The following is a 112,247-nucleotide window of genomic DNA, read 5'->3' as shown; positions in this document are numbered from 1 at the left end:
CCGGGATCGCCTTCATCAACATCCACTACGCGGCGGCGGCCGCGACGCAACTTGGCGGGGTGGCAAGGGGCGGATACGAATACGTCGGCCAAAGCTACGCCGGTGCCTTTGGGCATGTCCAGGACTTCGGCACTTGTGTCAGCTGCCATGGGGCGCATGAGACAAAGGTCGTGCTGGAAAGCTGCACAGGCTGCCACTCCGGCGTGACGGATTTCCGTGCCATCCGGACAACACCGCTCGACATCCTTGGGACCGGCGACGCCAGCGCCGGGATTGCGGTCGTCATCGACGAGCTCCGTGCCCGGCTGAGCGCCGCGATCATGACCTATGCAACCGAGGTCGGCGGCGGCGCCATCGTCTATTCGGACGCGGCCTATCCGTATTTCTTCAACGATCTCAACGCCAACGGCGCGGTCGATGAAGGTGAGGCGGCCTTTCCCAACCGGTATCAGAGCTGGACGCCGCGCCTGTTGCGCGCCGCGTACAATTATCAATTCGCCAGCAAGGACCCTGGGGCCTTTGCGCACAACCCGCACTACACAGTTCAGTTGCTGATCGACAGCCTGTCAGACCTTGCCAAGGTCTCTTCGGTGGACGTGACCGGGCTGGCGCGGCCATAGGGGGAACGGGTTCCGTGGAGTTCAGGTTTCGCAAGGGGCGCGACATCGACCTGGGTCTGGCTCCCGCCAGCACGCCTGTCGTTTTGCGCGCCGTGCGCTCGGTCGGACTGGTGGCGCGGGATTTTCCGGGGGTGAGCTTTGATCTGCGGGTCGGGGAGGGTGATCTGGTCCGCCGTGGCCAGGTCCTGTGCGTAGATCGGCTTCATCCTGACATTGCCTTTGTCGCCGGCGCGGCGGGTCGGATCAGTCAGACCCGCCATGGCGCGCGTCGACGGATCGAAGGTATCGAAATTGCGACGGAAGGCGACGAGGAAAGCCAGTTTTCGGTGGAACCGGCGCGGACAGATGATGCTGCGCTGCGCGCTTTGCTGCTGCGAAGCGGCGCCTGGGTTGCCTTTCGCAGCCGCCCGTTCGGTCGCGTCCCGGCTCCTGCGGACCGCCCGTCGGCGATTTTCGTGACCGCCACCGACACCAATCCGCTTGCGCCCGTTCCGGCAGTTGTTCTTGCACCGAAGCTGGACAGTTTCCGGCGCGGCGCGGAGGTATTGCAGCGACTGACCGATGGGCCGGTCTTCATTTGTCAGGCCCCTGGACCGCCGCTGGCGGAACCCGGCGAAAGGTTGCGCGTCGCGCGGTTTTCCGGGCCGCATCCCGCGGGGCTTGCGGGCACCCATATTCATCACCTCTGGCCGGTCTCGAGCCAAAGATCGGTCTGGCAGATCGGCTATCAGGACGTTGCCGCGATCGGTGACCTGCTGGCCGTCGGTCGGATCACCGCGGAGCGGACGCTGTCCGTGGCCGGACCGGGCGTCAGCGAACCAGCATTGGTTCGCGCGCCGCTTGGATCAGACCTGCGCGATCTTTTGGGAGAGAAGCGTTCGGACAAGGACACCTCCGCGACCAGGCTGATTTCGGGTTCGATCCTGTCGGGCCGCGAGGCGCGATTTCTTGGGCGCCAAGACCTGCAGGTGACGGTCCTGAAGAAGCGCGAGGAGGCAGTGCCAGCGCGCGCACTGCTCTGGGGGCTCCTGGCCAGGCTGCCACGTGCCGCAATTGGCGCGACACTGCCGTCAGAGGGTTTCGAACGGGTCTTCCCGCTCGACCTTCTGCCGACACCCCTGATGCGCGCACTTGCGGTCGGAGACGTCGAAACCACCGAGCGGCTTGGCGGTCTGGAACTGCTTGAGGAGGACCTGGCGCTGCTGAGCTGGCGCTGCCCCTCGGGCAGCGATTACGGTGCGCTGTTGCGGCATGTTCTCGACGGTCTGGATGAAGAGCGTGCCGCATGAGCCAGTCAGAGCCCCTTCTTCCGTGCTTCTGGAAAGACAATCGTCTGACTGCCGTCTGGGCTGTCGCCGCTCTTGCTCCCGTGGTCGCAGCAGTCGCGGAACGCAGTTTCGCTCTGCTTGTGCCTCTGGTCCTCGTCCTCGGTCTCGCTGGCCTGTGGCAAGTGGCCTTTGCGCGCCTTCGAAACCGTGTGATGGGCTGGGACGGAATCGTGACCGCAATGATCTTTGTTCTGCTGGTCCCGGTCACGGCGCCGCTCTGGCAACTGGGGCTTTCCCTGTCCTTCGGGCTGGTGATGGGCGATCTGGTCTTTGGCGGACGTGGCCGTGGGTTCCTGAGCCCGGCGACCGTCGGCCTGGCCTTCCTGCTGTTTTCATTTCCGGAGGGCGGGGCAGCTGAGCCCGGCATGGCAACGACGCTTGCTGCCGTGGGAAGCGGTGCGGTGCTGCTGGCCGCCAGCGTCCTGTCGTGGCGGGTCGTTGCCGGATTTTTCATCGCGATGGCCGCACTGGCCGTCCCATGGGCAATGCCCGACGAGTGGCCCGCACTGCCAGGCGCAACCCTGATACTTGGATTGGTGTTTCTGATCGGCGATCCGGTGGCGGCCGCCTGCACCAATGCCGGGCGCTGGGCCTATGGCCTGCTTGCGGGCGCTCTGGTCTTGCTGTTCGGGCACGAGGGCGGCGGGATCCTGTCGTCCATGGTCTTTGCCGCCCTGCTGGCCAGTATCTTTGCGCCGCTGATAGATCAGGTCGTTATCTGGGCCAATATCCGGCGACGGGCGCGGAGGCGGTGTGATGTCTGACCGCATGCCGTTCGCGCTGTGGCGCCGCTTCCTTGCCCTGCCCAACGACAGCCGGACCAAGACGCTGGGCGTGGCCTTCCTTGTGGCGCTGGTATCGGCGAGCACCGTTTCGCTGACCTCGGTGGTACTGAAACCGCGCCAGCAGGCTCATCTTGAGGCCGCGCGCGAGGCCAAGCTGGCAGCGATGATCGCAACACTTCCGGGCCTTGCCGACACCTTGCGCGAAACCGGGGCGGAAACTCTCGAGACAGTTGTCGTCGATCTGGCAAGCGGTCGGATTGCCGAGGAGACCACGCCTGACAGCTATGACTTTCTTGCCGCCCAGGGCGACCCGGCGCAGACGATTGACCTGACGCCGGAACAGGATCTTGCCGGAATCGGCCGCCGCCCGCACCTTGCGCCGGCCTATCTGCTGCGCGGCAGGGACGGTCTGGCGCTGGTGGTTCTGCCGGTCTACGGGACCGGCTATCAATCGACGATCCGCGCCTATCTCGCCCTGTCTGCCGATCTGAACACGATCGCGGGCCTCAGCATCTATGAACAGGGCGAAACGCCGGGCCTTGGGTCACGGATCACCGATCCCGTGTGGCAAGCCCTGTGGACGGACCGGCAGGCCGTCGACCCATCGGGGGAAGTCGTCATCAGCGTGGTGCGCGGCAGCGCCAGCGGCCCGTCAGAAGTTGACGGGATATCGGGTGCCACGCAGTCCAGTACCGGGGTCGCGCGCCTTGTCCGGTTCTGGCTCGGTCCCGATGGCTTCGGCCCGTTCCTCGACAACCTCCGGTCAGGAGAGAGCCCATGACCGGCAAGAAGCTTCACTATCTGACCGCGCCGCTGATCGACAACAACCCGGTCACCCTGCAGATCCTCGGTATCTGTTCGGCGCTTGCCGTAACCACAACGATGGCTACGGCCCTGACGATGAGTCTGGCCCTGACCGTGGTGCTGACGGCAGCGAGTGCTGCGATCAGCCTGATCCGCCGTCATCTGCCGACGTCGATCCGGCTGGTCGTGCAGATCACCATCATCGCCTCGCTCGTGATTGTCGCCGATCAGTTCCTGCGCGCCTACGCCTTCGAGATGAGCCAGCGGTTGTCGGTTTTTGTCGGGCTGATCGTGACCAACTGCATCGTCCTTAGCCGTGCCGAGACCTTCGCGATGCGCAATCCGGTCTGGCCGAGCATTCTGGACGGTCTTGGCAACGGGCTTGGCTACAGCCTCGTGCTGATGATCGTCGCCGCGATCCGCGAAGGCCTGGGGACGGGCGCGGTTTTCGGCGTGCAGGTGCTGCGGCCGGTCTCTGATGGTGGCTGGTTCCAGCCCCTTGGCTTCATGCTGCTCGCACCAAGCGCCTTCTTCATCATCGGCCTTTTGATCTGGGCTATCCGCACGCGGCGCACGGCGCAGGTCGAACCTGACGAATTCCCGATCCGCGATCTGGCAGGCGGGGAAAGGTCATGAGCGAATTGTTCTGGCGATCAGTGCTCCAGGAGAACCTCGCGCTGTCGTTCTTTCTTGGCATCTGCACCTTTCTTGCGGTGTCAAAGCGCGTTGAGACGGCACTGGGCCTCGGACTTGCGATGATCGTGGTGCAGGGCATCACGGTTCCTGTCAACCACATGATTTTCAATGGCCTTCTGGTCGAAGGGGCCTGGGGGTGGGCCGGGTTGCCTGAGGTTGATCTGACCTACCTGAAACTGATCTGCTTTATCGGCGTCATCGCCGCCATTGTTCAGATCCTTGAAATGGCGCTGGACCGATATGCGCCGAGGCTGCACCGGAACCTCGGGATATTCCTGCCGTTGATCACGGTGAATTGTGCGGTCCTCGGTGGCAGCCTGTTCATGGTTGACCGCCGGTACAGCCTGCCCGAAAGCATTGTCTATGGCTTGGGCAGCGGTGTCGGCTGGGCGCTGGCAATCGTCGCCTTCGCGGCGATCCGGGAACGCCTGCGCTATGCCGATATCCCCGAGGGCCTGCGCGGACTCGGGATCGCGTTCATCGTGACGGGTCTGATGTCGATGGGTTTCTCGGCCTTTGTCGGTGTGGGCCAGCCATGAGCGAGGTTGTTCTTGGCAGTGCCGTGTTCATCCTCATCGTGCTGGTGCTGTCCGGCCTGGTTCTGCTTGCGCGGACAATCCTGCTGCCCTCGGGGCCGGTCACCATTCGCATAAACGACCGGAAAGACATCAGGGCACGTGCAAGCGACAGGCTTCTGACGGCTCTTGCGGACAATGGGATCGCCGTTCCGTCGTCCTGTGGCGGAATTGGCACCTGCGGACAGTGCCGGGTGCAGATAACCGATGGCAGTCGTCCGCCGCTGCCGACCGAAGCCGCCCTTCTGTCGCGCGCCGAGATCGCATCGGACCTGCGGCTGGCCTGTCAGACAACCTTACGCTCGGACATGTCGGTCACACTGCCTGAAAGCATGCTGGCGGCGCATTCCTGGGATTGCACGGTGGTCTCAAGCCGGACCATCGCCCCGATCATCCGCGAAATCGTCCTGGCACCGACCGGCGACGAACCCTTCACCTTCACCCCGGGCGCCTTTGTGCAGATCGAAGCCCCGAGATACGAGTTGAGCTTCGCCGACTACGAGATTGGCGCCGAGCATCGCGCCGCCTGGGAACAGCAGGGGCTCGGCGCGCTGCGGGCGCGCAGCAAGGGCGGCGTATCGCGCGCTTATTCCATCGCCAACAACGCGGTTGCGGACGCAGGCCGTATCGTCCTGTTGGTCCGGCTTGCCTTGCCGCCACCCGATGCCCCGGATGCGCCGCCCGGCGTCGTTTCCTCCTGGCTGTTTGGCCTGCGCGCGGGCGACAAAATCAGTGTCACCGGCTCTTTCAGCAGCTTCGCGGCACAGGAAAGCGAGCGGGAAATGATATTCATCGGCGGCGGAGTCGGCATGGCCCCGCTGCGTGCGATCATCACGGATCAGCTTGAGCGCAGGAACACCACCCGCAAGATGAGCTTCTGGTACGGCGCGCGCAGCCGTGTGGACCTGTTCTATGAAGACGAGTTCGAGCGGCTGGAGGCGAGACACCCCAACTTCCGCTGGACCGTTGCGCTTTCAGATCCCGGACCCGATGACGACTGGCGGGGCGAGACCGGCTTTGTCCACGAGGTCGCGCTGCGCGGGGGGCTGGAAGCGCATCCAGCCCCGCATGACTGCGAATACTATCTTTGCGGCCCGCCGATGATGATCAAGGCGGTCCTTGCCATGCTTGATGATCTGGGTGTCGGACGCGACCGGATCTTCAACGATGATTTTGGAGGCTAGGCGATGATCCTGACACGGCGCGGATTTCTGGCGGGCAGCGGGGCGGCGCTTTGTGCAACGGCTCTTCAGGCAACAACTCCGGACCTGTTGCAGATCGAAGGCCCGGCGTTCGGCGCACGCTGGCGGGTGCGGGCTGCCATGGGAACGGATGCGGCGGCAGTCGCCCGGGCCATGATGCGCGTCATCGAAACCATCGACGCGGCGATGTCGCCGTTTCGCGCCGGATCGGAAATCTCGGCCTTCAACCGCGCCGAAACGACGGACTGGTTGCCGCTTTCACCCGTAGCGCTCACGACAGTCGCCGAGGCGCACCGCATCGCGGCACAGACGCAGGGCGCCTTTGATCCGACATTTGGCGGTCTGACCGGGCGCTACGGTTTCGGGCCGATCACCGGGACACCTGAAGGCGCGTTTCAGGACCTTGCGCTGGGCAGCGATTGCGCAAGAAAGGCCCATGCGCGGCAAACGCTGGACCTGTGCGGCATTGCCAAGGGCCATGCGCTTGACCAATGCGCCGAAGCACTGCGGTCGCGCGGGCTTGAGACTTTCTTCATCGAACTGGGCGGCGAGGTTACGGCAAGCGGACTGAAACCTGACACATCCCCATGGCGCGCGGCCATCGAACGTCCCCTGTCCGGCCCGTCGGCATCCCATTGTGTTGTTTCGCTGCGGAGTGAGGCCCTCGCGACATCAGGCGATCTGATCAACAGCTATGTCCTTGCCGGACACCGCTACAGCCATATCATCGACCCGAGGCGCATGGCGCCCTCTGACAGTGCGTTGGCCTCGGTCTCGGTCTTTGCGCCTCGGGCGATCACGGCGGATGCGCTGGCGACCGCGCTATTCGCAATGGGACCCGAAAACGGACCGGCATTTGCCGAACAGGCGGCTGTTGATGCGTTGTTCCTTTCGCGAGACGGGACGGGTCTGCGCGAAGTCATGACAGGCCGGTTCGCGGACCGGATCGTTGTGGGGTGAAGTGGTGATGGCACTGTTCCTGATCACGTTCGGATTGATCGTGCTTGCGATTGCGGGGCTTTCGGTCGGGGCGATCTTCGGTCGTGCGCCGCTCAGGGGGTCGTGCGGCGGGGTGTCCTGCATTCCGGGCGCGGATTGCGCTGCCTGTGCGAGAAAAGGTGACAAGGCATGACTGATCGACCCCGCATTTCGGATTACATGGCAAGCGATCTGATCCTGCTCAAGCCCGACATGGAAATCCTGCATGCCATGAGGACCCTGCTGGAAAAGCGGCTTTCCGGAGCATCGGTCATCGACGCGGATGGTCGTCTTGTCGGCGTCCTGTCCAAGAAAGACTGCCTGCGTGCCGCGCTGAACGGCGCCTATTATCAGGAATGGGGCGGTCAGGTCTCGGCCTATATGAGCACCGACGTCGTGACGCTTGACGCTGATCTAGACCTTGTCGCGGCTGCAGAACGCTTCCTTGTCAGCGAATACCGCAGGTTTCCGGTCCTGCGCGATGGCGAACTTGTCGGGCAGATCAGCCGTGCCGATGTGCTGCGTGCTTTGGTCGATAACTGGTCAGCCTAAGCGGCGGAATTGCAAGGGACACGATCCTCGGCGGTGCGGCCAGTGACCGGATCGCCGGGTCTGATGGAGATCACATTGTCATCGGCGGTACCGATGATAACAGTCCTGGCGGCGGTACAGGGCGCGGCAGATTTCCTGGCGGTGCAGGCAACGACAGTATCGGGAGGTGAAGGCGACGATGTGCTCATCGGAAGCGTCGGAAACGCTTCCCTCAACGGTGGCGCCGGGAATGAGACAATGACCGGCGGTGTGTCACCGATCAATTGATCTTCACCGAATTCAAACTCTCTGACGTCGATCTGATCACTGGTTTCGAAAATGACCTCGACTCAGTCCGCATGACCGGGATCGTGAACGGGCCGGGGTCGGGGCTTCAGGGTCGGGTCGATGCGCTGAACATCACCGATGCCGTGATCGACGGACAAGCGGGGGTGACGATGACCTATGACGGTCATGTCATCCATGTGTTCGGCGTCAGCGCCACGGATCTGGGGATCGAGGATTTCGTGTTCGTCTGACGGCGGAAAGCTCAAATCGCCAGAACGCAGCAACCTGCTCAGCCGGACCGATCCACCCTCACCAGCAGGTTGCGCAGGCTGGACACAAGCCAGCTGCCGCCACGACGGGTCAGGATGCCCCGACTGTTGAGGGCGGCGGCAGTGGCCCGGAGGGTGGTCTGGCCGTCGTGCTGCAGTTCCGCGACCACTGCCGCAGCATCAGCCACATGTCGGCCGGCATTCCGCGTCGCGGCCTGCCTGATCGCCTCTCCGCCCTTGCCAGCGCGGTGCAGGGTAGGGGCGCCATTGGGATTGCCCGGCCTGACCCCACATGCACCGGCGGCCGCCAGTGCCTCCCCGGTGCGCCGGGAGATGGCTTCGCGCTCCTGCCGGGCGACCAGCGCCATGATGCCAACGGTGAAGTCGCTGGCCTCGAGCCCGCAATCAACGCCACCTGCGCCGCGCCGTGCGTCGGCGCGTTGTTGGCGTGGGGAATGAGGTCAGAGACGGACACCAGACGGATCACCGTGGCACCAGGTGGTGCGGTTCCGGCCGTTGATTCCGCTGATATTCTGACAACCGTGCTCCCAACTCGAATTGGATGCTCTTGCAAGACAACTCTGTCAGGGTAGGTAAGGCATTGTAATCATGCTAAAAAGAAGCGCTAAGTGTCAACTGCCGAGATTTGGCATGGACAACAGTCATGGCGCGAGCGCGAGCGCGCCGAAGACCGAAGCTGGCAGATGTGCGTGAAACGGCTCACGCCCTTCTGCCGCCCGTGGTCTGAACAGGCAAAGTTGCCGCCAGCGAAATTGCCCGCACACCGAGGCACTGTTGTTGCCCTGGGGCGCTGAAGACTCGCTGCGCCCTGTTAGGCGTTGCGGCTGCAGGAGCCCAGGGTCCGACCTGCGCCGCACTGCGCTGGAACGCACTGAGTGCGGAGTTTTCATTCTTGCGACAAATGATGTTCATTCCGGCGCAGAGGTCGATCGGATGACAGAATCAGCGTTTTGCGCTATGCTTATGTGTGGCTGTTCCCTGTCTATTATTCAGGGGAGGCAGCAGCCCTTAATCCGGGAGAATTGATGTGGAAATGAATACCAAAAACATCATTGTCGCAGTTGTGGTCGTGATCGTTGTAATTGTCGGAGGCTATTACCTGTTCGGCTCCGGAGGCATGGAAGAGACAGTCGCGCCAGCCGCTGAAACAGGGTGATAGCGCAGTACTCCGGGCTCTGACCTGCCTCTCGCAGTGTTCTGGCGGAACGTCCGATGCGAAAGGAACGCCTGACTGCCACGCACTCAGCTTTGGCGCTCCGGTCCTTTATACTACAGCCAACGGTGGGATTCTTCTGGATTCGAGACTCCCCGAGGGCCTCCGTGCAGCCGATTGTCAGCCCGAGATCAACCGAACAGGTATCTAGGTGCAGCGTCGCAGTTTTCGCCAGGTCGTCGGGCAATCCCTCATGTCTCTCTGCATCGCGTCCCGCCTGCTGCAGCGCAACAAGAGACTTTACCACCCCAGGCCGATGAAATTGCCGCCCGGTTCCCGGCAATCGGGCGACTGGGGCATGCGGGGTTTCGCACCAGGCAGGGATGTACGGCGACATTGATCGCACCAGACCTGATTGCGACTGCTGCCCATTTCGCGTCGGACGCCGGGCACTCCGGGCGTGTGTTCGTCGCAGGCTGGTCGCGCGGGGACTATGTTGCGGCGCGCGGGACAATGTCGGAAATACGACCTCCCGCGTATGGTTTGGACGGGAGTAATGCCCCCGGAATGATGTGGCTCTGGTCGTGCTGGACAGCCCGGTGGAAAGCGTCAACCCGATGGCTGGGAAAGCCCGAGGAAGCCGCCGTGGATCAAAGCGAGGTGGCTCTGATCGGCCACCTCCGCAAGCCTCCGCACCTGCCGAGCGGAGATTTCAACTGCCCGGTCAAACGATTGGGGCCGGGTCTGATGCATGTAGGATGTCCGGTGATCAACGGCAATTCCGGTGGCCCTTTATCGGACAAGAACGAACAGGTCAGGTTGCACTGTCTTTGAAGTGGGTTCCGCCCTTTGGCAGACAACCTGCCTCATCCCCTTAGACATCATTGGCAGACAGAGGGGCGGACAATGCTCATTGGATACGCACGGACTTCGACGCTGGAACAACAGGCAGGATTTGCGGCACAGGCAGCACAGTTGGCAGCAAACGGCTGCGAGAAGGTCTGGAAGGAACAGACAAGCTCGGTAGGCAACCGCCCGGCGCTCTCGGACGCATTGGAGTTCTGCCGGGACGGTGATGTGTTCATTTTCACCAAACTGGACAGGCTGGCACGGTCTGTACGGCACCTTGGAGAGATCGTTGAACGGTTGGAGGCCAATGGCGTCGGTCTTCGCATCCTTGATCTTGGTTTGGACACCACCAACGCAACCGGAAAGCTGATGCTCAATGTGCTTGGCTCAGTCGCTCAGTTTGAGCGGGAAATGATGCTGGAACGTCAGAAGGAAGGCATCGCCAAGGCCAAGGCAGAGGGACGCTCCAAGGGCCGTAAGCGAACGGCGCAGGCCAAGGCTGAGGATGTGCTGAGGATGGTCAGGGAAGGCCACAGCAAGCGCGCAGTCGCCCGTGAATTCGCTATCTCCGAGAGGTCGGTGTACCGGATGGTCTCGGGTGTCAAAATCTAAGGACGGTAAGGGGCTGGTAGTTTGCCAGTCCCCTTTTTACGCTCTGGGATAATAAAGGATTGATTGCATGATTCCAGATTACCAAACTCTGATGCGTCCTGTGCTGATGGCGGCACGCGAAGAGCAAAGGAAGATTTCTGACGTTGTAGAAGAAATGTCTGAGCTCTTTCAGTTGCCAGAGGATGAGCGTGCTTTACTTCTTCCGAGCGGCAAGCAGACAGCAATCGCAAATCGTGTACATTGGGCGCGATCTTATTTGAAGCAAGCTGGCCTTGTGAGCAACCCGAAGCGAGGGTTCTACGAACTCACAGCGGACGGACAAGGGGTGGCTGACGATCCGTCCATTCAGCTGAACTCCAAGTATCTTGAACGCTTTGATAATTTCCAAGATTTCCTCGCTAGAGGGAAGGACATCGACGAGCAAATGATCCCATCTGTTGCTGCTGAGGAGCAAGAGACGCCCGATGAAAGTATACAGATTGCATATCAGCGCCTGAATGCCTCCTTGGCCGCTAACTTGATTGAAGTGGTGCGAGAGGCAACCCCTGCCTTCTTTGAGGTTCTAATCGTCGAACTGCTGCTGGCGATGGGCTACGGTGGAAGCTGGAAAGAAGCGGGCAGGGCGCTAGGGCAAACTGGGGATAACGGGATTGATGGAGTAATAGACCAAGATCCGTTGGGTGTTGATCAGATCTACCTGCAGGCGAAACGCTACGCAGAAGGCAACAACATCGGTGCAAGCGATATCCGGGACTTTTTTGGGGCCTTGAACATCAAGAAGGCTAACAAGGGGATCTTCGTCACAACATCCAGTTTCAGCCCTGCGGCTCTGCAAACGGTCAAGGACCTTGGTTCGCGGATCGTTTTGATAGATGGCAAGCAGCTGGCCCGACTGATGATCCGGTACAACGTCGGTTGCAGAGACAAGGACGTGCTGCACATCAAGCAGATCGACGAAGCATTCTTTGAAGGGGGACTTGGTTGACCTGCCGTAAAAGGTCCGCCAGCGCTTGAGTTTCACACATGTGTGGAAAGCATGTGTGAGGCGACATGGTTTGGGGCAAAATAGTTCTATATTAATCCGTTGCTTAGCTACCTACAGCTAAGATGGCGGAGGCTGTGTCCGCCGGTCCACGTTCCGCACCGTTCCATTAAATACCTTGAATCAAGTGCTTAACCCCGTTTTATGTCTTGTGAGTTCCTGTGCAGCCCCCCATATTCCGAGATAAAATGGGGGACGGAATGGCGGACGGGAACCAGAAGGCTGCAAACCTCAAGACAGGACGGCACCCGGACAAGGCGCTGTCTGCCGCCTTCGTTCGAACGGTGACCGAACCGGGCAAGTATGCAGACGGCAACGGGCTGCTTCTCAAGGTCGAACCGACGGGCGCGCGGCGCTGGGTGCAGCGCATCGTCATTCGTGGCAAGCGGACAGAAATCGGGCTAGGACCGACATCGCTGGTCAGCCTGGCAGAGGCCCGCGACATCGCACTGCAAAACCGCAAGCTGGCACGGCAAGGCGGCGACCCGCTAAAGGCCAGACGCGAAGCCGAAGCCGTGATGACTTTCGAGGAAGCTGCGCGGAAGGTTTACGAGATACACCGCCCCGGCTGGCGCAACGCCAAGCACGCCGCACAATTCATCTCGACGCTGGAAACCTACACTTTCCCCCGGCTGGGCAATCAAAAGGTCACTGACATCACCGCTGCCGATGTGCTGGCGGTGCTGACACCGATCTGGCTCGACAAGCCCGAGACTGCACGGCGGGTGCGGCAACGCATCGGCACCGTGATGAAATGGACCGTGGCGAAGGGCTGGCGGCAGGACAACCCGGCAGAAGCCATATCGCAGGCGCTGCCCAAGCAGACCGGTGTCAAGGAACACCGCAAGGCGCTGCCCTATGCAGAGGTTAATGGCTGCATCGCGGCGATGAAGGCGTCGAACGCGGGCATTACCACCAAGCTGGCACTGGAATTTGTCATTCTGACAGCGTGCCGGTCCGGCGAGGTCCGTCTGGCCGAATGGTCCGAGGTGGACCTGGACAAGGCCGTCTGGACCATCCCCGGCACCCGGATGAAAGCCAAGCGCGAACACCGCGTACCGCTGTCGCTGCGTGCTGTCGAGATATTGCAGGCCGCGCAGGGACTCAGCGATGGCACCGGCCTTGTGTTCCCTGGCACCAAGGCGGGCAAGCCGCTTTCTGACATGACCTTGTCTAAGCTGGTCAAGGAACTTGGCTTTAAAGTCGACGTGCACGGATTCCGCACATCCTTCAAGACATGGGCGCAGGAACGCACCAACATTCCGCGCGAAGTGTCCGAGGCCGCGCTGGCACATACCATCCAGAACAAGGCGGAGGCGGCCTATGCGCGGTCTGACCTGTTTGAGAAACGGCGTGATTTGATGGAACGTTGGGCGCAATTTATCTTGACCCGCGACGCAATGGTTGTTCGCATCCGATAGCGTCAAGCCATCCTATATCCGTAATCCACAGCAGCAGTCGTTTCCCTAAGTGTTTGATCCCACAGATTTATGGTGCGATCCTATGTCAGGAATGGAAGGAAGCCCTCTCTCGGCGCTGCCTGCATCGCCTGCCAGTTAATGGACTGGATAGCGCTTGAACTTCTGGCGATCGGGCTTACCCCTTCGATTTCAGGCAGGCGCGATATGCCGTGCCGTTGCATCATCCGGCCAGCACCGATGACCCTACGCGCAGGTCTCGACGCCCGGCAATTTGAGATTTGAATGTGTCGAGCACATTGCGAAACGCACTTCCCATCATGAGATGCGTATCACCTCGCAGCGCCAGAACTCATCTGCAACGTGGGGCGGTTGACGCCGCTTGCGGTTGATGCGCCGAACCGACCTAAGGACTGCGTCAGCGGTTACATATCAGTACGGCTGGCTCAGGCGAAGTTGAAATCCGCTTCCGTCAGACGAGTCCAATCGGCAAAGCCTGCCAAGGTAACCTGATTAGCATTGTCGAATGCAATGACGGTGTTGATCCCATCGTCCGATATGTCATAGAAACCAGCAAGATCGATGATGCCATAATCGCTGACATCTATCTGATCCCGGTCCTGCTGCCTGAAATCAAAAATGATGTCATCGGCGCCGCTGTTCTGCAGAAAGACGAAGGTATCGGCGCCGCCGGTGGAGTCCTCATCCATATGCGATGCATCTCCGTACATCGAGTCTTTCCCGGTGCCGCTGATGAGCACATCGTTGCCACCGCGAGCCCCAAAGGACATGGTCCTGCCATCGCCGTAGAGCCGATAGTCGGCGCTGCCGTTCCCTGCGATGAGCAGATCGTTGCCGCCCAGGCAAGGACCGAACAAATCAGATGCATCTCCGTAGAGCGCATAGGTGCCGCTGCCGTTCCCTGCCGTCAGCACATCGGCGCCACCGCGAACGTTGCCGTCCATGATGTCTGCTTCACCGTAGAGTGAATAGCTCCCGTCGCCATTCCCGGCGGTCAGCACATCGTCGCCGCCCCGGGTCTGGAAGTACATGGCGTCCGCCTCGCCATAAAGCACATGGCTCCCGGTGCCATCCCCGGCGGTCATGACATCATTGCCGCCTCGGGCGCTCCCAACCATCAATTCCGCTTCGCCAAAGAGTTTGTAAGTTCCACTGCCGCTTCCGGAAGTCATCACGTCGTTGCCGCCCCGGGTATTATGGCGCATTTCACCTGCATCACCGTAAAGTTCGCTGTGCTGTCGGCCATCCCCGGCGGTGAGCGTGTCATTGCCGCCCCGGGCGCTGTCGGTCATTGTGAGCGCATCCCCGACAAGCAGGATAGTTTCTCCCGTACCATTTCCGTCGATCAGTTTGTCATGCCCCCCCCGGGTGGTGCCGTGCATGGACTGCGCATCACCGTAGAGGGAGTATTTGCCACTGCCGTCCCCACCGGTCAGCACGTCGTTTCCGCCTCGGGCGCTGTCGTACATGGCCCCGGCATCGCCCCAGAGCTCATATGTTCCGTCGCCGTCCCCTGCGGCAAGCATGTCGTTGCCTCCGCGCGCAGTGCCGGACATGCTCTGCGCATCACCGTACAGGCGATAAATGCCGCTGCCGTTCCCAGCGGTCAGCACATCGTGGCCGCCCCTCGTTTCTTGGTCCATTCTGACGGCATCACCGATAAGAGTATATTCAGCGCTTCCATCTCCGGCGGTCAGCACGTCGTTACCCCCCCGGGCGCTGTTCGACATGCTCCCCGCATCCCCCAAAAGTTCATAGACGCCGCTACCATCCCCGGCGATAAGCGTGTCATTCCCACCGCGCGACAATCCGTACATGACGTTGGCATCACCGATAAGACTGTGCAGCGCGGTCCCCCCCCCGGTGACGAGCAAGTCATTGCCCCCCTGGGAACTGCCATACAGACCGGCCGCATCCCCCTGGAGCCAAAAGGATCCCGTGCCGCTTCCGGAACTAAGCGTGTCGTTGCCACCCCGCGTGTCGTCGTACAAGAATCTGGCATCGCCGTAGAGCTCATAGCTCCCGCTGCCATCCCCGACGCTCAGCACATCATTGCCGCCTCTGGAGGCATGACTAATGGTGAACGCATCGCCGTAAAGTTCGAAGAATCCGGCGGCAATCACTGCGTTTAACTGATCGTTGCCACCCTTAGAACTGTCGCGCATTGTCAGGACGTCGCCAAAGACCCTGTCACCGGGGTGCGCCTCTAGGTACTGTTTCTTACCCTTCTGATTACCTGACAATGCGTTGTCTGGAAAAATGTCACCAAAAATGTCCGCCATGACGAAATCTCCTTCGCCAGCATACAAATTCAAATATTGACCTGTCGGGAGAGCGCGAAAATATCGATCTCAGAAAGAACCCTGCGCGCCCTATCGATTCGTTGCAAATTCTAATTGTCGGCGTGAACAGTAGGCGTTCGCCGATAGCCAGGCAGGAGTGATGAACGCCAGAGTTTTGCGAAGGCTGTCGCGCAAAATGTTAGGCTGCCCAGGCTGTTCATAGGCTCAGGACGCATAGCCAATAAATGTCGAGTGCAGCGAGGGCGATTGGGGAGAGGAAGGCCTTGGGGCAGCGGTCGTAGCGGGTTGCGACACGCCGCCAGTCCTTCGACCTGCCGAACATGATCTCAATTCGGTTGCGGCGTTTGTAACGACGCTTGTCGTATCGGATGACTGTCTTACGTTGCTGTCGGCCAGATATGCAGGCGCGTATTCCTCTGTCTTTCAACGTTTCTCTGAACCAGTCAGCGTCATGACCTCCGATTGCCAAGCAGAAATTCGACATCCGGCAGACTGCTCAGCAGCGCCCGCGCGCCGATGTAGTCGCTGACCTGACCGGCGGTCACGAACAGACTCAGTGGACCTTCTTAACTGTCGCGGATGGCAAGTAGTTTCGTGTTCATGCGGCCCTTGGTTCGGCCAATCAGACGACCTCGCCCCGCTTTTTGGCGCCCAGGCTGGACGCTGTTCAATGGGGTTTGAGATAAGTGGTGTCGATAATGGCCGTCGTCTGTTCGCCGTGGTCAGCGACCAGACCGGCCATCATCGGCGCATGACCTCCCTTGTCGCTCTATTGCTTCCAACAGTTGTAGAGTGTCTTGTGGGGCCATATTCCTTTGGTGCGTCACGCCATCGTAAGCCGTTGCGATTCATGAAGATTGTACCTCGACGAACACGACGGCCATCAACGCAAAGCTTGTCGTGAGATTCGGGAAAACAGGGCTTAAGACGCGCCATCTGCGCGTCGAATAACCAGATTAGATCAGACATGTTCACCGCTCGTTTTTTGAACCGTGAACCACGCCGCCCCATGAAAATAATTGGGTCCTAAGCCTAGTGATTTTAGCAAGATCTAGTGCAACTCAGGTATGCAGCCCCACATATTGAACCCCCCACGCGATGCCGATAACGTCCAATGCAATCCGTACAAATCAGGGGCGTAGAATGCTTTGTCCAGAAGGATACTTTACGCCTAGGATGCTTGAGGAGACGTTCCGCAACAGCCTAGAACGCGAGTCCGTTCGGAAAGCAATTTACTTGAGTGCAGGGCATAATGTGGTCTCTGTCGCGGACCCTCACCTAAAAACTGTGCTTGATGCTGCCGCCCGGATTTTTCTCCATTTATTTGTTGGTGACAATACTGGAAAGGCGCGGCTTTGCTGCCCCCAAACCGCCAGAGTAATGAGAGTTGATCCATGGGCAGCAAGTACTTTAGGCACTGTTGTTTCCGATTTGCCTCAGACGGCAAAGTCGGCGGAATCGGCTATTGCCAAGCTCGACAAAGATCTGACTTTCATCGACCAGGAACTTTGGGTTCTTGATTTTCATAACCTCGACCGCGCCAATGACCAAAAAGGCGGGCACCAGAGACTTGCGTGTCTGCTTCAATGGATGGATGGTTGGTCGCTCTGTTTTCCGGCGGAGGTGTTTCCCTCAGATGTCGGAAAAAGCATGAACGAATTTGCCGTAAAAATGGTTCGCGAACGTACAATAACACAAATCCACGGACGCAAAGCCGGAAGGCCCGGAAAAGTTGATAAACTTGTCCGCTGGTTGACGGACACCTATCCAGACGGAACGATTGGACAGCCTGCGAAGGTACTTCGTCAAATGGCCCAAGATGCGTTGAGTGATACCTTCGGTGACACATCAATGCGCAATGCCATAAGAAATTTCAGGGAGGCCCGTTAATCGGCGCAGAAATTCGACGGCGCCGCACGAATTTCGAAAATTCATCAATAAATTCAATGCCTTTTGTATTTATTTTTGTTGGAAATAGTATTCGATAATTACGCATACTCCCATTCAAGTCTCAGCGCCAATACGCTTCCGGAGTGTACTTAGACCCTCCAACAAGGAAGCAACATGGCAGACCATCACCTACGCCGCCCCGCAGTTGAAGCCGCTACCGGCCTCAGCCGGTCCACCATTTACGACATGATGGACCGAGGCGAATTTCCCCGCCCGGTACGTATTGGACGCCGCGCTGTCGCCTGGCCGGAAAGCGTCATTGCCCACTGGTTGGCGCAGCGTCCGTCTACTGCGGCATAAAAAAGACCCCGCCGAAACAGGGCGGGGCCGAGGCTTCATATCACAACGCTTTAATAGCTTCGCCCGCCCTTTAATTCAATGGAATTAAAGGATTGCATCATGGCATCTGACCGCTGGTTCAGTAACCCTACCCAAGTTTACTGGTGCTGCAAAGCACTGCTTGATGGCCGCACCATTACCCACAAGACCGAATTCCGCGAGGTGAACGGTTGGAGGCTTGGCGCTATCGTTCACACGCTGAAATCGAAATACGAATGGCCGATAGTTGCCGAATATCGCGGCACCGAAAACATTGCGCATTATCGTCTGGCATCGGACATCGACCGCGCGCGTCTGAAATTCCCTCCTAGCGCCAAGGTGCTGTCCGAGGAAGGCGGTGCAGCATGAGCCGTCTGCAAATCCTCTACCTGCGTCGCCTTCACGGCTTGACCGAAGCGCAGGCGAACGCGCTTGCCGCCTTGATCTGGGGGGCGGGCCAATGAATTGCGCACGTACCCTTACCTCTGAACTTGGCGGCAAGTGGTATCGCCGCTATGGCGTGGCACCCTGTCCGGTGTGCCAGCCAGAAGGTCGCAAGGGCCAGAACGCCCTGACTGTTGCCGACGGCGACGACGGGAGGCTGCTGCTGCACTGCAAGAAATCCGGCTGCACGTTTCGCGACATCGCGGCGGCATCCGGTATCACGCGCGGCAGCTACACGCCGCCTGACCCTGGCGAACTGGCGCGACGCAGGGCCGAGGAGCAGGCCGAGGTCGTTAAGCGGGTGGCGCAGGCCCGGCACCTGTGGGACGCGGCGGCACCTGTCACCGGCACTCTGGCGGAAACCTATCTGAGGGGGCGGGGCATCACCTGCCCCCTGTCCCAGACCCTGCGCTTTGCCCCGGCCTGCTGGCATCCGACCGCCAGGCGGTTTCCGGCGTTGGTGGCGCTGGTGGAAGGGGGGGGCGGCTTCGCGGTGCATCGCACCTATCTGCGCGCCGATGGCACCGGCAAGGCCGCTGTCGAACCGGCCAAGGCGATGCTGGGCGCGACTGCTGGCGGCGCTGTCCGCCTGTCAGAAGGCGTCGGCCGGCTTGTCGTGGCTGAGGGTATAGAAACGGCTCTGGCGCTGTCGTGCGGGCTGTTGAGCGGCCCTGCGACGATCTGGTCGGCGCTGTCAACGTCGGGCATCCGGGCGCTGCGCCTGCCTGACCGACCCTACAAGCTGACGATAGCTGCCGATGGCGACATACCGGGCCGCGATGCGGCGCACGCGCTGGCTGAACGGGCGCACGCCCTTGGCTGGGTCGTGTCGCTGCTGCCTGCCCCAGAAGGTCAAGACTGGAACGACATCCTCAACATGAAAGGGAAGTGCGCATGAATGCTCCCGAACCGATCCCGTTCAATGCCGAGGGTCCGCAACCGCTGTTGCGCGAAGTCCGTTCGGGTGCTTCCTATCCTGTCGCGGCTCTGGGGCCGCTGCGCAGCGCGGTGGAGGCGGTACAGGGCCAGACCCTTGCGCCTGTCGCTATCCCGGCAGCATCGGCACTGGCGGTCGCGTCGTTGGCCGTGCAGGGCTTTGCCGATGTGGAAACCCTGGGCGGGCCGCGTCCGTTGTCACTCTATGCCCTGACCATCGCGGCGAGCGGCGAGCGTAAATCAAGCTGCGACGCGCCGCTGATGTCGGCGCTGCGCACTTTCGAGAAGGAACAGGCCAGGGCGCAACGCGACGACGTGACCACCTGGCAGAATGCCCATGCGCTCTGGAAAGGCGAGCGGGACCGCATCCTGGGCGAGGCGCGCAAGGGCAAGGGCGAAAAGCGCACCGCGTCACAGGCGGATCTGGCGGCGCTGGGCGGCGAACCTGCTGCGCCACCGTCGACTGACCGCACGGTGACCGAACCGACCTTCGAAGGGCTGACCCGGCTCTTTGCGTCGGGCCAGCCAAGCCTTGGCATCTTTTCGGACGAAGGCGGACAATTCCTTGGCGGCTTCGCGATGTCGTCGGACAACCGGCAAAAGACCCTCGCTGCGCTCAATGACCTGTGGCAGGGCAATGCCATCCGGCGCACCCGGCAGGGTGACGGCAGTTTGACCCTCTACGGGCGGCGGCTGGCGGTGCACCTGATGGTGCAGCCTGGCGTGGCGCACGCCTTCATGGCCGATCCGATGGCAGGTGACACCGGCTTTCTGCCGCGCTTTCTGATGTGTGAACCGCCCAGCACTATCGGCACCCGGTTGCACAGCCTGACCCGAAGCGACGACACCGCGCTGCATGGCTTTGGTAACCGGCTGCACGCCATCCTTGAGGCCCCTTTGCCGATGGACCCGGATACGCGGGAACTGCTGCCGCGCACTCTGGCGCTCAGTCCCGGCGCGCGGGCGCTGCTGGTGCCGTTCTCGGACGCCATAGAGGCGGAGCAGGCATCGGGGGGTGACCTGTCGCATGTCACCGGCTACGGCTCAAAGGCGGCGGAACAGGCGGCGCGCATCGCAGGCGTGCTGACCCTCTGGCGGGATCTGGACGCGCCCGAGGTGCAGGCGCAGGACATGGCCGATGCCATCACCCTGGCGCAATTCTATCTGTCCGAGGCGGCGAGGCTGGCCGATGCGGCGACGGTATCGACGGACATCGACCGTGCGGAAAAGCTGCGCAAGTGGCTGCTGGAAAGCTGGCCGGAACCGGATGTGCTTGTCCGAGATGTCGTCCGACTGGCTCCTGTCCGCGCACTTCGTGAAAGCCCAAAAGCACGCAGCGCGTTGACGCTGCTGGAAAAGCACGGCTGGGTGGTCCCGCTGGATCCCGGAACGATTGCGCGCGGGGCGGCGCGCAAGGAAGTCTGGCGCATCGTCCGGGGCGGTCGCGATGTGGTTTGATGCGCAGGCTGCGCTGGCCGACATCGGCGGGGCCGAAATGCCGTGTTCCAACCCGCCCCCCGGTGCGACATGTGCGACAATGGCGACACCAGGCCCCGAACTTATGCCCCGTGTCGCACAAGTCGCACATGTCGCACGCCCCCCGGCGGCAAATCCCGAAAGTCCGCACGGCACGGCACAACCCCCTGAACGCTATCCGCACGGCTGGTCCGAGTCGGGAAACCCGGTCACCTGGACGGGCCGCATCGTCTCGCCCCACGACTGGCGGCGGCTGACCATCTGGGAACGGCACGGGCCAGATGGTCGAGGCTGGAACGGCATCACGCAACGATGGGAACGAACTGAAATCCATCTTCAATAGGGACGCAAGCCGATGGCTAATGTCGAACGGAACGAAATGACCACTAGTGAGCGCGGCAAGCGGAAAGCGCCGAGGTTCAAAACCTCTGACCCCAAGGATGTCACGATTGAGCTGGAAGACGCGGACCACGCTCGCGAATATTACGGCATGAAATCACGCGCCGCTGCAAGCGGGGTTCTGGTCAGTGCGATGCAGGTATTGGGTGTGCAATCAGCGATCTATCGCGACTTCGTCATTGCATTGGCAGAGGACATTGAACCTCGAGACGGCATCGAGGCCATGCTCGTGACTCAGATGGGCGCAACCCATGTAGCGCTCGCCATTACGTCAGAACGCATGTCCGACGCGCCAAACTGGACCCTGCGGGAAAGCTATGAGCGGTCAATGACCCGACTGAGCCGCACCTATCTGGCGCAGATGGACGCTCTGAAGAAATACCGCGCCAAGGCGCAACAGGTGGTCAGGGTCGAACGTGTGACGGTTCACGAAGGCGGGCAAGCCATCGTTGGTCCCGTGACGCACGGGGGGTAGGGCTGACCATGAATACTGACGCCAACCCCATGCAAAGCGCGCATGATGCCCCGCGATGCACGGCACACAGCAAGCGGACCGGCTTTCCCTGTAAGAACCCCGCCGTTCGCGGTTGGCGCGTTTGCCGGATGCATGGTGCGGGCGGTGGCGCACCGCCAGGCCAGTCGAACACGTTCTACAAGCACGGCATGAGAGCAAAGCAGACGGTGGCCGAGTTGGCGGCTGTTCGTGCGATATTGCGCGAATTATCGAAACCTCGCGGATAGAGGTTGGTCAGGTCTCCCCGCCCGAAAGGATGGGACTGACGCGGGTTGGTTACCGTAAACGTTAATGCAGCTTTTCGAGTGTGTGACACCGGCGACACCGGCGACACCGGCGAGGGTCAATAGCTCGTGTGAGCGCGCAAGGGGGGGGCAGTGAGGTTCTAACTGCCCGTCGGATGTGGACCGGCGCTTCTCATCATTTTTCCATACGGGCGATTTGAAGGAAAAAAGTTGAAAGAGTGGGGGGGGGGATTCTCGACGCCGTCAACAGCGGCTACCGGCTCCATCGCTTGACTAACGCATCGCCAATTCAAGCTTTTGAGGTTGGCACGTTCTCAGTACCTATCAGTTTTAAAATGGTGGACAAAATGGGGGATGGGAGTGCGGTCCCCAACACCAATATATTGATGTTACACAGAAATTTTATGTGTTGTGGCGGAGGCTGTGGGATTCGAACCCACGGGACGCTCTCACGCCCAACGGTTTTCAAGACCGCCGCATTCGACCACTCTGCCAAACCTCCGGTGCGGCTGCCTTTAGACCGCTTCTGGCGATTCTGAAAGCGGATGTGCGGAAATTCTGCCAGGGTTGCGCTGTGGCCTTTTCTTGTTCGCGGCAAGGGGCTAAGCTCTGCCAGGACGGGCCCGCGCTGCACTGCGCGTGGCCTTGATGCATCAAAGACCGGTAAATCCGGCGACATGGCGCGGCGAGCGTGGCGCGTGACAGGCTGAGGGGCACAACATGAGCGGTGGAATAATGTCACCAGAGTTTCGCGGTAAGACCCTGCGCAGCGTCGCGACGGGTCTGATCATCCTGACACTCGGCGCCTGCGACAATGCTCGGATGCCGGGGTTTCTTCAGCCCAAGGCCAAGGCCGACAGCGCTGCGGCAGACGGGCCGCGCAAGACGCAACTGGTCGAACGGGATATCGAGACGCCGGAAGTGTTCCAGGCCACAGAGGCAGGTCTGTGGGACGGGCGTCCGTCCCTGGGCGGGGTCTGGGTGGCCCATCCGGATGTCAAGGATCCCGAGCGGGTGATCGTGCGCAACGAAAAGAATGGTCAGTTCGTGATCGGGGCCCTTTTCCGGCGCGAGCGCGAAACGCCGGGTCCGCGGCTGCAGATCTCGTCGGATGCCGCCGCCGCGCTGGGGATGCTGGCCGGGCAGCCCGCTAACCTGAACGTCGTGGCCCTGCGGCGCGAGGAAGTAGCGGCAGAGCCTGAGGCGCCGGTGTCACCACCCGCTGTGGGCGCGGCGCAGTTGGATGCGCCGTCAGAAATCACCGAAGGCGCGCTTGATCCCGTTGTTGCCGACGCATCCGCTGCGATTGCGGCCGCGCCGCTCGCTCCCGCGGCGCCGCCGGCTGCGGTTGCGGCTGCGGCTGCGGCTGCGGTGTCGGAACCGTCGGCCGCTGCGCCGAAACCGGCGACGGCGCCAGCCAAGGCGGCGGCGATGGCCAAGCCGTTCATCCAGCTTGGCATCTTCAGCGTCGAGGAGAACGCCAACAACACCGCAACCGCGATGCGGCAGGCCGGCATGGTGCCGACGGTCAAGAAACAGTCCTCGAGCGGCAAGGCCTTCTGGCGCGTGCTGGTCGGTCCGGTGCAGAACGCAGGCGAACTTGACGCGCTGCTGGGCAAGATCAAGGCCAAGGGGTTCAACGACGCCTATGCCGTCTCCAATTGACGGCGCGGTCACCATTCGGCGGGCCGGGAGGCGGCGCGAGAGGTACGTGCGCCGAAAGGTGAACGCGGAGTGGTTCAATTCAGCGGCAAGTCCCTGTAGAAATGAACCTGCACAACAGATCAGGCAGAAGGAGATGCCGTAATGATTCCGACCCTTCGCACGTTCATGGCCGGGATATCGGTCGCGGCGCTGCTGGCCGGTTCCGCTGCCGCCTTTGAAACCCGCGCGCGGGCGGCATTTGTGCTTGACCAGTCGACGGGCACGGTGCTGCTGGCCAAAAATGCCGATGAGGCGCTGCCGCCGGCTTCCATGTCCAAGCTGATGACCCTTTACATGGCCTTCGAGGCGATCAAGGAAAATCGTCTGAGCCTGGACGAGCGCCTGCCGGTGTCGCAGCACGCCATGTCCTATGGCGGATCCACCATGTTCCTTGACACCACCGACCGAGTCCGGGTCGATGACCTCTTGCGCGGGATCATCGTGTTGTCGGGCAACGATGCCTGTGCGGTGATTGCCGAGGCGCTGAGCCCGGACGGCACCGAACGCGGCTTTGCCGACCTGATGACCCGACGGGCGCAGCAGATGGGGATGACCAGTTCTACCTTCAAGAATTCCAACGGCTGGCCCGCAGACGGGCACCTGATGTCGATGCGGGACCTGACGCTGCTGGCCAGCCACCTGATCCGCGACTTTCCCGAATTCTATCCCATCTTTGCCGAGCAGAAATTCGAGTTTGACGGCCGCGCGCCACAGAATTCGTCCAACCGCAACCCCTTGCTGGGGCTGGGCATCGGGGCGGACGGGCTCAAGACCGGGCACACATCCGAAGCGGGCTACGGGCTGGTCGGGTCCGCCCAGCAGAACGGCCGCCGGATAATCTTTTCGATGACCGGGCTGGATTCGACCCGGGCCCGGGCCGAGGAATCCGAATCCGTGGTGAACTGGGCCTTTCGCCAGTTCGCCGAAAAGCAGATCACCACGGCCGGCAAGCCGATTGCCACGGCGCAGGTCTGGAACGGCGCGGCGGACAGTGTCGGGCTTGTCACGACCGAGGATGTCAGGCTGCTGTTGCCGACGCTCACCGGCGCGCCGCTGGACGCCGAGGTGGTCTATACCGGACCGCTGCAGGCGCCGATCGCCAAGGGCGCGCAACTGGCCGAATTGATCATCCGTCCCGAAGGGCTGCCGGAACACCGCGTGCAGCTGGTTGCGGAACATGCCGTGGCGCGTGGCGGGTTCGTGAACCGGATGCTCACCGTTTCCAAAGCGCTGATTGCCCGCGTCAATGCCTCGTCCGAAGCTCCGGCGCCGACGACCGAGGAGACGATGTGACGGCAGAGGGCCTATTCGTCAGTTTCGAAGGCATCGACGGTTCCGGCAAATCCACCCAGGCGCGGCGTCTGGCCGATGCCCTGCGCGCCAGGGGGCGGGACGTGGTTCTGACCCGCGAGCCGGGGGGATCGCCGGGGGCCGAAGAGATACGGGCGCTGGTGTTGCAGGGCGACCCCGACCGCTGGTCGGCGGAAACCGAACTGCTGCTGTTCACCGCGGCGCGCCGCGACCACCTCGAACGCACGATACGTCCGGCGCTGGCGGCGGGCAAAATCGTGATCTGCGACCGATTTGCCGACAGCACGCGGATGTACCAGGGGCTCTCGCGCGGGGATCTGCGCGCTGCGGTCGACATCCTGCATGACCTGATGATCGGGCAGGAGCCGGACCTGACCCTGCTGGTTGACATGGATCCCATCGCGGCACTGAGGCGGGCCAAGGCGCGCGCCACCGCCGAAGAGCGGTTCGAGGATTTTGGCCAGGCGTTGCAGGACCGGATGCGCGCCGGTTTCCTGGCTCTGGCCGACGAGTTTGCACACAGGTTCCGGGTGATCGACGGCACCCGCGACGAGGACACGGTGGCCGCCGCCGTGCTGGCCGCCGTCGATCCGGTTCTGGCGGCCCGTGCGGGTGCCGGGACATGAAGGACGAAACGCTGCCAGAAGCCGACCGCGTCGAAGGTGCACCCCATCCGCGCGAAACGACCGATCTGATCGGGCAGGGGGCGGCCGAACAGGCGTTCCTGTCGGCTTTCGCGGCCGACCGGCTGCATCATGGCTGGCTCATCACCGGACCGCAGGGGCTGGGCAAGGCGACACTGGCCTGGCGCATTGCGCGCTTTCTTCTGGTCACACCCGACCCTGTGGACGATGGCGGCATGTTCGGCGCGCCGCCGCCGCCGCGCAGCCTGTCCATCGCGCCGGACCACCCGGTCATGCACCGCACGCGCGCGCTGTCCGAACCGGGGCTGAAGCTGGTGCGTCGCGCCTGGGATGACAAGGCCAAGCGGCTCAAGACCCAGTTGACGGTCGAGGAAGTGCGCGAACTCAAAGGCTTTTTCGCGCTGTCCGCGACCGATGGCGGCCGCCGCGTGGTGATTGTCGACAGCGTTGACGAAATGAACCCCAGCGCGGCCAATGCGATCCTCAAGCTGCTGGAAGAGCCGCCGGCACGTACCGTGCTGCTGCTGATCAGCCATCAGCCTTCGGGCCTGTTGCCGACGATCCGCTCGCGGTGCCGCGAATTGCGCCTGTCGCCGCTCGGCGCGGCGGACATGTCCGCGGCCCTGGCGCAGGCCGGCGCCGATGTCGGCGCGCAGGAGGCCGAAGCCCTGGCCGCCCTGTCCGCCGGGTCTGTCGGCGCGGCGCTGCGTCTGCTGAATCTCGACGGGCTGAAACTTTATGCCGATCTCATCGCGCTGTTTGCCAGCCTGCCGGATCTGGACCGCCCGCGCGCGATTGCGCTGGCCGAAAGTGTGGCGGCACGCGGCCGCGAAGAGCGACTGGATCTGCTGTTCACGCTGCTGGACCTGGCCGTGTCCCGTTTGGCGCGCAGTGGCGTGACCGGCGTGCCGCCGTCCCCCGAGGCCGCCCGGGGCGAAGCGCAGGTGATGGCGCGGCTCGCACCGACCCCGCAATCAGGCCGCGTCTGGGCGGCACTGGCACAGACCTCGGGCGACCGGGCGCGGCATGGACGGGCGGTGAACATCGACCCGGCCGCGCTGGTTCTGGATGCCCTGCTGCGGTTGCGGGACTGTGCCGCTGAAAACCTGCGAGCTGCAACCTGAGGGGGAATAGTTCAACCTCGTTTGCGCCATAAGGTGCGGTGACGTTGCCGAATTGCCACCGTGCCCCGCGGACCTCGGGGGTCCCGTGGCGGCCGAACGCAGGGGACTTTGCCGAACCGTATGAATCTGATACAAAAACGGCAATAAGTAAAAAAAAGCGAGCAGGTAACAAGTATAATGGCAACGGGCTTTACAGGCACGTTCGTCATCTCTTGGTCACAGACGGAAGTGGACGGGTTTGAGGCCGCACCGGTGTCGTCCCTGACAGTGGGCGCGGCATGGTCCTGGCAAGGTGAGCCTGTGCGGGTGGATGGCCCCAGCACCTTGCTGCGGCTTGATCGTGCCGAGGGAGAGACGAACACACGCAAACGCGCGGCACGCATGGTGCGCCGTCTCATCGGTGCGGCAGTTTCGCAGGCGCCATTGCACACGATTTCTGACGACGTTTCACAACCGATGGTGGACTCGTCCTTTGTCGTGACCAATGGCCTGCAAAGCTTTACCGTCACGCTGATCGAGGTCGGCAATGGCGCCGCACCGTTGCTGATGTTTGTCGATGACATTCCGCCGCGCGGCACCGATCTCTGGATCGTGCATCACACCCTTGAACCGAAGCCCGACGATGTGTCACCTGGGCTCGAGGCGGGCGGCGTGATTTGCTTTACCCCGGGCACCCGTATCGCCACTCCCGCCGGCCAGGTGCGCGTCGAGGACCTGCGCGAAGGCGACAGCGTGCAGACCAAGGACAGCGGCGCCCAGGAAATCCGCTGGATCGGCAGCCGCCGCATGTCCGGCGCGCGGTTGTTCGCGGTTCCGGCCCTGCGCCCCATCCGCATCCTCGCCGGAGCGCTGGGGATCGAACGGCCGGACGATGCGGTTCTGGTGTCGCCGGAACACCGGATGCTGGTGCGTGGACCGGTGGCGCGGGCCCTGTTCAACACCCCCGAAGTGCTGGTGGCGGCCAAGGACCTGGTCAACGGCCGCGACGTGATCGTGGACAGGATGGTACGGGAAGTGACCTATGTGCATCTGCTGCTGCCGCGTCACGAGGTGCTGTTTGCCAATGGCGTCGAAACCGAGAGTTTCCACCCGGCTCATGCTGCCCTGAGCACTCTGAGTGACACGGACCGGACGCGGCTGTTGGGGCTGATACCCGGAGTGTCGGGAAATCCTCACAGCTATGGCGACCCTGTGCGCCGCAACCTGTCCTCCTCGGAAGCGGCGATCCTGTTGCACGAAGCTGCCTGACGGGGCGTGATCTGGCGCGCGGCCGGCCGGGTCCCGGTTCCGGTAGCAGTGTCCTGCTATTCGCGCAGTTCTTCCGGATCAACGCCCCAGACCGCGCGTTTGACCGCCCAGCCGGAATAGCCGCCGGCGCTCAACTCGCACCAGTCGGTTTCGCAATCGCCCAGTTTGGCAATGACACCCAGGGCCAGCCGGGCGGTGACGGGGGCCGAGATCTTGGGGCGGGAATGCAGTTCCACCATGTCCTCTTCGACCAGAACCGTGCGCACCCCGGACAGCAGTGAATAATGCACCCAGCCGCCGGCGCCGTCGCGGTCCCGCACCCGGCGCCAGTGGCCGTATTCGGCGGTGACCTCGAGCGGCATGTCACGGCGCGTGTAGACCCAGTCGATGCGGTGGGTCAGGGACGGCCCGCGCCGGACGTTGCCTTCGGTGGCCTTCATCGACACGAAACGCGGGATCGGCAGGTTGGTCACCGCGCCGCGTTCCTCGGTGGCCGCCAGCGGGGTTGGTCCTGCCAGAACCGAAAGCCCCAGGGTCGCTGCTGCGACCCATCCCCTAATCGTCGCGATCATTCTGTTGTCCTGCTCAGAGTTTTTCCGGCGGGGTTCTTGTGACCCGTCCTGATATGACGCACTGTGCCGCCAAACCGAAGGCAGGGAAAGTACGAGGAGGCGTGATATGCCATCAAAACGTCTGAGTGTTGTCGTGACGCGACGCTTGCCCGACGCCGTAGAAACGCGGCTGAGCGAATTGTTCGACACGCGGTTGCGGACCGTGGACACGCCGATGAGCCGCAGCGAGATGGCGGCGGCGCTGCAGGATGCCGATGTGCTGGTGCCGACTGTGACGGACGTGCTGGATGCGGGCATGATCGGGCAGGCCGGCGACCGGCTGCGGCTGATTGCGAACTATGGCGCGGGGGTCGATCACATTGACGTCGCCACCGCCCGCCAGCGCGGCATTCTGGTGTCCAACACGCCCGGTGTCGTGACCGAGGACACGGCCGACATGGCCATGGCGCTGATGCTGGCCGTGACCCGGCGGATGCCCGAGGGGCTGGCCGTGATGCAGGCCGGTGAATGGCAGGGCTGGGCGCCGACGGCCTTTCTCGGCGGGCGTCTGGGCGGGCGGCGATTGGGCATTCTGGGGATGGGGCGGATCGGTCTGGCGGTGGCCCGTCGCGCGCGGGCCTTTGGCATGCAGATCCACTATCACAACCGCCGCCGACTGCGCCCCGAGATCGAGGAGCCGCTGGAAGCGACGTTCTGGGAAAGTCTGGATCAGATGATGGCCCGGATGGACGTGATTTCGGTCAATTGCCCGCATACGCCATCGACCTTCCACCTGCTGAACGCCCGGCGGTTGAAGCTGATGAAATCCACCGCCGTGGTGGTCAATACCTCGCGCGGTGAGGTGATCGACGAAAACGCGCTGGCGCGCATGCTGAAGGCGCATGAACTGGCAGGCGCCGGTCTGGATGTCTATGAAAACGGGGTGGATGTGAACCCGGACCTGCGGGCGCAGCCGAATGTCGTGCTGCTGCCGCACATGGGGTCGGCCACCGTGGAAGGGCGTCTGGAAATGGGGGAAAAGGTGTTGCTCAACATCAAGACCTTTGCCGATGGGCACCGCCCGCCGGATCAGGTCGTGCCCTCGATGCTCTGAGGCAATCTCCGCGTGTTCCCACGGACGCGCGGAGCACGGGATGCGGTGCCGCGGGACGGCGCATTTGACCCCCGGATTTCCCGACGCCCCATCGCTCTGGCGAGACGGGGCACCCTTCAACCTGGCGGATGTCGGGGCTGCGTGTTGGTGCAGGACTTGAACGTTTTTGGCAGAACTAGCGAAAAAGCCGTGCTAATGTATCGGCAAAAGCAGATTCCGGAAGGTTGATTTCCATGCGATATCTGACACTTGGGGGCATTCTGGTGACGGCACTTGCCGTGCCTGCCGCAGCCCAGCAGGCCTCGGACGCGGTGGCCCCCGAAGGGCCCGCCGTTTCCGGTTTCGAAGCGATGTCAGGCGCGGTGGCGGCTGCGATCCAGTCCAGGGAACAGGGTGTCCCGGTTGTGGCGCAGAACTGGATGGTCTCGGCGGCCAACCCGCACGCTGTGTCCGCCGGAGCGGAGGTCCTGCGGCAAGGCGGCACCGCAGCGGATGCGATGATCGCGGTGCAGGCGGTGCTGGGGCTGGTCGAGCCGCAATCCTCGGGACTGGGCGGCGGCGCGTTTCTGGTCTGGCATGATGGCACGACCGGAGAGATCACCACGCTGGACGGCCGCGAAGCGGCGCCTCTGGCCGCGACACCCCGGCTGTTCCAGGACGAGGCCGGCGAGCCGCTGAGCTTTTTCGAGGCGGTTGTCGGGGGCCGGTCGGTGGGGGTGCCGGGCACGCCCGCATTGATGCAGGCGGCGCATGACCGCTGGGGCAAAGCTGCCTGGGGCGGGTTGTTCGACCCGGCTATTTCTCTGGCCGAGCAGGGGTTCCAGGTGTCGGCGCGGCTGGCGGCGCTGATCGCCGACGACACCGAGAGACTGGCCGAATTCCCCGACACCGCGGCCTATTTTCTACCCGATGGCGCGCCGCTGCAGGCCGGAACGACCCTGACCAACCAGGCTTATGCCGACACGCTGAAACGCATCGCCGCCGAGGGGGCAGGCGTCTTCTATACCTCCGAGATCGCGCGGGATATCGTCGACCGCGTCAAGGGTGCAGACGGCAACCCCGGGGTGCTGGAGCCGGTGGATCTGGCGATCTACAGGGTCAAGGAGCGACCGGCGATCTGTGTTGACTACCGTGCGCACGAGGTCTGTGGCATGGGGCCGCCGTCCTCTGGCGCGCTGACAGTGGGGCAGGTGCTGGGGATGCTGGAAAGTTACCAGCTTCCCGGCGCGGCGGATGCCGAAGCCTGGCGGCTGATCGGGGATGCGTCGCGGCTGGCGTTTGCGGATCGCGGCCGCTTTATGGCCGACAGTGACTTTGTGCCGATGCCGACCATGGGGCTGGTGGCACCAGGCTATCTGGCCGAACGGGCGCAGTTGCTTGGCGGTGACGACGCGCTTCCCGAAGTCAGCGCCGGAAACCCCGATTTCGAGCATGCCGCGCTCTGGGCCGAAGACGAAAGTGCCGAATTCCCCTCGACCTCGCATATCTCGATCGTCGATCAGTACGGCAATGCCCTGTCGATGACGACCACCATCGAAAACGGCTTTGGGTCCCGCCTCATGGTGCATGGCTTTCTGCTCAACAATGAACTGACTGATTTCTCTTTCCGCTCGCACGCCGAGGGTGTGCCGATCGCCAACCGGGTCGAGCCCGGCAAACGGCCCCGTTCGTCCATGGCGCCGACAATCGTGCGCAAGGACGGCAAGCCGGTGCTGGTGGTGGGAAGCCCCGGGGGCAGCCGGATCATCGGCTATGTCACCCAGGCGATCATCTCCTATCTCGACTGGGGTATGGATGTGCAGCAGGCCGTTGCCGCTCCACACGGGGTGAACCGGTTCGGCACATTCGACCTTGAGGTCGGCACCCTGATGGAGACGCTTGGCCCCGATTTGGAAATGCTGGGCTACGAGGTTTCCGTGCAGGCACTGAATTCGGGCCTGCATGCGATCTCGATCGGTCCGGACGGTCTGCGCGGCGGGGCGGACCCGCGCCGCGAGGGGATTGCCCTGGGCGAATAGGCCGGCACCGGTGGCCAGGCCACGACGGTTGCGCAAACCGTCATGAATGTTTCGTCACGCCGAAGCCGCGACGTTACACGCGGTGCAGATGGTCGCGGATGTATCCCTCATTCACGGAGCCATCCCCATGCCACGCATAACCCTCACCCGCCGCCAGACCCTGCTGGGCGGTGCCGCCCTTGGCACTGCGCTGGCGGTTCCAGCGCTGTCACATGCGCAGTCACGCCCGGCGATCACGCATGGTGTCATGTCCGGTGACGTGGCGCATGACGGTGCGGTGATCTGGGCCCGCGCCGACCGCGAAGCCAAGATGCTGGTTGAATGGGCCACCACCGAAAGCCTGTCCGACCTGCGCGCCGTTCCCGGGCTGGCGGTCGGCCCCTCGACCGATTTCACCGGCAAGCTGGCCCTGTCCGGGCTGCCGAGCGATCAGAACATCTTTTACCGGGTGACCATGGCCGATCTGGCCGACAATACGCTGTCGCAACCGGTTCCGGGGCAGTTTCGCACCGCTCCGATGGGCAACCGCGACATCAGCTTTGTGTGGTCCGGTGACACGGCCGGGCAGGGCTGGGGCATCGACGAAGACCGCGGCGGAATGACCACTTATGCCACCATGCTGCAGCATGGCCCGGACTTCTTCCTGCATTCGGGTGACACCGTCTATGCCGATGGTCCGCTGAAGGAGGAAGTGGCCCTGACCGATGGTACGATCTGGAAGAATATCGTCACCGAGGCCAAGTCCAAAGTGGCCGAGACGCTGGATGAATTCCGCGGACAGCACCTCTACAACGCGATGGACAGGAACGTGCAGGCCTTCAACGCCGCCGTGCCGATCATTGCCCAGTGGGATGACCACGAGGTGACAAACAACTGGTATCCGAACGAGATGCTGTCATCGGACGACCGCTATACCGTCAAGTCGCTGCAGACGCTGTCGGCCCGGGCGTCCCGGGCGTTTCACGAAATGATGCCGACGCGGCAGATGCCGTCCGAACCGATGCGGGTCTATCGCAAGGTGTCCTATGGCCCGCTGCTCGACATCTTCGTGATCGACATGCGCAGCTATCGCGGCGACAACACCGCCAACACCGAAGCGGGCGGCACGCCGTTCCTCGGGGCCGAGCAGATGGCCTGGCTGAAGCGTGAAATGGTGACATCGACCGCGACCTGGAAGGTCATCGCCTCGGACATGCCAATCGGGATGATGGTACGCGATGGTGAGACCAATATGGAAAACGGCGCCAATGGTGACGGCCCGGTGCTGGGGCGCGAGCAGGATATCGCGGCGGTGTTGTCCTTTGTCAAATCGGCCGGAATCGCCAACACCGTCTGGCTGACGGCGGATGTGCACTACACTGCCGCGCACCATTATTCGCCGGACCGCGCGGTGTTCCAGGAGTTCGAGCCGTTCTGGGAATTCGTCTCGGGTCCGCTGCACGCGGGCACCTTTGGTCCGTCGGACTATGACAACACCTTTGGTCCCGAAGTCCGGTTTGCCAAACATCCGGAACCGGGGCAGGCCAACCTGCCCCCCAGCGACGGGATGCAATTTTTCGGCAAAGTCGACATCGCAGCCGACACCGGCGTGATGACGGTGCGGCTGATGGACAGCGCGGATCACGAACTGTGGTCCGTCGAGCTTGAGCCAAAAATGGGTTGAATGCCTGGCGCGGCGACGGGGGCATGATATCCCCCGCGCCGCCATTCCAGCCTATTGCCTGCTGTGCCGTTTTTCACAGGCGGGAACCGGACCGGCTCACCGGCCGCGCCGGAACCATCGTCGCACCGGATCCGGGGAGCCAACCACCCCCGCCTTTGCCGCCGGGGGGGTGCCGTGTCCTGTCAGCCCACGTCCTTGTAGCTGATTTCCTTGACATCCTTGCCAACCTTGCTGCGCCGCACCAGCAGGCGGTTGAGCGCGTTGACATATGCCTTGGCCGAAGCGACGACCGTATCGGTGTCTGCCGACTGGCCGGTGGCGATCATGCCGTCCTCTTCGAGGCGCACCGACACCGTCGCCTGGGCGTCGGTGCCTTCGGTCACGGCATTGACCTGATACAGTTGCAGGATTGCCTCTGTCGGGTGCAGTTCGCGCACCGCCTTGAAGGTGGCATCCACCGGACCGTCGCCGTGGGCGGTGGCGCTGACTTCCTTGCCGTCGACCTCCATCTCGAGCTGGGCCTCGGCCGGGCCGCCGGTGCCGCAGACGACACGGAGGTTGAGGATCTGGAGCCGGTCATCGCCCTCGGTGGTCGCGGTCACAAGCGCGAGGATGTCGTCGTCATAGACCTCCTTCTTGCGATCGGCGAGCTCCTTGAAGCGCACGAAGATGTCCTTGAGCTGGTTGTCCCCGACATCAACCCCCATCTGCCGCAGCTTGTCGCGCAGGGCGGCGCGGCCAGAGTGTTTTCCCATCACCAGGCTTGTGGCCGAAAGGCCGACGTCCTCGGGGCGCATGATCTCGAAGGTTTCGGCGTTCTTCAGCATCCCGTCCTGGTGGATGCCGCTTTCATGGGCAAAGGCGTTCTTGCCGACGATGGCCTTGTTGAACTGCACGGCAAAGCCCGACACGGCAGCGACACGCCGCGAGATATGCATGAGCTTGGTGGTGTCGATGCGGGTTTCGAAGGGCATGATGTCGCCGCGCACGCGCAGCGCCATCACCACCTCTTCCAAAGCGGTGTTGCCGGCGCGCTCGCCAAGACCGTTGATCGTGCATTCGATCTGGCGCGCGCCCCCGGCAACCGCCGCGAGCGAATTGGCCGTCGCCATGCCAAGGTCGTTGTGGCAGTGCGTGGCAAAGATCACCCCGTCCGCGCCCGGCACCGTGGCGATCAGGTTGCGGATCAGCTCGGCGGATTCCACCGGGGCGGTATACCCGACGGTGTCGGGGATGTTGATGGTCGAGGCGCCGGCCTTGATCGCGATTTCAACCGTGCGGCACAGATAGTCCCACTCGGTGCGGGTGGCATCCATCGGCGACCACTGGACGTTGTCACAGAGATTGCGGGCGTGGGTGACCGTGTCGTGAATGCGATCGGCCATTTCATCCATCGAAAGGTTGGGAATGGCGCGGTGCAGCGGCGAGGTGCCGATAAAGGTATGGATGCGCGGTTGGGCGGCACCTTTCACCGCCTCCCAACACCGGTCGATGTCGGTGTATTGTGCCCGGGCAAGCCCGCAGATCACCGACCGCTTGGACCGTATGGCGATCTCGGAAACGGCACGGAAGTCGCCTTCGGAGGCGATCGGGAAACCTGCCTCGATGATGTCGACGCCCATGTCGTCGAGCAGCTCGGCAATCTCGAGCTTTTCGTCATGGGTCATGGTGGCGCCGGGGGACTGTTCGCCATCGCGCAGGGTGGTGTCGAAAATCACCACCTTGTCTTTGCGCCCCTGCGGCGCACCACGCTCTGATGCGGGAGTGTTGGACGTATCGGTCATGTCTGAATCTTTCTCAATCTTCTCCTGGGTGTGTCCGGCGCGGAACAAGCCTCCTCTGAGCGATTGCGCCGTGACGGCACGCTCAGAGGCGGATTAGGAGAAGCAGGCCATGCAGCGGCGCGCCAGCGGCACGCGCGCCAGACGCCACGACCGCGCCAGAGGCGCGTTCAGGTGTCGGAATATGGCACAGGGTTGTCATGCCCGGCATCATAGCTGGCGTTTGTGAAATGAAAACCCGGAAAATGGTGCCCGATGCGGCGTTGGATGCGGGGATTGAAGGGCGGGTTCCTGCCGCTAGCTTGTCCGGCATGAAGCAGGCATTGATCATAGGCAGCAGCGGCGGAATCGGCTCGGCACTCTGTGCGGCGCTGGCGGCGCGGGGCGTCGCGGTCACGGGCGTGTCCCGGTCGCACACGGGCCTTGATGTGACCGACGAGGCCTCGGTCGAGCGGCACCTTGGCGCGATGCAGGGGCCGTTTGACCTGATACTGGTGGCGACCGGAGCCCTGTCGCTCAACGGCGCCCGGCCGGAAAAGTCGCTGCGGGCGCTGAGCGCACAGGCGCTGGCGGATCAGTTCGCCTTGAACGCGACCGGCCCGGCGCTGGTGCTGAAACATGCGGTGCGGCTGTTGCCACGCCGTGCGCCCGCGGTCTTTGCCGCGCTTTCCGCCCGGGTCGGGAGCATCACCGACAACCGGCTGGGCGGCTGGTATTCTTACCGGGCGTCCAAGTCGGCGCTGAACCAAATTCTGCACGGTGCGGCGATCGAACTGAAGCGCAGCCATCCGGAACTGGCCGTGGTGGCGTTGCACCCCGGCACGGTCGGGACGGCCTTCACCGCCGACTATGCCGAGCACACCCTGATGGTGCCGCCGGTCGAGGCGGCGGAAAACCTGTTGCGGGTGATTGCCGGACTGGACGCGTCAGACACCGGAAAATTCTATGACTGGCAAGGCCGGGTCATCCCCTGGTGATCCATCGACCCGGTGCCGGATCAGGGCGCCGCGCGCAGGGCGGCGAAGTTCCGGGCCCGTCCAGAAGGTGCCCAACGCGGGCGGCTGGAGCAACCGCGCCCTGTCAGGGGGCCGGGTCAGTCGTCGAGCGCACCGTTGATCCACTCGCCGCTCGCTTCTTCGCCGGTGGCATAGCGCATTGTGCCGGTGCCCTGCCTCTTGCCGTCCTTGAACGCACCCTCATAGACGTCGCCGTTGGCGTAGGTGGCGGTTCCGGTGCCTTCGATTTCGCCATCGGCCCAGTCGCCGGCGTATTTGAACCCGTCGGCCATGGTGATCTCGCCGGTGCCGTGGCGCTGTCCGTCCACAAACGTACCGGTGTAGACCGTGCCGTCGGGGTAGGTGGCGGTGCCCTGTCCGTGGCGCTGGCCATCCTTCCATTCACCCTCGTACCGATAGCCGTCGGCATAGGTCATCACGCCGTAACCGTTGTTGCGGGCGTTCTCGAACCGCCCCTCGTAGACCAGCCCGTTGGCATAGGTGGCGCGACCCTCACCGTCGATCACCCCGTCGACCCAGTCGCCGTCGTAGGTCGACCCGTCGGGATAGGTGATGCGGCCCTTGCCGTTGGCCAGATCGCCGCGGAACATGCCGACATAGACAGACCCGTCGGGATAGGTGACTTCGCCCTCACCCTCGATCTGACCGGCCACCCAGTTGCCGGAGTATCGGTAGCCATCCGAGCCGACGAACGTACCCTGACCCTGCCGCTGGTCAGCCTCGAATTCGCCTTCGTAGGTGTCGCCGTTGGCGTAAGTGACCTTGCCATTGCCGTCGCGCCGTCCGGCCACCAGTTCGCCCTCGTAGATATCGCCGTTGGGCTGTGTGAGCTTGCCGACGCCGTCGATCTGCCCGCCCTGCCACATGCCCTCGTAGATCAGCCCGTCCGGCATCGTCAGCTTGCCTTCGCCCGCCCGCGCGCCCCCGGCAACGCGGCCTTCGTACAGCGACCCGTCGGGATAGGTGATGGTGCCGTTGCCTTCCTTGACGCCGTTGACCCAGTCGCCTTCGTACTTGTAGCCCCCGGGCGAGGTCATGGTGCCGCGGCCATGGTGCAGGGCATTGCGGAATGCGCCCTCGTAGCGCACGCCGTTGGCGTAGATCGCCACACCCTTGCCCGTGATCTTGCCGTCAAGCCATGTCCCCTCGTAGGTGCCGCCGTCGGCAAAGACGATCTTGCCGATGCCCTCGGGCTTTCCCTTGGCGAACTGACCCTCGTAGACCGATCCGTTCGGAAAGCGCGCGACGCCCTTGCCGCGGATCTCGCCGTCGCTCCAGTCGCCGGTGTATTCATAGCCATTGGGCAGCCGGTACGTGCCGGTGCCATCCTGCAACCCGTTGCGGAAGGTGCCTTCATAGACGCCACCGTCATCATATTGTTTGGTCACGACGCCGTCGCTTTGCGCCAGAGCCATGCCGCTCAGGGCGCCGGTCAGCGCCAGAGCCGCCGCGATGCTGAATCCGTGCCGCGATCCTTTGGTCATGTCGCTCTTCCGCCCCTGCTCATGTCTCATTGCCTGAAACTGCTTAAAATCTAAGGGACAGTGCCGGTCGATACAATCTCTTTTGGCCGCGGGTGCTTCCCCTCGGGCGGGGTTCTGCTATGTGGACTTCCGAAATTGAAGCGAAAGGCGACACGGTATGGCAGAGCGGTTCCGGCTGACAATGGCACAGCTCAACCCGACGGTGGGTGACCTTGCGGGCAACGCAGCGCTGGCACGCGACGTCTGGGAACAGGGGCGGGAAGCCGGTGCCGACATGGTCGCGCTGCCCGAGATGTTCATCACCGGGTACAATGCGCAGGACCTGGTGATGAAGCCCGCCTTTCACATCGAGGCGATCAACACGATCCGCGCTCTGGCGGCAGACTGTGCCGATGGACCGGCGCTGGCCATCGGCGGTCCCTGGGTCGAGGGGACGGAACTGTTCAACGCCTATTTCATCTGCAAAGGCGGCAGGATCGCCTCGACCGTGATGAAACACCACCTGCCCAACGAGACGGTGTTCGACGAGGTGCGGGTCTTTGACGCCGGTCCGCTGGGCGGGCCCTATGCGGTGGGGGATGTGCGCATCGGTTCCCCGGTCTGCGAGGACGCCTGGCACGAGGATGTCTCGGAGACCCTGGCCGAGACCGGTGCCGAGTTCCTGCTGGTGCCGAACGGATCGCCCTATTATCGCGGAAAATTCGAGACGCGTCTGAACAAGATGGTTGCGCGGGTGGTCGAGACCGGCCTGCCGCTGATTTACCTCAACATGGTGGGCGGTCAGGACGATCAGGTGTTTGACGGCGGCTCTTTCGTGCTCAACCCCGGTGGGGAAATGGCGGTGAAGCTGCCGGTGTTCGACACCGTGGTCGCGCATGTGGATCTTGAGCGCGGGCCTGACGGCTGGCGTTGCCTGCCGGGGCCGTTCACCGCGCATCCCGACATGATGGAGCAGGATTACCGGGTCATGGTCGAGGCGCTGCGCGACTACATGCGCAAGACCGGTTTCAAAAAGGTGCTGCTGGGGCTGTCCGGCGGCATCGATTCCGCGATTGTCGCCACCATCGCAACCGATGCTCTGGGGGCGGAAAATGTGCGCTGCGTGATGCTGCCGTCCGAGTATACTTCGCAAGCCTCGCTGGAGGATGCCAAGGCGGTGGCGCAGGCGCTGGGCTGCCGGTACGATTTTGTACCGATTGCCGAGGGGCGGGCGGCGATCACCGCGACTCTGGCGCCGGTGTTCGAAGGCACCAGGCCCGATCTCACCGAAGAGAACATTCAGTCGCGTCTGCGCGGCCTGCTGCTGATGGCGATGTCCAACAAGTTCGGCGAGATGCTGCTGACCACGGGCAACAAGTCCGAGGTCGCGGTCGGTTATGCCACGATCTACGGCGACATGGCCGGCGGCTACAATCCGATCAAGGACATGTACAAGACCCGGGTGTTCGATGTCTGCCGCTGGCGCAATGCCAACCATCGCGACTGGATGAATGGCCCGGCCGGCGAAGTCATTGCCGCGCGTATCATCGACAAGCCGCCCTCGGCCGAACTGCGCGCAGATCAGAAGGATAGCGATTCGCTGCCGGACTATCCGGTGCTGGACGGGATACTGAAGATCCTGATCGACGGCGACGGATCCATCGAGGACTGTGTCGCTGCCGGTTTCGACAGGGCCGATGCAAAGCAGGTCGAGCATTTGATTTACATCAGTGAATACAAACGCTTCCAGTCGGCGCCGGGGGCGCGGCTCAGCAAGCACGCTTTCTGGCTGGACCGCCGCTATCCGATCGTGAACCGCTGGCGCGACGGGAGCTGAGCGCCATGGCACATGTGCTGTTTGTCGTGCCGCGCTTTCACACCAATCTGTTTTTTGCGACGCGCGCGCTGATCGGGGCCGGGCATCGGGTGACGGTTCTGGCCGCCAGCCAGTCGGCGGCGATGGAGGACCATTCGGTCGTGGTGCCGCAGGTCATGGGCGAGTCACCGGCCCGCGATGCGGTGTGCCGGGTGCTGGAAGCGGACCGTCCCGACCTGGTGCTGCTGCGCACCTCGGGGGCGTTGTCCAGACAGGTCGCACAGGTGTCGCGCCGCCTGCGCCTGCGCGTGGTGGGCTATGACCAGCGACCGATGACCGAACCCAGATCGCTGCGCAGACGGCTTTCCCTGTGGTTGCAGGGCCGTCCCTGGCAGCGGGTCACGCCGGTCCCCGGCGTGGATGCCGCCGCCCCGCAGGACCAGGCGGCGTCCTACCTGCCCTGGCCCACGGCCGCGCTGCCGCTGCCGACAGGGGCGGAACGGGATCAGTCGGACATGCCGGTGCGGGTGCTGTGCGTCGGCAAGCTGGCACAGGTGCGCAAGAACCAGCCGCTGCTGATTGCGGCGCTCGCGGCGCTGGGCGGCGGGGACCGGGTGCGGCTGACGCTGGTCGGTTCGACCAGCCGGGCGATTTCCGGCGCCGATGCCGACCACCACGCGGTGCTGCAACAGGCCGCGCGCGAGAACGACTGGATCGACATCCGGGGCGACGTGCCGTTTGCCGAGATGCCCGCACTTTATGCGGCGCATCACATCTGTGTTCTGCCCTCGGTGGGCGAACCGCTGGGCAGCGCACCGGTCGAAGCCATGGCCTATGGCACCATCCCGGTGATTTCCCTCGACACCGGCAGCGTCGGCTATGTCACCGATGGCGTCGACGGGCTGCGTGTGGACGTCACCGTTCCCGGCGCCCTCGAGACGGCGCTCGCGCCGCTTCTGGCGTCACCGGAACTGCGGGTGCGGCTGTCGGACGCCGCGCGCCGCACGGCCGAGACCGAGCTGTCGCCGGCGCGCTTCGTGCAGCGGATCGACGCGCTGCTGGCCACAAGCGCGGCACCTGGCGCCTGAACGCCGCGCGGTATCACTCCCACCAGCGGTCGATGGTCGCAATATCCGCATCTGACCAGCCGAAATGGTGCGCCAGTTCGTGCACCATCACATGTGTGACCAGATCGGACAGATCGACATTGCGCCGCTCGCGCCATTCCGCAAGGATCGCCTTGCGGAACAGCCAGATCGTGTCCGGCCAGGGAGCGGGATCGGAAAAGGACTTTTCGGTCATCGGGATGCCGTCATACAGCCCGGTCAGCTCGAGCGGATCCGCGATCTCAAGGTCGTGCAGGACATCCGGTGGCGCGATGTCCTCGACCCGCAGGATCACTGTCCGTGCCGCTGCCCGGAACGCCTCGGGCAGTTGTTCGATGGCCATGCGGGCCATCGCCTCAAAGGCGAGCAGGTCGGGTGCGGTGCGGTCGGGATCAGGCATGGGGGCTATATGGCGTATCTGTTGGCCCGGCAGAAGGGTACATGTCGTTTTCCGCCGCGGATGTCGCAGATGGCAAGGCGTCAGGTGGCAGATCGGCGCATGGCGGCCTCCGACAACCTGCGGAGAGCATACAATGATAGCGGTTCACAGCTGCGAGGCGGCTTTTTCCGAGGCCGAGTGCGACCAGATCGTGGCGCTGGCGCGGGACACGGCGCCAAGCGATGCCGGACTGGTGGGGCAGCAGCGCGATCACAACCTGCGCCGTGCCGATCTGGTCTGGGTCGATGACATCCCCGGCACCGGCTGGATCATGGACCGGATCATTGACGTGGTACGGGTGGCCAACCGCGACCAGTACCGGTTTGACCTGAGCGATTTTTCGGAAAGCCCGCAGATCGCCCGCTACGGCGCCGAGCGCGAGGGCCATTTTGACTGGCATGCCGATATCGGGGATGGCCCGGTTGCGGCCCGGCGCAAGCTGACCATGGTGGTGCAGCTGTCGCAGGACGCGGACTACGACGGTGGCGTTCTCGAGATCATGCCTTCGGCCAATGTCATTGCAGCACCGCGGGGCCGGGGGGCGGCGACCATCTTTCCGGCGTTCCAGCTGCACCGGGTGACACCGGTGACGCGCGGCGAGCGGTTTTCCCTGACCGTCTGGGCGCATGGCCCGGGGTTCCGCTAGGCCGCCAGCGGGTAACGCCAGAGTTCCTCGTGCTCGGCCCCGGTGGGATGCAGCCGCGAGCTGTAAAGCGCGAAGCTGCGGATCGGGATGTCGGGCAGTTTCACGGTGGCCTCGGCGGCGAGGAATTTCGCCAGCCTGTCCTGCTGGTCAGGCCGGGGCTGCGCTGGCAGGCGCGCCAGGGTCACGTGCGGGCGAAAGCGGCGGCGATCCAGTTGCAGGCCCAGCCCGTGCAACCGCGAACGGATGCGGTTGTGCAGTTCCCGAAGCCCGGGGCTGTGTTCGGCATTGATCGCCAGGGCCTGTCCGCCATAGCCGTCGAGCCCGGAAAGCGTGAGGGTAAAGGCCGGTGCGCTCAGGGCCTCGAGCGTCGCGTGAATTTCTTCCAGGCTGTCGGGCGGCTGTTCGTCCAGAAAGGCGAGCGTCAGGTGCAGGTTCTCTGCCGGGACGTGGCGGCCAAAGGGCAGGCGGTTCTGCAGCGCCTCGAGCACGGCAATATCCGAGTCGGGCAAGGGTAGGGCAATGAAACAGCGCATGTCAGCCTTGGGGTTGCAGGGGCTTGCAGCCGCCCCGGGACGCAATAGGATTGCCGTATGATCACCCTGTTGCGCAACCCCACCTATCTGAAATTGCTGTCGGCGCAGATCGTGGCGCTGACCGGAACGGGGCTGCTGACTGTCGGGCTGGGCCTGTTGGCCTATGATCTGGCGGGGGCACAGGCGGGGGCGGTGCTGGGCATCGCCTATACGATCAAGATGGTGGCCTATGTCGGGCTCAGTCCGGTCGCGCAGGCATTGGTGGTGCGGTTGCCGCGCAGGGCGGTTCTGGTCGGCGCGGATCTGCTGCGCGCGGCTGTGGCGCTGGCTCTGCCGTTTGTGGATTCGCTGTGGCAGGTTTACAGCCTGATTTTTGTGTTGCAGGCGGCGTCGGCCACCTTCACCCCGGCCTATCAGGCAACCCTGCCGGACGTGCTGCCTGACGAAGGGGACTACACCCGCGCGCTGTCGCTGTCGCGTCTGGCATACGACCTCGAGAATCTGACCAGCCCCGCGCTGGCCGGGCTGCTGCTGAGCGTGATGTCCTATTCAGGACTTTTCGTCGGGACCGTGCTGGGGTTCCTGGGCTCGGCCGCGCTGGTGCTGGCGGCGGCGGTGCCGTCCGGGGCACCCACCAACGCGGCGGGTTTTGCCGAGCGTGTGACACGGGGACTGCGGCTCTATCTGGCCGCGCCGCGTCTGCGGGGGTTGCTGTCGCTGAACCTTGCGGCGGCTGCGGGGGCGGCGTTTGTGCTGGTGAACACCGTTGTGTTGGTGCGGGCCGGGTATGGCGGCAGCGCGCAGGCGCTGGCGGGGGCGATGGCGGCATTCGGTGCCGGATCCATGGCGGCGGCGCTGGCCCTGCCTCGGGTGCTGGCGCGCTGCGGTGACCGGGCGGTGATGCTGAGCGCCACGGCGGCGCTGGTCGTGCTGATGGCGGTGGTGGCGGCGCTGCTTTGGGCGGGACTGCCACGCTGGGAACTGTTCCTGCTGCTCTGGGCCGGGCTGGGGGTGTTCTATGCGGCGATTCTCACGCCCTCGGGGCGTCTGATCCGACGGTCCGGTGCCGGTGAGGATCTTCCGGCGCTGTTTGCGGCGCATTTTGCACTCAGTCACGCCTGCTGGCTGGTGACCTATCCGCTGGCGGGATGGGCCGGCGCGGCCCTGGGCATGGCGGCGGCGATGGCGCTTCTGACCGTGCTCGCCATCGCCGGTCTGGTGCTGGCGCTGTGGCTCTGGCCGCGCGAAGTGCTGCACAGCCACCCGGAGCTGGCGGCGGATCACCCGCATCTGCAGACCAACGGTGAGCCGCGGGCCCATGCCCACCCGATGCTGACGGACGCGCTGCATCCGCGCTGGTCCTGAGGGGAAATCTGGACAATGGCCCCGGTCTGTGGGAAAGGCGGACGCAACAGGAGATGCCCATGACCACCACCCGTTTTGCCCCGTCGCCCACCGGTTTCATCCACGTCGGGAACCTGCGCACCGCATTGTTCAACTACCTGATCGCCCGCAAGGCGGGAGGCAGCTTTATCCTGCGGATCGACGACACCGACCCGGAGCGGTCAAAGCAGGAATACGTCGACGCGATCAAGCTCGATCTCGAGTGGCTGGGACTGACATGGGACCGCACCGAACGGCAGTCCGAACGTCTGGACCGCTATGCCGAGGCGGCGGACCAGCTGCGCGCCATGGGGCGTTTCTACGAGGCATTCGAAACGCCGGTGGAACTGGATCTCAAACGCAAGAAGCAACTGAACATGGGCAAGCCGCCGGTTTATGACCGGGCCGCGCTGGCACTGTCGGAGGCTGACAGGGACCGCCTGCGCGCTGAGCGCGGCTCGGGTGTGTGGCGGTTCAAGCTGGATCAGGAGCGGATCGAATGGACCGACGGCATTCTGGGGGACCTGTCGATTGACGCGGCCTCGCTGAGCGATCCGGTCCTGATCAAGGCGGACGGACAAAATCTCTATACCATGGCTTCGGTTGTCGATGACACCGAGATGGGGGTGACCCATGTCGTGCGCGGCTCGGACCATGTCACCAACACCGCGACACAGATCCAGATCATCCGCGCACTGGGCGGCACACCGCCGTCGTTCGCGCACCACAGTCTTCTGACCGGGCCACAGGGCGAAGGTCTGTCCAAGCGCCTGGGCTCGCTGGCATTGCAGGATCTGCGCGCGCAGGGGGTCGAGCCCGAGGCGTTGCTTTCGCTGATGGCGCGGCTCGGATCGTCGCAGCCGGTCGAGCTGCGGATGTCTCTGGACGAGATCGCAGACGGTTTCGAGCTGGAGCAATTCGGGTCGGCCCCGACCAAGTTCGACGTCAACGACCTGTTTCCGCTGACCGCCCGCAAGCTGCACAGCCTGCCGTTTGACGCCATCAAGGCGGACATTGCGGCGCTGGGTGTCCCCGACGACAAGGCCGAGCTGTTCTGGCAGGTCGCGCGCGAGAACATCACCGTGCGCAGCGATCTCGCCGGCTGGTGGACGCTGTTTTCCGAAGGTGCCGATCCGGTCGTGGCCGACGAGGACCGCGCGTTTGTGGCGCAGGCGATGACGCTTCTGCCCGAGGGGCCGCTGGATCACGACAGTTGGGGCCAGTGGACCAGTGCGGTAAAAGCCGCGACGGGCCGCAAGGGCAAGGGCCTGTTCATGCCCCTGCGTCTGGCAGTGACCGGCCAGCAACGCGGGCCGGAAATGGCGGATGTGCTGCCGCTGATGCAGGTGATCCGGGCACGGGACCTGGCGGCCGGCTGACATCTCCGCGCGGCTGTCCCGCCCCTGGGTTCAGGCCCGGACCGGCCACGGCGATCTCGCGCGGGGCATCACGACGCTTCGCGGGGGGCAAGCCGGTCGAGCTGTGCGAGATCGGTGACGTTGTCAATCGCCGCAAGCGCATGGTCCCGGGCGTAAGCCTGCTGTTGGCGGGCGGCGTCGGCCAGAGGCCCGGGCGCTGCGGTCAGGTCGTCGAGGGCGCGCAGCACTTCGCCGATGACCTCGATCCGTCCGGCGGCGTCGCGGATGAGCACGCAGTAGGCGTCTTCCAGCAAGTCGGCTGCGGTTGTCGCGGGCAGATGGATGCGCGGATAAAGAAGCGGGTCGTCCGGGTCTTCTCCGGACGGAGTCACGCTGTCCTGTGCATGTTCCCAAAGCAGCTTTTTCAACCTGTGCACCACGTCGATGGCGGTGCCGGGGTCGTTCACACCCGGTGACAGTGCCCGGCAGGCAATTTCGCTCAGCACCACCAGACCAAATCGGGCGTCCTGTTCCATCGTGCGTTCGCGCCCGAGGGTGACATGTTCCGCGACCCTGTCCGCCAGATCGCCCGTGGCGGCAGAGACATAACCCAGCGGCTGGCCCCTGAGGACAAACTTGCCCGGTGCGGCGCTCAGCCAGAGTGCGGCCCCGCGCTCGGTCAGCAGGTCGTTCAGGCGCGCGAGGTCGATGTACTGGATATAGGCGGATTGTTTGGCGGTCACAGGGCTGGCGCCCGGCGGCGGGGCCGTCATGTCGGCCAGCCGGTTGGCACCCAGGTTGGGCGCCCTGCTGTAGCTCTTGAGGCTGCCCTGTGCCGCGACTTCGGCCTGCCAGAGGGTGTGGTCCATGCTGCCAAGGTGGCTGAGCAGGTCGATCCAGCGCAGGATGGCCACCACGATCAGGACAATGGTGACGATGGTCAGGCCAAAGACCACGACCGCCGCGGCCTCGCCATAGAAACCGGCGTTGAACATCACCAGCGCGGTCAGTGAAAACAGGAAGCCGCTGACAAAGGTGGCCAGCACCGTCTGCGTGGTGCCGTCCTGCATCAGCACGCGGTAGGCGCGCGGCGTGCCCTGACTGGCGGCCGATTGGAAGGCGCTGACCATGACGCCCAGCGAAAAGGTGGTCACGGTCAGCAGCGACGAGGCGAGGATCGACAGGATCGGCAGCACGGCATCAACGCCGAATCTGTCTTCGAGCTTTTCGGGGATGAACCCTTCCAGCGTCGGGGCGAACAGGGCCGCCAGGACCGCAAGACCGGCCATCAGCACGACGCGAACCCCCAACCGCCTTGCAAAGCGCAGTGCCAGCATCAGGGGCTTGGACAGCATCACACCAGAACCTTGCAGCCAAGCGATTGCAGCGCCTGGTCGACGTACAGGCGTTCCGACGCCGTCAGCTCCTGTGCTCTGGGGTATCGCGGCCGGGCGCGGTCATCACGGATCGGGGCCTCCCAGCCGGTGGTGGTGGCAAGGAACCGGTCCGCGCCGGCGCGGCCAAATTCGAGCAGATAGCCTTGCAGGACCACGTCCAGATAGCTGAGCAGCACCGGATGGCTTGCGTCCGGCAGCCGGTGGCTGTCCTCGGGGATCGCATAGATCGCAATCTCCGATGTGGTGTCGAGCGGATGCGAGACGCAATGCGACGCCGCCAGGCGGTCGTAATTCGCCTCGCGCAGGTCCAGCGCGGCCCAGTCCTGTCCCGGAACGACCGCCACCAGTCCTTCGATCATGCAGCCCGGATCGGGGACCACGGTCAGAAAGGCCGGTTCGCGGGCGGATGTGCAGCGCCACGCACGGCGCCACCCGGTGGCCTGCGCGGGAAAGGCGGGGGTGTAGATATGCGTGCGGCGGTTTACGAGGGAGCCATAGCCGAAAAAATATGAGTTGGTCATGGCGATATAAATGCGTGCCGCCAAGGTATTGTCAAATTCGGTGCGGCGATTTAGCGAGGCGTGGCTAAAGTCTGTGCGGAGGGTCTCAATGGTGACGCGAATTGCCAGCTGGGTGCTTGTGTCAACCCAGCGAGTCGTCTAGCTTGACCCTCGTCACGACGGGAGAACCGGCGCAAGCCGGTGCCGAAGGAGCAACCGCCCCGGAAACTCTCAGGCCCAAGGACCGCCGTGACTTCGAGGACTCTGGAGAGAGGCGCGCCAATCCGCGTCCGCCGAAGGGATAATGATCTCAGGCGACAGGACAGAGGGGGCGTTCCGGGTGTGGGGACTCTCTCCGTGCCAAGAATGCCCTAGGTGCGGTACTTGCCGTGGCCGGGCCTGATGTGATGGGGGTTTCATGACCAACAAGACCGGTGCGAGCGAAACGACTGCCAAGGATGATTTGTCGCAGTTCGAAGTCCGCGAAACCTGCGGCTGTGGTGGCGACCACGCGCCCGGGGCACATCACCACGATCACGCCGCGCCCCAAGATCAGGGGCCGAAGCGCACGCCGCTGTACGATCTGCATCTGGAACTGGGCGGCAAGATGGTGGAATTTGCCGGCTATCAGATGCCGGTTCAGTATCCCCTGGGTGTGCTGAAGGAACACCAGCACACCCGCGCCAGGGCCGGTCTGTTTGACGTCAGCCATATGGGGCAGGTGATCCTGCAATCCCGTCAGGAAGACGCGGCGGCAGCCTTAGAGCGGCTGGTGCCGGTGGATGTCGCGGGTCTGCAAGAGGGCCGCCAGCGCTATGCCATGTTCACAAATGATGCCGGCGGAATCGAGGACGATCTGATGATCGCCAACCGGGGGGATCATCTGTTTGTGGTGGTCAACGCCGCCTGCAAGGAGGCGGATGTCGCGCGGATGCGTGCGGCGCTGGAACCCGGCGTCATTGTGCGCCTGCTGGACTCGCGTGCGCTGCTGGCGTTGCAGGGGCCTGCGGCAGAGGACGTTCTGGCGGGGCTGAACCCGGCGGTGCGCGAGATGCGGTTCATGGATGTCGCGACGGTCGAGCTTGCCGGTGCCGAATGCTGGGTGTCGCGGTCGGGCTATACCGGCGAGGACGGATACGAGATTTCGGTGCCCGCAGCAGCGGCCGTGGATCTGGCGCGGGCACTGCTGGCGCATGGCGACGTCGAGCCGATCGGTCTGGGCGCGCGGGATTCGCTGCGGCTGGAGGCCGGGCTGTGCCTGTATGGCCATGACATCGACGCGACCACCTCGCCAGTCGAGGCGGGGCTGAGCTGGGCAATCCAGAAGGTGCGCCGCGCCGATGGTGCCCGGGCGGGTGGCTTTCCGGGGGCAGAGCGCATCCTGCGGGAACTGGTTGAGGCACCGGCCCGGCTGCGGGTCGGCCTGTTGCCGGAAGGCCGGGCGCCGATGCGCGAAGGCGTCGCGCTGTTTGCGGACCCTGACAGCGCGACCCCGGTGGGACAGGTCACTTCGGGCGGGTTCGGTCCGACCGTCGGCGCGCCGTTGGCGATGGGATATGTTCCGGCGGCGATGGCTGCACCCGGGACAGAACTGTTCGGCGAGGTCCGCGGCAAGCGGCTGGCCGTACGGGTGGTGAAGATGCCCTTCACCCCTGCAAATTTCAAACGATGAACTGTCACGGGAGACGTAAATGAAGTTCACCGAAGAACATGAGTGGCTGCGCGAAGAAGACGACGGCGTGATCGTCGTCGGCATCACCGAACATGCTGCGGAACAGCTGGGCGACGTGGTGTTCGTCGAACTGCCGGATGTCGGCACGGTCATCAGCAAGGATGACGAGGTTGTCGTGATCGAGAGCGTCAAGGCGGCATCGGACATTCTGGCCCCCATCGACGGCGAGATTGTCGAGGTGAACGAGGTGATCGTGGCCGAGCCGGGCAAGGTCAACGACGATCCCGAGGGGGACGCGTGGTTCTTCAAGGTGAAGATCGACGACATGAGCCAGCTGGACGATTACATGGACGAAGCCGCCTACAAGAAGTTCATCGGCTGACGCCGGCGTTTCGGCCCGGTGCGGGATGCACCGGGCCGACTACCGGGGGGCCGGCCCCCCGGACCCCCGGGCTATTTTTGACCCAGAGAAGCAGCAGGCGGCACAGCGCCGGTCTCTGTGTTCCAGGTCCGGTCCCGATCACTGCAGAGGCCGCTGAGGCCCGACGGAGACAGACATGTCCTTCACACCGATTGCGTACAAACCTTATGATTTTGCCAACCGACGGCACATCGGCCCTTCTCCGGACGAGATGACTGCGATGTTCGAGACACTGGGCGTTTCCGATCTCGACACATTGATCGACCAGACCGTGCCGCAGGCAATCCGTCAGAAGCAGCCGCTGGATTTCGGCAAGGCGATGTCCGAGCGCGAACTGCTGTTCCACATGCGGGAGGTGTCCGAGAAGAACCAGGTGCTGACCTCGCTGATCGGGATGGGTTATCACGGCACGGTCACGCCGCCGGCGATTCAGCGCAACATTTTTGAAAATCCGGCGTGGTATACCGCCTACACGCCGTATCAGCCCGAGATTTCGCAGGGGCGTCTCGAAGCGTTGCTGAATTATCAGACCATGGTGTCGGATCTGACCGGGCTCGAGATCGCCAATGCGTCCCTGCTGGACGAGGCGACGGCCTGTGCCGAAGCGATGACCATGGCGCAGAGGGTGGCAAAGACCAAGGCGACAGGTTTTTTCATCGACGAGAATTGCCATCCGCAAAACATCGCCGTGATGAAGACCCGGGCTGCGCCGCTGGGAATCGACGTCATCGTCGGACCGGTGGACACGCTGGAGCCGGGTGCGGTGTTCGGGGCGATCTTTCAGTATCCCGGCACATATGGCCACGTGCGCGATTTTACCCCCGAGATCGCGGCATTGCATGCCGGCAAGGCGATTGGGATCGTGAGCGCCGATCCGATGGCGCTGTGTCTGCTCAAGGAGCCGGGCGCGATGGGCGCGGACATCGCCGTGGGATCGACGCAGCGGTTCGGCGTGCCGGTCGGCTATGGTGGGCCGCATGCCGCTTATATGGCGACCAAGGATGCCTACAAGCGATCCATGCCGGGACGGATTGTCGGGATCTCGATCGACAGCCACGGCAACCGCGCCTACCGCCTGGCGCTGCAGACCCGCGAGCAGCACATCCGGCGCGAGAAGGCCACGAGCAACGTCTGCACCGCGCAGGCCCTGCTGGCGGTGATGGCCGGCTTTTATGCAGTGTTTCACGGGCCGGACGGGTTGCGCGCGATTGCGCAGCGCATCCACCGCAAGACCGCGCGGCTGGCCCGTGGGCTGCGCGATGCGGGGTTCTCCATCGAGCCCGAGGTGTTCTTTGACACCATTACCGTTGACGTGGGGCTGTTCCAGAGCGGTGTCATGGCGGCGGCGGTCCAGCAGGGGGTGAACCTGCGCGCGGTCGGCAGCACCAGGGTCGGCATCACCGTCGACGAAACCACGCGCCCGGCGACTGTCGAGGCGGTCTGGCGCGCGTTCGGCATCGACCGGCGGGATGACGACCACACCCCCAGCTACTGCCTGCCGGAACCGCTGCTGCGCACCAGCGCCTATCTGCAGCATGACGTGTTCCACATGAACCGGGCCGAGACCGAGATGATGCGTTATATGCGCCGTCTCGCTGACCGGGATCTGGCACTGGACCGGGCGATGATTCCGCTCGGGTCCTGCACGATGAAGCTGAACTCGGCGGCCGAGATGATGCCGGTGAGCTGGCGGGCGTTTTCCGACCTGCATCCCTTTGTGCCGGCGGATCAGGCACAGGGTTATGCCGAGCTGATCGGAGACCTCAGCAAGAAGCTGTGCGAGATCACCGGTTACGATGCCATTTCTATGCAACCCAATTCCGGCGCGCAGGGCGAGTATGCCGGTCTGTTGACAATTGCCGACTGGCATCGGGCTCAGGGGCAGGGGCACCGCAATGTGTGCCTGATCCCGGTCAACGCCCATGGCACCAACCCGGCCAGCGCGCAGATGGTCGGCTGGAAAGTGGTGCCGGTGAACTGTGACGACAACGGCTCGATCGACCTGGTGGACTTTGCCGCCAAGGCCGAGAAATATGCGGCGGATCTGGCCGGCTGCATGATCACCTATCCCTCGACCCACGGGGTGTTCGAGGAAACCGTGCAGGACGTCTGCCGGATCACCCATGAGAATGGCGGACAGGTCTACATCGATGGCGCCAACATGAACGCCATGGTCGGGCTGAGCCGACCGGGCGATCTGGGTGGGGATGTGAGCCACCTCAACCTGCACAAGACGTTCTGCATTCCGCACGGTGGCGGCGGGCCCGGCATGGGACCGATCGGGGTGAAGGCCCATCTGGTGAAGCATCTGCCGTCACATCCGCTCGAGCCCGGTGTCGGCTCGGTGTCGGCGGCGCCGTTCGGCTCGCCGTCGCTGTTGCCGATCAGCTGGGCCTACATCCTGATGATGGGCGGTGAGGGCCTGACCCAGGCGACGCGGGTGGCAATCCTGAATGCCAACTATATCGCCGCGCGGTTGAGTGGTGCCTACAAGGTGCTCTACACCGGCAAGCAGGGCCGGGTGGCGCATGAGTGCATCCTGGATGTACGCCCCTTTGCCGAAAGTGCCGGCGTGAGCGTCGATGACATCGCCAAGCGTCTGATCGACGCCGGGTTCCACGCGCCGACGATGAGCTGGCCGGTGGCGGGCACGCTGATGGTCGAACCGACGGAATCCGAGACCAAAGCCGAGTTGGACCGGTTCTGTGACGCGATGCTGGCGATCCGCGAAGAGATCCGCGCGATCGAGGACGGCAAGATCGACAGCGAGAACAACCCGCTGCGCAACGCGCCGCACACGGTCGAGGATCTGGTGGGCGACTGGGACCGGCCCTACAGCCGCGAGCAGGGCTGTTTCCCGCCGGGTGCGTTCCGGGTCGACAAGTACTGGCCGCCGGTCAATCGGGTGGACAACGTTTATGGTGATCGGCATCTGGTCTGCACCTGTCCGCCGATGTCCGACTATGCCGAGGCGGCAGAGTAGCAGCCTCGGCCGGCGGAGGGTGCGCCCTCCGCCGTTTCAGTTCTGGTCAGTCAGCAGGAAACCGAAGGTATCGCGGACGCGGCCCCAGGTGGCGGCGTCCGCGGCGGCGAGCAGATAGCTGCTGCGTGGGGCGTCAGCCCGGTAATCCGACCCGTCCAGAAGCGCCACATGGCCGCCCGCGCGCTGGGTGATCAGCACTCCGGCCGCATGGTCCCAGGGGGTGAGCCCGGCGGCAAAGACAAAATCCACATGGCCCTGCGCCAACATGCGGAATTCATGGCAGGCACAGCGCAACGAGGTGACGCGCTGGAACTTGGGATAGGTTGCGGCCATCGCGGCCTGTTTGTCCTTGGCCAGCAGATACAGCCCGACATAGCCGGTCAGATCCGCCACGGCACCACCTTTGGACACGCTCAGGGTGCGGGTGGCGCGACGGGGTCTGATCAGTTGCGCGGGGCCGGTGTCATCCGCAACGATCACATCGTCCATCACCGGATCGTAAAGCAGGCCGAACACCGGGGTGCCGAACCGGGTTGCGGACAGGATGACCCCGAACTGCGTCAGGCCATGGGCAAAGTTCCAGGTGCCGTCGACCGGGTCGATGGTGAACGCCAGCGGCGCATCCGCGATCTTGTCCACCAGACCCGGGTTGCTGGCCACATCCTCTTCGCCGACGATCAGGGCGTTTGGAAACAGCCCGATCAGCCCGCGCGCGATCATTCTTTCCGCGGCGCGGTCCGCCTCGGTCACCAGATCCTGCGGTCCGGTCTTCTGATCGATCTGCACCGACGACAGATCGCGAAAGCGCGGCAGGATTTCGGTCCGGGCCGCCCGGCGGATCAGGTTGATCAGGCTGGTACGCTGAGCGGGAGTGATCGCGGCGGGAACGGTCATGGGCAGATGATCGGTCATCGGTCGGGGTCCTTTGGGCATGCGGGGTCGCCGACAGCCATGCCAGTGCAGCTCCCGGGGCGCAAGGTTCTATTCCCGGGCGCGCAGCACCCCGGCGGGGCGCGCCGCAAGCGGGCGCCAGGCAAAGGCGAGCCCCGCCAGCAGGGTGGCCAGAATGCCGCCGATGATGATGCCGAAGGCCGAGGACCAGATCACCGCAAAGTCGGTTTCCATGATGAACGTGCTCACCGCCCATCCGCCGAGAATGCCGGCCCCCAGCGCCACAAGGCCCGCACCGGCCCCCAGCAGGCCCGAGCGCAGGGCGAAACTGCGCAGGATTCGGGCACGGCTGGCGCCCAGTGTCTTGAGGATTGCCGCCTCGAAGGTGCGGGACTGTTCGCCCGCTGCCGCGGCACCGATCAGGACCAGAAAGCCGGTGAGCAGGGTGGCCGCTGCGCCCCAGCGGGTGGCAGCGGCGATTCCCTCGAGAAGTTCGGACACGCGGTCGATGGCGTCGGCGACCCGGATGGCGGTGATGTTGGGGAATTGCTGCGCGAGATCGCGCAGGATCTGCGCCTCGGACTCGGGCGTGGCGTAGACGGTCGAGATGAAGGTGTGCGGCGCATTCTCCAGCGCGGCGGCGTTCAGGCTCATCACAAATCCGATGCCGCCAGAGGCAAAATTCACCTCGCGGAAGCTGGTGATCGTGGCAGTGATGTCGCGGCCGAGCACGTTGACGGTGACGGTGTCCCCGAGTTTCAGTCCGAGCTCTTCGGCCTCTTCGGCGGCAAAGCTGACCTGCGGCGGGCCGTCATACCCTTCGGGCCACCATTCCCCGGCGGTGATGGTGGTGCCTTCGCCGGGGCGGTCGGCGTAGGTGATGCCGCGGTCGCCGCGCACCACCCAGTGATCGCCTGCAACCTCTTCGGCCGGCACGCCGTTGATCATCGTGACGACGCCGCGCAGCATCGGGGCGCTGTCGATCCTGCGCACGGCGGGGTCGTTTTCCAGCCGGTCGAGATATCCGGGCATCTGGTCTTTCTGGATGTCGACAAAGAAATATGACGGCGCAACCTCGGGCAGGTCACGGCTGATCGAATTGCGCAGGTTTCCATCAATCTGTCCGACGGCGGCCAGCACGGACAGGCCAAGGCCCAGCGACAGCACCACCGAAGCGGCGCCTTCACGCGGACCACCGATGGCCCCCAGCGCCCAGCGCAGGACCGGTCTGCCGCGGGCGGCAGGGGTGGCGCGACGCGCAAGCCAGCGAATGGCGATGGCCGCGAGGCTGAGCAGGACCAGCGCGCCAAGGATGCCCCCGGCGGTCCAGAGCGTGAGCCATTCATTGCCCGAGAATAACATCGCCGTGCCGACGAGGGACAGGGTCAGCAGGCCGGTGGCAACGATGTAACGCACGGCGGGGAACAGGCTGCTGCTTTCCAGCGCGTCGCGGAACAGGGTGGCAGCGCGCACCTCTTCGGCCCGTGCCAGCGGCCAGAGCGTGAACAGCAATGCGGTGAGCGCACCATAGATCGCCGCCTCGATCAGGGGGGCTGGATGCACCGCAAACAGCGCCGGAACCGGCAGAGAGGCGGTGATCAGCGGCGCAAACACCAGCGGGATGATCGCACCCAGAATCACGCCAAGGCCGATGCCGATCAGGCTGAGCGCGCCGATCTGCAGGAAATAGGTCTGAAAGATCGTCGCCCGGCTGGCCCCCAGCGTGCGCAGGGTCGCAATCACCGAGGTTTTGCGTGCAAGGTAGGCGCGCACGGCGGCCGACACCCCGACACCGCCGACGGCAAGGCCCGACAGGCCGACCAGCACCAGAAATGCGCCCAGACGCTCGACGAACCGTGCCACGCCTGGCGCACCGTTGCGCGCATCGCGCCAGCGCAGGCCGGTGTCGCGGTAGCGTTCCTCGGCCTGCGCCTTGAGCGCGTCGAGATCGCTGCCCGGTGGCAGATCAAGGCGGTATTCGGAATCAAACAGTGTGCCCGCGCTCAACAGGCCCGACGCGGCCAGATCCTCGGTGCGCACCAGAGTGCGGGGGCCCAGCGAAAAACCGGCGCCGGTGTTGTCCGGCTCGTGAGCGATCACCGCGTTGAGGGTGAAATCCTGAGTGCCCAGGCGAAATGCGTCGCCCACGCGCAGGCCCAGCCGGTCGGCGAGGATCGGTGCCATGACGGCACCGGGAAGCTCGTTCCTTGCTAGCGCCTGCGCCAGTGGCATCGGCGGGTCCAGCAGGATCTCGCCTTTCAGCGGATAGGCCGCATCGACGGATTTCACCTGCGTCAGCCCCCGTTCCGCGGCGCCGTCAGGATCGACAACGGCCATCGACCGGAAATCGGTGACTTCGGAAACCCGAGTGGCGATCGTGTCGAGCCAGGCACGTTCCTCAGGAGAGGCAAAGCGGTAGGTGAACTGGACCTCCGCGTCGCCGCCCAAAAGGATGGCTCCCTGGTCGGCAAGACCTGCCTCGATCGCCGAGCGGACCGAACCGACTCCCGCGATGGCGGCGACCCCGAGCGCCAGGCAGGCGATGAAGATGCGGAACCCGGACAGTCCGCCGCGCAGTTCCCGGCGCGCAAACCGCGCGGCGATACGCAGGCTCATTCTGCGGCCTGCCGGTGCTGCGGGGCGATGCGTCCGTCGGTCAGGCGGATCACGCGGTCACACCGCTGGGCCAGTGAATTGGCATGCGTCACCAGAACAAGAGTGGCACCGTGACGGTCGCGCAGGTCGAACAGCATCTTGATGATGGCGTCACCATTCACCCCGTCCAGGTTCCCGGTCGGCTCGTCGGCCAGCAAGATCTGGGGCCGAGGCGCCGAGGCGCGGGCCAGCGCCACGCGCTGCTGCTCGCCACCCGACATCTGCGCCGGGTAATGATCGGCACGGTGGCCAAGGCCAACCGTTTCAAGCTCGGCGCGGGCCAGCTCGAAGGCATCCGCCTTGCCGGCCAGTTCCAGCGGTGTGGCGACATTTTCCAGCGCCGTCATCGTCGGAATCAAGTGAAAGGACTGGAACACCACCCCCATGTTGTCGCGGCGGAACCGGGCCAGCCCATCCTCGTTCTGTGCCGTCAGATCCTGCCCCAACGCCAGGACACTGCCGGACGTGGCGCGTTCCAGCCCCCCCATAATCATCAGCAGCGAAGATTTTCCCGATCCGGAAGGCCCGATCAGGCCCAAAGTCTCGCCCTTGTGAACGTTCAGCGTGATCCCGTGCAGGATATCGACCATTCCGGCATTGCCGTTGAGGCTCAGAGTGACATCTTTAAGGGCAAGAACAGGATCGGTCATGAGGGAAGGGTCCGGATACAATGAGTTTCAGGACATATGGGGTTGCTGCGCTGCGGCGCAAGGTTGCTGTGGCAATGCTGCTGGGCTGGTCCAGCCTGGCACAGGCCGAACCGGTCGAGATCGTGGCGCTGGGCGACAGTCTGACGCAGGGTTACGGTTTGCCGCGCGCGGAGGGATTCGTGCCGCAGTTGCAGGCCTGGCTGCGCGCGCGCGGGCATGATGTGACGCTGGTCAATGCCGGCGTGTCGGGGGATACCACCGCTGGCGGTCTGAGCCGCGTGGCCTGGTCGTTGCAGGACAGCACGGACGCCATGATCGTGACACTGGGTGGCAACGATCTTCTGCGCGGCATCGATCCGGCGAATTCGCGCGCCAATCTGGACGGGATTCTGCAGGTGACGGCCGAGCAGGACCTGCCGGTGCTTCTCGTCGGTCTGCGTGCGCCGGGCAATTACGGGCCGGCGTTCAAGCGGGCGTTCGATTCGATGTACCCTGACCTGGCAGAACAGTACGGGACACTGTATTTTGCCGAATTCTTCGAGGGACTCGCCGAGGAGGAGCGCCGCCCCGCCGACGTCCGCGCCTATATGCAAGCCGACGGAATTCACCCCAACGCCGAGGGCGTCAGGCGGATCGTTGCCGCATTGGGGCCATCTGTCGAAGCACTGATCCTGCGGGCTCAGAAGTGACTGGCGTCGCAGAGCGCCACAGGGTGGCGGCGCGACACGCCGCATATGTGTCGTGAAATGAACTCAGGCCAGCGCAATGTTGATCGCCGCTTCGCGGCCATCGCGGCCGGGCTCGATGTCGAATGTCACTTTCTGATTGTCCGCAAGGCCGGTCAGCCCCGACCGCTCGACAGCAGAGATGTGGACAAAAATGTCCTTGGAACCGCCATCAGGCGCGATAAATCCATAGCCTTTGGTGGTGTTGAACCATTTGACGGTGCCGGTTGCCATCAGGATGCTCCCTTGTTTTGACTGCCCGCGGAATTGCGGCAGGACGGCTAGGTCAGTGCACGATCGAGTGACTGTGCCGGGAAGGAGCAGTGGGTCGATAGAGGTAACGTCGCATCCCTTGGTATGGGGATTGCCCGAGTCGATGCAAGAAAAAATCCGGAAGGACGGTTTTGGATGAAATTGCAAAGTCGTTGACTGCGGCGGCAGTCGATCAAAGGCAAAATCACTTCCTAAAGTGCCACCGCCGCTGCAACCGTTCCCGGATACAGCGGCGGAGTTATCTGTACGTTACCCCGGCGGTGACCACCGGTTCGCACGCTAAAGGTCGGTGGCGACAGCCATTGCAGGCCGTACGACAATCCGGCCTTTGGCGGAGGTCAGGACGCTTTGGACCCCATGGTGTAGTTGATTGCTGGCTGTGCCTTGGTTCGCGGCATCTTGCGCGCTGTAAGCCGCATTGCCGCAATCACGAGGAACAGGGCGCAAACCATAAGTCCCGTCATGAAGTATAGTCCGAGAGCCTGCCACGCTGTCATGCCCCCAAAAATCCATCCGATGAGTCCACTTACCATTCCAAGTGACCCCCCGAACACAATACCGATGCCTGCCATGCCTAGTCCTTTTTCTGTCTTAGCCCGAAGTTGTCGCCATTTGGTTGACGATCCATTTACTTATTCGACATTTTTGCCGATTGGTTAACGGTTAGAGAACGGTCTTTCACCTGTCAACCTTAAGGTGTAACGCTAGGTAATTCAGTATAAAGGCGGCGCATTTGGGTTGCAAAATCCACCTCTTTTACTGCGTCAGGCTGCGCGCCAGAAGGTTTGGAAGGCGCGCCACAGTCCGTCGCGTGATTTGACCATATTCCGTCTTACCTGCTAGTAATTGCAGGTATTCCGCGCGCAATGTCGAGGAATTTCGGAACCCGGCAACGAACCCTTTTCGCAGGGCCGGCAGGAAGATCAGCGGCCGGATCAGGCGTGCCTGAGTGATCGCGCGGTGGATTGGTCCGAGCGCCGTCCGGTAGTTCGACAGCGCCTGATCCGGCATCCCGGCGCCAAGTGCGGCCAGAACTGATTCGGATGCCAATTGGCCGCTCTTCAGGGCGTAGGCGATGCCCTCGCCGGTGATGGGGTCGACCAATCCGGCGGCGTCGCCAGCCAGCAGAACCTTGCCGCGCCCGGGCTGGCGGCGATAGGCGCCAAACGGCAGGAACTGCCCCTTGACCGGACTGTCGGTGTGCACCCCCAGGTACCCCAGGTAGGCGTTCAGCGACGATTTGAGATTTGTATTGCGCCGCATCACGCCGCCGACACCGATGGTGCGGCCGCAGGTCTTGGGAAAATCCCAGCCATAGCCCCAGTCGGCGGCACCGAAATCTATGCGCACCGGCGTAACCGGCGGAGCGTCCAGGGGCAGCTCCACCTCGAGTGCAAAGCCGATTTCCGACCTGTCAAACGCCGCGCCGAAAAGGAGGCGCGCCGTGGGGCTGTTGACGCCATCCGCGGCCACCAACAGCGGAGCCGAGACGATGCCACTGTCCAGGGTGACGGCTGGCGCCTCTGCATCGATGGCAAGTACCTTCTGTCCGGTCAGGTCAGTCGCACCGGCCGAAATTGCGGCACGGAGCAGTGCGTGGTCCAGATCCCGGCGCATTGTCATGTGCAGAGGCGGCACGTCGGTGAAATGCCCGACTTCATGACCAAAGGCGCAAAAGCTGATCGCGGTTCGGTGGAGAATCGGCGTATCCGGCGCCTCGGCGCCAAAGATCTGCTGGAAATAGCGCATGGAGCGGCCGGTAAAGCCGCCGCCACACAGTTTGTCACGCGGAAAGCTGTGCTTGTCGATCAGCGCCACGCGCAGCCCGGCCCGCGCGGCCGTCACGGCGGCGGAACTGCCGGCAGGGCCGGCGCCCAGCACCAACAGATCGTACTCAGCCACGGAGGGAAGTCCGCAGCGCCGGGGACGGCATCACAGGACGGTAACGACCGCGCCGTCCGGCACCCGCTGGTACAGGTCCTGCACGTGCTCGTTGATCATCCGCACGCAGCCGTTTGACACCGAATGACCGATGGAGCTGGGCGAGGTGGTGCCGTGGATCGCGTTGAAGGTGTAGCGCCCGTCGCGATAAAGATAGAGCGCCCGCGCCCCGAGCGGATTGTCCGGGCCGCCCGGCTGGACATAGTCGTTGTCCTTGAACTTGCCATAGGCCTGGGGGTCCCGTTCGATCATCGCGTCGGTCGGGCGCCAAGTCGGCCATTCCTTGCGGCTGCCAATGACGTAAGAGCCGGAAATCTCCTGACCGGCCTTCCCCAGACCCACGCCGTAACGCATGGCGACTCCGGGTTCGCTCACGTAGTAGAGAAAATGCGCCTTCGGCACGATCAGCACCTGACCGGGCGCGTAGGATTTGCTGAAGGTGACCTGCTGGGGCCGGTAGCGCGGCGCCAGTTCGAATCCCTGCGCAAGTGCAGGCAGTGGCAGGGCGGCAGCCGCGGCGGCTGCGACAAAAGTTCGGCGAGAGATCATGGCAGTGCTCTTTTCGTTTGGAACCTGAACAGTTTTGGCGAGGGCTGGCAGAATTTCAATGCCCCAGGGGCGCCCATGCCGCAGTGTGTGGCATCCATCCCGCGATTGGTGGTCACGACGTGGTGTCAGGCGCGGAACCCGATGCCCAAAATGCAAACGACCGCCCCGAAGGGCGGCCGCATGTTGTCACTGGGACAAAAGCTTAGGCGAGGGCGAGGTTGATCGCGCTCTCGCGGCCGTCACGGCCGGCTTCGATGTCGAAGGTGACCTTCTGGTCGTCCTTCAGACCCGACAGGCCCGAACGCTCAACAGCGGAGATGTGCACGAACACGTCCTTGGAGCCGCCATCGGGCTGGATGAAGCCGAAGCCTTTAGTTGCGTTGAACCATTTCACTGTGCCAGTAGCCATGTGAATATTCCTTAGTCTAGTCTGCTGTCCACGGTATGCGACAGCCCGGCGAGGTCACGTTCGGATCGATAGCCTGCAAGCCGGTTAGGGAAGACAAGGTGGTCGAAGAGAAGATCGTCAGCCCCGCCCATATGACAGATGTTGGTGAGTCTGGCAACAGTTTTTAAAAAGGGCCGCGTTTTTGTGCATTCCGCAATTTCGGGGCAGTTGACTGTGTGCCGACGGAACGGGGTCTCAGGCCAACCGGAGCGGGCCGACCCGTCGCGGTCCGGTTGCCGATGACCGAGCGGGCAGGCGCAGTCGGCCACGTTGTTCCTATTCCGGGTGAGGTAGACTGCACCCGACGGGTGACCGGGAGAGGGCGAAAGCCGACCAAAGAGCATGATCGGGCGCCCGCGCGCGAAACACTTCAGGCAGCCTCCCCGACCAGCAGGGAAGCTGCCAATTGTTCATCAGGCGCTTGTCAGCGCGTGAACTTCTTGTGTTTCCGCTTCGGCTCGGCGGCGTCTTCGCCCAGACGACGCTTCTTGTCTTCTTCGTAATCCTCGAAGTTGCCTTCGAACCATTCCACATGGCCGTCGCCCTCGAACGCCAGCATGTGTGTGCAGATCCGGTCGAGGAAAAAGCGGTCGTGCGAGATGACCACCGCGCAACCGGCGAAGTCGACAAGGGCATCTTCCAGTGCGCGCAGCGTTTCGACGTCAAGGTCGTTGGTCGGTTCGTCGAGGAGGAGCAGGTTGCCGCCTTCCTTGAGCAGGCGCGCCATGTGAACGCGGTTGCGCTCGCCGCCAGACAGCAGGCCGACTTTTTTCTGCTGGTCGGACCCCTTGAAGTTGAAGGCTCCGCAATAGGCGCGCGAATTGATTTCGGCGTCCCCGAGCGTGATCAGTTCGGCACCGCCGGAAATCGCCATCCAGACGTTGTCGTCGGAGTTGAGGTCGTCGCGCGACTGATCCACATAGGACATCTGCACGGTGTCACCGAGGCTGACCTCACCCGCGTCCGGGGTTTCGTGCCCGGTGATCATCTTGAACAGGGTGGATTTGCCGGCGCCGTTCGGGCCGATCACGCCGATGATTCCGCCGGGGGGCAGGGAAAAGCTCAGATCGTTGATCAGCAGGCGGTCACCCATGGATTTGCGCAACCCCTCGATCTCCAGCACCTTGGAGCCGAGGCGCGGGCCGTTGGGGATGACGATCTGGGCCTTGCCAACACGTTCCTTGACCGACTGGTCGGCCATCTTCTCATAAGACTGGATTCGCGCCTTGGATTTGGCCTGCCGCGCCTTGGCGCCCTGCCGCATCCATTCGAGTTCGCGTTCAAGCGTCTTCTGCTTGGCCTTGTCCTCGCGTGCCTCCTGCATCAGGCGCTTGGCCTTCTGGTCGACCCAGGACGAATAGTTGCCTTCGTAGGGGATGCCGCGGCCGCGGTCGAGTTCGAGAATCCAGGAGGTGATCGAATCAAGGAAATAGCGGTCGTGGGTGACGATCAGGATCGTGCCCTTGTAGTCGATCAGGTGCTGTTGCAGCCAGGCGATGGTCTCGGCGTCGAGGTGGTTGGTCGGTTCGTCGAGCAGCAGCATCTCGGGCGCTTCGAGCAGCAGCTGACACAGCGCGACGCGGCGGCGTTCACCACCCGACAGGGTCGTGACATCCGCGTCGTCGGGCGGGCAGCGCAGGGCCTCCAGGGCGATGTCGATCTGGCTGTCGAGATCCCAGAGATTTTCGGCGTCGATCTGATCCTGCAGGGCGGCCATTTCGTCAGCGGTCTCGTCCGAATAGTTCATAGCCAGCTCGTTGTACTTGTCAAGCTTGGCTTTTTTCGCTGCGACCCCCAGCATCACGTTGCCGCGCACGTCAAGTTTGGGGTCCAGATCCGGTTCCTGCGGCAGATAGCCGACGCGGGCGCCTTCGGCGACCCAGGCCTCGCCGGTGAAGTCCTTGTCATAGCCCGCCATGATCTTCATCAGGGTCGACTTGCCGGAGCCGTTGATGCCGACGACGCCGATCTTGACACCGGGCAGGAAGTTCAGGCGGATATTCTCAAAGCATTTCTTGCCGCCGGGATAGGTCTTTGAGACGCCATCCATGTGGTAGACGTATTGATAGGCTGCCATCGGAAAACCCCTTGGGACATGTGTGTGTAATTTGCGGCCTAGATAGCGAAGCGGCGCGGCAGGGGCAATGCAGCGCGAAAAATTGGCATTTTGGCCGTTTTGCGCCCATTCGGGCGAGGGGCGCAGTGCATCACGCGGCCGGCAGGGGCGGGTCCGGAACAGGGCTGCGCTGCGCGAAACGCGTTGAAGTCGCGGGCGATCCGGTGTTTCTGGCCGGGAGACCGGCACGGGACCTTGCACGTCGATGAAATTTGAGACCACCAGCACCGGCCTGCACCTGCGCGCCGGACAACGTGTCGGATTGCTGGGGGGGTCCTTTGATCCGCCCCACGCGGGACACGTCAACATCACCCGGCAGGCGTTGCGGCGGTTTGATCTGGACCGGGTCGTCTGGCTGGTGAGCCCGGGCAATCCGCTGAAGCCGCACGGGCCTGCGCCGCTGGCGGCGCGCCTGGAGGCGTGTCGGGCATTGGTGCACCATCCCAAGGTGCTGGTCAGCGATGCCGAGGCGCGTTTGGGCACGCGTTATACCGCCAGAACGATCGCGGCTTTGCAGGGCGCGCATCCGGGGGTGCATTTCGTCTGGCTGATGGGGGCTGACAACCTGGCCCAGTTTCATCGCTGGGACCGCTGGCAGCAGATCATGATGGCGCTGCCCGTCGGCGTTCTGGCGCGCCCGGGTGATCGGATTTCGGCCAGGATGTCGCGCACCGCGCGGGTGTTCAGGGAGGCCCAGATTTCCCCCAGGGCTTCCAAGCTTCTGGCGCAGGCGGAGCCGCCGGCCTGGTGCTTTGTCAATGTGCCGATGCTTGATCTCAGCTCGTCCGCGATCCGGGCGCGGGGGGATTGGTCGGACACGTAGAATACCCCGGAGGGCGGCAGGCCGCCCGTCCCGGGACCGGCGTGTTTTCCGGCATCCGCACGCGCGGAAGTCCAGGGCCTCATCACGCAAAATTGCCCGGGCATGACGCGGTTTCCGGCTGTTCGGGTGCTTGTCTGCAAAGCGCTGTTTGGTTTAGATCAAGGCATGACCCATCCCGTTTCCCGCCGCGCCGTTCTGGCTGCCCTCGGAGCATTTGCCGCCGCCCCGGCGCTGGCCAATGCCCCGCTCAAGTCCCTGCGTCCGGCGGCGCGGGGCGAAGACCTTGCGCTGCGCGACCTGCCGACTGTCGACGAACTGATCACCAAGGCTCGGCTCGACGGAACCGTGGGGTTTTCGGTTGCGAACCTGTCGACCGGTCAGGTGCTCGAAGAGCATGACGCCGCCACCGGTTTGCCGCCCGCAAGCGTCGCGAAGGCGCTGACCGCGTCTTATGCGCTGGAAACGCTGGGAACCGATCATGTCTTTGCCACCAGGCTGATTGCGACGGGAGGAGTGGACGCGGGCGTCGTGCGCGGCGATCTGGTGCTGGCGGGTGGCGGGGATCCGACGCTGGACACCGACGGGCTTTACCGGTTGGCGAAAATGCTGAAGGACGCAGGGGTGACCGAGGTGCGCGGCCGCTTTCTGGTCTGGGGCGGCGCGCTGCCGTTTGTACCCGCGATTGACCCGGAACAGCCTGATCAGGTCGGGTACAACCCGGCGGTGTCCGGGCTGAGCCTGAACTACAACCGTGTACATTTCGAATGGCGCAAGGCCGATACGGACTACACCGTCAAGATGGATGCGCGCTCGGAAAGCCATCGCCCGGACGTGACTGTGGCGCGGATGGAGATCGTGTCGAGGTCGGCGCCGATCTACACCTACCAGAGGGGCCAGAGTCGCGACAACTGGACCGTGGCACGCAAGGCGCTGGGCACCGAAGGCTCGCGCTGGCTGCCGGTGCGGCAGCCTGAACGCTATGCCGGTGAGGTCTTCGTGACCTTTGCCGGATCACATGGCATCCGCCTCAAACCCTGCGAGCCGGTGAGTGTGCTGCCCGAGGGCGAGGACCTGTGCCGTTTGGACAGTGCGCCGATTGGCGTCATCCTGCGCGATATGCTGAAGTGGTCGACCAACCTGACGGCAGAGATGGTCGGGCTGGCGGCCACCGTCAAGCGGGGAATCCCGGTTGCCGATTTGGCCGGGTCGGCCGAGGCGATGAATGCCTGGGCGCGCGACAGTCTGGGGTTGGAACACGTGGCACTGGTGGACCACTCGGGGCTGGGCGACGACAGCCGGATTGCTGCTGCGGATATGATGAAGACCATGCTGGCGGTCCGGGAAAGGCTGGGCCTGAAGCCGCTGCTCAAGGGATTTGCGATGCGCGATGGCCGCCGCCGCGTGGTGCGCGATCATCCGATCGAGGTTCATGCCAAGACCGGCACCCTGAACTTTGTCAGCGGGCTGGCGGGCTTTGTCGATCTGCCCGGCGGAACCGAACTGGCCTTTGCGATATTTGCCGCCAACATCGCGCGCCGCGATCTGCTCAGCCGGGAAGAGCGCGAGCGTCCGCCGGGCGCCTCCGAGTGGAATGTTCGCGCCAAGACGTTGCAGCAGGCCCTGATCGAAAGATGGGGCGTGCTGTACGGGGCGTGATCCGCAGGTGTGGTGCCCTTGGTGCTATGCGGCGCCAAGGATGGGCAGCAAGCAAAGGATGGCCACTGCACATGCGGTAAAGGTCAGGCGATTCATCAAAGCTCCTCCGCAAAAATGGGCGTCCGAAATCTCTGCGGAAAATGTCCGCCTGTGCAGAATAACACACAAAGGACCAAAGAGGTGAGTCCGGTTTTCCAGACCGTGACCATGGCTTGACCGACAGGGGGAGGCGGGCGAAATCTCCGCCCGTCCTCGCAGCCTTGTGTCAGGCGCGCATGTGCCGGGCCCGGGCCCCGCGTTCGATTGCGGCCGCGTGCAGGCGATCGAGATCCAGTTCGTAACGGATCTCTTCCAGCAGGCGCAGTTCGGATTCTGCCAGCGTGCCGTCCGCCGCTGCCACATCGCAGGCCAGCGCATAGGCGGTTTCGTTCAGCCGCTCGGGCAGGTTGTCGCGCATCAGGCCGAACAGCGCGTCAAGCCCGTCTTCCTGTTCGAGCAGATCGAACACGGTTTCGGCCATGCTGCCGATCCGGTCGGCATCGTATTCGGCAAAGATCGGAAGATGGTTCACCGTCGCCTCGATCCTGACCAGTTCGACCGTGCGCACGTTTTCGTCGGAGGCAGAGACGGCAATCATCAGCGCAACAAGGCAATCCTGCGGGCTGAGCGGGTGTTCGATCTGATCGGTCACGGTCTGGCCTTCCTGAAACAGTCTGTCGCGACGACAATATTGACCCTGTCCGCCGCCCGCAATAGGTAGCGAGCGGTATGACCTGCGCCCCCGGTGGCGCGGCCCTGTAGGAGAGTCCCGATGTCCGATCTGCGCACTGCCGCGATGAGCGCCAAAGCCTGGCCATTCGAAGAAGCGCGCCGGTTGCTCAAACGTTATGAAAAGGTGCCACCCGAAAAGGGATACGTGCTGTTCGAGACCGGATACGGCCCGTCGGGCCTGCCGCATATCGGCACCTTCGGCGAAGTGGCGCGCACCACGATGATCCGCCGGGCCTTTGAGCTGATTTCGGACATTCCGACGCGGCTGATCTGCTTTTCCGACGACATGGACGGGATGCGCAAGGTGCCCGAGAACGTGCCGGACCCGCGGCAGCTGGATGCACACCTGCAAAAGCCGCTGACCTCGGTACCGGACCCCTTCGGCACACATGACAGCTTTGGTGCCCACAACAACGCGATGCTGCGGCGGTTCCTCGATACCTTTGGTTTCGAGTACGAGTTCATTTCAGCCACGGAGTTCTATGCCAGCGGCCAGTTCGACGACATCCTGCTGCGCTGCGCCGAGCGGTATGACGACCTCATGGCGATCATGCTGAAGTCGCTGCGTGACGAGCGTCAGCAGACCTACTCGATTTTCCTGCCGATCCACCCCGAGACCGGCCGCGTGCTCTATGTGCCGATCAAGAATGTCGACGCTGCAAAGGGCGAGATCACTTTTGACGACGAGCAGGGGCGTGAATGGACCCTGCCGGTGACCGGCGGCCACGTGAAGTTGCAGTGGAAGCCGGATTTCGGCGCCCGCTGGGCGGCACTGGGCGTGGATTTCGAGATGTATGGCAAGGACCACAGCACCAATACGCCGATCTATGACGGCATCTGCCGGGCGCTGGGCTGCAAGGCGCCGGAACATTTCACCTATGAGCTGTTTCTGGACGACATGGGTCAGAAAATCAGCAAGTCCAAGGGCAACGGGTTGTCGATCGACGAATGGCTGACCTATGCCAGCACGGAATCGCTGTCGTATTTCATGTATCTCAAGCCGAAGACCGCCAAGCGGCTGTGGTGGGACGTGATTCCCAAGGCGGTGGACGAGTACCACCAGCAACTGCGCGCCTACGCGACACAGGATGCCGCCGGAAAGGTCAACAATCCGGTCTGGCACATTCATGGCGGCGATGTGCCGGAAAGCCGGATGGTGGTGTCGTTTGCAATGTTGCTGAACATCGCCTCGGTTTCCGGGGCCGAGGACAAAGAGGCGCTGTGGGGCTTTATCCGCCGCTATGCGCCCGAGGCGGCACCGGATACCCATGGCGATCTGGATCAGGCCGCCGGGTTCGCGGTGCGCTATTATCAGGACTTCGTCAAACCGGGCAAGACATTCCGGGCTCCGGAGCCCAATGAGGCGGCGGCGATGCGGGATCTGGCAGAAAGACTGCGCGGCTACGATGGCCCGATCGAGGACGAAGCCCTCCAGTCCCTGGTGTTTGCCGTCGGCAAAGAGCACGGTTTCGAGCCGCTGCGGGATTGGTTCAAGGCCTTGTACGAGGTGCTTCTGGGCGCGAGTCAGGGGCCGCGTTTCGGTGGGTTCATCGCGGTTTACGGCGTGGCGGAAACCATCACACTGATCGAGCAGGGGCTGGCGGGCGAACTGGTCTGACCCCTGGGCAGCGGGCGACGTCCGGGGGACAGGTCTGAAACTTTTTCGCGCAGTGCCGCGTGCCTTGACCAGATGCGGATCGGATTTACCTTTTCCGCATGTGCTTGAGGAGTCCTGACATGAAGCGCCTGATCGTTGCCGTGCTCACCGTACTGTCCCTGGTCACCACCGCCTGGGCGCAGGAACCGGTTGCGCGCAATCCGGAAATAGAAAGCACCATCCAGCGCCAGATCGACGCTTTCAAGGCTGACGATCTGGCAACGGCCTTCAGTTTTGCCGCGCCGTCCATCCAGGGCATGTTTCGCACCCCGGACGTCTTTGGCATGATGGTCAAGCGGGGATATCCGATGGTCTGGCGGCCCGGGGACGTGCGGTTCACCGAACTGCGCGACGAGGGCAGCGAGATGGCGCAACGGGTGTTGATCCGCGATCAGGAGGGGCGCTCGCATCTGCTGGAATACCGCCTGATCGACGAAGGTGGCCAGTGGCGCATAAGCGGCGTGCAGCTTTTGCCGCAGCCCGGCGTGGCGGCCTAATCCCGGCCAGCGCCGAATTTTTCCTGGTGCGTTCGTATGGCACAAGGCGATGCAGGCAAAAGCGTCTGGTTGCGGGATGCAGACAGGCACCGTCACGGTGCTGTCGCATGCTGTTAAAGCCTCGTTGATACTTCCTTTTCCGAATGCGGGGGCGCGTGGCCCGGTGACGCAAGGAAAGGGACAGCGATGAACAAGGCAATTACCGATGGTGTGGTGCTGATGCCTCCGGCCTTTTCCGCCGGGCTGGCGGTCTGGTCGCGGGGCGATGGCGTGCCCGGATCGGACAGCTATCAGAACGTGGCAACAGCGGCCTTTGTCCCGGCGGATCAGGATTTTGGCGGCTGCCTCGAACTTCAAAAGACCGACGCGGTGCAAAAGCTGCGCTACATGGGCGAAACGCCGCTGCTGCCGGGGTGCTATCTGCGAGTGACGGCGCGGGTCAAGGCAATCTCTGGCAATCTGCCATCGGTGCGCATCGCCGGATGGGCCGGGGCGGCGGGGGGCGCGCATGTGGCCGGTTTGACCGAGGCCGGCCCGTCCGCGGTGATCGCAAACTACGGCGAAGTCGTCGAGGTGAGCGCGATAATCGGTGCGGGCAACCGCACCGGCGTTGACATGGTCTGGGGCGTGCAGCCGATCTTTGGCCATTTCGGCATTGATCTGACGGGCGCAAGTGGCGGTGTGGTCCGGGTGGACGATATCGTCGTCGAGGACATCACCGAGGTGTTCCTGCGCAACCTCATCAACACCGTCGACGTGCGCGACTATGGCGCCGTGGGGGACGGGACCACCGATGACAGCGCCGCCTTCGAGGCGGCGGATGCCGATGCCGGTGGCCGCCGGGTGCTGGTGTCTAGGGGCAGCTATTATCTGGGTCAGTCGGTGACGTTCGAAAACCACGTGGAATTCGAAGGCAGCGTGACGATGCCCAAGGCAGCGATCCTGTCGCTGACCAAGGATTTCCATCTGCCCGCCTATATCGATGCCTTCGCCGGTGACGAAGACGCGGCCATCCGCAAGGCGATCCAGTCACTGCTGAACAACGCAGATCACGAGAGTCTGGACCTGTGCGGGCGGCGTGTGTCGTTGCAGGGGCCGATTGACGTGGCGGATGTGGTCGACAACCGTGAAAGCTATGCCCAGCGCCGGGTGATCCGCAACGGCCAGCTGCGCGCCGAGGACACTGGCAACTGGACGCCTGCGGCAGTGACCAGTCAGGCGTCTTATGCAGCGGATGACCGCTTCAAGCTGACCAACGTGGTGAACATCGCCAACATTCCGGTCGGTTCCCATGTCGAGGGCGCGGGCGTGGGGCGTGAGATCTATGTGCGCTCCAAGAACGTTGCTGCCGGTGAGCTGACCCTGTCGCAGCCGCTGTCGGATGCCACGGGTACGCAGAATTACACCTTTACCAGGTTCCGATACATCCTTGATTTCACCGGATTTGAACGGCTTGACCAATTTGTGGTCGAAGATGTCGAGTTCCAGTGCAACACGCTTGCAAGCGGTATCGCACTGGCGCCGCTGGGCAGCGTGAACTACATCCGCGACTGCACCTTCACCCGGCCGGGCCAGCGGGGCATCACCTCGATCGGAGATGGCTGTCAGGGATTGTGGATCGACGGCTGCCAGTTCATCAGCCACGAGGGCGGCACCCTCACCCAGGACCGCACCACGGTGGCCATCAACGCCAACGCCAACGACGTGAAGATCCTGAAATGCCGCGCCTCGCAGTTTCGCCATTTTGCCGTGGTTTCGGGCACGCAGGCGATCATTCAGGGCAACCACTTCTTTCAGGGCGATGCGGCCAGCAACGGTCTTCGCAGCGCCGGGGTGGTGATCGCCCTGCGGGCCTGCAACGCCAACATCAGCGGCAACTATGTCGACAACTGCTTTATCGAATGGACGAACGAGCGGGAACCCGAGCCGGATTTCACCGGTGGCTTCGGTTTTGCCGGGCTGTCGATCAGTGACAACGTCTTTCTGTGCTCGAATGTCGCGCCCTATTTCTCGTTTGTCGTGGTCAAGCCCTACGGCACCGGCCATGCGGTCAACGGGCTGAGCGTGCAGGGCAACACCTTTCGCTGCGTCGGCACGACGATCAACCGGGTCGAGCGGGTGGATACCAGCTTTGCCGGGCTGGAACTGGGGTCGATGAAGAAGGTCACCTTTGCCGGAAACACCTTCAACAACATCGAATATGCAGTGGCCAATCCGTTGATCGTGTCGCATTCGCAGAACACCCATGCACAGATCTGGCAGGTGGACACCGAGAACAAGCTGCCCTTCAGCGGCTTTGCAAAAGACGTGGATGCGGTGGTGCTGCGCGGGCGTTTGCGCAACGAGGCAAACCTCAGCCGGTTCGACAATCCCCATGCCGAGATACGGCAGGGTGCCGGACAGGACGAAATTGCCCTGACCTTCTCCGAACCAATGCGAGGGGATGTGAACGTCAGCATCCGCATGGATTGAAGGCGGCTCAACCCGCGCTGTTCATCGGGTCGCCCGGACTTGGGCGGCCCGCCGGGGCCTCAGCGCCGCAGGTCGTCGGGTGACAGCACAAAGGCCTTTCCGAAGCCGCCGTTCAGGTGGGCGCCGCGCAGGTCGAACCTCAGCAGCGAGAAGTCGGCGAAATCTATGTACAGTTTGGCCTTTGGAAAGTGTGTCAGGTAATGTGCGGCCAGCGCGCCATGGTCCGGATGGTCGTGCCGGATGAACTGCGCAGTTCCGTGCAGCGACAGGCGCGGCCAGGTCAGCGGGTCACCTTTGGGGCCGGGCTCTCCGATCAGGAGAGAACAGGCCGGGTTGGATCTCAACGCAACCGTATGCTGTGCAAGATCCGAGACCAGAGCCAGCGGCAGCCCGTCCGGCCCGGGCACCAGCCCGACGCGGCTGACCATCGGCGTGGCGCTGTCCGGGTCCAGGACTGCAAGCGCGCCAAAGCGGGCGGCGGCGATCAGATCGCGGGCGAGCTGGCGGGCGGCATCGTCGGTGGGGCGGATCGGTGAGGTCATGTCGGCAGCATATCCCTGGGCTGGCCTGGCGCAACGGTTCAAAATGTTTGCCACAGCCCAAGTTTGACGCCGAAGGTGTCGTCGCCGGTGATGCCGTACATCAGCCCAAGATCCAGCAGACGGTTGTGCCCCATGGGAATCACGATCGACGGGGCGAGGCGCGCAAAGGGGACGTTGTCCTGTGGCTGACCGCTCTGCACCTGCAGGATCAGTTTTGTGCCGCTGTGCCGCGTCACCCCGAATGTCAGGTCCAGCTTGAAATCCGTATCCCGGGACTTTGACGCAACTTCTGCCAGGGTATCGGCTGAAAACCAGCCCTGACCGCCGAACGCTGCGAATCCGAGGCCGAGCGACAACCCGGGGCGCACAATGGCGCGGTCGTCGATCTTGCCAAGTCCAAGTTCCGCGGACACCTTCAGCCCGGTTTCAGGGTTGCGCAGCGGGACACGCAGGAAAGCGATAGATTTGGTGTCGCCCCGCCCTGTGCGACCCAGATCCAGCCCCAGCGTCAGTTTGCGGGGCAAACCGTATTCCAGATACGTCCCGTAATATGCAGAGGCCGGGGTAGCACCGTCGCGCAGCGCGATGTCCCGGGCCCAGGAAAATCGCATGTCGGAGGCGGCAAACCAGGTGCCGCGCTCACGTGGCCAGGGCCCGGCGCGAACGGTGGTGGCCAACAGGCACAGCAGCAATATCACCAAGGTGGCGCGAAGCTGCATGACACCCTCCCATGCGTGCGGCCCGGGCACCAGGATCGGGCAAACTTGGTTAAAGCGGTCTTAACTTTACCAAATCCGCTGCGGCAGTGGTCTTTTGCTGAGTGCATGTGCAACATGGTGCGAAGAATCGTTTGGATTTTGGGGGATGGGGCATGTCCGGATCTGTGATCACGGTCGCACAACAAAAGGGCGGGTCCGGCAAAACCACTCTGGCTGCCAATCTGGCGATCGGCTTCCGTCGCCTGGGGCGCAGTGTCGCCCTCGTTGACATCGACCCGCAGGGATCGCTTGGCCGCTGGTTCATGACCCGGCTCGACTGTGACCCCGGCCTGGTCGACGGGATGGAATTCGCCACATCCTCGGCCTGGGGCATCACCTACGAATGCCGCAAGTTGTCCGGCAGCTATGACATCGTCATCGTGGATACCCCGCCCAAGGCAGACAGTGACCTGCGTCCGGCGCTGCGCTGTGCCGATCTGGTGATTGTTCCGGTGTCGATGAGCCACGTGGATCTCTGGGCGACCGAAGGTGTTCTGGATCTGGCCCGACGCGAAGACAAGGAAGCACTGATCGTGATGAACCGGGCGCGCGCCGGCACCCGTCTGTCGGCGGATGTGGCTCTGGCGGCGGAAAAGCTTGCGGCGCGGATCGCGCTGGCGCAGTTTGCCAATCGGGTGATCTATGCCGAGGCGCTGGGACAGGGGCGGGGCGCGGCCGAAGGCGCCAAGACTCCGGCCCGGGCCGAGGTCGATGCCCTCACGGCAGAGGTGGCGGCGCTGCTTGCAAACGGCTAAGGCTGTGGCACCCGGCCCAAGGAGTGAAAGATGGATCAGGACGCGCTGCGTGCATTGATCGTGGCGGACAGCGCCACACGCGGTCAGCCGATGTCACGGCTTGGCTATTTCTGCGTGCCCTTCCGGCCCGCGTCCGGCCCGTTCGCCGACAAGGTCATCAAGGTTTACCGCGGGCTGGCGGACGGCGGCGCGCTGGACCGGCTGGCAAAATGCCACGAGGATTATGTCAAGGCACTGCGCAAGGCCGGGGTGCCGCTGCCGCAGACGGAATTCCTGCTGCTGGCCATCGACGGCCGCCGGGTGCCGGTGATCGTCCAGGAGGCGCTGCCCACCGAGACGATGATGCGCCCGCTGATGCAGTCCGGCACGCGGGAACAGACACTCGAGATGATGGAGGCGGCGGGGGACGTGATCGCCACCTTCTGGAACAATGCCGATCAGTTCCACACCCGCATTGGGTTCCACCCGTCGATCCGCAACTTCGCGATCGTCGATGGCAAGGCGGTGTTCTTTGATACCTTCCCGCCGCTGATTCACTATTCCCGTCACGAGATGGGCCGGATGCTGCTGCAGTTTTCGGACAAGGCGCTGATGCGCTGGGTCGGGCCGTTCCTGCAGAAGAAGGTGACGGGAATACAGGACGAATGGTATGCGCCGGCCGAAACGCTTGTCGGGCTTGTCGGGTCGGCCTGCCGCCTGCGCCCGGATGATGCCCAGGCCTATCTGGCGTGGGGCCGCGATTTTGCCCGGCGCCGCATGTCGCGCTGGGAGGACGAAGCCCTGCTGGGGATGGTGGAGCCGCCCCGGCTTCCGGGCTACTGGACCGGTTTTCGCAAGCTGCTGGGGTTGCAGGGCGAGCCCAACGTCTGAACCGATGACGCGGCGGCGGGGGGCTGCGACCCTGCGGCCAATGGACTGTGGGCGGATGCGGAGCGCCCGGGCACCACAGATGGCAAAGACAATTGGCGACAGCGCAATTCGGTGGCACACTGGCCCGACAAGGGAGAGCAGAATGCCGGAAATCACCTACCCCACAACCGCCCAGACCGTCATCACAACCTTTGAGATGAGCCCGGGAACCTGTCAGGATCTGCTGGACGAGCTGACCGACGCCTACGAGAACTTCATTTCGAAGCAGCGCGGCTTTGTCTCGGCAGGGTTGCATGTGAACGATGCCCAGACCCGCATTGCCAATTATTCCCAATGGGAAAAGCGCGAGGACTTTCTGGCCATGCTGCGCAGCTCCGAGATGCGCGAACGCAACCGGCGGATCCACGCGCTGTGCCGCAGCTTCGAACCGGTCATGTACGACGTCGCCGCGGTGTTTTGATCCGGATCAAGGTCTGGGCGCCATCGCCGTGGCACACTGCACCGGTCCGACAGAGGGAGAGACGCAGATGTACAAGAACATAATGGTGCCGATTTCGTTTGATGACGAGGCCAGGATTGCTGCGGCGATGAAAGTCGCGACGCTGTTGGCGACAGAAGGTGGCGACATCACCCTGATGCATGTGATCGAGGAAATCCCGGTCTATGTGATCAACTATCTGCCGAAGGACTACATGACCGGATCTCGGCTGGCGATCGAGGCCGACCTCGTGCGGCTGGCCGCGGCCTACGGGGCCACCGGACACGAGCTGGTCGAGGGGCATTCCGGGCGCACCATTCTGGAATGGGCCGAGCAGCAGGCCGTCGATCTGATTGTCATGGGCTCGCACCGCCCCGGCATGCAGGATTTGCTGATCGGCTCGACAGCCACCCATGTGGTGCGCCATGCCGCCTGTGCCGTTCACGTTTTGCGGTGATTGACAATTACTCTGTCTATGCCATGTGGCGGGACAGAGGTACGCCATGACAAAAACCGCATTGAACGAACGTGACCGTATGCCCGAGGCGCTTCGTGTCCTGCTCGAAAGCTTTCCGCGTGCGGGTTGGGAAGAGCATCCCAACTTTGCCGGGCTGGTCGCTTTCTGGCTCGACCGGCACCTGATGTTCCGCCGCCTGTTGGTCAGTCTCCAGGACGACGCCGAAGCCGCGATCGACCGCAGGATTGATGTCCAGGCGCACCGGACACGGTTGTCGCGGTTCGGCGGGATGCTGGTCAGCCAGTTGCATGGTCACCACCAGATCGAGGACCAGCATTACTTTCCGGTGCTGTCAAAGGCAGAGCCCAGGCTGCTCAAGGGCTTTGACATTCTGGATGCGGACCATCATGCGATGGACGGGTTGCTGAACCGGTTTACCAATTCGGCCAATGCCGTGCTTCAGGGGCAGGGCGAAGCGGGTGGGTTTCACCGCGAATTGCTGAGCTTTGGTGCCTTGCTGCACCGCCATCTCGAAGACGAAGAAGACCTAATCGTGCCGGTGATCCTGAAACACGGGCCGGACGCCTTGCATTGAGGGCTCGCAGATGGTCCAAGGCGCACCGGGCAACTTCGCCCCGAAAGGACACATCTTGCGTATTGCACTCCTGATCATCAGTCTCGTCACCCTCAGCGCCTGCGGTGTCCCGTTCGTCCCACTGATCTGAGGCGCGCAATCAGTTTTCGGGCGCGGCCGGATACAATGCGCGGCACTGGCTGGTATCCTGTGCGGCCGCATGGCGCAGGCCGGGCAGGGCGCTGTCCAGAGCCGACAGACGTGCCTGCAGCGCTGCGCTGTCAACCGGCACACGACGGGTCACCGGCTGGGTGTCGGTTTGCCAGCAGTGATAGGCCGCACCATAGCGACCACGGCACAGGCCAAAGCGTTCGCGCCGTTCAAATCTGGTGTTGTAGGTAAAGCCGCGTGCGAGATCGCTGCTCAGACGCGCCCGTTCCTGAAGCGCGGCCCGGTAGGGCGCGGCGGCATCGGCCTCGCACTGCTGGCGCGGTGTTGCGCAGGCTGCAAGAGCCAGCAGCGAGATCAGGGCAATCGGGCGCATGACATCACGATAGACGCCGCCCGGGGCGGCGTCCATCCTTGGCCCTTCAGCCCTTGATTTCAATCGCGTTGATCCGGCCCCAGCCGTTGTCGGCGTTCGAGTTGTACCGGATCTCGACCATATCGCCGGATTTCAGATCCTCGGGAACGGTTGTCAGCGTTTCGAGTGACCAGATGGTCTTGTCTTCCAGCACAAGCACATTGGCTTTGCGGTCAAAGGCGACAACCTTGCCGGTGGTGCTGTCGGCCAGGGCGGGGACGGCAGAGACAGAGACGAGGGCGGCGATGAGCAGAGAGCGCATGAAAATGATCCTTTGGATCTGAGGGTGTAACGCGCGTGATAAATGGTGCGGCGAAACCGTCCTGCAAGTGGTCGCCCCAAGAATATTTTTCACAGTCATTTCAGATTGCTATCCGGCGTGGTCCGATTGGGGATGCGCGGTATTCCGCCGCCCGCCGCCGCGCCAAGATGCGAGCGATTATCATGCGCATTTTCAAGGCGTTGCGCGATGCCGACCCCGCTGCTATGAGCCGAGTCCATTCTTGCGAGGACTGCCCGTGACAACGACCATGAAACTGGCCTTTGGCAGTCTGCTTGTGGGGGGCGTCGTTCTGGGGCTCAAGGCGCTGGCCTGGTGGATCACCGGCTCTGTGGCGCTGCTGTCGGATGCGCTGGAAAGCACGGTCAATGTTGCCACCGCCATTGCGGCGCTGATCGCCATTCGGGTGGCTGCCCTGCCGGCCGATGCAAACCATCCCTATGGCCATCACAAGGCCGAATTCTTCAGCGCCGTTCTCGAGGGCGTGATGATCGTCATCGCCGCGCTTCTGATCCTGCGCGAAGCGTACCTCAGCTTTTTCGCGCCGCCGGTGATTTCCGCCCCGATCGAAGGTCTGCTGCTCAACGGCGTTGCCACGGCGCTGAACGGCATCTGGTGCTGGGTACTGATCACGCGGGGGCGGGCGATCAAGTCACCCGCGCTGGTGGCTGATGGGCGCCATCTGCTGACGGACGTGGTGACGTCGATGGGCGTGGCGCTGGGGATTCTGCTGGCCTATGCAACGGGGTGGTGGCATCTGGACCCGGCGTTGGCAGGCATCGTGGCGTTGAATATTCTGTGGTCCGGGTCGCGGGTCATAAAGGAGTCGCTCAGTGGCCTGCTGGACGAGGCGGTGCCCGAGGATACCCTCAAGGTGATCCGCGAGGTCATCTCGACCGAAGCCGGGGGCGCGGTCGAAGCGCATGACCTGCGCACCCGCCACGCCGGACGCGTGACATTCATTGATTTTCATCTGGTGGTGCCGGGTGACACATCCGTCTCGGAGGCGCACGAGGTCTGTGATCATGTGGAACACGCGCTCAAGGCGGCGGTGCCGGATGCGAACGTGACCATTCATGTCGAGCCCGAGCACAAGGCAAAACACACCGGCATCGTCGTCCTGGATTAGCCGGTCCACAGAATGCAGCAGACATGAAAAAGGCCTGTGCGGAGGGCTTCGCACAGGCCTGTGACAGTGTCCGGGCATTACGGAACTGTCGGTCGTGACGGGCCTTAGATCCGGGCGGAAGATCCGCGCGGACCTGCCACAAGCCAGGCGATGAAGCCCAGGACCGGCAGGAAGAACACCACCAGGGTCCAGATCACCTTTGCTAGCGTCGAGGCACCGGAGGTAAGGATGTTGTAGACGGCGTAGATGTCGGCAATGAGGATTATAAGTCCGAAAATTCCATATTCCATCGTGGTGGGCTCCTAACATTCAAAACTGAGGTTCTGACCACCAAACGCTCGAGATGGCCTCAAAGGTTCCCAAAAAACTAATTTTCTGAACAGGGAACCGAAACCAAAGAGCCTGCGTTAATCACAGCAACGTGAGAGGCAGGCGACTGTGCCTGCCACCGGGACAACAAGGTTAGGAACGTAATATGAAACAGGGAACAGTTATTGCAGCGGTCGTCGTGGCAGTTCTGGTCGTGCTTTTCGGCATTTACATGATCGATTTCGACGTCGCCGAAGAGGGCGCATTGCCTGATGTCGATGTCAGTGTCGAAGGCGGCAAACTGCCCGATATCGACGCCGAAGTCGGCACCGTGACCACCGGCAGCAAAACCGTCGAAGTCGAAGTGCCGACCATCGATGTAGATCCGCCGAAGGAATAACTTCCAGCGGTGAAATGGAAAGCGTCCTCGCCCCCGGCGAGGGCGCTTTTTTATTGCCGGCTGGTCTGATGTCGGCTGGCTCTGGTGTGTCTGTCGCGGTCAGGTATCTGCAAAGCCGGTCATGATCACCGCTTGCGGCGCTTGACGTTGCCGCCGTGCATCCCGCCCCGTCCCGCCGTGGAACGGCCGCGCCCCTTGACGGCCTCTTCCGACGCCCGCTCGACCGCCTGCTGGCGCGCCATCGGATCATCGGAAATCGCCAGATCGACAGCTTCCAGCCGCTTGACCTCGTCCCGCAGGCGGGCGGCCTCTTCGAATTCCAGATTTTCCGCCGCCTTGCGCATATCGGTGCGCAGACCTTCCAGCACGGTTTGCAGATTGCCGCCGTGGGCGTGGTCGATCTTGGCGGTAACGCGGCTCATGTCGACGTCACCCTTGTAGATGCCGGACATCACGTCATCAATGTTCTTCCTGATCGTCGCCGGGGTGATGTTGTGCTCGAGGTTATAGGCGATCTGCTTTTCCCGGCGACGGTCGGTTTCCCCCATCGCCCGCTCCATCGAACCGGTGATGCGGTCGGCATACATGATCACCCGGCCTTCGACATTCCGCGCCGCCCGCCCGATGGTCTGGATCAGCGAGGTTTCCGAACGCAGGAAACCCTCTTTGTCCGCGTCGAGAATGGCCACCAGTCCGCATTCGGGAATATCCAGTCCCTCGCGCAGCAAGTTGATGCCGATCAGCACGTCAAAGGCACCAAGACGCAGGTCGCGCAGGATCTCGATGCGTTCCAGCGTGTCGATGTCGGAATGCATGTAGCGCACCTTGATGCCCTGTTCATGCATGTATTCGGTCAGATCCTCTGCCATACGCTTGGTCAGCGTGGTGACAAGCGTGCGAAAACCGCTGGCGGCGACCTTGCGCACCTCGTCGAGCAGGTCATCAACCTGCATCTCGACGGGGCGGATCTCGATATAGGGGTCGATCAGGCCGGTGGGGCGGATCACCTGCTCGGTGAACACACCGCCGGTCTGCTCCAGCTCCCAGGCCGCCGGCGTGGCCGAGACAAACACCGACTGCGGCCGCATGGCGTCCCATTCCTCGAATTTCAGCGGGCGGTTGTCCATGCAGGACGGCAGGCGAAAGCCGTGTTCCGCCAGGGTGAACTTGCGCCGGTAGTCGCCTTTGTACATGCCGCCGATCTGCGGCACCGAGACGTGGCTTTCATCGGCAAAGACAATGGCATTGTCGGGGATGAACTCGAACAGGGTGGGGGGCGGCTCGCCCGGGGCGCGGCCGGTCAGATACCGTGAATAGTTCTCGATGCCGTTGCAGACGCCGGTCGCCTCGAGCATTTCGATGTCAAAATTGGTGCGCTGTTCCAGCCGCTGCGCCTCGAGCAGCTTGCCCTCGTTCACCAGCTGATCGAGCCGCTGGCGCAGCTCTTTCTTGATGCTGATGATCGCTTGGGTCATCGTCGGTTTCGGCGTGACGTAGTGCGAATTGGCATAGACGCGGATGCGCTCGAAGGTGCCGGTCTTCTCCCCGGTCAGCGGGTCGAACTCGGTGATGCTCTCCAACTCCTCGCCAAAGAACGACAGCTTCCAGGCGCGGTCCTCGAGGTGGGCGGGAAAAATTTCCAGCGAATCGCCGCGCACCCGGAAACTGCCGCGCTGGAACGCCTGATCGTTGCGCTTGTATTGCTGTGCGATCAGGTCGGCCATGATCTTGCGCTGGTCATACGCGCTGCCGACGTGCAGATCCTGGGTCATTGCGCCATAGGTCTCGACCGAGCCGATGCCGTAGATGCAGGACACGGAAGCGACGATGATCACGTCATCGCGTTCCAGCAACGCCCGGGTGGCCGAGTGGCGCATCCGGTCGATCTGTTCGTTGATCTGGCTTTCCTTCTCGATATAGGTGTCCGAGCGGGCGACATAGGCCTCGGGCTGGTAATAGTCGTAGAAGCTGACAAAGTATTCCACCGCATTGTCGGGGAAGAAGCCTTTGAATTCTCCATACAATTGCGCGGCGAGCGTTTTGTTGGGCGCAAGGATGATCGCCGGGCGCTGGGTCTCTTCGATGATCTTGGCCATGGTGAAGGTCTTGCCGGTGCCGGTGGCACCCAGCAGCACCTGATCCCGCTCGCCCGCCATCACCCCGCCCGCCAGTTCGCGGATTGCGGTGGGCTGGTCGCCTGCCGGCTCAAAGTCGGTCGCCATGCGAAAACGGATGCCGCCCTCCAGCTTGTCCCGCTTGGCAGCAGCGGGGGCAGGGGCGTGCATCATCGGCAGCGCGGCGTCGGTCTTGTCGGAATGGGCATAGGGCATTGGGGCAACCTCTGGCGTCGGTCCTACAGTTGTAGTGTTGGGCCGGGGATTCAAGGCATCAACGCGCCGCAGCGCCGGTCAGGAAGGTCAGATCACAGAAAGTGCCGACCGGGGCGCGGCCAGGCTGTGGTGTTCTGCGGCCGTACGATCAGCCGGTTTGCAGACAAGCGAAGCGTCGGAAGGCTGACTTGATGGCCTCTGCGATGTAAAGGTGGGAGAGCTGGACCCGCACCGCGACAGTGGCCGCAGCCTTGATGCGGTGCCTGGCTCCGCGGAACTGCCATGTCCCGGTCCGGTAACCGGCATGTTCCGTGATCCGCCGCGCTGATATCGGCGCGACGCCGCTTGCGATCCTGACGGCACAAGCCACGGCCTTCGCGCGATTCCGATCTTGCCCGCGTCCGCGTTTTGCCCGATAAAACCGGCAGCCAAGGAGTTTTTGTGCCATGCCCGCCCGTATCTATCAGCCTGCCCGTACTGCCATGTCCTCGGGGACCGCCAAGACCCGGCATTGGGTGCTGGATTTCACGCCGGACACCGCGCGCGAGGTTGATCCGCTGATGGGGTGGACCTCCTCGACCGATACCCAGGCTCAGGTGCAGCTCAGATTCGACAGCAAAGAGGCGGCGCTGGAATATGCCCGCGACAATGGCATTGATGCGCAGGTCTCGGATCCGAAAAAGCGCAAGTCCAACATCCGTCCGCGCGGCTATGCGGAAAATTTTGCCGTCGATCGCCGGGGCGCCTGGACGCACTAGGGCACAGGACGGACCTTCGCTACCGGGCGTGACCGGCTGAGGTTCGCGAAATCCGCCATGTCGGCGCCCGGGTAGCTGCTGTCCTGAACCGCCGGGCAGGGCAACCGGGTTCCCTGTGTCGGTGAAAGGACTGCCCATCAGCTTGATGGCCGAAGGTATCGGCATCCGGACTCTCGCAATCCGTCAGCGATCTGGTGAATATCTACCGGACCAGCACAGAACCAACAAAGTGCCGTGCCGCAACTTACAGCGCCCCCGTCTTCAATCCACAGCGGCGCACTGCCGCTGCGATTGCGCTGCGGCGCGCCATGGTGCCTCTAGCCTGCGACGCGCGGGTTCAGAGCCCGAGCAGCGCCTTGGCCTTTGCCAGCGTATCGACCGAGGCCTGATGGTTGCCGGCACCGTGCTCGGCTTCACCCTGGGCGCGGAGACTTTTGACTGTCGTGAGGTCAGCCGCTGAAAGGCTGGCTGTCGGCAGCGCTGCGTCGATTGCAGCCATGTCCGCCGGGCAATGGAAGGCAAGGGCTGGCGTCGCGATGGTGGCAAAGATTGCGGCGGTGATCACGTGCTTCATAGCGAATCTCCCTGATGTACGAAGCGAAAGCCATCGCGGAGCGTAGCACAAATTTGCCGGGATTTGGCATTTCCTTTGAACTTCGGGGGAGCTGCAGACCTGACGGCGGCAACAGCGGAGTCGTTGGCGCGGATGTATTCCAAACTAGCAAAGTGACGTCAGAGGTTCTTCCGACCGCGGCAAAAATGAGCGGGTGAATGGCGGTATCTTCCTGTCGCCGGAAGCTGCCAGAGAGAGACGCTTGATGACCAGCTCGTGGATAGACGGCGCGGCCAGTGTCCTGTTGCTTGGTCCATTGCGGCCGGGTGACGCCGCAGGCTGGCGGGGCGTCGGCTCTCCGCGCGCCGGGGCCGTGTCGGAGTTGTCCCTGCACGGCGGCCTTTGTGGGCGCGGGCCGGGGAACTTCGGCGTTTTGACACCTGTCCACATGCCGTGAACACCAAATGTCCAGACGTCGGGCGCACCGGAATGTGCCGTTTCGAGCGACCCGACATTTTCCGCCCCGGCGGAACAAAGCCCGGTGGACGGCGTTTATCCATCAGCACCACACACTGGAGGGCCTTTCAATGGCACAGACAACGCAGACCAACCTGAACAACGGCACCTCGACGGATTACAAGGATCTGTCGGACCAGATCGCAACACTGAAAAAGGATCTTGCAGGCGTGACTGAACTGATCAGCGAAATCGGCACGCGCCGCAAGGACGAGACCCTCGCCGCAGCCAAACTGCAGGCCGAGAAGCTGAAAGAGCGGGGCAGCGATGCGCTGACCGAAGCACAGATCCGGGCGCTCGACGCACAGGATCAGGCATACGACGCTATCCGCCGCCAGCCCGGCACCGCGATCGGCATTGCAATCGGCGTCGGCTTCATCGCGGGCTTTCTCAGCGGCCGGAAGTAGGCCATGCTGTTCGGGTTCACGCTCAGGGATTACGCGCGGCGCACGTCGCGCGCGATCACGTTTTCAGCCGCGGGCGCAGTGCTTGTGGCCATCGGACTCGGGTTTCTGACGGCAGCGTTCTGGATGATGCTGGCCGAACTGCGCAGCGCGATCTTCGCGGCGCAGGTCGTCGGCTTTCTCTATACCGGTGCCGGGCTGATCCTCTTTGCTGTCGCCCGCGCCCAACGGCGCCTTTATCGCGCACCCCCGGCGGCTCCTGCCGCAGCCACAGTGGACCCATTCATGAAAATGATCGAAGGATTTCTTATCGGCCTCGATGCCGGGCGGCGCACCTCGCGCCCCAAGCGGCGCTGACCGACGGAGATGGCGAACAGGCTGATTTCCTCTTCGGACCCGCAGCGTACGGGGGTTGTGCTGATTGCAATCGTGGTATGCCTTGCCGCGCTGCAATTTGCGCAGAACATTGCCGCGCCCATGACGCTGGCGGTGGTGACAGGGGTTATTGTCGCGCCGTTGATGGATTTCTTTGACCGGCTGAAGATCCCCGTGGGTTACGCGGCGATGATCATCATGGTGGCGACCATTCTCGGACTGGGGGTTCTGGTGCTGGCGCTCGAACCGCTGTTCTGGCGCGTCACCGCCGAGATTCCCAAGATCCGGCTCGAACTGCAGTCGCTGATCTATGACATGCGCAGCATGTTGCGGGGTCTGGATGACATGAGTTCGGAAGTGCAGAAAGCGCTCGGAGGCGACGCCGACGCGACGGCGAGCACGGAAAAGGCTGCCGATACCGCGCTGCCCACGGTTTCGGACGCCCTGTTTCTGGCACCGGTCATTCTGGGCCAGGTTCTGGTATTTGCCGGGACATTCTACTTTTTCCTTCTGACACGGCTCGAGGTCTATTCGGCGCTGGCCAAACGGATTGGCGGCGTCGCGCAGTCGGCATCGATCCAGCAGCGGTTCAAGACCGCGGAGTCGCTGGTGTCACGTTATTTCGTTACCATCTCGATCATCAATATGGGGTTGGGAATGTCGCTGGCGGGGGTGCTGATGCTGATCGGCCTGCCGCTGTTCTGGGTCTGGGGCATGGCGGCATTCATGTTGAATTATGTGCTCTACGTCGGTCCGGGACTGATGGCGGTGGGTCTTCTGCTGAGCGGGCTCATCAACTTTGACGGCCTGATGGTCGGGGCGCCGTTTGCCGCCTATGTGTGTCTCAACATGCTAGAGGCGCAGTTCGTCACCCCCTCGCTGGTGGGCAAACATGTATCACTCAACGCGTTGCTGGTCTTTGTCGCGCTTGTGTTCGGCCTGTGGTTCTGGGGCCCGATCGGCGGCATTGTGTCGATCCCCGTGATGGTGATCGCGGCGGCCCTGCTGGATGACAAGGTGGTCAAGCGGGTCAACACGGTGCAGTCCGGATAGGGCGCAGGCAGGACACGGATCGCCGGACCGTCAATTTCTGCCGCCGTAGCGTTCAGGACTGTTTCTTCAAGGTGACATTGCCGGAATAGTCTGGGCCGGGCGTTGCCGCGGCGGGTGTTCTATGGCATGACATGTGCAGGTTTCTGAACGAAAGAGTTTAGTGCATGTCAGACTATGCCACCCGCCGCAGAATGATGGTCGATACGCAGGTGCGGCCCTCGGACGTCACCAAGTTCCCGATCATCAACGCGATGCTGGACGTCCCGCGCGAGGTGTTTGTGCCGCGCGACCGGGTCGAGGCAGCCTATGTCAGCGAAAACCTCGACATAGGGGCCGGACGCGTCGTGCTCGAACCGCGCACGTTTTCCAAGATGCTGGATGCGCTTGACCTCACCAACAACGACCTCGTGCTCGATCTCGGGTCGGGGCTTGGCTATTCCGCCGCCGTGATCGCCCGTATCGCCGAGGCGGTCGTCGCGGTCGAGGACGATGCGGACCGCGTCAAGGAAGCGCAGGCGCTGCTGTCGGAACATCACGCCGACAACGTGATCCTGCACGAAGGCGCCTTGACCGAGGGTGCACCGGAACACGGGCCCTATGACGTGATCGTCATAGAAGGCGCTGTCCAGCAGGTGCCGCAAACCCTGATTGATCAACTCAAGGACGGCGGGCGCATTGCCTGCCTGTTTATGGAGGGCGCGCTGGGCGTTGTCCGGATTGGCTACCGTACTGACGGCATTGTGTCGTGGCGGTTTGCCTTCAACGCAAGCGCTCCGGTACTGGCAGGATTTGAAAAAGAAACCGCTTTTGCGCTTTGAGCGGTGGCAAAAGAAATGGGTCGCAACAGAGCAGGACAGGCAAAATGACACCCACGGCGTTTCTCAGACATATGACCACCGGCATTGCGGTGGTCTGGATCGCAGCCGCCGCGCAGGCGGATACACTCGCAGATGCGCTGGTCGGGGCCTATAACACCAGCGGTCTGCTCGAGCAGAACCGCGCCGTGTTGCGCGCCGCAGATGAAGACGTGGCCCAGTCGATCTCGGCACTGCGCCCGGTCGTCAGTTGGGTTTCCGACATCACCCGCGATTTCGGCACCAACCGCAGTGCCAGCACCGGATTTCAGGTTGTGGGAAGTGCGGCGAACACCACCTCGATCGCGCTCAGTGCCGAACTGACCCTGTATGATTTCGGCCAGAACAGACTGGCGATCGACAGCGCCAAGGAATCGGTCCTGGCCACCCGCCAAAGCCTTGTGTCGGTCGAGCAGCAGATCCTGCTGCGCGCCGTCCAGGCCTTCATGGAGGTGCGCCGCACCACTGAAACCGTATCGTTGCGGCAGAACAACCTGCGCCTGATCACACAGGAACTGCGGGCGGCCGAAGACCGCTTTGACGTGGGCGAAGTCACCCGCACCGACGTTGCCCTGGCCCAGGCGCGGCTTGCCGCCTCACGCTCGGCGCTGTCGGCCGCGCAGGGGGATCTGGCCGTGGCGCAGGAAGAATATCGCGTCGCCACCGGCCGTCGTCCCGGTGCTCTGAATTCGCCGCGCAGCGTGCCGCAGTTGCCGGCCAATGTTTCTGCCGCGCGGGCGGTTGCGATGCGCAGCCACCCGGATTTGCTGGGCGCACAATACGCGGTGTCCGTCAATGAAATCAGCGTTCTGCGCGCCAAGGCGGCGATGAAGCCAACGGTCAAGCTTCAGGGGCAGCTCGGCATCACCGAGAACTTTGACAGCAGCGCCTTTTCGCGCGGCGGATCGGTTTCGATCGGTGCCAGCGGCCCGATCTATCAGGGCGGGCGGCTGTCTTCGCTGGTACGTCAGGCGATGGCCAACCGCGACTCGGCACGGGCACAGCTGCAACTCGCACGGCTGAACATCGAACAGAACGTTGCGACGGCCTATGTCCAGCTTCAGGTTGCCCGCAGCAGCCGGGCGGCCAGCGCTGATCAGGTCCGCGCCGCGCAGATTGCCTTTGACGGCGTGCGCGAAGAGGCGACGCTGGGCGCGCGCACGACTCTGGATGTGCTGGACGCCGAACAGGAACTGCTCAACGCCCGTGCGTCGCAGATTTCGGCCTCTGTGGACGAATATGTCGCGGCCTACGCGGTCCTGTTCTCGATGGGGGTTCTGACGGCGGACCAACTGGGGCTGGCGGTGCAGAAATACGACCCCGCGGCCTATTACAACCTGGTCAAGGACGCGCCCGCGCCGGTCAGCCGTCAGGGCCGTGATCTCGACCGTGTCCTGCGGGCCTTGGGAAAAGAGTAAGATCTTTCCGATCTGTTGTGTGACTTCCCGGCTCGCGCTACACTGAAGCCGAGGCGAGAGTGGGAAAAAAAATGTCAGACCCCGTGACGAACATGGAAATAGAGGATGTTCTGTCCTCGATCCGCCGGCTGGTGTCCAATGACACCCGCGCCAAACCCGGTGCCACGGTGTCCGGGCTGCCGGAAAAGCTGGTTCTGACACCGGCGCAGCGCGTGGTGCGCGACGAGAGCGCCACGGTTACGAAGGACAAGGCCGAGGACAACGCGCCGATGCTGCTGACGCGGGCGAAGTCCGACCCCGTGACAGAGGAATCCGGTCAGGACGCCGAGGACACAGCCGACGATCCAGAGCCGGTCAGTGTGCTGGACAAGGCTCTGCTGGGCATGGTCGAGTCGGAACTTGCCGAGGCCATGGCTGTGCGCGGCCATGCGCGTCTGCAAGCGCGGAAACAGGATGACAGCGGCAGCGGTGAGGCCGCGGACAAGGCTGAAGCCGGTGTGCCTGTCTTCATGCCGCGGCGCAGGGAACGCCGCCCGGCCAGCGGCCTGACTCTGGAACAGAAGATTGCCGAACTGGAAAGCATGATCGCGGAGAGCTCCGGCTCCTGGCAGCCTGCGGACGATCTCGACGCTGACGAGGATTCTGACGTTGCGTCAGACCAGTCTGATGTGCCGCCCGCAGACGCGCTGACCTGGGAAGATCACACTCCAGGCACCCGGGATGCTGACGAGCGGAGCGACGACACGGACGTTGATGTCGCAGGCCAGCCCGCCGATTCAGAGCGCGACGCGCAACATTTTGCCGGGAATTCGATGCTGGAAGATGCGTTGGAACACGTCGACAGCTTTGACTTTTCGAGACCACCCGCCGACGCGCAGGAGCCGGAACCTGAGCCGGAGCCGGAGCCGGAACCTGAGCCAGAGCCGGAGCCGGAGCAGGTACTTGAATCAGTACCTGAACCGGAGCCGGAACAGGCGCTGGAATTGGACGACCAGACCAGCGTGATCGACGAGGACATGTTGCGGGATCTGGTGTCCGATATCGTGCGTCAAGAGCTGCAGGGCGCGCTGGGAGAACGTATCACCCGCAATGTCCGCAAGCTGGTGCGACGGGAAGTGCAGCGCGCGCTGATGGCCCAATCGTTCGAATAAACCCGAGGGTCTCGGGCCCGGTGCCGTGATGCGGGTCGGTGGGCTCGTGCCTGGGCCGCGTTTCCGGCCCGACCCGTAACAGTTTTGATATCGCAAGAAAAAAACGCGCCCGAAGGCGCGTTTAAAGGTGTCGTTACGGCTGGTGATCAGGCTGCTTCGGCCTGCTCTGCTGCATGGCGGCGCTCGCTCTCTTCGCGCGACAGGGCGACCGAGGTGCGTACACCCTTGCCGACAAAATCCATCAGGCCCGAAACAACCCGCTCGTTCGGGTCGATCCCGGCGCAGGACAGCACTTCGCGTCCGTCACGCGACCGTGCCCAGCGGGCGATTTGTTCGGGTCCGTTGCCGTATTTCTTGTCGTCAGCAATGGCGTCATCCAGCGCAGCGAGGACCACGGCCGCAAACAGCTTGCGGGCACGGTTGCCCTGTTCGCTGTTATAAGCTGTTCCATCAACGAAATCTCGCATCTTTCGTCCTTTGATTATTGCTCTTGTGTTTTCAGGCGTGAAGGCCCTTATGGCCTATTCAACACGATTCGGATACACCGATATCGCATAGCACCCATGATACTAACGCATACCTTTCTGCGGGTGCAGCACGATATCTGGTTGTCTTGCCAGGGGCACTATAGCGAGATATAGGGACGCTCAGAATATCATCAACCTTTTGACACGGTTTTGACACATGCCCAAGATCAACGGAAACGAAATTCGCCCCGGCAACGTGCTGGAGCATAACGGCGGCCTCTGGGCGGCTGTGAAGGTCGACCACGTAAAGCCCGGAAAGGGCGGCGCTTTTGCTCAGGTCGAGATGAAGAACCTGCGCAACGGCTCCAAGCTCAACGAGCGCTTCCGCTCGGCGGACAAGGTCGAGCGCGTGCGACTCGAGCAGAAGGACATGCAGTTCCTGTTCGAAACCGACGGCATCCTGACCTTCATGGACACCGAAACCTACGATCAGGTCGAACTGCCTGCCGACATCCTTGGCGAACGCCGCCCGTTCCTGCAGGACGGCATGACGATCCACATCGAATTTCACGAGGCCGAGGCGCTGAATGCCACATTGCCGCAAAAGGTGACCTGCCGCATCGTCGAGACAGAGCCGGTCGTCAAGGGCCAGACCGCGGCCAACAGCTTCAAGCCGGCACTGCTGGACAATGGCATCCGCGTATCGGTGCCGCCGTTCGTGGGCCAGGACGAAGAGATCATCGTGAACACCGAAACGATGGAATACGCCGAACGCGCCTGAGCGCGTTCGTCCGCCCGACGCATCTTTCCGGAAGCGGCGCTTCCGGAAAGAGGGGGCACCCTGTGGAGCGTATACCCTTCACATGCCGGCAGCGCCTCGCAACGGCATCCCTGGCTTCGGCCCGGATCGGATCGGCCTGCGGCGCGGGCAGGGCGGCGGGCCGCTCACACCGGATGGCGGATGCGCGCCTCGCCTGCCGTCATCGCGCCGTGGGCGCGGTCAAAGCGCAGATAGGCGATGCCCGCGCCGTTGGCCTGAGTGTACAGCACCCCGGCCGACTTGCCCGCTGCGTCGATCTCGGTGCCGACCGGGGCATGGCCTTCGACACCGACAAGGGTCAGGCCCTTGCGCAGCTCGGTCTTGTGTTTCATCCGCGCCGTGACCTCCTGGCCGACATAACAGCCCTTGCGGAAATCAACGCCGTTCAGACGCTCGAATCCGGCCTCGAGCACAAAGCTGTCAGGCGTCAGCTCGATGCTGCTTTCCGGTACGCAGGCAGCGACGCGCAGCGCCGCCCAGTCCACGTCCGCTGCGTCCGGCCGCCCGTCATAGGCGCGCCAGCCCATGCGGGGGTCACGCGGGTCGGCAAAGGCGCCCTCGGGTGTGGGGCCGGTGCCGCGCGACACCACCCGCCCGGTCATCGCCACCTCGACCTTCGAGCGCAGCTTGTACATGGTCAGCGCCCGCAACAGATCCGCAGACAGCGACGACGCCACGTCGATCAGCACGCTGTCACCCTCTGGCACGAGAAAGAAATCCGCCCGGTATTTGCCCTGCGGCGTCAGCATGGCGGCATAGACCAGCCCGTCTTTCAGCCGGGTGACATCATTGGTCACCAATCCCTGCAGAAAGGTCTGTGCCTCTGGGCCGGTGACGGAAAGCACGCTGCGCTCGGTCGGAGTCATGTGGGTCTTCCTCTTGATCCTTGCTCTCTCATATAGGATGACCCTCGCGAGGCAAACAGGGGCAGGGCATGCGCGCGCCAATTTCGATTATCATTCCGACACTTGACGCGGCGGACGGGCTTGCGGAAACCATTCCTGCGCTGATCGAGGGGCTGGAGGCCGGGCTGGTGCGCGAACTGATCCTGTCCGACGGCGGGTCGAGTGATGCGACCCATGCGGTGGCAGATGCGGCCGGCGCGGTATGGCTGAGCCTGCCCGCGACGCGCGCAGTGCGCCTGCGTCGCGGCGCCGAGGCCGCACAGGGCGACTGGTTGCTGTTTCTGACAGCGGGTGCCGTCCTGTCCGAGGGCTGGTCCCGCGAGGTCGCCGCCGTGCTGGCTGCCCCGGGAGCCTATCATTTTCAGCTTCGGTTCCGGGGGCGGGGGCTGTTGCCGGGCGCTGTTGCGGGACTGGCCAACCTGCGCGCGCGCCTGCGGCTGCCACTGGGCGAACACGGGCTGCTGATCGACCGGGCCACATATGACGCTGTCGGCGGTTATCCCGAGGTGCCGCAGCTCGAGGATCTGGCCATCGCCCGTGCCCTGGGAAAACGGCTGGTCGGCCTGCCGATTGTTGCCGAAACCTGCCCACGGGCCTTTCTGCAACCGGGCTGGCTGCGCCGTGGCGGCTGCGCCACGCTGAACCTCGTGCGGTTTCTGTCCGGGGCGGATCCGAAGACACTGAAAGCAGACCGTCGCGATTAGCGGGATCGGCCTGGCCCTGCGGCGCAGGCCGCGCCGATCTTCCGGACACAGCGGGGGCGATCAGGCGTTTCCTGCCGCCGGCGCGGGGCGATCAACTGTCGTCGAATTGCAGCCGGTGCAGGTCCGCATAGACTCCGCCACGCGCGATCAGCTCGTCATGGGTGCCCTGATCCACGACCTGCCCCTGATCCATCACCACAATCTTATCGGCATTGCGCACAGTCGACAGCCGGTGCGCGATGACCAATGTCGTGCGGCCCTGAGACAGCCGGTCCAGCGCCTTCTGCACCACCGCCTCGGACTGGGCATCCAGCGCCGAGGTCGCTTCGTCCAGCAGCAGCACCGGCGTGTTGCGCAGCAGGGCGCGGGCAATCGCCACCCGTTGCCGCTGACCGCCGGACAGGTTGGTGCCGCGCGGTCCGACCGGGCTGTCCAGCCCATCCGACAGGCGCGGCAGGAAATCGGCCACATGCGCTGCTTCCAGCGCGTCGTCGAGGTCGGCCTCGGACACGCCGGTCTGTCCCAGCAGGATGTTTTCGCGCAGGGTCTCGTCAAACAGCAGGGAATCCTGCGACACCACGGAGAACAGCGAGCGCAGATCGCCCAGCGTCATCTCGGAGACACCGACACCGCCCAGGCTGATCCGTCCGGCGTCGGGATCCACCAGCCGGGTCAACAGGTTGAACACCGTTGACTTGCCAGCCCCCGATGCGCCGACCAGCGCCGTGGTCTTGCCCGCCTCGGCCTCAAAAGAGGTGCCGCGCAGGATCGGCGTGTCGCCGTATTCCAGAAACACATCCTCGAGCAGAATGCCGGGAATTCCTTCGGGTGCCGGTTTCGGCACGTCGGGGTCACGCAGTTCGGGCACCATATCGAGCAATTCCTTGATCCGCTCGATGCTGGCCGCCGCCACCTGCCAGATGCCGCTGAAGGCGCCCAGCCTGCGCAGCGGTTCAAAGGCCAGACCCAGGGCGGTGAAAAATGCCATGGTGTCGCCCACGGTCTTTTCACCCGACAGGATTTCCGAACCGCCATAAAACAGCACGACCACGAACCCGACACCCGACATCACGTCGATCAGCCCCGGAATCGCCGCCTGGCCAAAGCTCGACTTGACCTCCAGCCGGATGCGCTGGCGGGTCAGGTCGCGGTAGCGTTTCCACTGGTAGCGCTCGAGCCGGTTCAGCTTGACCGGAACGATGCCATGAAACACCTCGTTCAGCCGCGTCGACAGTTTTGCCGCCACGTCGCGGGTCACCCGTGCGTTGGCCCGCACATAGCGCTGGAACAGCATTGCGGGCGCCACCAGCAGCGGGGTGCCAACCAGCGCGGCAAGGGTCCAGCGCCAGTCGACAGAGATCGCCACCCCGAACAGGGCCACCAGTGCGACAACATCGCGGCCCGCGCCGGTGATGATGGTCTTCCAGACCTTGTTGATCGATTCAACGTCCCCCTCGATGCGCTGCATCAGGTAGCCGGGGGGGAAATTCTGGTGGAAGGTGCTGTCCAGCGTCATCAGGTTCTGCAACAGGTCCAGCCGGATGTCGCCCACGGTCAGCTGCGAGATCCGGGTCAGCAGCACCTTTTGCACAACGCTGGCAAGGGCACGGGTGGTGAAGATCGCAAAGATCGCCAGCGCCACCCAGACCAGGGCCGTGGCGGATCCGCCCACCAGCACCTGATCGAACATCGGCTTCATCATGTAGCTGAGAAAGCCGAACATCGAGCCTTCGAGAAACATGAACACCAGTGCGATGAGCAGCAGCCCGGTGCGCCGCCGCAAATATCCCCGCCAGAGCCACAGCAGCAGGCCGGTGGCATCCGGCGTGGTGCTTTCCTTTGGCCCGCGGTTCACGTGGCTGCGGCCATCTGTGCCGCGACCACAGAGGGCTCGGTGCGGGCATCAAAGCCCGCCTGAATCGGCTTGCTGTCGTATTCGGTCCGAATCCACTGCTCGAATCCGATCGGAGCCTGTGCGATCCGCGCGGCATAGACATCCAGAATATAGTCCTGGATGCCTGTCTTGGTGAAATCCAGATGGATATACTTCAGGCCCAGCTGACGACGCGCCACCTCGACCGGCTGATCCTCGAACACCAGCAGATACAGTGCGGCGACGAACCCGGCCCGGTCGGCGCCCGACTTGCAGTGAAACAGCAGCGGCTTCTGCGCCGTGCGCAGGACGTCGATCACATGCTCGATGCGTTCACGGCTGGCCGCCATGCGCGCCCAGAGCTTGGCATTGATCATCTCGATGCCAAGCCCGTCCAGCGTTTCCTTTTCGAACAGGTAATGCGAATACTTTTCCTCGCCACGCAGGTTGACCACGGTGCGGATGCCAAGCGCGGCATACTTCAGAAAGCGCCGGTGCGTCGGCTGGTTCGACCGGTAGACGCCCGGCGCGATCTCAAAGAAGTTGGTCCAGAAACTGCGCAGAAAGGCGTGATCGAACACGTTGTAGTGCAGCACGGACCAGCGCCGTGCCACGGGATCGGTGATATCCTTGCCGAACGAGCGCCGGAAACGACGCTCGCCCTGTTCAATCCGGCTCCAGAGCTGTGACAGCATTGTGATCCCTTTTCTTGATCGCGGGTTTAAGCGCTGCGGCATGGGCTGGCAAGCGGCGCGGGCCGGATTGACGCGGCGGCGTGTCCGGCTAGTGTGGCGCCGTCGGGAATTTGCCCGCCCCAATCACAAGGATCTGCGCATGTCCCTGGCCAACGGTCGACCCTATTTGGCAATTCCCGGACCGTCAGTCATGCCCGATGCGGTGCTGCGCGCGATGCACGCGGCCTCTCCGAACATATACGAGGGCGATCTGCCCGAAATGGTGGCGGGCATTGTGCCCGATCTGCGCCGCGTCGCGCGCACCGATGGCCATGTCGCCATGTACATCGCCAATGGCCATGGCGCCTGGGAAGCCGCATTGTCCAACACCGTCGCCGCCGGAGAGGCGGTCCTTGTCCCGTCGACCGGCCGGTTCGGCATCGGCTGGGCGGACACTGCGACCGGCATGGGAATCGACGCGACGGTCATCGACTTCGGACGCAAGGCCCCCATCGACCTCGACCGCGTCGCTGACGCGCTGAAGGCGGACACGGACCACAAATTCCGTGCGGTTCTGGTGCAGCATGTCGACACCTCGTCGTCGGTGCGCAACGATATTGCCGGAGTGCGCCAGGTGCTGGACGACACCGGCCACCCGGCGCTGTTGATGGTCGATTGCATCGCCTCGCTGGCCTGTGACGTGTTCGAAATGGATGCCTGGGGCGCCGACGTCATGGTTGCGGCCTCGCAAAAGGGCCTGATGGTGCCGCCGGGGCTGGGCTTTGTGTTCTACAATGACCGTGCCGCCGCGCAGCGCGCAAGGATGCCCCGGGTCACCCGCTACTGGGACTGGGCCACCCGCTCGGATCCGGAGATGTTCTATCAGTACTTCCAGGGCACCGCGCCGACCCACCATCTCATGGGGCTGCGTGCGTCGCTGGATATGATCCACGCCGAAGGGATCGAAGCGGTCTGGAACCGGCACGCGGTGCTGGCCCGGGCAATCTGGGCCGCCTGCGATGCCTGGGGGCAGGAAGGTCCGCTGCGGCTGAACATCGCCGATCCGGCGCAGCGCAGCCATGCGGTCACGGCGCTGCGGGTCGGGGCGCCATATGGATCGAAACTGCGCGCATGGACGGCGTCAAACACCGGTGTCGTGCTGGGCATCGGCCTGGGCATGTCCGAAGACGGTGACGCGGACGGCACCGGGTTCTTTCGCTTTGGCCACATGGGCCACGTGAACGCCCACATGATCCTGGGACTTCTGGGGGCGGTGGAGGCGGGTTTCATCGCGCTGGACATACCGCATGGCGCGGGGGGGCTGTCCGCCGCCGCCGCGGTGATCTCTCAGGCCTGAACCGCGGCGCGGGCCTCTTCCAGCGCCTGTGGCAGGGCCTCGGCCAGCGCGTCGAGGTCGGCCTGCGTGCCGGCGCTGATCCGGATGCAGCGGTCCTGCGGCGCCACGAACGGCATCCGGACAAAGATCCCCCGCGCCACCAGCGCGCGCAGCACCGCGCGGGCGAAATCGCCGTCCCGGCCGCAGTCCACCGCGACAAAATTGGTGGCCGAGGCCAGCGCGCGCAGGCCGTTCGCTTCGGCAATTGCGCCGATCCGCGCCTTGGCATCACGCACCTGTGTGATCCCCTGCCGCAGCCAGGCCTCGTCCTGCAAGGCTGCCAGGGCTCCGACCTGCGCCGCAAGGTTCATGCCGAAGTGGTTGCGGATCTTGTCAAAGCTGCGGATCAGCTCCGGTGCCGCGATTCCATAGCCCACCCGCGCCCCGGCCATGCCATACCCTTTGGAGAAGGTGCGCAACCGGATCACCCGCGGGTCGGCGGCATCAATGCGCGGCACCGCATCTTCCGGGGCAAACTCGATATAGGCCTCGTCCAGAATCAGCAGGGTGCCGTCGGGCAGGGCGTCCAGAGCCGCTTCGATGTCGGCGCCGCTGTGCCAGCTGCCCATCGGATTGTCGGGATTGGCCAGATAGACCATCTTGGCGTCCACCTCGGCCGCCCTGGCGATCAGCGCCGCCAGATCCTCGCGGTCATCGCGGTAGGGCACCTTGACCAGGGCGCCGCCAAATCCGGTCACGTGGTAGTTGAACGTGGGATAGGCCCCGTCCGAGGTCACGACCCTGTCGCCGTCGGCGACCAGAAGCCGCACCAGATACCCCAGCAAGCCGTCGATGCCTTCGCCAATGATCAGGTTCTGCGGGCTGACCCGCAGCCGTTCCGACAGCGCTGCCTTGAGCTCGAAACTCGTCGCGTCGGCATATTTCCAGATCTGCGCCGCTGCGCGTTCCATCGCCGCGATGGCAATGGGCGACGGGCCAAAGACATTTTCATTCGCACCAAGGCGGGCGCGGAAGGTCTGGCCCGTCTCGCGCTCCTGCACTTCGGGACCGACAAACGGCACGGTTGCAGGCAGCGTCTGAACAAGCGGGGTGTATCGGGGTCCTGTCATGGCGCGCATTATGTGGAGCCCGCACGACCGGGGCAAGAGGCCGGAAACTGCCGCATCACCCGATCCGGTCGCGCATATGCTTTCCATATCACGCGAATGGGCCTAGACGGGCGCACTGCACACTGGCGGAAATCCTTGCGGCGACTTGACCCTGCGCCCCGCAGGGGCCACGTTCCAGCCCGATCAGACACCGTGAAAGGCAAACACCTTGGCCCGTACTCCACCACCCTTTGCCGGGTTCGAATGGATGATTGCCTGGCGCTATCTGCGCGCCAAACGCGCCGAAGGCGGGGTCAGCGTGATGACCTGGATCAGCCTGATCGGCATCACCCTCGCGGTTTTTGCGCTGATCGCGACTCTGGCCGTAAGATCCGGGTTCCGCACCGAATTTGTCGATACGATCCTCGGGTCCAGCGCCCATGTCACCGTCTATTACACCAGCCAGGAAGACGAGATCGGGCGGGTTTCGCGCACCATTTCCGACTACGACGCCACGGCGGCAAGGATCGCGCAGGTGCCCGGTGTCCTTCGAGTGGCGCCACTGGTCAAGGGCCAGGTCATGGCGACCGCGAACAACCGCAATGCCGGGATAGAAGTCTTCGGCATTTCCGAGCAGAATCTCGCAACAATTCCCCGCATCGCCGATCCCGACACGGCGCAGGGCGACATCACCCGCTTCAACGACGGGATTGCCATCGGGTCGGGGGTTGCCCGCGAAATAGGTGTGGGCCTTGGCGATTCCGTCAAGCTGATCTCCCCCGACGGGGTCAAGACCGCGTTCGGCATCAGCCCGCGCGTAAAGGTCTACGAGGTCGTGTATATCTTCACTGCCGGGCGCTATGACATTGACCGCACGCGGGTCTACATGCCGATTGCCGAGGCGCAGCTGTATTTCAACCGCGAAGACGTTGTCGACGAGTTCGAGATTTCTGTCGAGGACCCCGAAGAGGCCGATACATATGCGGCCCCGCTGTTGCAGCAAGTGGGCGAGCGCGGTCTGGTCTGGACCTGGCAGGATGCCAGCGGCGGCTTCCTTCGGGCGCTGGAAATCGAAGACAATGTCATGTTCATCATCCTTTCGATCCTCGTGCTGATTGCCGCGATGAACATCGTTTCCGGGCTGATCATGCTGGTCAAGAACAAGGGGCGCGATATTGGCATCCTGCGCACCATGGGGCTGAGTGAAGGGTCCGTTCTGCGGGTGTTTTTCATCTGCGGCGCCTTTACCGGCCTGATCGGCACGGCTCTTGGCGTGGTTCTGGGCTGCCTGTTCGCGCTTTATATCGACCCGATATTCAGTCTGGTGAACTACCTCTCCGGCGGTGGCGTCTGGGATCCGTCGGTGCGCGGAATCTACCAGCTTCCGGCGCAACTGCGGCTCAACGATGTGCTTTCGGCTGTGGCGCTGTCGCTGGGGCTGTCCTTCATCGTGACGATCTTTCCCGCCCGCCGCGCGGCGCGGATGAACCCGGTCGAGGCGCTGCGTTATGAGTGATGTGATCCTGCGCCTTGAAGGCATCGAAAAGACATATTTCAAGGGCTTGCCGGGCGAAGTTCAGGTGCTGCGCGGTGCAGATCTGACGGTGCGGCCGGGCGAGATCGTGGCGCTTGTCGCGCCGTCGGGCGCTGGCAAATCCACGCTGCTGCACATCGCCGGGCTGCTCGATACGCCGGATGCGGGCCGGGTGGCGATCAGCGGGACCGACATGACCGGCCTGTCGGATCGCAGGCGCACCGCCGTCCGCTGCGCCGATGTCGGGTTTGTCTACCAGTTCCACCACCTGCTGCCCGAGTTCAGCGCCCTGGAAAACATCGTTCTGCCGCAGCTTGCCAACGGCACGCCGGGCAAGACCGCCGAACAGCGGGCCATGACGCTGATGGACAGTGTCGCTGTGTCCGACCGCGCACATCACCGGCCGGCCGAGTTGTCGGGCGGGCAGCAGCAACGCGTCGCATTCTGTCGGGCGATGGCGAACAATCCCAAGCTGTTGCTGGCCGACGAGCCGACCGGAAACCTCGATTCCGCAACCTCTGACCAAGTCTTTGGCGCCCTGATCGCCCTGGTGCGCGCGACCGGCATGGCAGCGGTGATCGCCACCCACAACCTCGACCTTGCGGCGCGGATGGATCGGACGCTGCGGCTGGATCAGGGGTTGCTGCGCGCGGAATGACCGCAACACAGGGGACGCGGCGCTGTCGCGCGGCGAGCCGCCTGTGGTGCGGGCTCACACCCGGCTCACGGGAACGTCGGGTGCTTTTCGCCGCCCTGCCGGTAGCATGTGGCGCAACCGGAGGAGTTGCCATGAAACGTCCGATTCTGACGATCCTGACGCTGCTGTCGCTGACCACAGCTGCCGGCGCCGCACCCGTGGCGTTTGACGGCGGGTGGAAACAACAGAAATTCTCGCTGTTTTCGCAGAACAAATACGGCTACCAGGGCAATACCCTGACGGTGCAGTCCGACGGCTCGGTGTCGCTGACCTACAAGCCGTTGCCGCAGGAGCAGTGGACATCGCAGGCCGCAAGCTGGTCCTGGTCGGTCAGCAAGGGGGTTCCGGCCACCAACCTGTCCCGCAAGGGCGGCGACGATCGCAATCTGGCGCTGTACTTCGTCTTTCTGCCGCAAGAGCAGGCGCGGGCGCTGCAGGGCGCCAGCGTGCGCAAACTCCTGGGCGAAAACGCGGTCCGGGTGCTGGTCTATGTCTGGGGCGGTGCAGAGGGGCGCGGCGCCATTCTGGACAGCCCCTATCTGGGCGCGCGCGGGAAAACCGTGGTGCTGCGCCCGGCCGGTACCGGGCAGGCCTCGGAACGGGTCAATCTGGCGGGGGATTACGGCAAGGCCTTTGGCGGTCAGCCCGGCGCGCTGGTGGGAATCGCGATTTCCGCCGACAGCGATGACACCGACAGCATGATCGAGGCCCGGGTCAGCGGCCTGTCGGTGAACTGAACCGGCACTATCCCACCCGCTGTGTCACCCAGACGCCCAGTGTCATCAGTGCTATTCCCGTGGCCCGCGACAGTGTCAGCGGGCTGATCCGCGCGCCGAACAGGCCGTAGTGGTCGATCACCGCGGCGCTGAACAACTGCCCCAGCAGGACAAAGAACACGGCATTTCCCACCCCGATCCGCGGCGCGATATAGGTGATCGTCAGGACATAAAAGGCAACGAACAGCCCGGCGAGAAACAGATGTTTCGGCGCTCCTGCCGCCCGGGCCAGCGCCGAGGGTCCGGTGATCAGGACCACGATCAGGGTGGCTGACAGCGCGACGCAGAACAGGATCGCCGCCGCGGCGGCGGGCGATCCCATGCGGGTTCCCAGCGCTGAATTCAGCGCGGCAAGAACCGGGATGCCGAATCCGGCGGCCAGCATGATCAGGGCGGCAAGGGGCATGGGCGGTCTCCGGAAACGGTTGCGGGGCGGGGGAACCGTCGGGTGGTACCCGGGTGGTCCGGGCGCCTTTGTCCGCCGGGACTTGACGCAGATCAAGGTGCTGCGGTGCGAATTGGGCTTGAATCACCACATCTTGCGGGCAACAGATGGCGCAGGCATCACATCAAGGGAGACCAGCGCAATGGTCCGGACATCATTTGCAGTCGGCGCGGTCGCGGCTTTGACAATCGGGGCCTGCGCGCCCAGGGATTCGATGCCGCAGCCCAGCGACGGGCGGGCCCTGTTCCAGCAGAACTGTTCGGTCTGCCACGGGGCGGATGCCAGGGGGGATGGTCCCATGGCCCGGGCCATGGTCAAGGCGCCCAAGGACCTGACGCTGATTTCCGTGCGCCACCGGGACAGGTTTCCACGCGCCAAGGTGATGTCCACCATCGACGGCTATGCCCGCTCGACCCGGTTGGACGGCCCGGGCATGCCGGAATTCGGCGGTCTGTTGCAGGGCGATCTTGTTCCCTACGACTCGGGAGACGGAAAGATGACACCGACGCCGCGTAAGCTGGTGGCGCTGGCGGAATATCTCGAATCGATCCAGGTTTCCCGCTAGAACTGTCGGAACCGGACCGGACGAAGGGATCCCAGTGACTGTGTTACGCCTGTTGCCTGCCACTCTGCTGCTGTGTGCCTGCGCCCAGTTCCCGGAACTGGACAGCACCCAGACGCCTGGTGTGGCGACCGCGCCCTATCCCCGTCTGGTGCCGATCGAAACCCTTTTGCAGGGTGCGCCCCCCCGCGCGACACCGGAAATGCGGGCCGGAGTTCTGGGCCGGGCCGGGGCGCTGCGGGCGCGGGCCGCCCGGCTGAGCGGGCCGGTGGTCGACGCGGCAACCCGGGCACGGATGCGCCGCGGCGTCTCTGACCCGTTCTGACCCCGGGCCACGGCGGGCGCCCGGCGCACCGTTGCACCGCCCCGGCGAACGGGCTACAGCATCGCCTGACAAAAATCCGAACCCCCGGACATCATTTCAGGAGACCCGCCATGACCGAACCTCTGCGCCTTGGAATTGCGGGGCTGGGCACGGTGGGTGCCGGGGTGGTCAAGATCGTGCGCCAGAAGGCGGCGCTGCTGGCCGAACGCACCGGACGACCCGTCACCATCAGCGCCGTGGCCGCGCGCAACCGCGACAAGGACCGTGGCGTGCCGCTTGGCGACTACGCCTGGGAAGACGATGCCGTGGCGCTGGCGACGCGCGATGACGTGGACGTCTTTGTCGAACTGATGGGTGGCAGCGACGGCCCGGCCAAGGCGGCAACCGAGGCGGCGCTGGCGGCGGGCAAGGATGTCGTCACCGCCAACAAGGCGATGCTGGCCCACCACGGCCAGGCACTGGCGCAACTGGCCGAGGCCAACGGTGCGGTGCTGCGTTTCGAGGCGGCTGTGGCCGGTGGCATCCCGGTGATCAAGGCGCTGACCGAAGGGCTTGCCGGCAATGACATCACCCGGGTGATGGGTGTGATGAACGGCACCTGCAACTACATCCTGACCCGGATGGAGAGCGCCGGGCTGACCTATGATCAGGCCTTTGCCGAGGCAGACAAGTTGGGCTATCTCGAGGCCGATCCGGAGCTGGACGTCGGCGGCATCGACGCGGGCCACAAGCTGTCGCTGCTGGCAGCCATCGCCTTTGGCACCCAGGTGGCGTTCGAGTCTGTCGAGCTCGAGGGCATCGGCAAGGTGTCGATCGACGATATCCGCCAGGCCGCCGACATGGGCTACAAGGTCAAGCTTCTGGGCGTCTGCCGGATGACCGGCCGCGGGCTGGAGCAGCGCATGGCGCCCTGTCTGGTGCCCGCGACCTCACCTCTGGGGCAGCTGGACGGCGGCACCAACATGGTGGTGATCGAGGGGGATCAGGTCGGTCAGATCGTCATGCGCGGCGCCGGGGCGGGCGAAGGCCCCACCGCGAGCGCGGTGATGGGGGACGTGATGGACATCGCGCGCGGCACCCGGCTGTCGACCTTCGGCCAGCCGGCTTCATCGCTGAAACCCGCGACGGCGGCGCAGGTCGCGACCCCGGCCCCGTACTATCTGCGCATGTGTCTGGTCGACAAGCCCGGCGCGCTGGCCAAGGTGGCAACGGCGCTGGGGGACGCGGGAATCTCGATCAACCGGATGCGCCAGTACGACCACACCGACGATGCCGCACCGGTGCTGATCGTCACCCACAAGACCACCCGCGCCGCACTGGACGTGGCGCTGGTGGCCATGGCCGCCACCGGTGTGGTCGCACGAGAGCCGGTGGCCCTTCGCATCGAACGTGTCTGACCCCGTCCGGGCCGCGATTGCGGTGGTCCTGAGAGGCCATGAGGTGTTGCTGGTGCGCCGCCGCAATCCGCCCGATGCCGGGCTCTGGGGCTATCCGGGCGGCAGGGTCGAACCGGGGGAATCCTCCGAGCAGGCGGCGCTGCGGGAACTGCGCGAAGAAACCGGTGTCCGCGCGCGGGCCCGCGCCCGTCTCGGGTGTCTGGAAATCGCCGGCGAAGGCCATCGCTATTGTCTGGACGTCGTGCTGTGCAGCTATCGGTCCGGTGTGCCCGGCGCGGCGGATGACGTCGATGCGGTGCGCTGGTGCGGTTGCGACGCGGTGATCTCCGGCCGGTTTCCGGCCAGCAGGGACGTTGACCGGATCTGCCTGCGCGCCGTCGCGTTTCACTGATCGCGACGAAAGAGCCCCAGCGCCGACTTGCACCGATGCCATGGGCCGGGGTAGGTGTTGCGGGCAATTCAAAGCCGTACAGGAACGCGCACATGCCCACGCCAACCGATTTCAATGACCGTATGCTGTCTCTTGGCCTTGCCCGCGTTTCCGAGGCGGCCGCCATCGCCTCGGCCCGCCTGATCGGCCGCGGAGACGAGAAGGCGGCTGACCAGGCCGCGGTGAATGCGATGCGCACCCAGTTGAACATGCTCGACATCGCCGGCGTCGTGGTGATCGGCGAAGGTGAACGCGACGAGGCGCCGATGCTGTTCATTGGCGAAGAAGTCGGCACCGGCAACGGACCTGGTGTCGACATCGCGCTGGACCCGCTGGAGGGCACCACGCTGACGGCCAAGGACATGCCCAATGCGCTGACCGTGATTGCCATGGGCCCGCGCGGCACGATGCTGCACGCGCCGGACGTCTATATGGACAAGCTGGCAGTGGGTCCGGGCTTCAAGCAGGGGGTGGTGACGCTGGACATGTCGCCGTCCGAGCGGGTCAAGGCGCTGGCCAAGGCGAAGAAATGCGCCGCCACCGACATCACCGTCTGTATTCTGGAACGACCCCGCCACGAGGACATGATCGACGAGGTGCGCGCCACCGGCGCCTCGATCCGGCTGATCACCGACGGCGATGTGGCCGGCGTGATGCATTGCGCCGAACCTCTGGTGACCGGCATCGACATGTACATGGGTTCGGGCGGCGCCCCCGAGGGCGTGCTGGCCGCCTCGGCGCTGAAGTGCATGGGCGGGCAGATCTATGGCCGCCTGCTGTTTCGCAACGACGATGAAAAGGCGCGCGCCCGCAAGGCCGGGATCACCGATCTCGACCGCATCTATGCCCGTGACGAGATGGTGACGGATCATGTGATCTTTGCTGCCACCGGCGTCACCTCCGGCTCGCTCGTGGCGGGAATCAAGCGCGAGGTCGGATACCTGACGACAGAGACGATACTGATGCGGTCCAAGACCGGATCGGTACGGCGGATGACCTATCGCAACCCGACGAGCTGACCGGTATCGGTTGCACCCGCCCCGCCGGGCGTCATCTGAGTATTTTTGAAGAGAAGAAACGGGACAGGGCGCCCGATATGGGGCAATCATGAGCTTTCTGGCCGTCGAGACCTCGCTGACCGGGAGACGCTGGGTCGGCCCGGCGCCGGACGTGCAGCGGTTGGCGGAAGCCATGGCGCAGCGGACCGGGTTGGCACCCGCCCTGTGCCAGACGCTGGCGCGGCTCGGCGTGGCCGCCGATGACGCCCGGACCTATCTGGCGCCGACGCTGCGCGACCTGCTGCCCGACCCGCGGTCCCTGCGTGACATGGAGTCTGCGGCGCGGCGGGTGCTGGCGGCGGCGGACCGGCAGGAGAAGGTGGCGGTCTTTGCCGATTACGACGTCGATGGAGGCGCCTCGGCGGCGCTGCTGATCGACTGGTTCCGGCAGATGGGGCAGCGGGTCACGCTGTACATTCCCGATCGCATCGACGAAGGCTATGGCCCCAATGACGCGGCCATGGCGGATCTGGCGGCGCGCCATGATCTGATCATCTGTGTCGACTGCGGAACCCTGAGCCACGGTCCGATCGCGGCGGCGCGGGGCGCGGATGTGGTTGTGCTGGATCACCACCTTGGCGGTGAGACGTTGCCGGATGCGCTGGCCGTGGTGAACCCGAACCGTCAGGACGAATCCGGCGATCTGGCGCATCTCTGTGCCGCCGGTGTGGTGTTCCTGATGCTGGTCGAGGCCGGGCGGCAGATACGCGTCGCCGGGCGCCAGGGGCCGGATCTGATGGGGCTGCTGGATCTTGTGGCGCTGGCGACCGTCGCGGATGTGGCGCCGCTGGTGGGGGTCAACCGCGCCCTGGTGCGTCAGGGGCTCAAGGTCATGGCGCGGCGCGAACGTCCCGGACTGGTGGCGCTGTCCGATGTTGCCCGGCTCGAGACCGCGCCGTCGTCCTATCACCTCGGGTTTGTGCTGGGCCCGCGCGTCAATGCAGGCGGGCGCATCGGTCAGGCAGACCTGGGCGCGCGGCTGCTGGCCTGCGACGATCCGCACGAGGCGCAGGCGATGGCCGAACGGCTGGACCTGCTCAACACCGAGCGCCGCGAGATCGAGGCCGCGGTGCGCGCCGCCGCGCTAGCCCAGGCAGAGGCGCGGGGGGTGGACGGGCCGTTGGTCTGGGCCGCGGGCGAAGGCTGGCACCCCGGTGTGGTGGGCATTGTGGCATCCCGCCTGAAGGAGATGACCAACCGCCCGAGCATCGTGATCGGTCTGGACGGGGCGGAAGGCAAAGGCTCGGGCCGCTCGGTTTCAGGGGTCGATCTTGGCGCGGCGATCCAGCGGCTTGCCGCCGAGGGCCTGCTGATCAAGGGCGGTGGGCACAAGATGGCGGCCGGGCTCACCGTGGCGCAGGACCAACTGGAAGCCGCCATGACCCGTCTGGGGGCTTTGCTGGAACGGCAGGGCGCCGGGCAGGGCGGGGCCGTCGACCTGCGGCTGGACGGGGTGCTGATGCCGGGCGCTGCGAGCCTGGAACTGATGGAGCAGATCGAGGCTGCCGGTCCGTTCGGAGCCGGCGCCGCCGCGCCGCGTTACGTGTTTCCCGACGTCAGCATTCTGTTCGCCAAACCGGTCGGGCAGAGTCACCTCAAGATCACCTTCGGAGACGGTCTCGGGGCGCGCATCGAGGCGATCTGCTTTGGTGCGTTCGACGGACCGCTGGGCACAGCCCTGCGTGATCACGGCGGGCGGCGATTCCACCTCGCCGGGCGCCTCGAAATCAACGAATGGAATGGACGCCGATCCGTGCAACTGCGCCTCGAAGATGCGGCGGAAGTGGTCTGAACTTCGGAATCCGCATGTTTCAAGCCTTTGTTCCCGTTTGGTTTTATGCCTTCAGGGCGCTTGATTTCCGGGATGTCGAAAAACTTTTCCTTTCATCGTCATTTTAGCCAATTTAACGCTTGCGCATACAGCGGGGTTTGCTTAGAACCCGGCTCACGCCAAGCTTTGGCCCGTTCGTCTATCGGTTAGGACGCCAGGTTTTCAACCTGGAAAGAGGGGTTCGATTCCCCTACGGGCTGCCACTTGCGGAAATTCCCATTTACAAAAAGCTACTTACCACCCGGTGTTTCCACTTTTGTCGGCGGTGTTTCCACTTCCCGTTCCGCGTGTGTTCCGGTGGCCGCAGCGCGCCGGTTCATTTCCCGCGTGTAATGGACGATTTCGGACAGGCTGCGATGCCCCGTCCAGGACCCAATCTCCAGCTCTGCTGCGCCGCTCTCGGCCAGGACTGCGGCCTGAGTTTTTCTGAGGCCGTGCGCGCTGCGCTCGATACCAATGGAGCGGGCGGTTTCGGCCAGCGTATGTCCGGCTGCCTTGTGCGACATGGGGCGTCCGGCACCGGTCTGCAGGAAGGTCAGGCCGCGCACAGCGCCATTCGCGGCCTTGAATTGCTCGAGGTCGGCGAGGACCGCGAATCTGGGCAGGTGGCAATTCCAAGGTACATAGGCCGCGTCGCCGGTCTTGATCTGGCGGTAGCACAAAACTCCGTCGCGCCCGATGTGCTGCGGTCCAATCTTGCAGGCGTCCGAGATCCGGGCGCCGGTCCAGCACGTGAGTTCGAAGATCGCCCGCGATATGCCGCCGATCGGGTATACCTCCCGGAAGGCTGTAATTTGATCATGGGTCCAGGTTGGGTGACCGTCCGATTTGGCGCGCGCTGGTTTTTGACTTCGCAGGTCGGGTCGGCGGAAATCCAGCCATGAGCGAGACTGAAGCTGGCCCGGAAGCGCCACGCTTTGTGTCGGGATTCCCGGTTTGGCGCTGCGCACACATCGGCGCGCACGGCGGTGGGTGTGACGGTCGAAGCCTTGACGTGACCGCCTCGGGCGACGATGGCGGCGCTTTCCCGACCCAGCATGGCCCTGTATGTCAGTGCCTTGGTTGCAAAGATATCAGACGCCGGGATCGCCGACCATGTGCTGCCGATTGTCCCGGATCGATGAGCATCCGGAGCATCTGGCATTTCGCTGCAGCGGCAAAGGACGTGAGAAAATCCGGATGATCGAGAGCCAGGTCATCCGGAAGGGCCAGCAGGCTGACTTTGCCGCCCCGGCGTGAACGGTAATATGGCGTCCGGGTTTTGGGTCCTGAGTTTAGGTTCGCTCAACGACCGGTCGCGACCCTCGCAGGACATGCGTCACTAACGCATTGCGCGCTCATCTGCAGTCGCGAGATTCAGATGTCATTTTTCCGGAAGCAGACGCTCGGCTGGGCGATGCTGCATCGTCCGATGCTGCAGGCCGCACCGGCGGCAGCTCTGCGCAGAGAGCGCCGTTTGCAAAGTTGTGGTCGACGGCTTGCCACAACCGGTAGGGACGGCCCGGAGCGGACCTTGGCCGGGCCTGCAGTGGACGTCTTCGACGAGACCGTTTCATCGTTATTGCGACAGGGGCAAAAGGCGACTTTCGTGGAGTACGGTGCAACCAACGGTGTTCATCCGCTCCGAGGTTCCAGCCACTGCTGATCTCCATATTTTGTAAAAATTAGTAATGAACATGCCGTTAAAGCTGCTTTTTATGAGCAAATTTGGCTCATCAGCATTACAAATATTGACACATTAGTAGTATTTCTGTAGCTCCAAGGCTCAATGCTCCTGGAGGAGCGGGTCGGATGCCTTCGCGAAATCTGAAGCCAATGTAGTACCGCTGCGATGGCTTGGAGGAGCGGTCTTCAGTGCCTGATCTCTCCAGAACTGCAAAATACGACACCATGGGAATGAACAATGAACGAATACAACCTGTCTGACGAAACCCGTGACAAATTACGCAAGGTGTCGACGGCCTCCGTAGCCACCGCGCTTTATAAACGCGGGCTGCGCAACCAGTTCGTGCAGGGTGTGACGCCGGTCGAACGCAAGCCGGTTACCATGGTCGGTCAGGCCTTTACCCTGCGCTACATTCCGGCGCGCGAAGATCGCAACCCGATCACCGTGTTCCGCGACCGCGACCACAAACAGCGCGTCGCCGTCGAGACCTGCCCCAAGGGCCATGTTCTGGTAATGGACGCGCGCAAGGACTGCCGCGCCGCCACAGCAGGCTCGATCCTTGTTACCCGGCTGCAGCAGCGCGGTGTGGAAGGTGTGGTCTCTGATGGTGGTGTGCGCGATGCGGCTGGCATTGGCGCGCTTGATATGCCCGCCTATTTCGCCCGCCCGTCGGCCCTCACAAACCTGACCCTGCACGAGGCGATCGACATTAACGTACCGATTTCCTGCGGCGACGCAGCGGTCTTTCCCGGCGACGTGATGCTGGGCGATGGTGATGGCGTCATGGTCATCCCGGCGCATCTTGCCGATGAGATCGCCGTGGAATGCGCCGAAATGGAAGCCTATGAGGATTTCGTGCTCGAGCAGGTTAACGATGGGGCCGGGATTATCGGCCTCTACCCTGGAACCGACGACGATAGCATCGTGAAATTCAACGCATGGCGCGAACAGACAGGGCGATAAATATGACATTTACCCCACATGGCGAGCACCTGATTGCTGGCAAGCGCGTGAGTGCTGAGACAAAGTTCTCTTCTGCCCCGGCCAGCGGCACCGCCTTTGAGTTCTCGGCAGGTTCGCCCGAGCTGGTCGCCGAAGCCTGTGCCGCAGCGCATGCGGCTTTCCCCGGCTTTGCCGCGACCTCGCGTGAAGAGCGCGCGGTGCTGCTGGAAACCATCGCCGATGAGATCGACGCCCGTGGCGACCAAGTCACGGAGATCGGCACGTCTGAAACTGGCCTGCCCGAAGCGCGGCTTCAGGGTGAGCGCGGCCGCACCACCGGCCAGTTGCGGCTGTTTGCAACCCATATCCGTGGCGGAGCCTACCTCGACCGTCGTCACGACGCTGCACTCCCGGACCGCCAGCCGCTGCCCCGGCCGGACCTGCGGATGATGCAACGACCAATCGGCCCGGTTGCCGTGTTTGGCGCCTCGAACTTTCCGCTGGCCTTCTCTACCGCCGGTGGCGACACCGCTGCGGCGCTGGCGGCAGGCTGTCCGGTTGTGGTCAAAGGCCACGGCGCGCACCCTGGTACGGGCGAGATTGTCGGCGATGCCATTGTTGCAGCGCTGGCCAGGCTTGGCATGGACGGTGGTATTTTCAGCCTTGTGCAAGGCGGCACCCGTGCGGTCGGCGAAGCGCTTGTGACCGATCCCCGGATCAAGGCCGTCGGTTTCACTGGCAGTCTCGGCGGCGGGCGCGCGCTGTTTGACCTTTGCGCCAAACGCCCCGAGCCGATCCCGTTCTTTGGCGAGCTGGGCAGCGTGAACCCGATGTTCGTGTTGCCAGAGGCCGCCGCCGCGCGCGGAGCCGATCTTGGCGCAGGCTGGGCCGCAAGCCTGACCATGGGCGTTGGCCAGTTCTGCACCAACCCCGGCATCGCCATTGTGGTGGACGGGCCGGAAGCAGATGCATTTGTGAACGCCGCCGGCGAATGCCTCAGAGCCGTCGCCGCGCAGACCATGCTAACCGAAGGCATGGCCGACGCTTACCGGAACGGTGCAAATCGGGTGTCTGAGGGCGAGGGCGTGAAAGCGCTGCTGACCGGCACCTGCGAAGCCCGCTCTGCCGCGCCGTATCTGTTTGAGGTTTCGGCCAAAGACTGGATGGCCAACGAAGAGCTGTCGGAAGAGGTGTTTGGCCCGCTGGGTCTGGTGATCCGGGTCAGGGACGCAGAGCAGATGCAGGCTGTTGCAGCCAGTTTCAAGGGTCAGTTGACCGCGACGTTGCAGATGGACGATGGCGACATCGATCTTGCGCGCGCGCTCATGCCGGTGCTTGAGCAGATGGCCGGACGCGTGCTGGCCAATGGGTTCCCCACCGGGGTCGAAGTGGCCGGCACGATGGTACATGGCGGTCCTTATCCGGCGTCGACCAACTTTGGCGCAACCTCGGTCGGCACCCTGTCGATTCGGCGGTTCCTGCGGCCGGTCTGCTACCAGAACCTGCCCGAGGCGCTGTTGCCTGCCGATCTTCAGGCAGTTTGACAATCGATTACTTGAATCAGCCCGCCGTGCCGACGTCGGCGGGCTGATCCGGCCCCTATGGGGTCGTTCACTGAACAACTATTGCAAATCGCGCCGCCTATTCGGCCCCAAACCGCCGACCTTGTCCAAATATGTATACTTTTTGAACAAATATCAGGCTTTTTTGGCAAGAAAATGCGATCATACAGCCAAATTTGTGTTGATTTGTAAATATTAGATAACTAATGTGATCGAAGCTTCAACGACCTCGCCCCATTGGGCGGACACCCGGTGAAGGAATATCCGAGACGGAAGGGGAGGAACGTATCAGTCGCATCGGAGGCACAGCTCTTGTGGCTCCATTCGCAAGACAGTGCCGGGGCAGGGCGCGCAGGCTGCGCCTTTCGCTACCTGCACCTGTCACGGCCATCGGGTCGCCAGGCCATCTGGCCTCATGGCGCAACTCACCTACGAAAACACTGCCCACATCCATGATGCCGAACCGGCAAAGCACAGCTTTTCCGGACCAGTCGGCGCACGCAAGACGCCAGACATGTCTGGCACACGACATCTTTAGAGGAGGAACAGAACTATGTTTTACAATAACCTGAAAACCACACTTGGTATTGCGCTTGGCGCGGCCATCCTTGGCACATCCGTTGCGGCGGCGGATTTCCCGACCCGCGACATTCGCCTGATCGTTCCTTGGCCCGCAGGGGGCGGCGCTGACGCGATCTCGCGCAAGATCAGCAACATCGCCGAGCAGGACCTGTCGAAGTCCATCTATGTGGAAAACATCGCCGGTGCGGTCACAGCTACCGGGCTGATCCAGATGACCAACGCGCGTCCCGATGGCCACACCGTCGGCGTGCTGACCTATGACAGCGTCATCACCCTGCCGCGCGGCGAGATGGTGCCGGGTTATTCGCTCGACAACATGAAGCCGATCGCGCGCATCACCTCTGAGGCCGATGCCATTGTCGTCTCAAAGCATTCCGGCATCGAAAGCTACGAGGATCTGATTGCCCGTGCCAAGGCAAGCCCCGGCCAGGTGCGTGTCGGCGTGGCCCCCAAGGGATCAGGACCCTACCTGTCGGTGATGCAGCTGGAAAAACTGCTCGACGTGGATTTCAACGTCATTACCTATGCGGGATCGTCCAGTGCCGAAGCCGAAGCGCTGCTCTCGGGTGAGCTGGATGCGGCAATCTCGAGCCTTGGTGACTTCAGCGGTATTCTGGCCTCCGGCGATGCCAAGGGCGTGGTCGAGCTGACCTCGGTGCAGAACGCCACCTATACCGACGTGCCGACACTGGAATCCAAGGGACACGACCTGCAGACTGGCAGCTTCATCGTGCTCGCTGCTCCGGCCAACACCCCGGATGATGCGGTGGAAACCTTGGAGAGCACCTTCAAGGCAGCCTACGACAGCGCTGAGTTCCAGGACTGGCTGGCGCAGATTGGCGTTACCGCCGATTGGCTGGGTTCCGACGACGTCGTCGCCTGGATCGACGAGCTGCAGGCCAAGACGTTCACGCTGATGGACGAACTGGAGCTGTAAGCTTCCACGCCCACCATGTCTCCGGTCGCAAGGACCGGAGACATGCCCCCGTCGGGGCCAGTGACGCAGTCTGCACCGCCACTGGTCAAACCCCGGTTTGTCCTGCACCGGCGTCAAAAAAGCGGAAATTTGCCGCGACTGACCTCACCGCACCGGCAGCCGCCTTGCGCAGACGCCCCCATCACACCCCGTCCGGGAGAAGACGATGCTCTTAAACAGGCAAATAATATTTCTGTATGTCACTCTTGCAGTGTCTGTTGGTTATTTGGTTACTGCCCTGAGCTTGGGCAGCCCTATTGCCGAGGGCACGCTGACGCCTGCCTTCTTTCCGATCCTTGTGGGTGGTGCGGCGATCCTGTTCTGCAGCATCCTCATCGTGCAGGCGCTGCGGGCCGCGCCAGAGACCGGGCCAGCGGACGAGGTCCGAAGCTACGCCCATGTCTGGGTGGTAGTGGCAATTTTCTTTTACATCCTGGCGTTCAAGCCGCTGGGCTATTTCCTGTCGTCCGGCCTGTTCGTCTTTGCGCTGATCCTGCTGTTCTCGAAGTTTGAGAAGATGGTCCTCAAGGCCATCATCTCGGCCGTGATCGTCGGCGTTGCCTTTGTCATGTTTCAACAATTGTTCGGGGTCCGGCTCCCGACGCAGTGGGGTTAGGTCATGGATTTCATCTTCCTTGTTTTCAGCAGCTTCTCCCTGCTGGCCGACCCGGTCAACTTTACTTACGTGGTCCTTGGCTTTGTGATCGGCACGATCTTTGCCGCCATACCGGGCCTGACCGCAACGCTGGCAATGGCGCTCCTGCTGCCACTTACCTATTCGCTGAGCGTCGAGACCGCGCTGATGGCCTGCGCCAGCATCTATATGGCCGGCATGTGTGGCGGCTCGATCACCGCCATCACGATCAACATCCCCGGCGCGCCTTCCTCCATGATGACCGCGCTTGACGGATATCCGATGCAGCAGCAAGGCAAAGGCGCGCTGGCGCTTGGCCACGCGGCACTCGGCTCGATGATCGGCGGCGCGGTGGGTGCCGTTCTGCTGATCGCGCTCGCACCTTTCGTGGCTCAGCTGTCGCTTCTGGTAAAGACCACCGGCAAATTTTCACTCCTGGCCTTCGCGTTGATCGTCGTGGTGATCGCGCAACGCGGCCGCATTCCGCAGGCCGGTCTGGCCGCCTGCATCGGGTTGATGCTGGCCACTGTTGGGCTTGACGCGATGGAGCCGATCACCCGCTTCACTTATGGCTATTCCAGCCTGACCGCCGGAATCGACCTGATGCCGGTGATCATCGGCACCTTTGCCATTGCCGAGGTGCTGACGCAGGCAAGCGCGCGCACAGACATCAGCGCCGCTGCCGCTGCCGCCGACAACGTCAAGATCCGTCGCCGCGATTTCCTGCCCCCGTTGTCGGACATCCGCAAGATCGGCTTTGGTTGCTACTTCAAATCCTGCTTGATTGGCTATTTCGTCGGCACATTGCCGGGCGCGGGCGGCTCGATGGGGTCGTTCCTCGCCTACACCGAAACCGTGCGCACCTCGGACGAGCCGGAGACGTTTGGCAAGGGCAACCCCAAAGGCATTGCCGCCTCGGAAAGCGCCAACAACGCGGTCTGTGGTGGCGCCATGGTGCCGATGCTGACCTTTGGCATTCCCGGCGATCCGATCACCGCGATCATGCTGGGCGTTCTGGTGATCAACGGCATTCAACCGGGGCCACAACTGATGGCCGATCAGGCCGGGCTCATTGCCCCGATGCTGGCCGCACTGCTGTTCAGTGCGTTGGTGCTGATCCCCCTGACACTCTGGTTGATCGGACCTTATTTCATCAGGATCGTCTCGGTGCGCAAGGATGTGCTTTATGCCGTGATCGCGCTTCTGGCCGTGGTGGGCAGCTATGTCGCAACCTATTCGACCTTCCAGATGTTCATGGCGCTTGGGATGGGGGTCCTGGCCTTCTACCTGCGGCGCAACGGTTTTCCGGTGATCACCATGCTGCTGGGTTATATCCTGGGGCCGAATCTGGAAGAGTTCTTGCGGCGCTCTCTGGCATTGTCGAACGGCGACCCGACGACTTTCTTCACCAACCCCGACAGCCTGTTCTTTGTCGGGCTGACGCTGGTGTTCGTCTACTTCCTGGTGATCCGCAAACCGGCCAAGACGCCCGCAGTGGTCTAGGCCAAACAGGCTTCTGCTCTCTGGCCGTCCCTTACCCAGGGGGCGGCCGCAGATATTGCAGCCCCGCGTGCCTGCCCTGTATCTATGTCAAATGTGTTCTATAAGAGAACTTCGCGCGCCCGGCCCACAAGCAAGGAAAAGCAAGGAAACGACGTTGTCAGAGACAAGGCGACCCTCAATGGCAGATCAAGTATACGATCAGCTGCTGACCAAGATCCTCGAAGAGGAATACCCGGTGCACAGTCGGTTGCCCACCGAAGAAATGCTGGCTGAAAGCTTCGGTGTTTCGCGACCGATCGTGCGTGGGGCGCTGTCACGACTGCGGGACGATGGCATCGTGCAATCGCGCCGTGGTTCGGGGAGCTACGTGCTCCGCCGTCCCGACCGCGAGCTGATCAGCTTCGTACCACTTGAATCGGTCTCGGATGTTCAACGTTGTTATGAGTTTCGGATTGATGTCGAAGGCGCTGCAGCCGCGTGGGCGGCGCGGCGGCGCGACGACGAAGACCTGGCGGCGATGGACAGGGCCTATCAGGTGATGGAGCAGACCTATCAGCAGAACGCCCTTGGCGTAGATGCTGATCAAAGGCTGCATATGGCAATCGCCCGCGCAACCAAGAACCCGTTTTTTTCGACTGTACTGGAATCCTTGAGCGAGCAGATTGCTTATGGAGTTAAGCTGTCGCGCTCGCTTACCCTTCTTGACGCCCCCGTCCGGCAAGAGCTGGTGCTGGCAGAGCACCGTGCGGTACTCGACGCGATCCGCCTGAAGCAGCCCGAAGTGGCACAGGCCACGATGCGCCACCACATCACCGCTGCGAAGGACCGAATGTTCGTAGACTCGCAAGAGGACTGACGTGGATACGCATCGCCAGGTAAAGGCAGAAACGACATAGAGCTTCTTGCCAAAAACGGCCGAAACGGCGTTTCAAGCTGTTCCAGGCAAGGACTGTAGGTTTTTGGCAAAGTGAACGACAGCGTGCTCTCTCAAAGAGACCTTGGTGCATCTTGCAGCGAAAGGCAGCTTCACGCCTATTCCGTTGAAAAACTCGGCCGGTTCGCGGCGTTGAATACCTCGCGAGATTTGGCGCGCGTAGGCC

At 63.5% G+C, this 112,247-nt stretch carries 108 protein-coding genes, 2 tRNA genes, 1 pseudogene and 1 riboswitch (1 of these 112 running past the window's edge); of the genes and pseudogenes, 77 read left to right on the top strand and 34 right to left on the bottom strand.

The window, feature by feature from the left end; genetic code table 11:
• The 11 genes from FOY53_RS14755 to FOY53_RS14705 form a co-directional block, all read left to right on the top strand.
• On the top strand, positions 1-620 hold the 3' portion of the coding sequence (locus FOY53_RS14755; protein ID WP_146590161.1) for a polyheme membrane-associated cytochrome C. 463 nt of this gene lie to the left of the window's left edge; only the last 620 of its 1,083 coding nucleotides appear in the window; its start codon lies beyond the left edge, outside the window; its stop codon occupies positions 618-620.
• A gap of 14 nt (positions 621-634) precedes the next feature.
• A complete protein-coding gene (locus FOY53_RS14750; protein WP_146590159.1) occupies positions 635-1,909 on the top strand; it encodes an NADH:ubiquinone reductase (Na(+)-transporting) subunit A in 1,275 nt (424 codons plus the stop codon).
• The gene (locus FOY53_RS14745; protein ID WP_146590158.1) at positions 1,906-2,712 is read left to right on the top strand and encodes an RnfABCDGE type electron transport complex subunit D; all 807 of its coding nucleotides are present in this window, start codon (positions 1,906-1,908) and stop codon (positions 2,710-2,712) included. The genes FOY53_RS14750 and FOY53_RS14745 overlap by 4 nt, the downstream gene beginning before the upstream one ends.
• Positions 2,705-3,514, top strand: coding sequence for an NADH:ubiquinone reductase (Na(+)-transporting) subunit C (gene nqrC / locus FOY53_RS14740; protein ID WP_146590156.1), 810 nt, complete (start codon positions 2,705-2,707; stop codon positions 3,512-3,514). The genes FOY53_RS14745 and nqrC overlap by 8 nt, the downstream gene beginning before the upstream one ends.
• Positions 3,511-4,173, top strand: coding sequence for an NADH:ubiquinone reductase (Na(+)-transporting) subunit D (locus FOY53_RS14735; RefSeq protein WP_146590154.1), 663 nt, complete (start codon positions 3,511-3,513; stop codon positions 4,171-4,173). Before nqrC ends, FOY53_RS14735 begins: the two co-directional genes overlap by 4 nt.
• Entirely contained in the window at positions 4,170-4,772 is a 603-nt protein-coding gene (gene nqrE, locus FOY53_RS14730; protein WP_146590152.1) for an NADH:ubiquinone reductase (Na(+)-transporting) subunit E, read from the top strand. The genes FOY53_RS14735 and nqrE overlap by 4 nt, the downstream gene beginning before the upstream one ends.
• Complete coding sequence (gene nqrF / locus FOY53_RS14725; protein ID WP_146590150.1) at positions 4,769-5,992, top strand: NADH:ubiquinone reductase (Na(+)-transporting) subunit F; 1,224 nt, start codon at positions 4,769-4,771, stop codon at positions 5,990-5,992. The genes nqrE and nqrF overlap by 4 nt, the downstream gene beginning before the upstream one ends.
• 3 nt (positions 5,993-5,995) lie before the next feature.
• The gene (locus FOY53_RS14720; protein ID WP_146590148.1) at positions 5,996-6,970 is read left to right on the top strand and encodes an FAD:protein FMN transferase; all 975 of its coding nucleotides are present in this window, start codon (positions 5,996-5,998) and stop codon (positions 6,968-6,970) included.
• 168 nt (positions 6,971-7,138) lie between these two features.
• On the top strand, positions 7,139-7,540 hold the full coding sequence (locus FOY53_RS14715; RefSeq protein WP_146590146.1) for a CBS domain-containing protein: 402 nt from the start codon (positions 7,139-7,141) through the stop codon (positions 7,538-7,540).
• 63 nt (positions 7,541-7,603) lie between these two features.
• On the top strand, positions 7,604-7,807 hold the full coding sequence (locus tag FOY53_RS14710) for a hypothetical protein (protein WP_146590144.1): 204 nt from the start codon (positions 7,604-7,606) through the stop codon (positions 7,805-7,807).
• On the top strand, positions 7,804-8,058 hold the full coding sequence (locus FOY53_RS14705) for a hypothetical protein (protein ID WP_146590142.1): 255 nt from the start codon (positions 7,804-7,806) through the stop codon (positions 8,056-8,058). The genes FOY53_RS14710 and FOY53_RS14705 overlap by 4 nt, the downstream gene beginning before the upstream one ends.
• Positions 8,059-8,096: 38 nt before the next feature.
• On the opposite strand, the gene FOY53_RS14700 is transcribed toward FOY53_RS14705, so the two are convergent.
• Positions 8,097-8,444, bottom strand: a complete 348-nt coding sequence (locus FOY53_RS14700; RefSeq protein WP_186766621.1) for a serine integrase family protein — start codon at positions 8,442-8,444, stop codon at positions 8,097-8,099.
• A gap of 680 nt (positions 8,445-9,124) precedes the next feature.
• Between FOY53_RS14700 and FOY53_RS23980 the strand changes: the two genes are divergently transcribed.
• From FOY53_RS23980 to FOY53_RS14685, 4 genes are all read left to right on the top strand, one after another.
• On the top strand, positions 9,125-9,253 hold the full coding sequence (locus FOY53_RS23980) for a hypothetical protein (protein WP_281289574.1): 129 nt from the start codon (positions 9,125-9,127) through the stop codon (positions 9,251-9,253).
• 903 nt (positions 9,254-10,156) lie between these two features.
• Positions 10,157-10,711: a recombinase family protein gene (locus FOY53_RS14695; protein ID WP_146590138.1), complete on the top strand. Its 555-nt coding sequence runs from the start codon at positions 10,157-10,159 to the stop codon at positions 10,709-10,711.
• A 67-nt stretch (positions 10,712-10,778) separates the two neighbouring features.
• Positions 10,779-11,696 carry a restriction endonuclease gene (locus FOY53_RS14690; RefSeq protein ID WP_146590136.1) on the top strand — a complete coding sequence of 306 codons (918 nt, stop codon included), beginning with the start codon at positions 10,779-10,781 and terminating at the stop codon, positions 11,694-11,696.
• Between the two features lie 257 nt (positions 11,697-11,953).
• Positions 11,954-13,174: a tyrosine-type recombinase/integrase gene (locus tag FOY53_RS14685; RefSeq protein WP_146590134.1), complete on the top strand. Its 1,221-nt coding sequence runs from the start codon at positions 11,954-11,956 to the stop codon at positions 13,172-13,174.
• A gap of 443 nt (positions 13,175-13,617) precedes the next feature.
• On the opposite strand, the gene FOY53_RS14680 is transcribed toward FOY53_RS14685, so the two are convergent.
• Positions 13,618-15,474, bottom strand: coding sequence for a hypothetical protein (locus FOY53_RS14680; RefSeq protein ID WP_146590132.1), 1,857 nt, complete (start codon positions 15,472-15,474; stop codon positions 13,618-13,620).
• A 217-nt stretch (positions 15,475-15,691) separates the two neighbouring features.
• Positions 15,692-16,464, bottom strand: a pseudogene (locus FOY53_RS14675) (IS5 family transposase).
• Between the two features lie 207 nt (positions 16,465-16,671).
• On the opposite strand from FOY53_RS14675, the gene FOY53_RS14670 reads away from it, so the two are divergent.
• From FOY53_RS14670 to FOY53_RS14645, 6 genes are all read left to right on the top strand, one after another.
• Positions 16,672-17,385, top strand: a complete 714-nt coding sequence (locus FOY53_RS14670; protein ID WP_146590131.1) for a hypothetical protein — start codon at positions 16,672-16,674, stop codon at positions 17,383-17,385.
• 174 nt (positions 17,386-17,559) lie between these two features.
• On the top strand, positions 17,560-17,745 hold the full coding sequence (locus tag FOY53_RS14665) for a helix-turn-helix transcriptional regulator (protein WP_146590130.1): 186 nt from the start codon (positions 17,560-17,562) through the stop codon (positions 17,743-17,745).
• 99 nt (positions 17,746-17,844) lie between these two features.
• On the top strand, positions 17,845-18,132 hold the full coding sequence (locus tag FOY53_RS14660) for a hypothetical protein (RefSeq protein WP_246107413.1): 288 nt from the start codon (positions 17,845-17,847) through the stop codon (positions 18,130-18,132).
• Between the two features lie 91 nt (positions 18,133-18,223).
• The gene (locus tag FOY53_RS14655) at positions 18,224-19,105 is read left to right on the top strand and encodes a DUF7146 domain-containing protein (RefSeq protein WP_146590129.1); all 882 of its coding nucleotides are present in this window, start codon (positions 18,224-18,226) and stop codon (positions 19,103-19,105) included.
• A complete protein-coding gene (locus FOY53_RS14650; RefSeq protein WP_146590128.1) occupies positions 19,102-20,601 on the top strand; it encodes a YfjI family protein in 1,500 nt (499 codons plus the stop codon). Before FOY53_RS14655 ends, FOY53_RS14650 begins: the two co-directional genes overlap by 4 nt.
• A 373-nt stretch (positions 20,602-20,974) precedes the next feature.
• A complete protein-coding gene (locus tag FOY53_RS14645) occupies positions 20,975-21,493 on the top strand; it encodes a hypothetical protein (RefSeq protein WP_146590127.1) in 519 nt (172 codons plus the stop codon).
• Positions 21,494-22,189: 696 nt separating this feature from the next.
• On the opposite strand, the gene FOY53_RS14635 is transcribed toward FOY53_RS14645, so the two are convergent.
• A tRNA-Ser gene (locus FOY53_RS14635) sits at positions 22,190-22,279 on the bottom strand.
• 218 nt (positions 22,280-22,497) lie between these two features.
• Here FOY53_RS14635 and FOY53_RS14630 point away from each other — a divergent pair.
• The 5 genes from FOY53_RS14630 to FOY53_RS14610 all read left to right on the top strand — a co-directional run bounded on the left by FOY53_RS14630 (position 22,498) and on the right by FOY53_RS14610 (position 27,808).
• Positions 22,498-23,442, top strand: coding sequence for an SPOR domain-containing protein (locus FOY53_RS14630; protein WP_246107412.1), 945 nt, complete (start codon positions 22,498-22,500; stop codon positions 23,440-23,442).
• A 141-nt stretch (positions 23,443-23,583) separates the two neighbouring features.
• Positions 23,584-24,774 carry a D-alanyl-D-alanine carboxypeptidase family protein gene (locus tag FOY53_RS14625; RefSeq protein ID WP_146590125.1) on the top strand — a complete coding sequence of 397 codons (1,191 nt, stop codon included), beginning with the start codon at positions 23,584-23,586 and terminating at the stop codon, positions 24,772-24,774.
• Positions 24,771-25,418 (top strand): dTMP kinase, encoded by a 648-nt coding sequence (gene tmk, locus FOY53_RS14620; RefSeq protein WP_146590124.1) that lies wholly within the window; start codon positions 24,771-24,773, stop codon positions 25,416-25,418. The genes FOY53_RS14625 and tmk overlap by 4 nt, the downstream gene beginning before the upstream one ends.
• A complete protein-coding gene (locus FOY53_RS14615; RefSeq protein ID WP_146590123.1) occupies positions 25,415-26,560 on the top strand; it encodes a DNA polymerase III subunit delta' in 1,146 nt (381 codons plus the stop codon). The genes tmk and FOY53_RS14615 overlap by 4 nt, the downstream gene beginning before the upstream one ends.
• A 177-nt stretch (positions 26,561-26,737) precedes the next feature.
• Positions 26,738-27,808 (top strand): Hint domain-containing protein, encoded by a 1,071-nt coding sequence (locus FOY53_RS14610; protein ID WP_186766620.1) that lies wholly within the window; start codon positions 26,738-26,740, stop codon positions 27,806-27,808.
• A 56-nt stretch (positions 27,809-27,864) separates the two neighbouring features.
• On the opposite strand, the gene FOY53_RS14605 is transcribed toward FOY53_RS14610, so the two are convergent.
• Complete coding sequence (locus tag FOY53_RS14605) at positions 27,865-28,380, bottom strand: SH3 domain-containing protein (RefSeq protein WP_146590121.1); 516 nt, start codon at positions 28,378-28,380, stop codon at positions 27,865-27,867.
• 106 nt (positions 28,381-28,486) lie between these two features.
• Between FOY53_RS14605 and FOY53_RS14600 the strand changes: the two genes are divergently transcribed.
• The 3 genes from FOY53_RS14600 to FOY53_RS14590 all read left to right on the top strand — a co-directional run bounded on the left by FOY53_RS14600 (position 28,487) and on the right by FOY53_RS14590 (position 33,154).
• Positions 28,487-29,473 (top strand): 2-hydroxyacid dehydrogenase, encoded by a 987-nt coding sequence (locus tag FOY53_RS14600; protein ID WP_146590120.1) that lies wholly within the window; start codon positions 28,487-28,489, stop codon positions 29,471-29,473.
• A 233-nt stretch (positions 29,474-29,706) separates the two neighbouring features.
• The gene (ggt, locus tag FOY53_RS14595; RefSeq protein ID WP_146590119.1) at positions 29,707-31,491 is read left to right on the top strand and encodes a gamma-glutamyltransferase; all 1,785 of its coding nucleotides are present in this window, start codon (positions 29,707-29,709) and stop codon (positions 31,489-31,491) included.
• A 127-nt stretch (positions 31,492-31,618) separates the two neighbouring features.
• Positions 31,619-33,154 (top strand): alkaline phosphatase D family protein, encoded by a 1,536-nt coding sequence (locus FOY53_RS14590; protein ID WP_146590117.1) that lies wholly within the window; start codon positions 31,619-31,621, stop codon positions 33,152-33,154.
• Positions 33,155-33,336: 182 nt separating this feature from the next.
• On the opposite strand, the gene FOY53_RS14585 is transcribed toward FOY53_RS14590, so the two are convergent.
• Positions 33,337-34,938 (bottom strand): 2-isopropylmalate synthase, encoded by a 1,602-nt coding sequence (locus tag FOY53_RS14585; protein WP_146590115.1) that lies wholly within the window; start codon positions 34,936-34,938, stop codon positions 33,337-33,339.
• A gap of 308 nt (positions 34,939-35,246) precedes the next feature.
• Between FOY53_RS14585 and FOY53_RS14580 the strand changes: the two genes are divergently transcribed.
• On the top strand, positions 35,247-35,912 hold the full coding sequence (locus FOY53_RS14580; RefSeq protein ID WP_146590113.1) for an SDR family NAD(P)-dependent oxidoreductase: 666 nt from the start codon (positions 35,247-35,249) through the stop codon (positions 35,910-35,912).
• 116 nt (positions 35,913-36,028) lie between these two features.
• Here the strand turns inward: FOY53_RS14580 and FOY53_RS14575 are convergent, their stop codons facing one another.
• Positions 36,029-37,366 (bottom strand): MORN repeat-containing protein, encoded by a 1,338-nt coding sequence (locus tag FOY53_RS14575; protein ID WP_246107420.1) that lies wholly within the window; start codon positions 37,364-37,366, stop codon positions 36,029-36,031.
• Positions 37,367-37,592: 226 nt separating this feature from the next.
• Here FOY53_RS14575 and FOY53_RS14570 point away from each other — a divergent pair, with 226 nt between their 5' ends.
• The gene (locus FOY53_RS14570) at positions 37,593-39,251 is read left to right on the top strand and encodes an NAD+ synthase (protein WP_146590109.1); all 1,659 of its coding nucleotides are present in this window, start codon (positions 37,593-37,595) and stop codon (positions 39,249-39,251) included.
• A gap of 5 nt (positions 39,252-39,256) precedes the next feature.
• Positions 39,257-40,318 (top strand): glycosyltransferase family 4 protein, encoded by a 1,062-nt coding sequence (locus tag FOY53_RS14565; protein ID WP_146590107.1) that lies wholly within the window; start codon positions 39,257-39,259, stop codon positions 40,316-40,318.
• A 13-nt stretch (positions 40,319-40,331) separates the two neighbouring features.
• Here FOY53_RS14565 and FOY53_RS14560 read toward each other — a convergent pair whose 3' ends face one another.
• Positions 40,332-40,736: a metallopeptidase family protein gene (locus FOY53_RS14560; protein ID WP_146590105.1), complete on the bottom strand. Its 405-nt coding sequence runs from the start codon at positions 40,734-40,736 to the stop codon at positions 40,332-40,334.
• A 133-nt stretch (positions 40,737-40,869) separates the two neighbouring features.
• Between FOY53_RS14560 and FOY53_RS14555 the strand changes: the two genes are divergently transcribed.
• Positions 40,870-41,421 carry a 2OG-Fe(II) oxygenase gene (locus FOY53_RS14555; protein WP_146590103.1) on the top strand — a complete coding sequence of 184 codons (552 nt, stop codon included), beginning with the start codon at positions 40,870-40,872 and terminating at the stop codon, positions 41,419-41,421.
• On the opposite strand, the gene thpR is transcribed toward FOY53_RS14555, so the two are convergent.
• Positions 41,418-41,954 carry an RNA 2',3'-cyclic phosphodiesterase gene (gene thpR, locus FOY53_RS14550; protein WP_146590101.1) on the bottom strand — a complete coding sequence of 179 codons (537 nt, stop codon included), beginning with the start codon at positions 41,952-41,954 and terminating at the stop codon, positions 41,418-41,420. The two genes, FOY53_RS14555 and thpR, sit on opposite strands and share 4 nt — an antisense overlap.
• A 57-nt stretch (positions 41,955-42,011) precedes the next feature.
• Between thpR and FOY53_RS14545 the strand changes: the two genes are divergently transcribed.
• Together FOY53_RS14545 and gltX are read left to right on the top strand one after the other, a co-directional pair.
• Positions 42,012-43,319 carry an MFS transporter gene (locus tag FOY53_RS14545; RefSeq protein WP_146590099.1) on the top strand — a complete coding sequence of 436 codons (1,308 nt, stop codon included), beginning with the start codon at positions 42,012-42,014 and terminating at the stop codon, positions 43,317-43,319.
• Positions 43,320-43,378: 59 nt separating this feature from the next.
• On the top strand, positions 43,379-44,716 hold the full coding sequence (gene gltX, locus FOY53_RS14540; protein ID WP_146590097.1) for a glutamate--tRNA ligase: 1,338 nt from the start codon (positions 43,379-43,381) through the stop codon (positions 44,714-44,716).
• 68 nt (positions 44,717-44,784) lie between these two features.
• On the opposite strand, the gene FOY53_RS14535 is transcribed toward gltX, so the two are convergent.
• Together FOY53_RS14535 and FOY53_RS14530 are read right to left on the bottom strand one after the other, a co-directional pair.
• Positions 44,785-46,050 carry a DUF2254 domain-containing protein gene (locus FOY53_RS14535; protein WP_146590095.1) on the bottom strand — a complete coding sequence of 422 codons (1,266 nt, stop codon included), beginning with the start codon at positions 46,048-46,050 and terminating at the stop codon, positions 44,785-44,787.
• On the bottom strand, positions 46,050-46,613 hold the full coding sequence (locus FOY53_RS14530) for a gamma-glutamylcyclotransferase family protein (protein WP_146590093.1): 564 nt from the start codon (positions 46,611-46,613) through the stop codon (positions 46,050-46,052). Before FOY53_RS14530 ends, FOY53_RS14535 begins: the two co-directional genes overlap by 1 nt.
• A gap of 149 nt (positions 46,614-46,762) precedes the next feature.
• Positions 46,763-46,849: riboswitch (glycine riboswitch) on the top strand.
• 161 nt (positions 46,850-47,010) lie between these two features.
• Here FOY53_RS14530 and gcvT point away from each other — a divergent pair.
• The 3 genes from gcvT (at position 47,011) to gcvP (ending at position 51,668) form a co-directional block, all read left to right on the top strand.
• The gene (gene gcvT, locus FOY53_RS14525; protein WP_146590091.1) at positions 47,011-48,264 is read left to right on the top strand and encodes a glycine cleavage system aminomethyltransferase GcvT; all 1,254 of its coding nucleotides are present in this window, start codon (positions 47,011-47,013) and stop codon (positions 48,262-48,264) included.
• 19 nt (positions 48,265-48,283) lie between these two features.
• The gene (gene gcvH / locus FOY53_RS14520) at positions 48,284-48,646 is read left to right on the top strand and encodes a glycine cleavage system protein GcvH (RefSeq protein WP_146590089.1); all 363 of its coding nucleotides are present in this window, start codon (positions 48,284-48,286) and stop codon (positions 48,644-48,646) included.
• Positions 48,647-48,821: 175 nt separating this feature from the next.
• On the top strand, positions 48,822-51,668 hold the full coding sequence (gcvP, locus tag FOY53_RS14515) for an aminomethyl-transferring glycine dehydrogenase (RefSeq protein WP_146590087.1): 2,847 nt from the start codon (positions 48,822-48,824) through the stop codon (positions 51,666-51,668).
• Positions 51,669-51,704: 36 nt separating this feature from the next.
• Here gcvP and FOY53_RS14510 read toward each other — a convergent pair whose 3' ends face one another.
• From FOY53_RS14510 to FOY53_RS14500, 3 genes are all read right to left on the bottom strand, one after another.
• Positions 51,705-52,580, bottom strand: a complete 876-nt coding sequence (locus FOY53_RS14510; protein WP_146590085.1) for an inositol monophosphatase family protein — start codon at positions 52,578-52,580, stop codon at positions 51,705-51,707.
• A gap of 69 nt (positions 52,581-52,649) precedes the next feature.
• Positions 52,650-55,175, bottom strand: a complete 2,526-nt coding sequence (locus FOY53_RS14505) for an ABC transporter permease (protein ID WP_146590083.1) — start codon at positions 55,173-55,175, stop codon at positions 52,650-52,652.
• Positions 55,172-55,864 (bottom strand): ABC transporter ATP-binding protein, encoded by a 693-nt coding sequence (locus tag FOY53_RS14500; RefSeq protein WP_146590081.1) that lies wholly within the window; start codon positions 55,862-55,864, stop codon positions 55,172-55,174. Before FOY53_RS14500 ends, FOY53_RS14505 begins: the two co-directional genes overlap by 4 nt.
• Before the next feature lie 20 nt (positions 55,865-55,884).
• Between FOY53_RS14500 and FOY53_RS14495 the strand changes: the two genes are divergently transcribed.
• Positions 55,885-56,553 carry an arylesterase gene (locus FOY53_RS14495; protein WP_186766619.1) on the top strand — a complete coding sequence of 223 codons (669 nt, stop codon included), beginning with the start codon at positions 55,885-55,887 and terminating at the stop codon, positions 56,551-56,553.
• A 63-nt stretch (positions 56,554-56,616) separates the two neighbouring features.
• Here the strand turns inward: FOY53_RS14495 and FOY53_RS14490 are convergent, their stop codons facing one another.
• The 5 genes from FOY53_RS14490 to ettA form a co-directional block, all read right to left on the bottom strand.
• The gene (locus FOY53_RS14490) at positions 56,617-56,823 is read right to left on the bottom strand and encodes a cold-shock protein (protein ID WP_146590079.1); all 207 of its coding nucleotides are present in this window, start codon (positions 56,821-56,823) and stop codon (positions 56,617-56,619) included.
• Positions 56,824-57,618: 795 nt separating this feature from the next.
• On the bottom strand, positions 57,619-58,764 hold the full coding sequence (locus FOY53_RS14485) for a geranylgeranyl reductase family protein (RefSeq protein WP_146590077.1): 1,146 nt from the start codon (positions 58,762-58,764) through the stop codon (positions 57,619-57,621).
• 30 nt (positions 58,765-58,794) lie between these two features.
• Complete coding sequence (locus FOY53_RS14480) at positions 58,795-59,352, bottom strand: L,D-transpeptidase (protein ID WP_146590075.1); 558 nt, start codon at positions 59,350-59,352, stop codon at positions 58,795-58,797.
• A 202-nt stretch (positions 59,353-59,554) separates the two neighbouring features.
• Complete coding sequence (locus tag FOY53_RS14475; RefSeq protein WP_089273477.1) at positions 59,555-59,761, bottom strand: cold-shock protein; 207 nt, start codon at positions 59,759-59,761, stop codon at positions 59,555-59,557.
• Positions 59,762-60,224: 463 nt separating this feature from the next.
• Positions 60,225-61,877, bottom strand: a complete 1,653-nt coding sequence (gene ettA, locus FOY53_RS14470; protein ID WP_146590073.1) for an energy-dependent translational throttle protein EttA — start codon at positions 61,875-61,877, stop codon at positions 60,225-60,227.
• Positions 61,878-62,121: 244 nt separating this feature from the next.
• On the opposite strand from ettA, the gene FOY53_RS14465 reads away from it, so the two are divergent.
• A complete protein-coding gene (locus FOY53_RS14465; protein WP_146590071.1) occupies positions 62,122-62,739 on the top strand; it encodes a nicotinate-nucleotide adenylyltransferase in 618 nt (205 codons plus the stop codon).
• 165 nt (positions 62,740-62,904) lie between these two features.
• Entirely contained in the window at positions 62,905-64,395 is a 1,491-nt protein-coding gene (dacB, locus tag FOY53_RS14460) for a D-alanyl-D-alanine carboxypeptidase/D-alanyl-D-alanine endopeptidase (protein WP_146590068.1), read from the top strand.
• Between the two features lie 265 nt (positions 64,396-64,660).
• On the opposite strand, the gene FOY53_RS14455 is transcribed toward dacB, so the two are convergent.
• Positions 64,661-65,086, bottom strand: coding sequence for a tellurite resistance TerB family protein (locus tag FOY53_RS14455; RefSeq protein WP_146590067.1), 426 nt, complete (start codon positions 65,084-65,086; stop codon positions 64,661-64,663).
• Between the two features lie 120 nt (positions 65,087-65,206).
• On the opposite strand from FOY53_RS14455, the gene FOY53_RS14450 reads away from it, so the two are divergent.
• From FOY53_RS14450 to FOY53_RS14440, 3 genes are all read left to right on the top strand, one after another.
• Positions 65,207-66,784, top strand: a complete 1,578-nt coding sequence (locus FOY53_RS14450; protein WP_146590065.1) for a lysine--tRNA ligase — start codon at positions 65,207-65,209, stop codon at positions 66,782-66,784.
• A 119-nt stretch (positions 66,785-66,903) separates the two neighbouring features.
• Positions 66,904-67,320, top strand: a complete 417-nt coding sequence (locus tag FOY53_RS14445) for a DUF4864 domain-containing protein (RefSeq protein ID WP_146590062.1) — start codon at positions 66,904-66,906, stop codon at positions 67,318-67,320.
• 186 nt (positions 67,321-67,506) lie between these two features.
• The gene (locus FOY53_RS14440) at positions 67,507-69,792 is read left to right on the top strand and encodes a right-handed parallel beta-helix repeat-containing protein (RefSeq protein WP_146590060.1); all 2,286 of its coding nucleotides are present in this window, start codon (positions 67,507-67,509) and stop codon (positions 69,790-69,792) included.
• Positions 69,793-69,851: 59 nt separating this feature from the next.
• On the opposite strand, the gene FOY53_RS14435 is transcribed toward FOY53_RS14440, so the two are convergent.
• Together FOY53_RS14435 and FOY53_RS14430 are read right to left on the bottom strand one after the other, a co-directional pair.
• Positions 69,852-70,334, bottom strand: coding sequence for a HugZ family pyridoxamine 5'-phosphate oxidase (locus FOY53_RS14435; protein ID WP_146590058.1), 483 nt, complete (start codon positions 70,332-70,334; stop codon positions 69,852-69,854).
• Positions 70,335-70,372: 38 nt separating this feature from the next.
• On the bottom strand, positions 70,373-71,053 hold the full coding sequence (locus FOY53_RS14430) for a hypothetical protein (RefSeq protein WP_146590056.1): 681 nt from the start codon (positions 71,051-71,053) through the stop codon (positions 70,373-70,375).
• 152 nt (positions 71,054-71,205) lie between these two features.
• On the opposite strand from FOY53_RS14430, the gene parA reads away from it, so the two are divergent.
• The 5 genes from parA (at position 71,206) to FOY53_RS14405 (ending at position 74,247) form a co-directional block, all read left to right on the top strand.
• Positions 71,206-71,847: a ParA family partition ATPase gene (parA, locus tag FOY53_RS14425; RefSeq protein ID WP_146590054.1), complete on the top strand. Its 642-nt coding sequence runs from the start codon at positions 71,206-71,208 to the stop codon at positions 71,845-71,847.
• Positions 71,848-71,877: 30 nt separating this feature from the next.
• Positions 71,878-72,717: a DUF6206 family protein gene (locus FOY53_RS14420; RefSeq protein ID WP_146590052.1), complete on the top strand. Its 840-nt coding sequence runs from the start codon at positions 71,878-71,880 to the stop codon at positions 72,715-72,717.
• Between the two features lie 142 nt (positions 72,718-72,859).
• Complete coding sequence (locus FOY53_RS14415; RefSeq protein ID WP_146590050.1) at positions 72,860-73,177, top strand: antibiotic biosynthesis monooxygenase family protein; 318 nt, start codon at positions 72,860-72,862, stop codon at positions 73,175-73,177.
• A 67-nt stretch (positions 73,178-73,244) separates the two neighbouring features.
• On the top strand, positions 73,245-73,652 hold the full coding sequence (locus FOY53_RS14410) for a universal stress protein (protein ID WP_146590048.1): 408 nt from the start codon (positions 73,245-73,247) through the stop codon (positions 73,650-73,652).
• Between the two features lie 46 nt (positions 73,653-73,698).
• On the top strand, positions 73,699-74,247 hold the full coding sequence (locus FOY53_RS14405; protein ID WP_146590046.1) for a hemerythrin domain-containing protein: 549 nt from the start codon (positions 73,699-73,701) through the stop codon (positions 74,245-74,247).
• Positions 74,248-74,386: 139 nt separating this feature from the next.
• Here the strand turns inward: FOY53_RS14405 and FOY53_RS14400 are convergent, their stop codons facing one another.
• Positions 74,387-74,806 (bottom strand): excinuclease ABC subunit B, encoded by a 420-nt coding sequence (locus FOY53_RS14400; protein WP_246107411.1) that lies wholly within the window; start codon positions 74,804-74,806, stop codon positions 74,387-74,389.
• 10 nt (positions 74,807-74,816) lie between these two features.
• Positions 74,817-75,071 carry a hypothetical protein gene (locus tag FOY53_RS14395; protein WP_146590044.1) on the bottom strand — a complete coding sequence of 85 codons (255 nt, stop codon included), beginning with the start codon at positions 75,069-75,071 and terminating at the stop codon, positions 74,817-74,819.
• A gap of 256 nt (positions 75,072-75,327) precedes the next feature.
• Here FOY53_RS14395 and FOY53_RS14390 point away from each other — a divergent pair, with 256 nt between their 5' ends.
• Positions 75,328-76,218, top strand: coding sequence for a cation diffusion facilitator family transporter (locus FOY53_RS14390; RefSeq protein WP_146590043.1), 891 nt, complete (start codon positions 75,328-75,330; stop codon positions 76,216-76,218).
• Positions 76,219-76,322: 104 nt separating this feature from the next.
• On the opposite strand, the gene FOY53_RS14385 is transcribed toward FOY53_RS14390, so the two are convergent.
• Positions 76,323-76,508, bottom strand: a complete 186-nt coding sequence (locus FOY53_RS14385; RefSeq protein ID WP_146590041.1) for a PLDc N-terminal domain-containing protein — start codon at positions 76,506-76,508, stop codon at positions 76,323-76,325.
• 185 nt (positions 76,509-76,693) lie between these two features.
• Between FOY53_RS14385 and FOY53_RS14380 the strand changes: the two genes are divergently transcribed.
• On the top strand, positions 76,694-76,927 hold the full coding sequence (locus FOY53_RS14380) for a hypothetical protein (protein WP_146590039.1): 234 nt from the start codon (positions 76,694-76,696) through the stop codon (positions 76,925-76,927).
• 125 nt (positions 76,928-77,052) lie between these two features.
• Here FOY53_RS14380 and uvrB read toward each other — a convergent pair whose 3' ends face one another.
• Complete coding sequence (uvrB, locus tag FOY53_RS14375) at positions 77,053-79,257, bottom strand: excinuclease ABC subunit UvrB (RefSeq protein WP_146590037.1); 2,205 nt, start codon at positions 79,255-79,257, stop codon at positions 77,053-77,055.
• 446 nt (positions 79,258-79,703) lie between these two features.
• Between uvrB and FOY53_RS14365 the strand changes: the two genes are divergently transcribed.
• On the top strand, positions 79,704-80,015 hold the full coding sequence (locus FOY53_RS14365; RefSeq protein WP_146590033.1) for an ETC complex I subunit: 312 nt from the start codon (positions 79,704-79,706) through the stop codon (positions 80,013-80,015).
• Between the two features lie 337 nt (positions 80,016-80,352).
• Here the strand turns inward: FOY53_RS14365 and FOY53_RS14360 are convergent, their stop codons facing one another.
• Complete coding sequence (locus tag FOY53_RS14360; protein WP_146590031.1) at positions 80,353-80,589, bottom strand: PA2433 domain-containing protein; 237 nt, start codon at positions 80,587-80,589, stop codon at positions 80,353-80,355.
• A 566-nt stretch (positions 80,590-81,155) separates the two neighbouring features.
• On the opposite strand from FOY53_RS14360, the gene FOY53_RS14355 reads away from it, so the two are divergent.
• The 6 genes from FOY53_RS14355 (at position 81,156) to FOY53_RS23150 (ending at position 86,339) form a co-directional block, all read left to right on the top strand.
• Positions 81,156-81,491 (top strand): ElaB/YgaM/YqjD family protein, encoded by a 336-nt coding sequence (locus tag FOY53_RS14355; RefSeq protein ID WP_186766618.1) that lies wholly within the window; start codon positions 81,156-81,158, stop codon positions 81,489-81,491.
• A 3-nt stretch (positions 81,492-81,494) separates the two neighbouring features.
• Positions 81,495-81,845 carry a phage holin family protein gene (locus tag FOY53_RS14350; RefSeq protein WP_146590027.1) on the top strand — a complete coding sequence of 117 codons (351 nt, stop codon included), beginning with the start codon at positions 81,495-81,497 and terminating at the stop codon, positions 81,843-81,845.
• 9 nt (positions 81,846-81,854) lie between these two features.
• A complete protein-coding gene (locus FOY53_RS14345) occupies positions 81,855-82,916 on the top strand; it encodes an AI-2E family transporter (RefSeq protein ID WP_146590025.1) in 1,062 nt (353 codons plus the stop codon).
• Positions 82,917-83,080: 164 nt separating this feature from the next.
• On the top strand, positions 83,081-83,734 hold the full coding sequence (locus tag FOY53_RS14340) for a protein-L-isoaspartate O-methyltransferase family protein (protein ID WP_146590023.1): 654 nt from the start codon (positions 83,081-83,083) through the stop codon (positions 83,732-83,734).
• 44 nt (positions 83,735-83,778) lie between these two features.
• Positions 83,779-85,188, top strand: a complete 1,410-nt coding sequence (locus FOY53_RS14335; RefSeq protein WP_246107410.1) for a TolC family outer membrane protein — start codon at positions 83,779-83,781, stop codon at positions 85,186-85,188.
• Positions 85,189-85,259: 71 nt separating this feature from the next.
• Positions 85,260-86,339 carry a hypothetical protein gene (locus tag FOY53_RS23150; RefSeq protein WP_186766624.1) on the top strand — a complete coding sequence of 360 codons (1,080 nt, stop codon included), beginning with the start codon at positions 85,260-85,262 and terminating at the stop codon, positions 86,337-86,339.
• A gap of 146 nt (positions 86,340-86,485) precedes the next feature.
• On the opposite strand, the gene FOY53_RS14325 is transcribed toward FOY53_RS23150, so the two are convergent.
• On the bottom strand, positions 86,486-86,806 hold the full coding sequence (locus tag FOY53_RS14325) for a DUF6280 family protein (protein WP_099912016.1): 321 nt from the start codon (positions 86,804-86,806) through the stop codon (positions 86,486-86,488).
• 217 nt (positions 86,807-87,023) lie between these two features.
• Here FOY53_RS14325 and efp point away from each other — a divergent pair, with 217 nt between their 5' ends.
• The gene (gene efp, locus FOY53_RS14320) at positions 87,024-87,587 is read left to right on the top strand and encodes an elongation factor P (protein WP_146590021.1); all 564 of its coding nucleotides are present in this window, start codon (positions 87,024-87,026) and stop codon (positions 87,585-87,587) included.
• A gap of 164 nt (positions 87,588-87,751) precedes the next feature.
• Here efp and ygfZ read toward each other — a convergent pair whose 3' ends face one another.
• Positions 87,752-88,492 (bottom strand): CAF17-like 4Fe-4S cluster assembly/insertion protein YgfZ, encoded by a 741-nt coding sequence (ygfZ, locus tag FOY53_RS14315; protein WP_146590019.1) that lies wholly within the window; start codon positions 88,490-88,492, stop codon positions 87,752-87,754.
• Between the two features lie 68 nt (positions 88,493-88,560).
• On the opposite strand from ygfZ, the gene FOY53_RS14310 reads away from it, so the two are divergent.
• Positions 88,561-89,235 (top strand): glycosyltransferase, encoded by a 675-nt coding sequence (locus FOY53_RS14310; RefSeq protein WP_146590017.1) that lies wholly within the window; start codon positions 88,561-88,563, stop codon positions 89,233-89,235.
• A gap of 91 nt (positions 89,236-89,326) precedes the next feature.
• Here FOY53_RS14310 and FOY53_RS14305 read toward each other — a convergent pair whose 3' ends face one another.
• Both FOY53_RS14305 and FOY53_RS14300 read right to left on the bottom strand, forming a co-directional pair.
• Positions 89,327-91,090, bottom strand: coding sequence for an ABC transporter ATP-binding protein (locus FOY53_RS14305; protein WP_246107409.1), 1,764 nt, complete (start codon positions 91,088-91,090; stop codon positions 89,327-89,329).
• Entirely contained in the window at positions 91,087-91,803 is a 717-nt protein-coding gene (locus FOY53_RS14300; RefSeq protein WP_146590015.1) for a phosphatase domain-containing protein, read from the bottom strand. Before FOY53_RS14300 ends, FOY53_RS14305 begins: the two co-directional genes overlap by 4 nt.
• A gap of 139 nt (positions 91,804-91,942) precedes the next feature.
• Here FOY53_RS14300 and FOY53_RS14295 point away from each other — a divergent pair, with 139 nt between their 5' ends.
• Positions 91,943-93,139, top strand: coding sequence for a pyridoxal-phosphate-dependent aminotransferase family protein (locus FOY53_RS14295; protein WP_146590014.1), 1,197 nt, complete (start codon positions 91,943-91,945; stop codon positions 93,137-93,139).
• Here FOY53_RS14295 and FOY53_RS14290 read toward each other — a convergent pair.
• Entirely contained in the window at positions 93,130-94,248 is a 1,119-nt protein-coding gene (locus tag FOY53_RS14290; RefSeq protein WP_146590012.1) for a pyridoxal phosphate-dependent aminotransferase, read from the bottom strand. The two genes, FOY53_RS14295 and FOY53_RS14290, sit on opposite strands and share 10 nt — an antisense overlap.
• A 208-nt stretch (positions 94,249-94,456) precedes the next feature.
• On the opposite strand from FOY53_RS14290, the gene FOY53_RS14285 reads away from it, so the two are divergent.
• From FOY53_RS14285 to FOY53_RS14275, 3 genes are all read left to right on the top strand, one after another.
• Positions 94,457-95,743, top strand: coding sequence for a lipoprotein-releasing ABC transporter permease subunit (locus FOY53_RS14285; RefSeq protein WP_146590010.1), 1,287 nt, complete (start codon positions 94,457-94,459; stop codon positions 95,741-95,743).
• Positions 95,736-96,419, top strand: coding sequence for an ABC transporter ATP-binding protein (locus FOY53_RS14280; RefSeq protein ID WP_146590008.1), 684 nt, complete (start codon positions 95,736-95,738; stop codon positions 96,417-96,419). Before FOY53_RS14285 ends, FOY53_RS14280 begins: the two co-directional genes overlap by 8 nt.
• 131 nt (positions 96,420-96,550) lie before the next feature.
• Entirely contained in the window at positions 96,551-97,195 is a 645-nt protein-coding gene (locus FOY53_RS14275) for a DUF3047 domain-containing protein (protein ID WP_146590006.1), read from the top strand.
• A 7-nt stretch (positions 97,196-97,202) separates the two neighbouring features.
• Here FOY53_RS14275 and FOY53_RS14270 read toward each other — a convergent pair whose 3' ends face one another.
• Entirely contained in the window at positions 97,203-97,640 is a 438-nt protein-coding gene (locus tag FOY53_RS14270) for a DMT family transporter (protein ID WP_146590004.1), read from the bottom strand.
• Positions 97,641-97,821: 181 nt separating this feature from the next.
• Here FOY53_RS14270 and FOY53_RS14265 point away from each other — a divergent pair, with 181 nt between their 5' ends.
• The 7 genes from FOY53_RS14265 to FOY53_RS14235 all read left to right on the top strand — a co-directional run bounded on the left by FOY53_RS14265 (position 97,822) and on the right by FOY53_RS14235 (position 103,485).
• The gene (locus tag FOY53_RS14265) at positions 97,822-98,244 is read left to right on the top strand and encodes a c-type cytochrome (protein WP_146590002.1); all 423 of its coding nucleotides are present in this window, start codon (positions 97,822-97,824) and stop codon (positions 98,242-98,244) included.
• Positions 98,245-98,278: 34 nt separating this feature from the next.
• Positions 98,279-98,566, top strand: a complete 288-nt coding sequence (locus FOY53_RS14260; RefSeq protein WP_146590000.1) for a hypothetical protein — start codon at positions 98,279-98,281, stop codon at positions 98,564-98,566.
• 110 nt (positions 98,567-98,676) lie between these two features.
• On the top strand, positions 98,677-99,963 hold the full coding sequence (locus tag FOY53_RS14255; RefSeq protein ID WP_146589998.1) for a homoserine dehydrogenase: 1,287 nt from the start codon (positions 98,677-98,679) through the stop codon (positions 99,961-99,963).
• Positions 99,956-100,354 carry an NUDIX hydrolase gene (locus FOY53_RS14250; protein WP_146589996.1) on the top strand — a complete coding sequence of 133 codons (399 nt, stop codon included), beginning with the start codon at positions 99,956-99,958 and terminating at the stop codon, positions 100,352-100,354. Before FOY53_RS14255 ends, FOY53_RS14250 begins: the two co-directional genes overlap by 8 nt.
• A gap of 92 nt (positions 100,355-100,446) precedes the next feature.
• Positions 100,447-101,412: a class II fructose-bisphosphatase gene (glpX, locus tag FOY53_RS14245; protein ID WP_146589995.1), complete on the top strand. Its 966-nt coding sequence runs from the start codon at positions 100,447-100,449 to the stop codon at positions 101,410-101,412.
• 88 nt (positions 101,413-101,500) lie between these two features.
• Positions 101,501-103,243 (top strand): single-stranded-DNA-specific exonuclease RecJ, encoded by a 1,743-nt coding sequence (gene recJ, locus FOY53_RS14240; RefSeq protein WP_146589993.1) that lies wholly within the window; start codon positions 101,501-101,503, stop codon positions 103,241-103,243.
• Positions 103,244-103,410: 167 nt separating this feature from the next.
• Positions 103,411-103,485, top strand: a tRNA-Glu gene (locus FOY53_RS14235).
• 27 nt (positions 103,486-103,512) lie between these two features.
• On the opposite strand, the gene FOY53_RS14230 is transcribed toward FOY53_RS14235, so the two are convergent.
• Positions 103,513-104,232 carry a tyrosine-type recombinase/integrase gene (locus FOY53_RS14230; RefSeq protein ID WP_222435261.1) on the bottom strand — a complete coding sequence of 240 codons (720 nt, stop codon included), beginning with the start codon at positions 104,230-104,232 and terminating at the stop codon, positions 103,513-103,515.
• Between the two features lie 953 nt (positions 104,233-105,185).
• Between FOY53_RS14230 and FOY53_RS14225 the strand changes: the two genes are divergently transcribed.
• The 6 genes from FOY53_RS14225 (at position 105,186) to FOY53_RS14200 (ending at position 112,003) form a co-directional block, all read left to right on the top strand.
• Positions 105,186-105,911, top strand: coding sequence for a ribonuclease activity regulator RraA (locus FOY53_RS14225; protein WP_146589989.1), 726 nt, complete (start codon positions 105,186-105,188; stop codon positions 105,909-105,911).
• 2 nt (positions 105,912-105,913) lie between these two features.
• The gene (locus FOY53_RS14220; RefSeq protein ID WP_146589987.1) at positions 105,914-107,434 is read left to right on the top strand and encodes an aldehyde dehydrogenase (NADP(+)); all 1,521 of its coding nucleotides are present in this window, start codon (positions 105,914-105,916) and stop codon (positions 107,432-107,434) included.
• Between the two features lie 571 nt (positions 107,435-108,005).
• Positions 108,006-108,971 (top strand): Bug family tripartite tricarboxylate transporter substrate binding protein, encoded by a 966-nt coding sequence (locus tag FOY53_RS14215; RefSeq protein ID WP_146589984.1) that lies wholly within the window; start codon positions 108,006-108,008, stop codon positions 108,969-108,971.
• Between the two features lie 205 nt (positions 108,972-109,176).
• Positions 109,177-109,626 (top strand): tripartite tricarboxylate transporter TctB family protein, encoded by a 450-nt coding sequence (locus tag FOY53_RS14210; protein ID WP_146589982.1) that lies wholly within the window; start codon positions 109,177-109,179, stop codon positions 109,624-109,626.
• A gap of 3 nt (positions 109,627-109,629) precedes the next feature.
• Positions 109,630-111,147, top strand: coding sequence for a tripartite tricarboxylate transporter permease (locus FOY53_RS14205; RefSeq protein ID WP_146589980.1), 1,518 nt, complete (start codon positions 109,630-109,632; stop codon positions 111,145-111,147).
• A gap of 178 nt (positions 111,148-111,325) precedes the next feature.
• Positions 111,326-112,003: a FadR/GntR family transcriptional regulator gene (locus FOY53_RS14200; protein ID WP_246107407.1), complete on the top strand. Its 678-nt coding sequence runs from the start codon at positions 111,326-111,328 to the stop codon at positions 112,001-112,003.
• The last annotated feature ends 244 nt before the right edge of the window (positions 112,004-112,247 follow it).

It is taken from the genome of Puniceibacterium confluentis, from assembly GCF_007923445.1.
GTDB classification, from domain to species: domain Bacteria; phylum Pseudomonadota; class Alphaproteobacteria; order Rhodobacterales; family Rhodobacteraceae; genus Puniceibacterium; species Puniceibacterium confluentis.
Note: the sequence above shows the minus strand (reverse complement) of the source record. Positions and strands in the feature narration are given on the sequence as shown.

Excerpts from the sequence above, each read along its gene's own strand:
- FOY53_RS14745 (WP_146590158.1), top strand. The coding sequence starts at position 1,906 with ATGAGCCAGTCAGAGCCCCTTCTTCCGTGCTTCTGGAAAGACAATCGT.
- nqrC (WP_146590156.1), top strand. The coding sequence starts at position 2,705 with ATGTCTGACCGCATGCCGTTCGCGCTGTGGCGCCGCTTCCTTGCCCTG.
- FOY53_RS14735 (WP_146590154.1), top strand. The coding sequence starts at position 3,511 with ATGACCGGCAAGAAGCTTCACTATCTGACCGCGCCGCTGATCGACAAC.
- nqrE (WP_146590152.1), top strand. The coding sequence starts at position 4,170 with ATGAGCGAATTGTTCTGGCGATCAGTGCTCCAGGAGAACCTCGCGCTG.
- nqrF (WP_146590150.1), top strand. The coding sequence starts at position 4,769 with ATGAGCGAGGTTGTTCTTGGCAGTGCCGTGTTCATCCTCATCGTGCTG.
- FOY53_RS14720 (WP_146590148.1), top strand. The coding sequence starts at position 5,996 with ATGATCCTGACACGGCGCGGATTTCTGGCGGGCAGCGGGGCGGCGCTT.
- FOY53_RS14715 (WP_146590146.1), top strand. The coding sequence starts at position 7,139 with ATGACTGATCGACCCCGCATTTCGGATTACATGGCAAGCGATCTGATC.
- FOY53_RS14710 (WP_146590144.1), top strand. The coding sequence starts at position 7,604 with ATGGAGATCACATTGTCATCGGCGGTACCGATGATAACAGTCCTGGCG.
- FOY53_RS14700 (WP_186766621.1), bottom strand. The coding sequence starts at position 8,444 with ATGGCGCTGGTCGCCCGGCAGGAGCGCGAAGCCATCTCCCGGCGCACC.
- FOY53_RS14695 (WP_146590138.1), top strand. The coding sequence starts at position 10,157 with ATGCTCATTGGATACGCACGGACTTCGACGCTGGAACAACAGGCAGGA.
- FOY53_RS14690 (WP_146590136.1), top strand. The coding sequence starts at position 10,779 with ATGATTCCAGATTACCAAACTCTGATGCGTCCTGTGCTGATGGCGGCA.
- FOY53_RS14685 (WP_146590134.1), top strand. The coding sequence starts at position 11,954 with ATGGCGGACGGGAACCAGAAGGCTGCAAACCTCAAGACAGGACGGCAC.
- FOY53_RS14680 (WP_146590132.1), bottom strand. The coding sequence starts at position 15,474 with ATGGCGGACATTTTTGGTGACATTTTTCCAGACAACGCATTGTCAGGT.
- FOY53_RS14670 (WP_146590131.1), top strand. The coding sequence starts at position 16,672 with ATGCTTGAGGAGACGTTCCGCAACAGCCTAGAACGCGAGTCCGTTCGG.
- FOY53_RS14665 (WP_146590130.1), top strand. The coding sequence starts at position 17,560 with ATGGCAGACCATCACCTACGCCGCCCCGCAGTTGAAGCCGCTACCGGC.
- FOY53_RS14660 (WP_246107413.1), top strand. The coding sequence starts at position 17,845 with ATGGCATCTGACCGCTGGTTCAGTAACCCTACCCAAGTTTACTGGTGC.
- FOY53_RS14655 (WP_146590129.1), top strand. The coding sequence starts at position 18,224 with ATGAATTGCGCACGTACCCTTACCTCTGAACTTGGCGGCAAGTGGTAT.
- FOY53_RS14650 (WP_146590128.1), top strand. The coding sequence starts at position 19,102 with ATGAATGCTCCCGAACCGATCCCGTTCAATGCCGAGGGTCCGCAACCG.
- FOY53_RS14645 (WP_146590127.1), top strand. The coding sequence starts at position 20,975 with ATGGCTAATGTCGAACGGAACGAAATGACCACTAGTGAGCGCGGCAAG.
- FOY53_RS14630 (WP_246107412.1), top strand. The coding sequence starts at position 22,498 with ATGAGCGGTGGAATAATGTCACCAGAGTTTCGCGGTAAGACCCTGCGC.
- FOY53_RS14625 (WP_146590125.1), top strand. The coding sequence starts at position 23,584 with ATGATTCCGACCCTTCGCACGTTCATGGCCGGGATATCGGTCGCGGCG.
- FOY53_RS14615 (WP_146590123.1), top strand. The coding sequence starts at position 25,415 with ATGAAGGACGAAACGCTGCCAGAAGCCGACCGCGTCGAAGGTGCACCC.
- FOY53_RS14610 (WP_186766620.1), top strand. The coding sequence starts at position 26,738 with ATGGCAACGGGCTTTACAGGCACGTTCGTCATCTCTTGGTCACAGACG.
- FOY53_RS14605 (WP_146590121.1), bottom strand. The coding sequence starts at position 28,380 with ATGATCGCGACGATTAGGGGATGGGTCGCAGCAGCGACCCTGGGGCTT.
- FOY53_RS14600 (WP_146590120.1), top strand. The coding sequence starts at position 28,487 with ATGCCATCAAAACGTCTGAGTGTTGTCGTGACGCGACGCTTGCCCGAC.
- ggt (WP_146590119.1), top strand. The coding sequence starts at position 29,707 with ATGCGATATCTGACACTTGGGGGCATTCTGGTGACGGCACTTGCCGTG.
- FOY53_RS14590 (WP_146590117.1), top strand. The coding sequence starts at position 31,619 with ATGCCACGCATAACCCTCACCCGCCGCCAGACCCTGCTGGGCGGTGCC.
- FOY53_RS14585 (WP_146590115.1), bottom strand. The coding sequence starts at position 34,938 with ATGACCGATACGTCCAACACTCCCGCATCAGAGCGTGGTGCGCCGCAG.
- FOY53_RS14580 (WP_146590113.1), top strand. The coding sequence starts at position 35,247 with ATGAAGCAGGCATTGATCATAGGCAGCAGCGGCGGAATCGGCTCGGCA.
- FOY53_RS14575 (WP_246107420.1), bottom strand. The coding sequence starts at position 37,366 with ATGGCTCTGGCGCAAAGCGACGGCGTCGTGACCAAACAATATGATGAC.
- FOY53_RS14570 (WP_146590109.1), top strand. The coding sequence starts at position 37,593 with ATGGCAGAGCGGTTCCGGCTGACAATGGCACAGCTCAACCCGACGGTG.
- FOY53_RS14565 (WP_146590107.1), top strand. The coding sequence starts at position 39,257 with ATGGCACATGTGCTGTTTGTCGTGCCGCGCTTTCACACCAATCTGTTT.
- FOY53_RS14560 (WP_146590105.1), bottom strand. The coding sequence starts at position 40,736 with ATGCCTGATCCCGACCGCACCGCACCCGACCTGCTCGCCTTTGAGGCG.
- FOY53_RS14555 (WP_146590103.1), top strand. The coding sequence starts at position 40,870 with ATGATAGCGGTTCACAGCTGCGAGGCGGCTTTTTCCGAGGCCGAGTGC.
- thpR (WP_146590101.1), bottom strand. The coding sequence starts at position 41,954 with ATGCGCTGTTTCATTGCCCTACCCTTGCCCGACTCGGATATTGCCGTG.
- FOY53_RS14545 (WP_146590099.1), top strand. The coding sequence starts at position 42,012 with ATGATCACCCTGTTGCGCAACCCCACCTATCTGAAATTGCTGTCGGCG.
- gltX (WP_146590097.1), top strand. The coding sequence starts at position 43,379 with ATGACCACCACCCGTTTTGCCCCGTCGCCCACCGGTTTCATCCACGTC.
- FOY53_RS14535 (WP_146590095.1), bottom strand. The coding sequence starts at position 46,050 with ATGCTGTCCAAGCCCCTGATGCTGGCACTGCGCTTTGCAAGGCGGTTG.
- FOY53_RS14530 (WP_146590093.1), bottom strand. The coding sequence starts at position 46,613 with ATGACCAACTCATATTTTTTCGGCTATGGCTCCCTCGTAAACCGCCGC.
- gcvT (WP_146590091.1), top strand. The coding sequence starts at position 47,011 with ATGACCAACAAGACCGGTGCGAGCGAAACGACTGCCAAGGATGATTTG.
- gcvH (WP_146590089.1), top strand. The coding sequence starts at position 48,284 with ATGAAGTTCACCGAAGAACATGAGTGGCTGCGCGAAGAAGACGACGGC.
- gcvP (WP_146590087.1), top strand. The coding sequence starts at position 48,822 with ATGTCCTTCACACCGATTGCGTACAAACCTTATGATTTTGCCAACCGA.
- FOY53_RS14510 (WP_146590085.1), bottom strand. The coding sequence starts at position 52,580 with ATGACCGATCATCTGCCCATGACCGTTCCCGCCGCGATCACTCCCGCT.
- FOY53_RS14505 (WP_146590083.1), bottom strand. The coding sequence starts at position 55,175 with ATGAGCCTGCGTATCGCCGCGCGGTTTGCGCGCCGGGAACTGCGCGGC.
- FOY53_RS14500 (WP_146590081.1), bottom strand. The coding sequence starts at position 55,864 with ATGACCGATCCTGTTCTTGCCCTTAAAGATGTCACTCTGAGCCTCAAC.
- FOY53_RS14495 (WP_186766619.1), top strand. The coding sequence starts at position 55,885 with ATGAGTTTCAGGACATATGGGGTTGCTGCGCTGCGGCGCAAGGTTGCT.
- FOY53_RS14490 (WP_146590079.1), bottom strand. The coding sequence starts at position 56,823 with ATGGCAACCGGCACCGTCAAATGGTTCAACACCACCAAAGGCTATGGA.
- FOY53_RS14480 (WP_146590075.1), bottom strand. The coding sequence starts at position 59,352 with ATGATCTCTCGCCGAACTTTTGTCGCAGCCGCCGCGGCTGCCGCCCTG.
- FOY53_RS14475 (WP_089273477.1), bottom strand. The coding sequence starts at position 59,761 with ATGGCTACTGGCACAGTGAAATGGTTCAACGCAACTAAAGGCTTCGGC.
- ettA (WP_146590073.1), bottom strand. The coding sequence starts at position 61,877 with ATGGCAGCCTATCAATACGTCTACCACATGGATGGCGTCTCAAAGACC.
- FOY53_RS14465 (WP_146590071.1), top strand. The coding sequence starts at position 62,122 with ATGAAATTTGAGACCACCAGCACCGGCCTGCACCTGCGCGCCGGACAA.
- dacB (WP_146590068.1), top strand. The coding sequence starts at position 62,905 with ATGACCCATCCCGTTTCCCGCCGCGCCGTTCTGGCTGCCCTCGGAGCA.
- FOY53_RS14450 (WP_146590065.1), top strand. The coding sequence starts at position 65,207 with ATGTCCGATCTGCGCACTGCCGCGATGAGCGCCAAAGCCTGGCCATTC.
- FOY53_RS14445 (WP_146590062.1), top strand. The coding sequence starts at position 66,904 with ATGAAGCGCCTGATCGTTGCCGTGCTCACCGTACTGTCCCTGGTCACC.
- FOY53_RS14440 (WP_146590060.1), top strand. The coding sequence starts at position 67,507 with ATGAACAAGGCAATTACCGATGGTGTGGTGCTGATGCCTCCGGCCTTT.
- FOY53_RS14435 (WP_146590058.1), bottom strand. The coding sequence starts at position 70,334 with ATGACCTCACCGATCCGCCCCACCGACGATGCCGCCCGCCAGCTCGCC.
- FOY53_RS14430 (WP_146590056.1), bottom strand. The coding sequence starts at position 71,053 with ATGCAGCTTCGCGCCACCTTGGTGATATTGCTGCTGTGCCTGTTGGCC.
- parA (WP_146590054.1), top strand. The coding sequence starts at position 71,206 with ATGTCCGGATCTGTGATCACGGTCGCACAACAAAAGGGCGGGTCCGGC.
- FOY53_RS14420 (WP_146590052.1), top strand. The coding sequence starts at position 71,878 with ATGGATCAGGACGCGCTGCGTGCATTGATCGTGGCGGACAGCGCCACA.
- FOY53_RS14415 (WP_146590050.1), top strand. The coding sequence starts at position 72,860 with ATGCCGGAAATCACCTACCCCACAACCGCCCAGACCGTCATCACAACC.
- FOY53_RS14410 (WP_146590048.1), top strand. The coding sequence starts at position 73,245 with ATGTACAAGAACATAATGGTGCCGATTTCGTTTGATGACGAGGCCAGG.
- FOY53_RS14405 (WP_146590046.1), top strand. The coding sequence starts at position 73,699 with ATGACAAAAACCGCATTGAACGAACGTGACCGTATGCCCGAGGCGCTT.
- FOY53_RS14400 (WP_246107411.1), bottom strand. The coding sequence starts at position 74,806 with ATGGACGCCGCCCCGGGCGGCGTCTATCGTGATGTCATGCGCCCGATT.
- FOY53_RS14395 (WP_146590044.1), bottom strand. The coding sequence starts at position 75,071 with ATGCGCTCTCTGCTCATCGCCGCCCTCGTCTCTGTCTCTGCCGTCCCC.
- FOY53_RS14385 (WP_146590041.1), bottom strand. The coding sequence starts at position 76,508 with ATGGAATATGGAATTTTCGGACTTATAATCCTCATTGCCGACATCTAC.
- FOY53_RS14380 (WP_146590039.1), top strand. The coding sequence starts at position 76,694 with ATGAAACAGGGAACAGTTATTGCAGCGGTCGTCGTGGCAGTTCTGGTC.
- uvrB (WP_146590037.1), bottom strand. The coding sequence starts at position 79,257 with ATGCCCTATGCCCATTCCGACAAGACCGACGCCGCGCTGCCGATGATG.
- FOY53_RS14365 (WP_146590033.1), top strand. The coding sequence starts at position 79,704 with ATGCCCGCCCGTATCTATCAGCCTGCCCGTACTGCCATGTCCTCGGGG.
- FOY53_RS14360 (WP_146590031.1), bottom strand. The coding sequence starts at position 80,589 with ATGAAGCACGTGATCACCGCCGCAATCTTTGCCACCATCGCGACGCCA.
- FOY53_RS14355 (WP_186766618.1), top strand. The coding sequence starts at position 81,156 with ATGGCACAGACAACGCAGACCAACCTGAACAACGGCACCTCGACGGAT.
- FOY53_RS14350 (WP_146590027.1), top strand. The coding sequence starts at position 81,495 with ATGCTGTTCGGGTTCACGCTCAGGGATTACGCGCGGCGCACGTCGCGC.
- FOY53_RS14345 (WP_146590025.1), top strand. The coding sequence starts at position 81,855 with ATGGCGAACAGGCTGATTTCCTCTTCGGACCCGCAGCGTACGGGGGTT.
- FOY53_RS14340 (WP_146590023.1), top strand. The coding sequence starts at position 83,081 with ATGTCAGACTATGCCACCCGCCGCAGAATGATGGTCGATACGCAGGTG.
- FOY53_RS14335 (WP_246107410.1), top strand. The coding sequence starts at position 83,779 with ATGACACCCACGGCGTTTCTCAGACATATGACCACCGGCATTGCGGTG.
- FOY53_RS23150 (WP_186766624.1), top strand. The coding sequence starts at position 85,260 with ATGTCAGACCCCGTGACGAACATGGAAATAGAGGATGTTCTGTCCTCG.
- FOY53_RS14325 (WP_099912016.1), bottom strand. The coding sequence starts at position 86,806 with ATGCGAGATTTCGTTGATGGAACAGCTTATAACAGCGAACAGGGCAAC.
- efp (WP_146590021.1), top strand. The coding sequence starts at position 87,024 with ATGCCCAAGATCAACGGAAACGAAATTCGCCCCGGCAACGTGCTGGAG.
- ygfZ (WP_146590019.1), bottom strand. The coding sequence starts at position 88,492 with ATGACTCCGACCGAGCGCAGCGTGCTTTCCGTCACCGGCCCAGAGGCA.
- FOY53_RS14310 (WP_146590017.1), top strand. The coding sequence starts at position 88,561 with ATGCGCGCGCCAATTTCGATTATCATTCCGACACTTGACGCGGCGGAC.
- FOY53_RS14300 (WP_146590015.1), bottom strand. The coding sequence starts at position 91,803 with ATGCTGTCACAGCTCTGGAGCCGGATTGAACAGGGCGAGCGTCGTTTC.
- FOY53_RS14295 (WP_146590014.1), top strand. The coding sequence starts at position 91,943 with ATGTCCCTGGCCAACGGTCGACCCTATTTGGCAATTCCCGGACCGTCA.
- FOY53_RS14290 (WP_146590012.1), bottom strand. The coding sequence starts at position 94,248 with ATGACAGGACCCCGATACACCCCGCTTGTTCAGACGCTGCCTGCAACC.
- FOY53_RS14280 (WP_146590008.1), top strand. The coding sequence starts at position 95,736 with ATGAGTGATGTGATCCTGCGCCTTGAAGGCATCGAAAAGACATATTTC.
- FOY53_RS14275 (WP_146590006.1), top strand. The coding sequence starts at position 96,551 with ATGAAACGTCCGATTCTGACGATCCTGACGCTGCTGTCGCTGACCACA.
- FOY53_RS14270 (WP_146590004.1), bottom strand. The coding sequence starts at position 97,640 with ATGCCCCTTGCCGCCCTGATCATGCTGGCCGCCGGATTCGGCATCCCG.
- FOY53_RS14265 (WP_146590002.1), top strand. The coding sequence starts at position 97,822 with ATGGTCCGGACATCATTTGCAGTCGGCGCGGTCGCGGCTTTGACAATC.
- FOY53_RS14255 (WP_146589998.1), top strand. The coding sequence starts at position 98,677 with ATGACCGAACCTCTGCGCCTTGGAATTGCGGGGCTGGGCACGGTGGGT.
- glpX (WP_146589995.1), top strand. The coding sequence starts at position 100,447 with ATGCCCACGCCAACCGATTTCAATGACCGTATGCTGTCTCTTGGCCTT.
- recJ (WP_146589993.1), top strand. The coding sequence starts at position 101,501 with ATGAGCTTTCTGGCCGTCGAGACCTCGCTGACCGGGAGACGCTGGGTC.
- FOY53_RS14225 (WP_146589989.1), top strand. The coding sequence starts at position 105,186 with ATGAACGAATACAACCTGTCTGACGAAACCCGTGACAAATTACGCAAG.
- FOY53_RS14220 (WP_146589987.1), top strand. The coding sequence starts at position 105,914 with ATGACATTTACCCCACATGGCGAGCACCTGATTGCTGGCAAGCGCGTG.
- FOY53_RS14215 (WP_146589984.1), top strand. The coding sequence starts at position 108,006 with ATGTTTTACAATAACCTGAAAACCACACTTGGTATTGCGCTTGGCGCG.
- FOY53_RS14210 (WP_146589982.1), top strand. The coding sequence starts at position 109,177 with ATGCTCTTAAACAGGCAAATAATATTTCTGTATGTCACTCTTGCAGTG.
- FOY53_RS14205 (WP_146589980.1), top strand. The coding sequence starts at position 109,630 with ATGGATTTCATCTTCCTTGTTTTCAGCAGCTTCTCCCTGCTGGCCGAC.
- FOY53_RS14200 (WP_246107407.1), top strand. The coding sequence starts at position 111,326 with ATGGCAGATCAAGTATACGATCAGCTGCTGACCAAGATCCTCGAAGAG.